112 protein-coding genes and 2 tRNA genes (2 of these 114 running past the window's edge) are annotated in these 111795 nt (G+C 60.7%); 56 read left to right on the top strand and 58 right to left on the bottom strand.

Annotated elements, in window-relative coordinates; all coding sequences use genetic code 11:
• The 3 genes in view from CUJ84_RS00310 to truA are tightly spaced (at most 20 nt apart) and all read left to right on the top strand, a layout consistent with a single transcriptional unit that may run on beyond the window.
• Positions 1-419: the 3' portion of a type II toxin-antitoxin system VapC family toxin gene (locus CUJ84_RS00310; RefSeq protein WP_105004755.1), read on the top strand. The gene continues 4 nt to the left of window position 1, outside the view; 419 of the gene's 423 nt are visible here — the last part of the coding sequence; its start codon lies beyond the left edge, outside the window; the stop codon is at positions 417-419.
• Between the two features lie 20 nt (positions 420-439).
• Positions 440-1375, top strand: a complete 936-nt coding sequence (gene fmt, locus CUJ84_RS00315) for a methionyl-tRNA formyltransferase (RefSeq protein WP_105004756.1) — start codon at positions 440-442, stop codon at positions 1373-1375.
• A complete protein-coding gene (gene truA, locus CUJ84_RS00320; protein WP_105004757.1) occupies positions 1375-2181 on the top strand; it encodes a tRNA pseudouridine(38-40) synthase TruA in 807 nt (268 codons plus the stop codon). Before fmt ends, truA begins: the two co-directional genes overlap by 1 nt.
• Positions 2182-2206: 25 nt before the next feature.
• Here the strand turns inward: truA and CUJ84_RS00325 are convergent, their stop codons facing one another.
• The 3 genes from CUJ84_RS00325 to dapD form a co-directional block, all read right to left on the bottom strand.
• Positions 2207-2803 (bottom strand): hypothetical protein, encoded by a 597-nt coding sequence (locus CUJ84_RS00325; RefSeq protein ID WP_027681968.1) that lies wholly within the window; start codon positions 2801-2803, stop codon positions 2207-2209.
• The gene (dapE, locus tag CUJ84_RS00330) at positions 2790-3983 is read right to left on the bottom strand and encodes a succinyl-diaminopimelate desuccinylase (RefSeq protein ID WP_105004758.1); all 1194 of its coding nucleotides are present in this window, start codon (positions 3981-3983) and stop codon (positions 2790-2792) included. Before dapE ends, CUJ84_RS00325 begins: the two co-directional genes overlap by 14 nt.
• A gap of 101 nt (positions 3984-4084) precedes the next feature.
• On the bottom strand, positions 4085-4945 hold the full coding sequence (dapD, locus tag CUJ84_RS00335) for a 2,3,4,5-tetrahydropyridine-2,6-dicarboxylate N-succinyltransferase (RefSeq protein WP_105004759.1): 861 nt from the start codon (positions 4943-4945) through the stop codon (positions 4085-4087).
• A 192-nt stretch (positions 4946-5137) separates the two neighbouring features.
• Here dapD and CUJ84_RS00340 point away from each other — a divergent pair, with 192 nt between their 5' ends.
• Positions 5138-6004 (top strand): LOG family protein, encoded by an 867-nt coding sequence (locus CUJ84_RS00340; RefSeq protein ID WP_105004760.1) that lies wholly within the window; start codon positions 5138-5140, stop codon positions 6002-6004.
• Between the two features lie 185 nt (positions 6005-6189).
• On the opposite strand, the gene CUJ84_RS00345 is transcribed toward CUJ84_RS00340, so the two are convergent.
• Both CUJ84_RS00345 and CUJ84_RS00350 read right to left on the bottom strand, forming a co-directional pair.
• A complete protein-coding gene (locus tag CUJ84_RS00345) occupies positions 6190-6822 on the bottom strand; it encodes an EF-hand domain-containing protein (protein ID WP_105004761.1) in 633 nt (210 codons plus the stop codon).
• A 173-nt stretch (positions 6823-6995) separates the two neighbouring features.
• A complete protein-coding gene (locus CUJ84_RS00350) occupies positions 6996-7721 on the bottom strand; it encodes a pyrimidine 5'-nucleotidase (RefSeq protein ID WP_105004762.1) in 726 nt (241 codons plus the stop codon).
• Between the two features lie 102 nt (positions 7722-7823).
• On the opposite strand from CUJ84_RS00350, the gene CUJ84_RS00355 reads away from it, so the two are divergent.
• Both CUJ84_RS00355 and CUJ84_RS00360 read left to right on the top strand, forming a co-directional pair.
• Positions 7824-8897, top strand: coding sequence for a bifunctional transcriptional activator/DNA repair enzyme AdaA (locus tag CUJ84_RS00355; protein ID WP_105004763.1), 1074 nt, complete (start codon positions 7824-7826; stop codon positions 8895-8897).
• The gene (locus CUJ84_RS00360; RefSeq protein WP_105004764.1) at positions 8894-9664 is read left to right on the top strand and encodes an isocitrate lyase/PEP mutase family protein; all 771 of its coding nucleotides are present in this window, start codon (positions 8894-8896) and stop codon (positions 9662-9664) included. Before CUJ84_RS00355 ends, CUJ84_RS00360 begins: the two co-directional genes overlap by 4 nt.
• A gap of 67 nt (positions 9665-9731) precedes the next feature.
• Here the strand turns inward: CUJ84_RS00360 and CUJ84_RS00365 are convergent, their stop codons facing one another.
• Positions 9732-10880, bottom strand: a complete 1149-nt coding sequence (locus CUJ84_RS00365) for an alpha-hydroxy acid oxidase (RefSeq protein WP_105004765.1) — start codon at positions 10878-10880, stop codon at positions 9732-9734.
• A gap of 67 nt (positions 10881-10947) precedes the next feature.
• Positions 10948-11835 (bottom strand): acetylglutamate kinase, encoded by an 888-nt coding sequence (gene argB / locus CUJ84_RS00370; RefSeq protein WP_105004766.1) that lies wholly within the window; start codon positions 11833-11835, stop codon positions 10948-10950.
• Between the two features lie 143 nt (positions 11836-11978).
• On the opposite strand from argB, the gene CUJ84_RS00375 reads away from it, so the two are divergent.
• From CUJ84_RS00375 to CUJ84_RS00385, 3 genes are all read left to right on the top strand, one after another.
• Positions 11979-12518 carry a sigma-70 family RNA polymerase sigma factor gene (locus CUJ84_RS00375; protein ID WP_105004767.1) on the top strand — a complete coding sequence of 180 codons (540 nt, stop codon included), beginning with the start codon at positions 11979-11981 and terminating at the stop codon, positions 12516-12518.
• Positions 12515-13234, top strand: a complete 720-nt coding sequence (locus CUJ84_RS00380) for an anti-sigma factor (RefSeq protein WP_105004768.1) — start codon at positions 12515-12517, stop codon at positions 13232-13234. The genes CUJ84_RS00375 and CUJ84_RS00380 overlap by 4 nt, the downstream gene beginning before the upstream one ends.
• A 154-nt stretch (positions 13235-13388) precedes the next feature.
• The gene (locus CUJ84_RS00385; protein WP_105004769.1) at positions 13389-13943 is read left to right on the top strand and encodes a fasciclin domain-containing protein; all 555 of its coding nucleotides are present in this window, start codon (positions 13389-13391) and stop codon (positions 13941-13943) included.
• 274 nt (positions 13944-14217) lie between these two features.
• On the opposite strand, the gene CUJ84_RS00390 is transcribed toward CUJ84_RS00385, so the two are convergent.
• The 8 genes from CUJ84_RS00390 to rpmH all read right to left on the bottom strand — a co-directional run bounded on the left by CUJ84_RS00390 (position 14218) and on the right by rpmH (position 19797).
• Positions 14218-15294: a sensor histidine kinase gene (locus CUJ84_RS00390; RefSeq protein ID WP_105004770.1), complete on the bottom strand. Its 1077-nt coding sequence runs from the start codon at positions 15292-15294 to the stop codon at positions 14218-14220.
• Between the two features lie 114 nt (positions 15295-15408).
• Positions 15409-15684: a hypothetical protein gene (locus CUJ84_RS00395; RefSeq protein WP_024323874.1), complete on the bottom strand. Its 276-nt coding sequence runs from the start codon at positions 15682-15684 to the stop codon at positions 15409-15411.
• A 121-nt stretch (positions 15685-15805) separates the two neighbouring features.
• Positions 15806-16030 carry a hypothetical protein gene (locus CUJ84_RS00400; RefSeq protein ID WP_105008050.1) on the bottom strand — a complete coding sequence of 75 codons (225 nt, stop codon included), beginning with the start codon at positions 16028-16030 and terminating at the stop codon, positions 15806-15808.
• Positions 16031-16163: 133 nt separating this feature from the next.
• Positions 16164-16373 (bottom strand): cold-shock protein, encoded by a 210-nt coding sequence (locus tag CUJ84_RS00405; protein ID WP_018244551.1) that lies wholly within the window; start codon positions 16371-16373, stop codon positions 16164-16166.
• A 266-nt stretch (positions 16374-16639) separates the two neighbouring features.
• The gene (gene yihA / locus CUJ84_RS00410) at positions 16640-17293 is read right to left on the bottom strand and encodes a ribosome biogenesis GTP-binding protein YihA/YsxC (protein WP_105004771.1); all 654 of its coding nucleotides are present in this window, start codon (positions 17291-17293) and stop codon (positions 16640-16642) included.
• A gap of 153 nt (positions 17294-17446) precedes the next feature.
• Positions 17447-19240, bottom strand: a complete 1794-nt coding sequence (gene yidC, locus CUJ84_RS00415; RefSeq protein WP_105004772.1) for a membrane protein insertase YidC — start codon at positions 19238-19240, stop codon at positions 17447-17449.
• Positions 19240-19641: a ribonuclease P protein component gene (gene rnpA, locus CUJ84_RS00420; protein ID WP_064245136.1), complete on the bottom strand. Its 402-nt coding sequence runs from the start codon at positions 19639-19641 to the stop codon at positions 19240-19242. The genes yidC and rnpA overlap by 1 nt, the downstream gene beginning before the upstream one ends.
• A 21-nt stretch (positions 19642-19662) precedes the next feature.
• On the bottom strand, positions 19663-19797 hold the full coding sequence (gene rpmH / locus CUJ84_RS00425) for a 50S ribosomal protein L34 (RefSeq protein ID WP_003545006.1): 135 nt from the start codon (positions 19795-19797) through the stop codon (positions 19663-19665).
• Positions 19798-20217: 420 nt separating this feature from the next.
• On the opposite strand from rpmH, the gene CUJ84_RS00430 reads away from it, so the two are divergent.
• From CUJ84_RS00430 to CUJ84_RS00445, 3 genes are all read left to right on the top strand, one after another.
• Entirely contained in the window at positions 20218-22215 is a 1998-nt protein-coding gene (locus CUJ84_RS00430) for a methyl-accepting chemotaxis protein (protein WP_105004773.1), read from the top strand.
• Between the two features lie 393 nt (positions 22216-22608).
• Positions 22609-24129, top strand: a complete 1521-nt coding sequence (locus CUJ84_RS00440; RefSeq protein ID WP_105004774.1) for an ATP-binding protein — start codon at positions 22609-22611, stop codon at positions 24127-24129.
• Between the two features lie 122 nt (positions 24130-24251).
• Positions 24252-24328, top strand: a tRNA-Arg gene (locus CUJ84_RS00445).
• 86 nt (positions 24329-24414) lie between these two features.
• On the opposite strand, the gene CUJ84_RS00450 is transcribed toward CUJ84_RS00445, so the two are convergent.
• The 3 genes from CUJ84_RS00450 to CUJ84_RS00460 all read right to left on the bottom strand — a co-directional run bounded on the left by CUJ84_RS00450 (position 24415) and on the right by CUJ84_RS00460 (position 26228).
• The gene (locus CUJ84_RS00450) at positions 24415-24660 is read right to left on the bottom strand and encodes a DUF982 domain-containing protein (RefSeq protein ID WP_012755837.1); all 246 of its coding nucleotides are present in this window, start codon (positions 24658-24660) and stop codon (positions 24415-24417) included.
• A gap of 241 nt (positions 24661-24901) precedes the next feature.
• Positions 24902-25504: a hypothetical protein gene (locus CUJ84_RS00455; RefSeq protein ID WP_199788753.1), complete on the bottom strand. Its 603-nt coding sequence runs from the start codon at positions 25502-25504 to the stop codon at positions 24902-24904.
• A 202-nt stretch (positions 25505-25706) separates the two neighbouring features.
• Positions 25707-26228: a hypothetical protein gene (locus tag CUJ84_RS00460; protein ID WP_105004776.1), complete on the bottom strand. Its 522-nt coding sequence runs from the start codon at positions 26226-26228 to the stop codon at positions 25707-25709.
• Between the two features lie 201 nt (positions 26229-26429).
• On the opposite strand from CUJ84_RS00460, the gene CUJ84_RS00465 reads away from it, so the two are divergent.
• A complete protein-coding gene (locus tag CUJ84_RS00465; protein ID WP_105004777.1) occupies positions 26430-26612 on the top strand; it encodes a hypothetical protein in 183 nt (60 codons plus the stop codon).
• A gap of 27 nt (positions 26613-26639) precedes the next feature.
• The gene (locus CUJ84_RS38590; RefSeq protein WP_105004778.1) at positions 26640-26936 is read left to right on the top strand and encodes a hypothetical protein; all 297 of its coding nucleotides are present in this window, start codon (positions 26640-26642) and stop codon (positions 26934-26936) included.
• A gap of 203 nt (positions 26937-27139) precedes the next feature.
• Here the strand turns inward: CUJ84_RS38590 and CUJ84_RS00475 are convergent, their stop codons facing one another.
• Together CUJ84_RS00475 and CUJ84_RS00480 are read right to left on the bottom strand one after the other, a co-directional pair.
• Positions 27140-27526, bottom strand: a complete 387-nt coding sequence (locus CUJ84_RS00475; RefSeq protein ID WP_245457563.1) for a hypothetical protein — start codon at positions 27524-27526, stop codon at positions 27140-27142.
• A gap of 65 nt (positions 27527-27591) precedes the next feature.
• On the bottom strand, positions 27592-28290 hold the full coding sequence (locus CUJ84_RS00480) for a class I SAM-dependent methyltransferase (protein ID WP_105004780.1): 699 nt from the start codon (positions 28288-28290) through the stop codon (positions 27592-27594).
• Positions 28291-28490: 200 nt separating this feature from the next.
• Here CUJ84_RS00480 and CUJ84_RS00485 point away from each other — a divergent pair, with 200 nt between their 5' ends.
• From CUJ84_RS00485 to CUJ84_RS00540, 12 genes are all read left to right on the top strand, one after another.
• A complete protein-coding gene (locus tag CUJ84_RS00485; RefSeq protein WP_027681946.1) occupies positions 28491-28811 on the top strand; it encodes a hypothetical protein in 321 nt (106 codons plus the stop codon).
• 190 nt (positions 28812-29001) lie between these two features.
• A complete protein-coding gene (locus tag CUJ84_RS00490; protein WP_105004781.1) occupies positions 29002-29373 on the top strand; it encodes a cell surface protein in 372 nt (123 codons plus the stop codon).
• Positions 29374-29527: 154 nt separating this feature from the next.
• Complete coding sequence (locus tag CUJ84_RS00495; RefSeq protein ID WP_027681944.1) at positions 29528-29830, top strand: hypothetical protein; 303 nt, start codon at positions 29528-29530, stop codon at positions 29828-29830.
• A 296-nt stretch (positions 29831-30126) separates the two neighbouring features.
• Positions 30127-30798, top strand: a complete 672-nt coding sequence (locus CUJ84_RS00500) for a class I SAM-dependent methyltransferase (protein WP_105004782.1) — start codon at positions 30127-30129, stop codon at positions 30796-30798.
• 19 nt (positions 30799-30817) lie between these two features.
• The gene (locus CUJ84_RS00505; protein WP_027681942.1) at positions 30818-31453 is read left to right on the top strand and encodes a TetR family transcriptional regulator; all 636 of its coding nucleotides are present in this window, start codon (positions 30818-30820) and stop codon (positions 31451-31453) included.
• A gap of 309 nt (positions 31454-31762) precedes the next feature.
• Entirely contained in the window at positions 31763-32644 is an 882-nt protein-coding gene (locus CUJ84_RS00510) for an aldo/keto reductase (protein ID WP_105004783.1), read from the top strand.
• Positions 32645-33358: 714 nt separating this feature from the next.
• On the top strand, positions 33359-34636 hold the full coding sequence (locus tag CUJ84_RS00515) for an alpha/beta hydrolase (protein WP_105004784.1): 1278 nt from the start codon (positions 33359-33361) through the stop codon (positions 34634-34636).
• Positions 34637-34784: 148 nt separating this feature from the next.
• Positions 34785-36035: an NAD(P)/FAD-dependent oxidoreductase gene (locus CUJ84_RS00520; protein WP_105004785.1), complete on the top strand. Its 1251-nt coding sequence runs from the start codon at positions 34785-34787 to the stop codon at positions 36033-36035.
• Between the two features lie 9 nt (positions 36036-36044).
• Positions 36045-36755 (top strand): SDR family oxidoreductase, encoded by a 711-nt coding sequence (locus CUJ84_RS00525; RefSeq protein WP_105004786.1) that lies wholly within the window; start codon positions 36045-36047, stop codon positions 36753-36755.
• Between the two features lie 15 nt (positions 36756-36770).
• Complete coding sequence (locus CUJ84_RS00530) at positions 36771-37808, top strand: 4-hydroxyproline epimerase (protein WP_105004787.1); 1038 nt, start codon at positions 36771-36773, stop codon at positions 37806-37808.
• A gap of 162 nt (positions 37809-37970) precedes the next feature.
• Entirely contained in the window at positions 37971-38369 is a 399-nt protein-coding gene (locus CUJ84_RS00535; RefSeq protein WP_105004788.1) for a hypothetical protein, read from the top strand.
• Positions 38366-38716 carry an ADP-ribosylation/crystallin J1 gene (locus tag CUJ84_RS00540; RefSeq protein ID WP_105004789.1) on the top strand — a complete coding sequence of 117 codons (351 nt, stop codon included), beginning with the start codon at positions 38366-38368 and terminating at the stop codon, positions 38714-38716. Before CUJ84_RS00535 ends, CUJ84_RS00540 begins: the two co-directional genes overlap by 4 nt.
• A 279-nt stretch (positions 38717-38995) precedes the next feature.
• Here CUJ84_RS00540 and CUJ84_RS00545 read toward each other — a convergent pair whose 3' ends face one another.
• A complete protein-coding gene (locus CUJ84_RS00545) occupies positions 38996-39664 on the bottom strand; it encodes a TetR/AcrR family transcriptional regulator (RefSeq protein WP_199788754.1) in 669 nt (222 codons plus the stop codon).
• A gap of 81 nt (positions 39665-39745) precedes the next feature.
• On the opposite strand from CUJ84_RS00545, the gene CUJ84_RS00550 reads away from it, so the two are divergent.
• Positions 39746-40486, top strand: a complete 741-nt coding sequence (locus CUJ84_RS00550; protein WP_105004790.1) for an SDR family NAD(P)-dependent oxidoreductase — start codon at positions 39746-39748, stop codon at positions 40484-40486.
• A gap of 148 nt (positions 40487-40634) precedes the next feature.
• On the opposite strand, the gene CUJ84_RS00555 is transcribed toward CUJ84_RS00550, so the two are convergent.
• The 6 genes from CUJ84_RS00555 to CUJ84_RS00585 form a co-directional block, all read right to left on the bottom strand.
• Positions 40635-41015 carry a TfoX/Sxy family protein gene (locus CUJ84_RS00555; protein ID WP_105004791.1) on the bottom strand — a complete coding sequence of 127 codons (381 nt, stop codon included), beginning with the start codon at positions 41013-41015 and terminating at the stop codon, positions 40635-40637.
• Positions 41008-41367, bottom strand: a complete 360-nt coding sequence (locus tag CUJ84_RS00560; RefSeq protein WP_105004792.1) for a nuclear transport factor 2 family protein — start codon at positions 41365-41367, stop codon at positions 41008-41010. The genes CUJ84_RS00555 and CUJ84_RS00560 overlap by 8 nt, the downstream gene beginning before the upstream one ends.
• Positions 41367-41945, bottom strand: coding sequence for a TetR/AcrR family transcriptional regulator (locus tag CUJ84_RS00565; protein ID WP_105004793.1), 579 nt, complete (start codon positions 41943-41945; stop codon positions 41367-41369). Before CUJ84_RS00565 ends, CUJ84_RS00560 begins: the two co-directional genes overlap by 1 nt.
• Positions 41946-42285: 340 nt before the next feature.
• Entirely contained in the window at positions 42286-43833 is a 1548-nt protein-coding gene (locus tag CUJ84_RS00575; RefSeq protein WP_105004794.1) for a putative bifunctional diguanylate cyclase/phosphodiesterase, read from the bottom strand.
• 399 nt (positions 43834-44232) lie between these two features.
• Positions 44233-44907 (bottom strand): hypothetical protein, encoded by a 675-nt coding sequence (locus CUJ84_RS00580; protein ID WP_105004795.1) that lies wholly within the window; start codon positions 44905-44907, stop codon positions 44233-44235.
• A gap of 186 nt (positions 44908-45093) precedes the next feature.
• Positions 45094-46626, bottom strand: coding sequence for a winged helix-turn-helix domain-containing protein (locus tag CUJ84_RS00585; protein WP_105004796.1), 1533 nt, complete (start codon positions 46624-46626; stop codon positions 45094-45096).
• A gap of 118 nt (positions 46627-46744) precedes the next feature.
• On the opposite strand from CUJ84_RS00585, the gene CUJ84_RS00590 reads away from it, so the two are divergent.
• Together CUJ84_RS00590 and CUJ84_RS00595 are read left to right on the top strand one after the other, a co-directional pair.
• Positions 46745-47191: a cupin domain-containing protein gene (locus tag CUJ84_RS00590; RefSeq protein WP_105004797.1), complete on the top strand. Its 447-nt coding sequence runs from the start codon at positions 46745-46747 to the stop codon at positions 47189-47191.
• Positions 47192-47217: 26 nt separating this feature from the next.
• Entirely contained in the window at positions 47218-47700 is a 483-nt protein-coding gene (locus tag CUJ84_RS00595) for a RidA family protein (RefSeq protein WP_105004798.1), read from the top strand.
• 3 nt (positions 47701-47703) lie between these two features.
• On the opposite strand, the gene CUJ84_RS00600 is transcribed toward CUJ84_RS00595, so the two are convergent.
• Both CUJ84_RS00600 and CUJ84_RS00605 read right to left on the bottom strand, forming a co-directional pair.
• Entirely contained in the window at positions 47704-48180 is a 477-nt protein-coding gene (locus CUJ84_RS00600; protein ID WP_027681929.1) for an RbsD/FucU family protein, read from the bottom strand.
• Positions 48164-49411, bottom strand: a complete 1248-nt coding sequence (locus tag CUJ84_RS00605; RefSeq protein WP_105004799.1) for an ROK family transcriptional regulator — start codon at positions 49409-49411, stop codon at positions 48164-48166. Before CUJ84_RS00605 ends, CUJ84_RS00600 begins: the two co-directional genes overlap by 17 nt.
• A gap of 228 nt (positions 49412-49639) precedes the next feature.
• On the opposite strand from CUJ84_RS00605, the gene CUJ84_RS00610 reads away from it, so the two are divergent.
• From CUJ84_RS00610 to CUJ84_RS00640, 7 genes are all read left to right on the top strand, one after another.
• Complete coding sequence (locus CUJ84_RS00610; protein ID WP_105004800.1) at positions 49640-50659, top strand: sugar ABC transporter substrate-binding protein; 1020 nt, start codon at positions 49640-49642, stop codon at positions 50657-50659.
• Positions 50660-50814: 155 nt separating this feature from the next.
• Positions 50815-51879 carry an ABC transporter permease gene (locus CUJ84_RS00615; protein ID WP_105004801.1) on the top strand — a complete coding sequence of 355 codons (1065 nt, stop codon included), beginning with the start codon at positions 50815-50817 and terminating at the stop codon, positions 51877-51879.
• A gap of 2 nt (positions 51880-51881) precedes the next feature.
• The gene (locus CUJ84_RS00620; protein WP_003556145.1) at positions 51882-52664 is read left to right on the top strand and encodes an ATP-binding cassette domain-containing protein; all 783 of its coding nucleotides are present in this window, start codon (positions 51882-51884) and stop codon (positions 52662-52664) included.
• Positions 52661-53293 (top strand): nucleoside triphosphate hydrolase, encoded by a 633-nt coding sequence (locus tag CUJ84_RS00625; protein ID WP_105004802.1) that lies wholly within the window; start codon positions 52661-52663, stop codon positions 53291-53293. The genes CUJ84_RS00620 and CUJ84_RS00625 overlap by 4 nt, the downstream gene beginning before the upstream one ends.
• Positions 53294-53516: 223 nt before the next feature.
• Positions 53517-54563, top strand: coding sequence for a dihydroorotase (pyrC, locus tag CUJ84_RS00630; protein ID WP_105004803.1), 1047 nt, complete (start codon positions 53517-53519; stop codon positions 54561-54563).
• A gap of 180 nt (positions 54564-54743) precedes the next feature.
• On the top strand, positions 54744-55922 hold the full coding sequence (locus CUJ84_RS00635; RefSeq protein WP_105004804.1) for a GGDEF domain-containing protein: 1179 nt from the start codon (positions 54744-54746) through the stop codon (positions 55920-55922).
• Between the two features lie 189 nt (positions 55923-56111).
• Positions 56112-56648, top strand: coding sequence for a glyoxalase superfamily protein (locus CUJ84_RS00640; RefSeq protein WP_105004805.1), 537 nt, complete (start codon positions 56112-56114; stop codon positions 56646-56648).
• 1 nt (position 56649) lies between these two features.
• Here CUJ84_RS00640 and CUJ84_RS00645 read toward each other — a convergent pair whose 3' ends face one another.
• The 3 genes from CUJ84_RS00645 to CUJ84_RS00660 form a co-directional block, all read right to left on the bottom strand.
• Positions 56650-57291 (bottom strand): glutathione S-transferase family protein, encoded by a 642-nt coding sequence (locus tag CUJ84_RS00645; protein ID WP_105004806.1) that lies wholly within the window; start codon positions 57289-57291, stop codon positions 56650-56652.
• 501 nt (positions 57292-57792) lie between these two features.
• Positions 57793-58290 (bottom strand): DUF1772 domain-containing protein, encoded by a 498-nt coding sequence (locus CUJ84_RS00655; protein WP_199788755.1) that lies wholly within the window; start codon positions 58288-58290, stop codon positions 57793-57795.
• A complete protein-coding gene (locus tag CUJ84_RS00660) occupies positions 58278-59102 on the bottom strand; it encodes an NmrA family NAD(P)-binding protein (RefSeq protein ID WP_105004807.1) in 825 nt (274 codons plus the stop codon). The genes CUJ84_RS00655 and CUJ84_RS00660 overlap by 13 nt, the downstream gene beginning before the upstream one ends.
• Before the next feature lie 100 nt (positions 59103-59202).
• Here CUJ84_RS00660 and CUJ84_RS00665 point away from each other — a divergent pair, with 100 nt between their 5' ends.
• From CUJ84_RS00665 to CUJ84_RS00675, 3 genes are all read left to right on the top strand, one after another.
• Positions 59203-59856 (top strand): TetR/AcrR family transcriptional regulator, encoded by a 654-nt coding sequence (locus CUJ84_RS00665; protein WP_105004808.1) that lies wholly within the window; start codon positions 59203-59205, stop codon positions 59854-59856.
• Positions 59857-59931: 75 nt separating this feature from the next.
• The gene (locus CUJ84_RS00670; protein ID WP_027681919.1) at positions 59932-60621 is read left to right on the top strand and encodes an orotate phosphoribosyltransferase; all 690 of its coding nucleotides are present in this window, start codon (positions 59932-59934) and stop codon (positions 60619-60621) included.
• Positions 60622-60683: 62 nt separating this feature from the next.
• Positions 60684-61610, top strand: coding sequence for a carbohydrate kinase family protein (locus CUJ84_RS00675; RefSeq protein ID WP_105004809.1), 927 nt, complete (start codon positions 60684-60686; stop codon positions 61608-61610).
• 186 nt (positions 61611-61796) lie between these two features.
• Here CUJ84_RS00675 and pgi read toward each other — a convergent pair whose 3' ends face one another.
• Positions 61797-63422: a glucose-6-phosphate isomerase gene (gene pgi / locus CUJ84_RS00680; RefSeq protein ID WP_105004810.1), complete on the bottom strand. Its 1626-nt coding sequence runs from the start codon at positions 63420-63422 to the stop codon at positions 61797-61799.
• Positions 63423-63602: 180 nt separating this feature from the next.
• The gene (locus CUJ84_RS00685; RefSeq protein ID WP_105004811.1) at positions 63603-65303 is read right to left on the bottom strand and encodes a long-chain fatty acid--CoA ligase; all 1701 of its coding nucleotides are present in this window, start codon (positions 65301-65303) and stop codon (positions 63603-63605) included.
• A 246-nt stretch (positions 65304-65549) separates the two neighbouring features.
• Between CUJ84_RS00685 and CUJ84_RS00690 the strand changes: the two genes are divergently transcribed.
• A complete protein-coding gene (locus tag CUJ84_RS00690; RefSeq protein ID WP_012755878.1) occupies positions 65550-65942 on the top strand; it encodes a PRC-barrel domain-containing protein in 393 nt (130 codons plus the stop codon).
• A gap of 264 nt (positions 65943-66206) precedes the next feature.
• On the opposite strand, the gene CUJ84_RS00695 is transcribed toward CUJ84_RS00690, so the two are convergent.
• The 6 genes from CUJ84_RS00695 to osmF all read right to left on the bottom strand — a co-directional run bounded on the left by CUJ84_RS00695 (position 66207) and on the right by osmF (position 73069).
• Entirely contained in the window at positions 66207-68663 is a 2457-nt protein-coding gene (locus CUJ84_RS00695) for a glycoside hydrolase family 2 protein (RefSeq protein ID WP_105004812.1), read from the bottom strand.
• Between the two features lie 89 nt (positions 68664-68752).
• A complete protein-coding gene (locus CUJ84_RS00700; RefSeq protein ID WP_105004813.1) occupies positions 68753-69148 on the bottom strand; it encodes a VOC family protein in 396 nt (131 codons plus the stop codon).
• A gap of 47 nt (positions 69149-69195) precedes the next feature.
• Complete coding sequence (locus CUJ84_RS00705) at positions 69196-69945, bottom strand: ABC transporter permease (RefSeq protein WP_105004814.1); 750 nt, start codon at positions 69943-69945, stop codon at positions 69196-69198.
• Positions 69942-70886, bottom strand: coding sequence for an ABC transporter ATP-binding protein (locus CUJ84_RS00710; RefSeq protein ID WP_105004815.1), 945 nt, complete (start codon positions 70884-70886; stop codon positions 69942-69944). The genes CUJ84_RS00705 and CUJ84_RS00710 overlap by 4 nt, the downstream gene beginning before the upstream one ends.
• Positions 70883-72049, bottom strand: coding sequence for an ABC transporter permease (locus tag CUJ84_RS00715; protein ID WP_105004816.1), 1167 nt, complete (start codon positions 72047-72049; stop codon positions 70883-70885). Before CUJ84_RS00715 ends, CUJ84_RS00710 begins: the two co-directional genes overlap by 4 nt.
• Before the next feature lie 111 nt (positions 72050-72160).
• A complete protein-coding gene (osmF, locus tag CUJ84_RS00720; protein WP_003545119.1) occupies positions 72161-73069 on the bottom strand; it encodes a glycine betaine ABC transporter substrate-binding protein OsmF in 909 nt (302 codons plus the stop codon).
• A gap of 520 nt (positions 73070-73589) precedes the next feature.
• On the opposite strand from osmF, the gene CUJ84_RS00730 reads away from it, so the two are divergent.
• From CUJ84_RS00730 to CUJ84_RS00740, 3 genes are all read left to right on the top strand, one after another.
• Positions 73590-74837: a LysR family transcriptional regulator gene (locus CUJ84_RS00730; protein ID WP_105004818.1), complete on the top strand. Its 1248-nt coding sequence runs from the start codon at positions 73590-73592 to the stop codon at positions 74835-74837.
• Entirely contained in the window at positions 74834-75562 is a 729-nt protein-coding gene (locus CUJ84_RS00735; protein ID WP_105004819.1) for a copper homeostasis protein CutC, read from the top strand. Before CUJ84_RS00730 ends, CUJ84_RS00735 begins: the two co-directional genes overlap by 4 nt.
• Before the next feature lie 86 nt (positions 75563-75648).
• Positions 75649-75933, top strand: coding sequence for a GIY-YIG nuclease family protein (locus tag CUJ84_RS00740; protein WP_105004820.1), 285 nt, complete (start codon positions 75649-75651; stop codon positions 75931-75933).
• Between the two features lie 158 nt (positions 75934-76091).
• Here CUJ84_RS00740 and CUJ84_RS00745 read toward each other — a convergent pair whose 3' ends face one another.
• The 7 genes from CUJ84_RS00745 to CUJ84_RS00775 form a co-directional block, all read right to left on the bottom strand.
• A complete protein-coding gene (locus tag CUJ84_RS00745) occupies positions 76092-77111 on the bottom strand; it encodes a zinc-binding alcohol dehydrogenase family protein (protein ID WP_105004821.1) in 1020 nt (339 codons plus the stop codon).
• Positions 77112-77361: 250 nt separating this feature from the next.
• Positions 77362-78336 (bottom strand): ABC transporter permease, encoded by a 975-nt coding sequence (locus CUJ84_RS00750; RefSeq protein WP_003545129.1) that lies wholly within the window; start codon positions 78334-78336, stop codon positions 77362-77364.
• Positions 78337-78363: 27 nt separating this feature from the next.
• Complete coding sequence (locus CUJ84_RS00755; RefSeq protein WP_105004822.1) at positions 78364-79917, bottom strand: sugar ABC transporter ATP-binding protein; 1554 nt, start codon at positions 79915-79917, stop codon at positions 78364-78366.
• Positions 79918-80025: 108 nt separating this feature from the next.
• The gene (locus CUJ84_RS00760) at positions 80026-81015 is read right to left on the bottom strand and encodes an ABC transporter substrate-binding protein (protein WP_105004823.1); all 990 of its coding nucleotides are present in this window, start codon (positions 81013-81015) and stop codon (positions 80026-80028) included.
• Between the two features lie 208 nt (positions 81016-81223).
• Positions 81224-81670 carry an RbsD/FucU family protein gene (locus tag CUJ84_RS00765; protein ID WP_025393015.1) on the bottom strand — a complete coding sequence of 149 codons (447 nt, stop codon included), beginning with the start codon at positions 81668-81670 and terminating at the stop codon, positions 81224-81226.
• 9 nt (positions 81671-81679) lie between these two features.
• Complete coding sequence (locus CUJ84_RS00770; RefSeq protein ID WP_105004824.1) at positions 81680-82699, bottom strand: aldo/keto reductase; 1020 nt, start codon at positions 82697-82699, stop codon at positions 81680-81682.
• A 94-nt stretch (positions 82700-82793) separates the two neighbouring features.
• Positions 82794-84296, bottom strand: coding sequence for a UxaA family hydrolase (locus CUJ84_RS00775; protein WP_105004825.1), 1503 nt, complete (start codon positions 84294-84296; stop codon positions 82794-82796).
• Positions 84297-84522: 226 nt separating this feature from the next.
• Between CUJ84_RS00775 and CUJ84_RS00780 the strand changes: the two genes are divergently transcribed.
• Positions 84523-85422, top strand: coding sequence for a GntR family transcriptional regulator (locus CUJ84_RS00780; protein ID WP_105008054.1), 900 nt, complete (start codon positions 84523-84525; stop codon positions 85420-85422).
• Between the two features lie 251 nt (positions 85423-85673).
• Entirely contained in the window at positions 85674-87671 is a 1998-nt protein-coding gene (locus CUJ84_RS00785) for an ABC transporter ATP-binding protein/permease (RefSeq protein WP_105004826.1), read from the top strand.
• Between the two features lie 26 nt (positions 87672-87697).
• Here CUJ84_RS00785 and CUJ84_RS00790 read toward each other — a convergent pair whose 3' ends face one another.
• Positions 87698-88156, bottom strand: coding sequence for a MarR family winged helix-turn-helix transcriptional regulator (locus CUJ84_RS00790; RefSeq protein ID WP_105004827.1), 459 nt, complete (start codon positions 88154-88156; stop codon positions 87698-87700).
• Positions 88157-88282: 126 nt separating this feature from the next.
• On the opposite strand from CUJ84_RS00790, the gene CUJ84_RS00795 reads away from it, so the two are divergent.
• Positions 88283-88660, top strand: a complete 378-nt coding sequence (locus CUJ84_RS00795) for a nuclear transport factor 2 family protein (protein WP_105004828.1) — start codon at positions 88283-88285, stop codon at positions 88658-88660.
• A 139-nt stretch (positions 88661-88799) separates the two neighbouring features.
• Here the strand turns inward: CUJ84_RS00795 and CUJ84_RS00800 are convergent, their stop codons facing one another.
• Positions 88800-89051, bottom strand: coding sequence for a hypothetical protein (locus CUJ84_RS00800; protein WP_018244624.1), 252 nt, complete (start codon positions 89049-89051; stop codon positions 88800-88802).
• Positions 89052-89328: 277 nt separating this feature from the next.
• On the opposite strand from CUJ84_RS00800, the gene CUJ84_RS00805 reads away from it, so the two are divergent.
• Positions 89329-90174 carry a class I SAM-dependent methyltransferase gene (locus tag CUJ84_RS00805; protein ID WP_105004829.1) on the top strand — a complete coding sequence of 282 codons (846 nt, stop codon included), beginning with the start codon at positions 89329-89331 and terminating at the stop codon, positions 90172-90174.
• A gap of 58 nt (positions 90175-90232) precedes the next feature.
• Here CUJ84_RS00805 and CUJ84_RS00810 read toward each other — a convergent pair whose 3' ends face one another.
• Positions 90233-91723, bottom strand: coding sequence for an MDR family MFS transporter (locus CUJ84_RS00810; RefSeq protein ID WP_105004830.1), 1491 nt, complete (start codon positions 91721-91723; stop codon positions 90233-90235).
• Between the two features lie 257 nt (positions 91724-91980).
• A complete protein-coding gene (locus tag CUJ84_RS00815) occupies positions 91981-92361 on the bottom strand; it encodes a hypothetical protein (RefSeq protein WP_105008055.1) in 381 nt (126 codons plus the stop codon).
• Positions 92362-92449: 88 nt separating this feature from the next.
• Here CUJ84_RS00815 and CUJ84_RS00820 point away from each other — a divergent pair, with 88 nt between their 5' ends.
• From CUJ84_RS00820 to CUJ84_RS00830, 3 genes are all read left to right on the top strand, one after another.
• Positions 92450-93268 carry a hypothetical protein gene (locus CUJ84_RS00820; protein WP_105004831.1) on the top strand — a complete coding sequence of 273 codons (819 nt, stop codon included), beginning with the start codon at positions 92450-92452 and terminating at the stop codon, positions 93266-93268.
• 484 nt (positions 93269-93752) lie between these two features.
• Positions 93753-95681, top strand: a complete 1929-nt coding sequence (locus tag CUJ84_RS00825) for an HsdM family class I SAM-dependent methyltransferase (protein ID WP_105004832.1) — start codon at positions 93753-93755, stop codon at positions 95679-95681.
• Positions 95678-96157, top strand: a complete 480-nt coding sequence (locus CUJ84_RS00830; protein ID WP_105004833.1) for a restriction endonuclease subunit S — start codon at positions 95678-95680, stop codon at positions 96155-96157. The genes CUJ84_RS00825 and CUJ84_RS00830 overlap by 4 nt, the downstream gene beginning before the upstream one ends.
• A 276-nt stretch (positions 96158-96433) precedes the next feature.
• On the opposite strand, the gene CUJ84_RS00835 is transcribed toward CUJ84_RS00830, so the two are convergent.
• On the bottom strand, positions 96434-97933 hold the full coding sequence (locus CUJ84_RS00835; RefSeq protein ID WP_105004834.1) for an AAA family ATPase: 1500 nt from the start codon (positions 97931-97933) through the stop codon (positions 96434-96436).
• 444 nt (positions 97934-98377) lie between these two features.
• Here CUJ84_RS00835 and CUJ84_RS00840 point away from each other — a divergent pair, with 444 nt between their 5' ends.
• On the top strand, positions 98378-99013 hold the full coding sequence (locus CUJ84_RS00840; RefSeq protein ID WP_105004835.1) for a recombinase family protein: 636 nt from the start codon (positions 98378-98380) through the stop codon (positions 99011-99013).
• 1010 nt (positions 99014-100023) lie between these two features.
• Here CUJ84_RS00840 and CUJ84_RS00845 read toward each other — a convergent pair.
• The 5 genes from CUJ84_RS00845 to CUJ84_RS00865 form a co-directional block, all read right to left on the bottom strand.
• A complete protein-coding gene (locus tag CUJ84_RS00845) occupies positions 100024-100485 on the bottom strand; it encodes a thermonuclease family protein (protein ID WP_105004836.1) in 462 nt (153 codons plus the stop codon).
• 6 nt (positions 100486-100491) lie between these two features.
• Positions 100492-101244, bottom strand: a complete 753-nt coding sequence (locus tag CUJ84_RS37805) for a hypothetical protein (RefSeq protein ID WP_158686886.1) — start codon at positions 101242-101244, stop codon at positions 100492-100494.
• Between the two features lie 268 nt (positions 101245-101512).
• On the bottom strand, positions 101513-103195 hold the full coding sequence (locus CUJ84_RS00855) for a site-specific integrase (protein ID WP_105004838.1): 1683 nt from the start codon (positions 103193-103195) through the stop codon (positions 101513-101515).
• 64 nt (positions 103196-103259) lie between these two features.
• A tRNA-Thr gene (locus CUJ84_RS00860) sits at positions 103260-103335 on the bottom strand.
• Between the two features lie 121 nt (positions 103336-103456).
• On the bottom strand, positions 103457-104416 hold the full coding sequence (locus CUJ84_RS00865) for an NAD(P)H-dependent flavin oxidoreductase (protein WP_105004839.1): 960 nt from the start codon (positions 104414-104416) through the stop codon (positions 103457-103459).
• Positions 104417-104704: 288 nt separating this feature from the next.
• Between CUJ84_RS00865 and CUJ84_RS00870 the strand changes: the two genes are divergently transcribed.
• Positions 104705-105892: a regulator gene (locus CUJ84_RS00870; protein WP_105004840.1), complete on the top strand. Its 1188-nt coding sequence runs from the start codon at positions 104705-104707 to the stop codon at positions 105890-105892.
• A gap of 27 nt (positions 105893-105919) precedes the next feature.
• Here CUJ84_RS00870 and ppk2 read toward each other — a convergent pair whose 3' ends face one another.
• On the bottom strand, positions 105920-106801 hold the full coding sequence (gene ppk2, locus CUJ84_RS00875) for a polyphosphate kinase 2 (protein WP_105008056.1): 882 nt from the start codon (positions 106799-106801) through the stop codon (positions 105920-105922).
• 241 nt (positions 106802-107042) lie between these two features.
• Between ppk2 and phoR the strand changes: the two genes are divergently transcribed.
• The 4 genes from phoR to pstC all read left to right on the top strand — a co-directional run.
• Positions 107043-108266, top strand: coding sequence for a phosphate regulon sensor histidine kinase PhoR (phoR, locus tag CUJ84_RS00880; RefSeq protein ID WP_105004841.1), 1224 nt, complete (start codon positions 107043-107045; stop codon positions 108264-108266).
• A 73-nt stretch (positions 108267-108339) separates the two neighbouring features.
• The gene (locus CUJ84_RS00885; protein ID WP_105004842.1) at positions 108340-108732 is read left to right on the top strand and encodes an endonuclease domain-containing protein; all 393 of its coding nucleotides are present in this window, start codon (positions 108340-108342) and stop codon (positions 108730-108732) included.
• Positions 108733-109202: 470 nt separating this feature from the next.
• On the top strand, positions 109203-110237 hold the full coding sequence (locus tag CUJ84_RS00890; protein ID WP_003556194.1) for a substrate-binding domain-containing protein: 1035 nt from the start codon (positions 109203-109205) through the stop codon (positions 110235-110237).
• 171 nt (positions 110238-110408) lie between these two features.
• Positions 110409-111795, top strand: partial view of a phosphate ABC transporter permease subunit PstC gene (gene pstC, locus CUJ84_RS00895; RefSeq protein ID WP_105004843.1) — the 5' portion only. It continues 95 nt past the right edge of the window; only the first 1387 of its 1482 coding nucleotides appear in the window; its start codon is at positions 110409-110411; the stop codon falls past the right edge of the window.

Genomic DNA, 111795 nt, shown 5'->3' on the forward strand with positions numbered 1-111795 from the left:
TCGTTCTCGATACGAATGTGATTTCCGAGTTCGCCAGGTCATTGCCGAATGAAAAGGTGAAGGCCTGGATATTGCGGCAGGATGGCTCGAGAATCTGGCTTTGCACGGTCGGTTTGATGGAGCAGATTTACGGAGCCGAAAGGGTTTTCTTGAAGACAGGATCGGACCGCTTCTTTCGCGCGATCGAGAATTTGGTGAAAGGCCAGTTTCGCGATCGTATCGTCGGCTGGGATTTGGAAACGGCTATGGCAACCGGTCGCTTGCGAGCGAAACGCGAAAGCATGGGGCGGCCTATTTCGGTCCAGGATGCTATGATTGCCGCCATCTGCCTTGCAAACGGCGCGACGCTTGCGACCCGCAACACCAGAGATTTCGAGGGGCTTGATCTCAAGCTCGTAAACCCGTTTGAAGACGGCTGATCCTCAATTGGCGAGATAAAATGTCTCTTCGCATCATCTTCATGGGAACGCCGGAGTTCTCGGTCCCGACCCTGCGCCTGCTCGTCGATGCTGGGCACAGGATCGTTGCGGTCTATACGCAGCCGCCACGGCCGGGCGGGCGGCGCGGCCTCGATCTGCAGAAATCGCCGGTGCATCAGGCGGCCGAACTGCTCGGCCTGCCGGTCTTCACCCCGGTCAATTTCAAGGACCCCGAGGAGCGCGAGAGGTTTCGCGCTTTCAATGCCGATGTCGGCGTCGTCGTTGCTTACGGGCTGTTGCTGCCGGAAGCGATTTTGAACGGCACAAGAGATGGCTGCTACAACGGCCATGCCTCGCTGCTGCCGCGCTGGCGCGGTGCTGCTCCGATCCAGCGGGCGATCATGGCCGGCGACGCAAAGACCGGCATGATGGTGATGAAGATGGACAAGGGTCTGGATACCGGCGCCGTCGCACTGACCCGCGAGGTCGAGATCAGCCCGAACATGACGGCTGGCGAGCTGCACGACCGGCTGATGCTCGTGGGCGCCAAGGCGATGGCGGAGGCCATGGTGAAACTCGAGATGAACGACCTGCCGCTGACGCGGCAGCCGGAAGACGGCGTGCTCTATGCCGCCAAGATCGACAAGGCCGAGACGCGCATCGATTTTTCCAGGGATGCCAGGGACGTGCACAATCACATCCGCGGCCTGGCGCCGTTTCCGGGGGCCTGGTTCGAGCTCGAAATCGGCGGCAAACCGGAGCGGGTGAAGGTGCTGGGGTCCGAGCTGGCTGAAGGGCAGGGTGCTGCCGGCCAATTGCTGACCGATGATCTCGTGGTCGCCTGCGCTTCGGGCTCGGTGCGGCTGGCCAGGCTGCAGAAGGCCGGCGGCAAACCGCTGGCGGCGGCCGATTTCCTTAGGGGCACGCCACTTGCGGCGGGCACGAGGCTTACCTGATGCCGCGTTTCCGCATGACCGTCGAATATGACGGCGGCCCCTATGTCGGCTGGCAGCGGCAGGAGAACGGCCCCTCGGTGCAGGGCGCGATCGAGGCCGCGGTGCTGTCGCTGACCGGCGAGACGGTGTCGATCCGCGGCGCGGGACGCACCGATTCCGGCGTCCACGCCATGGGGCAGGTGATCCATGCCGAACTTTCGAAGGAGTGGTCGCCCTACCAGCTGCAGAATGCGTTGAACGCGCATCTGAGGCTCGCCGGCGAGCGCGTCTCCATACTCGACGTCGAGGCTGTTGCCGAATTCTTCGATGCGCGCTTTTCAGCGCTGCGGCGCCATTACCTCTATCGCATCGTCAGTCGCCGGGCGCCGCTGGCGCTCGAAGCCGGCAAGGCCTGGTGGGTGCCGAAGGTGCTCGATCACGAGGTCATGCACGCTGCCGCCCAGAGGCTGGTCGGCAGGCACGATTTCTCCACCTTCCGCGCCGCCCATTGCCAGGCAAACAGCCCAGTGCGCACGCTCGACCGGCTGGATGTGACGCGCAACGGCGAGCTGATCGAGATCCGCGCCACGGCGCAGAGTTTTCTCCACAACCAGATCCGTTCCTTCGCCGGCACGCTGAAGCTCGCCGGCGAAGGCAAATGGACGCCCGATGATGTCGAGGCGGCGCTTAAGGCGCGCGACCGCAAGGCCTGCGGCCCGGTGGCGCCGCCGGACGGGCTCTATTTCATGCAGGTGGATTATCCCGAGGTGATCGTCGACCGCCGACGGCCAGTCACCGATACCGATACCGATGATGATCCGTCATGAAAATACCGCTCCAGCAGGAGCTTGATCAGGCGGGATAGATGCCGAGGAAGTGCTGCAGATATTCCGAAAGGATCATCGATGGCACGAGCAGCACCAGTGTCAGCGCCCCGACCATCAGCGCGTGACCGTGGCAGATCATCCGGAGGATGCGCGCCAGCACGAAGACCTGCGCCAGCATGAAGGCGAGCAGCAGCAGCGAGACGAGGCCGACGGAGCCGGGCAGGAAGAACACCAGCGCCAGCAGCAGCCCGTTGATATAGGAGAGCGGCACGCCGAGCCAGTTGACGCTGACGACGACCGGGGCGAAACGCTCGCCCATGCGGACGGCAAGCAGCAGCAGCCCGGCAAAGACCAGCGGCACGAACCAGTTGGCGACCTCGACGAGGCCGAGCCTCATATAGAAGGCAAAGTTGACATCGGCTTCCGGCGGCATCGACCGCAGGAAGGCCTGTCGCCACCAGAGCCAGGAAATACCCATCGGCGGCAGGCACCAGAGCATTGCCCAGAACGAACGGTTGACGCCGCGCTCGGACATATCGAGGTAGCGGAAGCCGCGCGGATCCAGCCGGATCAGCAGCCAGAGGCCGGCCAGGTAATATTGAACCTCCCTAAAGCCCGGCATTGGCGAACCAGCGGGCGATGAAGGTTTCGTAGATCGCCGTCAGTATCTCCAGATCGGCGACAGCGACGCGCTCGTCGACCATGTGCATCGTCTGGCCGACGAGACCGAACTCGACGACCGGGCAATAATCCTTGATGAATCGCGCATCCGATGTGCCGCCGGTGGTCGAAAGCCGCGGCGACTGGCCGGAAACGCTTTCGACGGCTGAAGACAGCGAAGCGATCAGCGCATTGTTGCGGGTCAGGAAGACATGGCTCGGCCGATCGGCCCAGACGATATCGTAGGCCACCGGTTCGCGGCCCGGCCGCAACGCGCCATCCCGGGCGGCGGCTTCCAGACGGCGCAGGATTTCGGCGCGCAGCGTCTCGACCGTCCAGCTGTCGTTGAAGCGGATGTTGAAGCTTGCCGATGCCTTGGCCGGAATGACGTTGGTCGCCGGATTGCCGACATCGACCGTGGTCACTTCGAGGTTCGACGGCTGGAAATCGTCGGTGCCGCCGTCAAATGGCGGGTTCATCAGCGCGTGGGTGAGTTGCAGCATGCCGCGCACCGGATTGTCGGCAAGATGCGGATAGGCGGCATGACCCTGGACGCCGTGAACGGTGATTTTACCCGACAGCGAGCCACGCCGGCCGATCTTGATCATGTCGCCGAGCCTGTCCGGATTGGTCGGCTCGCCGACGAGGCAGGCATCCCAGCTTTCGCCGCGTTCGGCCGCCCATTGCAGCAGCTTGATCGTGCCGTTGATCGCCGGCCCTTCCTCGTCGCCGGTGATCAGGAAGGAAATCGAGCCCTTGGGCTGCCCGTTTTTCTCGATATGGCGGGCGACGGCGGCGACGAAACAGGCAATACCGCCCTTCATGTCGACGGCGCCGCGGCCGAAAAGCTCGCCCTTGGAAATCTCGGCGGCAAACGGCGGATGCGTCCAGGCGGCTTCGTCGCCGACCGGCACGACATCGGTATGGCCGGCAAACATCAGATGCGGGCCATCCTTGCCGAGGCGGGCATAGAGGTTTTCGATGTCAGGTGTTCCCTCTTCGCTCGCCTTCACTCTGTCGACCATAAAGCCGAGCGGCGCAAGCATTGCCTCCAGCGCCGACAGTGCGCCGCCTTCGGCGGGCGTCACGGACGGGCAGCGAATCAGTGTCTGGAGATTGGCGACGGGGTCGGTAGCGGTCATGGCGGTCGAACTATCCGGCGGGAATGGCAAAGACATGGCAAGGCGGGGCCGCCTCGCGTAAAAAGACGCCGTCTGTTTACCGGATCAACGTCCCGGTGTCATCAATCTCTGAGCAGCTCGTTGATGCCGGTCTTCGAGCGGGTCTTCTCATCGACGCGCTTGACGATGACGGCGCAGTAGAGATGCGGCGCCGGCTGGCCGTTGCCCATCGTCGCATTGCCCGACGGCATCGAGCCGGCGACGACGACGGAATAGGGCGGCACTTCGCCGTAGGTCACCTCGCCGGTGGCGCGGTCGACGATCTTGGTCGACTTGCCGATATAGACGCCCATGCCGAGCACCGAGCCTTCGCGGATGATGCAGCCTTCGACCACCTCGGAACGGGCGCCGATGAAGCAATTGTCCTCAATGATCGTCGGGCCGGCCTGCATCGGTTCCAAGACGCCGCCGATGCCGACGCCGCCGGAGAGATGCACATGCTTGCCGATCTGCGCGCAGGAGCCGACCGTTGCCCAGGTATCGACCATCGTGCCTTCGCCGACATAGGCGCCGAGATTGACGAAGGAGGGCATCAGGATCGCGTTCGGGGCGATATAGGCCGAGCGGCGCACGACGCAGTTCGGCACAGCGCGGAAGCCGGCGGCGCGGAAGTGGTTCTCGCCCCAGTTTTCGAATTTCGAAGGAACCTTGTCCCACCAGGTCGAGTTGCCCGAGCCGCCCTTCACCACATCCATGTCGTTGAGGCGGAAGGACAAGAGCACGGCCTTCTTCAGCCATTGATTGACCGTCCAGGCACCGTCGGCGGAGCGTTCGGCGACGCGGACCTGGCCGGCATCGAGCAGATCGAGTGCTGATTCGACCGCATCGCGAACCTCGCCCTTCGTCGACGTGTTCACATTGTCGCGATTGTCGAAGGCGGCTTCGATGATCTTTTCGAGGGATGCGAGGTCGGTGGCGCTCATGAGAATTCCTTAAACTTCGATCTTTATCGTGGAGACGGGGTGTCTCCGGAAGTGCGGTTGGCGGGGTTTACCCTGCTCTACAGCATGAAGCCGTAGAACGGAATGATTTTTCCGACAAGATGATACCTGGATTCAAGGCGTTGTAGCGACATATCCGGCTTCGTAGCCGGCAATACCGAAAGGCATTTCGACATGGCGAAGGGACGAAACGGCGGTTCGCGGCGCAAGGATGGCGTATGGGACCCGCTGAAGAGCAGCTCGACCGACAGGCAGCGCGCCGAAGCCGTGCCGAAGACACCGCAGACGATGTCGCCTGCCTACCGCCTTGCCTATGTCGACGAGGATTTCCTCTGCCGCGAGGAGCTGCGGCCGATCCGCCTGCAGCTGGAACTGATGAAGCCGGAGATGATGCTGACCGAACGCGGCATCAAGTCGACCGTCGTCATGTTCGGCGGCGCCCGTATTCCCGCCCCCGGCCAGAGCGCCTGGGCAGCCCGCAACGATATCCAGCGCGTCAACCTGGAGGCGGCCTCCGTCTATTATGATGAGGCGCGAAAATTTGCCCGGCTCTGCTCGAAATATTCTGCCACCTTCAATTTCCACGAATATGTCATCGTCACCGGCGGCGGCCCCGGCGTGATGGAGGCGGGCAATCGCGGCGCGGCCGACGAGGGCGCCCCTTCGATCGGCCTCAACATCGTGCTGCCGCACGAGCAGGCGCCGAACGCCTATGTGACGCCGGAACTCAGCTTCAACTTCCATTATTTCGCCATCCGCAAGATGCATTTCATGGTGCGCGCCAAGGCGATCGCCGTCTTTCCCGGCGGCTTCGGAACGCTCGACGAATTCTTCGAATGCCTGACGCTGATCCAGACCGGCCGCATGGAGCGCCTGCCGCTGATCCTTTTCGGGGAGGCGTTCTGGCGGAGCATCATCAATTTCGACGCATTGGCGGAATTCGGCACGATTGCGCCCGACGACGTCAAGCTGATCAGCTTCGTCGATACGGCCGAAGCCGCATGGAAAATCGTCCAGGATTTCTACGAACCCCGCGAATAGGCGCTTCGCAGGGACCCGCTGCGGAGCCTCTCCCCGCCGAGGCGGGGAAAGGCAAGGGCAAGTCGTCGTCCGGCCTTAGAGCATGATGCCGAAAAGTGTGAGCGGTTTTCGGACGACATCATGCTCTCACTCTTTAATTTAGAACAGGATTCAGATTTTAGGCCGATCCGGCCAAAAATCTTGTTCTAGAGCAGCGGCCGGTCCGGCATGTCGTCGATCGAGATGACGCCGTCCTTGTTGCTGTCCATCCGGGTGAACAGCTTATCGAAGGCGGCTGTGGCTTCCTGTTTGGAAATCTGGCCGTTCTGGTCGGTGTCGACCCGACGCATCATGATCGAGGCACGCATGATGTTGCCGCCATGGTGCATCCAGCGATGTCCGTCACGACCGTCGTGGCCGTCGCGCGGCCGTCCCTGGTCATTGTTGTCTGCGATCTCGGGTGTAGCGGCCGCGGCATTCGCATCCTTGTTTTCGCCAGCCTCCTGCTTGCGCTGATCTCGCATCGCCTGCATCTGCGTTTTCCGGTACTCACGGATTTCGCCCGGTGTCAGCGAACCGTCCTTATTGGTGTCGATCGCGGCGAAGATCTTGTCGATGCCGGCGGTGGCCTCATCCTTGGAGACCTTTCCGTCCTTGTTCGCGTCGAATTGCTTGAGCATGCGGACATAGGTGATTTCGCGGAAGGCGGCAGCCCCCGGACCGTGCATGCCGGGGTGCTGGCGCGGCCCGTCACCGGGTGCGGCAAAACCTGTCCCGGCGGTTGCGCCGAAGATGAGGGTAGAGGAAAGCGCGGCCAGTATCAGCTTGTTGCGGTACATCGTGTTTGCCTTTCGTAAGGTGTCCCCTCACGAAAGAAGATATGGCCGCAGCCCCGGAAGACCCAATTAAACATCGGTAAGCTGAGTGAAAACTTGGTAATCTAATGCATGTCGCCCAAAACTGTGCAGCGGTTCTGGGACTACGACATGCATCAAATAAAGACCTAAAGCCGTCAGCCGGCAACCCTGCCGAGGCCGATAATCTTGCGGAGAAAAGCGGCGAGATCGTCGGTGACGAAATCGATATGATCCTCCTCGCCGCTGGTCTTTTCCCACCATTCGACGACCGTCTCTTCCAGATTGCGCGGCACGAGCAGCACCGTCTGCATGCCGAGCGCCTTTGGCACCGTCAGGTTGCGCGGCAGATCCTCGAACATGGCCGCCTTGGTGGTTTCGACCCGCTTCAGCGCCATGAACTTGTCGTAGGTCGCCTGCGCCGGCTTCGGCACATAGTCGGCGGCAACGATATCGAAGATGTCGTCGAAATGCTCGAGAATGCCGAGCGCCTCCGCCGTCATTTCGGCATGCTTGACGCTGCCATTGGTGAAGATGAATTTGCGCCCCGGCAGCGCCTTGATCGCCTCGCCGAGTTCCGGCTGCGGCGTCAGCGCCGTGTAGTCGATCGCATGTGCCTTTTCGAGGAAGTCGTTCGGGTCGATGCCGTGATGGATCATCAGGCCCTGCAGCGTCGTGCCATGCTCGAGGTAATATTGCTTCTGCAGCTTGCGCGCCTCTTCCCGCTCCATCTGCAGGAGTGCCGCGACATAGGCGGTCATGTTCTTGTCGATCTGAGCGAAGAGATTGACATGATGCGGATAGAGCGTGTTGTCGAGGTCGAAGACCCAGTCTGTGACGTGCTCGAAATCGGTTTTATCAGGCGTGCGGTCGATCTTGGTCATGGCGGTCTTATGGCACGGCTTATCCGCCAAGGAAATCGACAAGAAAGAATAGACGCCCGATTTTCGGCGGACGGCGCAGGTGCACGGTGCTAGAAAGTGGTCATGCTTTTCGAACGCCCCGATGATGATACGCTCTATGATGCCCTGATCGCGCGCAGCGCCGATTATGAGGGTCAGGCCTATGTCTGCGTGAAGACGACAGGCATCTTCTGTCGTCTGACCTGCCCGGCGCGCAAGCCGAAGCGGGAAAATACCATCTTTTTCGACACGATCGCCGCCTGCATGCATTCCGGCTTCCGCCCATGCCAGCGTTGCAGGCCGCTCGAGCAGCCGGGCAGGGAACCGATCGTCGATGAGCTGCTTGCTGCACTGGACCGCGAGCCGCAGCTGCGCTGGACCGAAGATGAACTCGTGCGCCGAGGCCACGATCCCTCGACCGTGCGTCGCGCCTTCAAGCGGGCGCTCGGCATGACCTTCCACGATATCGTCCGCTATATCAGGCTGGGTGAAGCGGCCCGGCAACTGGCCGATGGCGCGCGCGTCATCGATGCGCAGCTTGAGGCGGGATATGAATCTCCAAGTGGTTTCCGGACGGCTTTTCAGCGGCTCGTCGGCAAAGCGCCGGCGCTCTCGCAGAACCGTGAACTTCTCTTTGCCGGCTGGTTCGAGACGCCGCTCGGACCGATGGTGGCCGTTGCCGACCAGACGCATCTCCACCTTCTCGAATTCCACGATCGCAAGGCACTCCCGACCGAGCTCGAGGCGCTGCAGAAGCGCGTCCGCTCCTCGGTTGCGATCGGCCGCACGCCGGCGATCGACCAGATCGAGGCGGAGATCCGGGATTATTTCGAAGGGCGGCTGACAGTCTTCAAGACGCCGTTGGCCCTTGGCGGCACGCCCTTCGAAAAGCACGTCTGGGCAAAGCTCATGGATATCCCAGCCGGCCAGACGCGCGCCTATGGCGATCTTGCAAGGGAGATGGAAAGGCCGGAGGTCGTGCGTGCCGTCGGCCGCGCCAACGGCGCCAACCAGTTGGCCATCATCGTGCCCTGCCATCGCATCCTCGGCGCGGATGGTTCGCTGACCGGCTATGGCGGCGGGCTCTGGCGCAAGCAATGGCTGCTGCGGCATGAAGAGAAGATCAGCACGCAAGCAAAGATGGAGGAGACAGCATGAACCAGAACGAAAAGGCCGAGGCATTCGGCGCATTGCACCGCAAGGGCGACCCGGTTGTTCTCTACAATATCTGGGATGCCGGGACGGCGAAGGCGGTTGCCGATGCCGGCGCCAAGGCACTTGCCACTGGAAGCTGGTCGGTCGCCGCTGCCCATGGTTATGCCGACGGCGAGAAGCTGCCGATGTCGGTGCTGGTCGAGACGGCGAAATCCATCACCGCTGTCGTCGATCTGCCGCTTTCAGTCGATTTCGAAGGCGCCTATTCGGCCGAGCCCGAGGGCGCGGCGGCCAACGTTGCCAAGCTGGTGGAGGCCGGCGCCGTCGGCATCAATTTCGAGGATCAGGTGGTCGGCGGTGGCGGGCTTTATCCGGCCGAGAGGCAGGCGGCCCGCATCCGTGCCATTCGCGCCATGGCGGAAGGCAAGGGCATTCCCTTCTTCATCAATGCCCGCACCGATCTCTTCCTGGCCGAGAGCGATCTTTCCAAACATGCCGGACTGGTGGACGAGGCGATCGAGCGAGGCAAGGCCTATGCGGCCGCCGGCGGCAGCGGCTTCTTCGTTCCCGGCTTGATCGATCCCGCCTTGATCGAGAAGATCTGCGCGGCATCGTCGCTGCCGGTCAACATCATGATGCGGACAGGCGCCCCTGACGTGAAGACGCTCGCCAAGCTCGGCGTCGGCCGCGTCAGTTATGGTCCGGGGCCTTACCGGTCGATGATGGAAAAGTTGAAACAGGAGGCGGCGGCGATTTATAGCCTGCTCTGACGTCGAATGCCCGAGGGCCGCAGGTCTGGTGCGAAAGGCTGCGGCCCGGAATGACATCCCGTTCCGCTCAGGAACGGAAGCGCAGATTCCGCCGGCTGAGCTGGCTGACCGAGGTGCAGCCCATCAGCTTCATGCCGCGCTCGATCTCGGTGCGCATCGTCTCCAGCGCCCGTTCGACGCCGGGCTGTCCGGCAGCGGCAAGCGGGAAGAGATAGTAGCGCCCGAGCCCGACGGCCTTCGCCCCCAGCGACAGCGCTTTAAGAACATGCGTTCCCCGCTGCACGCCGCCATCCATCATCACGTCGATCCGGTCGCCCACGGCGTCGACGATCTCGGCCAGCTGGTCGAATGCGCTGCGCGAGCCGTCGAGCTGGCGCCCGCCATGATTGGAAAGCACGATGCCGCTGCAGCCGATCTCGGCCGCGCGCTTGGCGTCTTCGACCGACATGATGCCCTTCAGGCAGAATGGCCCGCCCCATTCGCGCACCATCTCCGCCACGTCGTCCCACGACATCGAGGGGTCCAGCATCTCGGTGAAGTATCGGCTGATCGACAACGCGCCGCCATCCATCTTGACGTGGTTTTCGAGCTGCGGCAGCCGGAAGCGCTCATGCGTCAGCCAGTCGATCGCCCAGGAAGGCTTGATCGCGAACTGGGTCATGCCCGCAAGATTGAGCTTGAAGGGAATGGCAAAGCCGGTGCGCTTGTCGCGCTCGCGGTTGCCGCCGGTGATGCTGTCGACCGTCAGCATCATCGCCTGCACGCCGGCATTTTTCGCTCGTGCCATCATCTCGCGGTTGAGGCCGCGGTCCTTGTGGAAATAGAACTGATAGACCTGCGGCCCGTTGCTGATCTTTCTGGCTTCCTCCAGGCTGATCGTGCCGAGCGAGGAGACGCCGAACATCGTGCCGTGTTTTGCCGCCGCCGCCGCGACCGCCCGCTCCCCCTGGTGGTGAAAAAGGCGCTGCAACGCTGTCGGTGAGCAATAGACCGGCATTGCGAGCTTCTGCCCCATGACGGTCACCGACATGTCGACCTCGGCCACACCGCGCAAAACGTCGGGCACCAGATCGCAAGCCTCGAAGGCCGCCGTATTGCGCCGGTACGTCACCTCGTCATCGGCACCGCCGTCGATATAGTCGAATATCGGCCCGGGAAGACGCCGTTTGGCCATGCGCCGGAAATCGTGAAAATTATAGCAGTCTGTCAGGCGCATTTTTTCCTCGATACCTGTTCCCGTGTCAGGAAGATCCGCCCTTCGCAAGTGAAGGGCGCAGCCTCGTTCAGGGAACGATCAGCGTTCCGACGCCGTGCTCGGTGAAGATCTCGAGCAGCACGGAATGGGCGGTCTTGCCGTTCAGGATGACGACGCCCTGTACGCCGGCCTTGATCGCATCGATGCAGGTCTCGACCTTCGGGATCATGCCGCCCGAAATCGTGCCGTCGGCAATCAGCGCATGCGCTTCGGCGACGGAAAGCTCCTTGAGAAGCTGGCCGTTCTTGTCGAGCACGCCCGGCACATCGGTGAGGAACAGCAGACGGGTGGCGTTCAGCGCGCCGGCAATGGCGCCGGCGAAGGTATCGGCATTGATATTGTAGGTGGCGCCGTCACGGCCAGGCGCCACGGGCGCGATGACCGGGATCATCTCGGAGCGGGCGAGCAGATCGAGCAGCGTCCGGTCGACCTCGACCACCTCGCCGACGAAGCCGAGATCGAGCACGCGCTCGATGTTCGAATCCGGATCCTTGACGGTCTTGCGCGCCTTTTCGGCGAAGACCATGTTGCCGTCCTTGCCGCAAAGGCCGATCGCCCATTCGCCGGTCTGATTGATGAGGGCGACGATTTCCTTGTTGATCGAGCCGGCGAGCACCATCTCGACGATCTCGACCGTCTTCTGGTCGGTGACGCGAAGCCCGCCCTCGAATTTCGATTCGATGCCCATCTTGCTCAGCATGGCGCCGATCTGCGGGCCGCCGCCATGAACGACGATCGGGTTGACGCCCGATTGCTTCAAAAGGGCGATGTCGCTGGCAAAGGCCTTGCCGAGCTCGGGATTGCCCATGGCATGGCCGCCATATTTCACGACAATCGTCTTGTTCTCGTAACGCTGCATGAAGGGCAGTGCCTTGGCCAGAAGCCGTGCCTGCATTTCGCTTTCGGTTTCGTGCATGGGAACCCCGCAGAATTGTTCGCGGCCTTTTATCGCAAGTTTCTGACAGAGGGAATAATCCAGAGGGCAATAGTTTTTCGTATCTGGCGCGGAGCCGGACGCCGTTACCGTCTGGCGCACGCAAGCTTGAGATGAGGAACGGCATGCAAGGCGATGACATCGCAGACCTGATCGGCCGCGTCGCAGTCGGCGACCGCAGGGCTTTCGTGGCCCTCTACAATCAGACCGGACCGAAACTTTTCTCGATCTGCCTGCGTATCTTGAAGGATCGCACGGAAGCCGAAGAGGCCCTGCAGGAAGTCTATATCAGCATCTGGCAGCGCGCTCGCAGCTTCTCCGTCACCTCGGGTTCGTCATCGGCATGGCTTGCCGCGATTGCCCGCAACCGGTCGATCGATGCGCTGCGGGCGCGCAAGCCGGTCGCCGACGAATTGGACACGGTCTATGATCTTGCCGATGCCGGGCCCGACCCGGAAATGCAGACGGCGACGAAGGATGAAGGAAGGCGGATTGACACCTGCATGGAAGAGTTGGAAGCTGATCGTGCGGTCGCGGTGAAACGGGCTTATGTCGAAGGGCTGAGCTACCAGGAACTGGCCGATCAGTTTGGTGTCCCGCTGAACACGATGCGGACCTGGCTCAGGCGCAGCCTCTTGAAACTGAGAGAGTGCATGGAACGATGACATCGCCCGACAAAAGCAAGGGAGACCGCTCCCGCGACGAGGTTCTCGCCGGCGAATATGTGCTTGGCGTCCTGTCGCTGCAGGATCGCCGGGTGGTGGAAGAGCGCATGCGCCACGATCGGCCCTTCGCTGCGATCGTCAGCCGTTGGGAAACCAACCTCTCCTCCTTCAATGACGAGTATGAAGCCGCCGCTCCGAACCGGGAAACCTTCAAGCAGATCGAGGCGCGGCTTTTCGGCGATGGTCAAAAGCCCGCATCCTTTTCGCAAGGGCTCTGGAATTCCGCCGTTTTCTGGCGCTCGCTGAGCTTTGCTTGCATCGTCGTCGCTGTCAGCGCCGTCATCTTCGCCTCCGGCGTGGTGCCGGAGCCGCAGGGACCGGCACCACTGGTGGCCTCGCTTTCGGGCCAGAACAGCACCATCAATCTTCTCGCCTCCTATGAGCTGCAGAGCGGCCGGCTGAAGATCGTGCCGGTCGCCGCCGGCAAGCCGGAGGAGAAGTCGCTGGAACTCTGGCTGGTACCGGGCAGCGGTATGACGAGATCGCTCGGCGTCTTCCAGCCGGGCGAAAGCGGTGAACTTGTCATTCCCGCCGAATTGCGCAGCCAAGTCGCCGATGGCGCAACACTTGCCGTCAGCCTCGAACCCTTCGGAGGTTCGCCGACCGGCCAGGCGACCGGTCCGGTGATCGCAAGCGGCCCCCTGCATCGACCATAATCGCACCGACCATAATGGTGCCGGCCATAATCGTGCCGGCGCAAATCAAATTTCTCCTGTCTGAAACTCTTCGGCGCGGCCCTCCGTAGTTCGAATTGTCCGGACGACGCTCAGGCATCAAGCCCCGCGGATGGTGTCCGGTGAGGAGAAAATCATGATCAAGTCCGTATCGCGCGGCGTCGCGCTCGCCATAGCCATGTCCGCCGTCGCCTTTGCTGCCGCCAAGAACCCGGTGGTCGGCGGTGCTGCGATGTTCGATAGCAAGAACATCATCGAGAACGCCGTGAATTCCAAGGATCACACGACGCTGGTCGCCGCCGTCAAGGCTGCCGGCCTGGTCGGCACGCTCGAAGGCAAGGGCCCCTTCACCGTCTTTGCGCCGACCAACGAAGCCTTTGCCGCACTGCCGAAGGGCACCGTCGATACGCTGCTGAAGCCGGAAAACAAGGCGACGCTCACCAAGGTTCTGACCTGCCACGTCGTTGCCGCCGATGCGATGGCCAAGACCGTTGCCAAGATGATCAAGGATGACGGCGGCGAGCACGACATCAAGACCGTCGGCGGCTGCGTGCTGAAAGCCAAGGAGAGCATGGGCAAGATCACGCTGACCGATGAAAACGGCGGCGTCTCCCATGTGACGATTGCCGACGTCAAGCAGTCGAACGGCGTCATCCACGTCGTCGACAAGGTGCTGCTGCCGAAGATGTAAGCCCGCTCGTATCGCCAGACGCATTGGGGCGCTCCTAGAGCAATTCCAGGAAAAGTGCAGAGCGGTTTTCCGTCCGGAATTGCGCAAAAACAAAAGGTTAGAGCGGTTCTGCGCTTCCATAAAAAGCTGAACCGCTCTAAGGGCGCCCCAAACACAAATCGATGAGGTGGCTAGCGCATAAACCCCGAAAATCGGAATCGATTTTCGGAAAGGATTACGCGCAGATTCAAAGTGATAGAGCGTCCTTAGCGCGTCTGAAAAGACGCGCAGCGCTCTATCGGGCCGCTTCAACTCTCGGGAAGACGAGGGAGACACTCATGCCGGTGTCAGGGGACGAGCTGACTTCAACCTCGGCGCGGGCATTCTGTTTCAGCGACTGTACGATCATCGCGCTCAGCTTTCCCGGCTGCGGCCAGGTCACATCCTTGGGAAGACCGACCCCGTTATCAGCAACGGTGATCCTGCACCCGGTATCGCTGACGACACAGCGGAGCGTGATCTCGCCGCCATCACGCCCCACGAAGGCATGCTTCAGTGTATTGGTGAGGAGTTCGTTGATGACGAGGCCGGCCGGCATGGCGACGTCGACCGAAACCGGCCAGGTATCGACCTTCATGTCCAGCCGGATCCCTTCCACGGCGTGGGCCGCCATCACCGAGGCGGCAATCTGGCTGACATAGGTGCCAAGATCGACTGTTGCGCCTTTCTCTTCGTCCGACAGCGAGCGATAGAGCAGGGCCAAGGCCTCAATCCGCCCGGCAAGCCGTGCAAACCTCTCGCTTTCCTCATTCTGTTGAGCATTGCGCGCCTCCATTCGGATGAGCGCCGTGATCATCTGAAGATTGTTCTTCACGCGATGCTGAAGTTCCCGCAGAAGGACATCTTTCTCCGTCAGCAATTCGCTGAAGCTCTCAGCGGCCGTCGCCTCATTGCGGGCAGCAAAGGCCACCAATCGGAAAAGCGGCGTGTCATCGTCGTCGACGATCGTATTCGACCAGACATCGATAATGACGGTGCTCTCGGCTTCGGCCACCAGCGAGAAGGCACCAACATACTCCTCCGCAGAGGTCACAGCGGCTGTGAGCGGCACCTCTCCGGAGACGGCGGTGGAGTTCAATCTAATTTCCAGCCAGGGTTTTCCCTGGACCTCGGTTGCCTCAAGCGCCGTCAGCCGTTCGAATTCGAGATTGACATAAACCAGCGGCTCGTCGCCACCGAGTTCGGAGACAGCCACCGCGAATGGCACATGATCGAGAAAGTGCCGAAACCGGTCATCATCAAGGGCTTCGGCAAGATGGGGCAAGTTGCCGACGCCTTCGGGCGAAATCGGCTGGTCTTTGCTATCGGTCATCAAATATTACTCTTGGACGCGGCTGCTCCCACACAGCAGGAGAACTAGGGTTGCTTTGCGGGGACGCAAGCGTTGATCGGCGGCACGTCCATCGATTGCCGGCCACAGGGTGATTTAAGCCCGGTCATAGGTAAATGACGTCAGCAGGGTCGTGACGAAATTGCTCGCCCTTTCCTTGACCAGGACTTCCGTCCATTCATCAGTCCCGCGCAGCCGCAAATCCGTGTAAATACTGTCGACGGCCGCTTCTTCGATACGCTTGATATGGGTCCTGAACGACGCTTCGCCGCCGCCGTGATACATGTCTCTGATCACCATGCGCAGGATCTCCTGAATGGCGATCTGCCAGGCCGTATTGATCGATTGAAGTTCGTTCGCAGTCTCTGCCATTGACGCTTCCTTGGTGCGAGTGAATGCCAGCACGCCTTCGGCCATGCTGCAGCGCGCGATCTGCAAGCCCGTCATTTCAGACGCGGTTTAAATCTCGAGCCTTGTCGATCGGGTTGTGATCTCAGCGGGCCCTGGCGCGTTTGGCAATGAGGGCAGAGGTTGCCGACACCCGGTCACTCTGTTCCCTGGCAAGCCGGGCCTCCCGAAGCCGCAACGTCTTTGCCTGTTGCGATTGGGCGTCGGATTCGAGCTCTTCGGCCGCCTGGTTCTTCGCGAAGAACTGGGTCTGGACGTTGCCGAAGGCAATCTGCGCCCGCTGGCGAGATTTGCTGTGTGTCTCAGTCATGTTGGCTCCGATATTGGAGGGCTCGACGCGCGAGCGAAAACCAAAAAGGCCAGGCAAATCGCCTGGCCTTGGATTGATAACGTGCTTCCGGCAGTGCCAGTACATCCGTGGTCAAAGGGAAGCAGATACCGATTTAAGCGTTCTGGAGATTGCAAGCGGACATCTTGCCCGACTTGTTGTCACGCTCGAGGTCGAAGCCGATCTTCTGGCCTTCGACGAGGTCGCGCATGCCGGCGCGCTCGACGGCGGAGATGTGAACGAAGGCGTCATCGCCGCCATTATCAGGCTGAATGAAGCCGAAGCCTTTGGTGGAATTGAACCATTTAACTGTGCCAGTGGCCATGATGATGAACCCTTTCATAGCAATATTGAAGAACCGCAACGCCAAGGCGATGCGGATGGTGATAGCGATTTTTGAAAGGAAGTTCGTTCAGAGCGCGGTGCCAATCGCGCGATAACCAAGCCAGCAAGCAAAATTCGATGATCGCTATCTAGCTCATCAAAGCCGCGCCGTCAACCTTTAGTTTTCAATTAGCGGCATATTCAACTTTGGGATGTCGTAGAGGCCTTTACACCAGACAGGTCGCCGCGTCGGGGACGGGGCGCCCTCTACTTCCAGCGGGCGATGCCGAGAGTTTCGGCAATCGCCTGGCGCAGTTCGTCCAGCCCATCGCCCTTTTCGGACGAGGTGGACAGCACGCCGGGATAGGCGGCCGGGCGCTTGCGGATCTTTTCCGCCGTTTCCGCAAGCAGTTTCGGCACACCCGCGGCCTTAATCTTGTCGGTCTTGGTCAGCACGATCTGGTAGGAGACCGCGGCCTTGTCGAGCAGATCAAGCACGTCATCGTCGTTCTTCTTGATGCCGTGGCGGCTGTCGATCAGCACATAGACGCGCTTCAGCGTCGCGCGGCCGCGCAGATAATCGAAAACGAGCTTGGTCCACTTGTCGACCTGCTCCTTCGGTGCCTGCGCATAACCATAGCCCGGCATGTCGACGATCGCCGTTGGCGGCAGGTCGCCGCCTTCGCCGGAATAACCGTCCGGCACGAAATAATTGAGTTCCTGCGTGCGTCCCGGCGTGTTCGAGGTGCGCGCCAGGCCCTTCTGGCCGACCAGCGCATTGATCAGCGACGACTTTCCGACATTCGAGCGACCGGCAAAGGCCACTTCCAACGGCCCTTCCGGCGGCAGGAAGTTCAGGGACGGTACGCCGCGGATGAAGATCCATGGGTGGCCGAAGAGCGGCTTTTCGGTTTCGGGCATGCGGGCTCTGCAATCTCTGGGTTGGGTCTTTTACCGGGCTTCGTGGTTTTGCGGGCGGATGTCAAGCTTCGAGGCCGTTTGCAGCCTATTGCTTTGCCTCCTTCTTCCGCTGCCGGAAAAGAAAAGCCCCGCCGGAGCGGGGCTTGGCAAGTATCATTTGGACGGCGCCGTTTTTCGTCGGAACAGGCCCTTTAGATTGTCGAAGAGCTCGACCTTGACGCCGTGGCGCTTCATGATCACCGACTGCTGCGCCACCGAGAGCGTGTTGTTCCAGGCCCAGTAGATGACCAGGCCGGCCGGGAAGCTTGCCAGCATGAACATGAACACCAGCGGCATCCAGGTGAAGATCATCGCCTGCGTCGGATCGGGCGGCGTCGGGTTCATGCGCATCTGCAGGAACATGGTGATGCCCATGATCAGCGGCCAGACGCCGAGATGCAGAATGGTCGGCGCCTCGAAGGGCAGCAGGCCGAACAGATTGACGATCGTCGTCGGATCGGGCGCCGAAAGGTCCTTGATCCAGCCGAAGAACGGCGCGTGCCGCATTTCGATGGTGATGTAGATCACCTTGTAGAGCGAGAAGAAGATCGGGATCTGCAGCGCCACCGGCCAGCAGCCGGCGATCGGATTGATCTTCTCTTCCTTGTAGAGCTGCATCGTCGCCTGCTGCAGCCCCATGCGGTCGTCGGCGAATTTCGCCTTCAGCTCCTCCATCTTCGGCTGCATGCGCTTCATGTTCGCCATCGAAGCGTACTGCTTGCTGGCGAGCGGGAAGAACAGAGCCTTGACGACGATGGTCGTGCACAGGATCGCCACGCCGAAATTGCCGAAGTAGCGGAAGAAGAAGTCCATCAGCTTGAACATCGGCTTGGTGATGAAATAGAACCAGCCCCAGTCGATCAGCCGGTCGAACTTCGGGATCGAGTAGCTGGCCTCATAACCGTCGATGACGGGCACTTCCTTGGCGCCGGCGAAGACGAGGTTCTTGAGTTCGATCGATTGGCCAGGCGCAACGGTGAAGGCATCTTCCTTGTAGTCGGCCTGATAGCGCGGCTGACCATCGGCAAAATGCGAGAAGCTTGCCTCATAGGGAGCACTCTGCGGTGGAACGATCGTCGCGGCCCAGTATTTGTCGGTAATGCCGAGCCAGCCACCGGTGGATTTGGCCGGCTTGACGGCTTCCTTTTCGGCGGCGCTATATTTGGTTTCGACGAGTCCGTCATCGCCGATGACGCCGATGAAGCCTTCATGCAGCACGTAGACGGAGGGCGTCGTCGGCTTGTTGTAGCGCGTCACGCGGCCGTAAGAATTGAGCGCGGCGGGCGCCTGGCCGGTATTGGTGATCTTGTCGGCGACAGTGAACATGTAGCGTTCGTCGACGGAGATGGTGCGGGTGAACGTCAGGCCCTTGTCGTTGGTATAGGAGAGCGTCACCGGCGTCTTTTCGGTGAGCTTGGCGCCCTCCGGAGCCGTCCAGAGCGTCGAGGGACCGGGAACGCTGCCCGTCGCGTCACTACCGATATAGCCGAGTTCGGTGAAGTAACCGTCCTTGGTTTCCGCCGGGCTGAACAGCGTGATGATCGGGCTCGAGTCGTCGACGGTCTCGTGGTAGCCCTTGAGCTTCAGGTCGTCGAGGCGGGCGCCGGCAAGGTTGATTGAGCCGGAGAGGGCAGCAGTGTCGATGACGACGCGCGGGCTCTTTGCCAGCGCCTGCTCGAGCGTCGCTGTTGCGGCCGCCTGGCTGGTAGGTGCCGCACCGCTCGGCTGGGCCGGCGTCTCGCCGCCTGCTGCCGGCTGCTGCACCTGCTCGGTCTGCTGCTGCGCCTTCTGGGCTTCCTGCACCTTGCGCTGGGCCTCGATGCGCGGATTCATATAGAGAAATTGCCAGCCGAGGACGATCAGCACCGAGAGAGCGATCGCAATGAAGTAATTGCGGTTGTTTTCCATCATACGTTCCTGGGGCGTCCGTCTCCGGAGCGCCGGTGTTTCGGCCTGGTTTCCACGCGGGATTTCAGTTCCGCGGCCAATTCCTGGAAGGACGCGTCAAGCACGTCCCTGCGCGCGACAACCACATAGTCGTGTCCGGGCTGCATTGCAAACCCCGCATGAAGCCGCACCGCCTCTTTCAGGCGGCGGCGCATGCGGTTCCGTTCGACCGCGTTGCCATGTTTTTTGGTGACTGTAAAACCGACGCGTGCCTGGCTGTCGGGTTCCTTCCGGTCGAGGACTTCGAGAAGGAAGAGGCCGCCCCGGCGTTTTTCGCCCTCGCGCGCGGCAAGAAACTGCGGGCGGCTCTTCAGCCGCCCGACAGTGTGTTTCTTTTCACTGGTCGTCAATTCGCCCGCCATCTCTTACCGGGCAACCCGGCCTTACGCCGACAGACGATTGCGGCCCTGCGCGCGGCGGGCTGCGATGACCTTGCGGCCACCCTTCGTGGACATGCGCGCACGGAAACCGTGGCGACGCTTGCGAACAAGCTTGGATGGTTGGTAGGTACGCTTCATTTATTTTAAACACCGCGGAGTGCGGCCCTTCTTGAATTTGCATAATGCAAGGAGCGTTGTTTTTCGAACGGGCGGGCCATGAAAGGCTTGAGTGACCGAACGTGCGCGGGCTTATAAGGTTGAAGCCCGTAAAAGTCAATTATGCCGGATCATTTCACTCTGCACTGCCGGCCTCGAAAGTAATTTCGCACTCTGGTGTTAATAAATGAGGACTGCCCTGAGTGGTTGTAGATTTGCGCCGAGGCAGATCGATCGCCCCGGTTTTCAGGCGTTTACGCCGCCCAACCGTATGCGGCATGGATCAATTCCGAAGCCATAATCGTAAATATTAGAAATCTAACTTTAATAAATTTCGCCGATATTCAAGCATCGACTGGGAAATTTGCTTTCCAGGCAGTGGCGTAGCTAGGAGGCATTGCATTGAAGATCCGGGGCAAAATTAATCTGCTGGTTTGCGTGATGGGCGCGGTCGCACTTCTGATCGGCGCAACGGCATTGTCCGCCATGCACGAATACAGTCGCAACCTGACGGCTTACGAGCATGCCGCAGCCCGCGCCTATGCCGGCGAGCGGCTCAACCGTTTCGTCACGGCGGTGGTCATGGAATCGCGCGGCATCTATGCCGCCAAAACGATCAAGGATACGCCGAACTTCGCCAAGGGTCTGATGGCCGACCTCGACGAGATCGACAAGGTCATCTCGGGCTGGGCGCCGCTCGTTCCCGAGGATGAGAAGGCCGATTTTGCCAAGCTTGTCGCCCGCGCCGCGGAATTCCGCACCTTCCGCACGGAAACTGCCCGCCTCGGCACGGAAGTCGGCCCCGAAGCCGCCGGCCAACAAGGCAACAATGACGCCAACCGCGCCAACCGCAAGGCGTTCCAGGCGGAAATCGATGCCGTCGTCGCCACCGACAAGGCAGCGCTGGAAACCGTCAATGCCGAGATCGAGAGCTTCCGCACTCAGGTGCTGATGCTTGTGCTCAGCATCACCGGCATCGGCATCGCGGTCGGCATCGGCATGGGCTTCTATATCGGCACCAGCCATCTCAGCCGCCCGATCAAGCGTGTCACCCATGCGATCAAGGAAGTCGCCGACGGCAATTTCGACGCCGAGGTCCCCTTTGCCGGCCGTCCGGACGAAATCGGCGAGATGGCCGCAGCGGTTGCGGTCTTCAAAGCGAACGGCCTCGCCATCAAGCGCTTGAACGCCCAGGAGGCGGCGATGCGCGCCAAGAGCGACGACTTGCAGTCGAGCATGTCCGTCGTCGTGGCCGCGGCTGCGGCCGGCGATTTCAGCCATCGCATCAGCAAGGACTACGAGGACGATAACCTCAACCAGTTTGCCGGCAACATCAACACGCTGCTGTCGAGCGTCGATGCCGGCATCGGCGAGACCCGCCGCGTCGTCGCAAGCCTTGCCGAAGGCGACCTCACCCAGACGATGAGCGGCAACTTCCAGGGCGCCTTCGCCGAGCTGCAGCAGAACGTCAACAATACCTTCGTCACCCTGCAGGCGACGATGCGCGAAGTGCGCGAGACGACGGAAGCGATGAACGGCAACACCGCCGAGTTGCGCAATGCCAGCGATGACCTGTCGAAGCGCACCGAGCAGCAGGCGGCCGCCCTCGAAGAGACCTCGGCGGCGCTCGACGAGATCACCGCCGTCGTCCAGAATTCCACCGAGCGGGCGCATGAAGCCACCATCATGGTGTCCGAAGCCAAGGAGAATGCCGGCCGCTCCGGCGTCGTCGTGCGCAATGCCGTCGAGGCCATGGGCCGCATCGAGCAGGCCTCGCGCGAAATCAGCCAGATCATCAACGTCATCGATGAGATCGCCTTCCAGACCAACTTGCTGGCGCTGAATGCCGGCGTCGAGGCGGCACGCGCCGGCGATGCCGGAAAGGGCTTCGCGGTGGTGGCGCAGGAAGTGCGGGAATTGGCCCAACGTTCGGCAACGGCTGCCAAGGACATCAAGGCGCTGATCACCAAGTCGGGCAACGAGGTGCAGGTTGGCGTCAAGCTGGTGCAGGCAACCGGCGAAGCGCTGGCCGAAATCGGCACCCGCGTTATCGCCATCAACGACCATATCCATTCGATCGCGACGGCTGCGACCGAACAGTCGACCGGCCTCAAGGAGGTCAATACCGCCGTCAACCAGATGGACCAGGTGACACAGCAGAATGCTGCGATGGTGGAAGAGACCTCCGCCGCCACGCACAGGCTTTCGGCCGAAGCCGGTGGGCTGGTCCGCCTCATTGCCCGCTTCAAACTGTCGGATGATGCGCCGGCACCTGTGGCGCTTGTCCGCAACGAGCCGCAAAGACCGGTTGCCTCGCCCGCCCGCCGGGCGATCGCAAAGGTCGCCCGCGCCTTTGGCGGTAATGCGGCCGCAGCCGAGCAGAGCTGGGAAGAGTTCTGATCTGTATAGATAGAACGCACCTTGAAACGCCGCCTCCGGGCGGCGTTTCTTTGTTGACAGCCTCACTCTCTACTCGGCGTCATCCTCGGCCCAGGAGATTGCCGACACCAGCCCCTCATCCGGCTGCCGCCACCTTCTCCCCGCAGGCGGGGAGAAGGGACATGCCGCGCCCTCTCCGTTCCCACTCGCTCTCGCATGGCACGTCCCCTCTCCCCGTTTTTTACCGGGAGAGGGTTAGGGTGAGGGGCAGCCATTAGCGCGAGCCGCCTCCGGGCGGCGTTTTCTTGTGGCGACACGACGCTGCTCGCAAAGATTTGAAAGCGGAGCGTATTGGTCTAATATAGAGCTCAACGGTAAGGGCGGCTGACGTGCTGCCGATCGGGCGAGACCAGAATGCCGAACCAAGATCAGGGCGATAATCCCTCGGCGGAAAACCCGGCGGCCGGCGAGGCTGCGAGGGCGCCGTGCGCGCCTGCCGGCCTGTTCGGCGGCCTTTCCGGCAAGCTGCTCTGGCTCACCGTCGTCTTTATCATGCTCGCCGAAATCCTGATCTTCTTCCCCTCGGTCGCCAGCATGCGTGTGCGCTGGCTGCAGGACAGGCTGAATACGGCCGCTGCCGCCGCCATCGTCATCGATGGGCTGCAACCGGTCGAGCTGCCGCGCGCACTGCAGAAAGAGACGCTGGAAGCGACCGGCACCAAGGCGATCGTGCTGCGCAAGGACGGCACCTCGCGGCTGCTGGCGACGACCGATATGCCGACCTCCGTCGACGAATCCTACGATCTCACCGACGTGCCGCCGGTAACGGCAATCCGCGATGCGCTGGACACGCTGGTTTTCGGCGGTGGCAGGATGATCCGCGTCTACGGTCCCGTCGGCGACACCAATACCGGCGTCGAGGTGGTGATGAAGGACAGGCCGCTGCGCAGGGCGATGTTCGTCTATTCCCGCAATGTCCTGTTGCTGTCGGTGCTGATCTCGCTTTTCACGGCGACGCTGATCTTCTTTGCGATCAACCGCATCCTCATCGGCCCGATCCGCCGGCTGACCGGCAGCATGCAGCAATTTTCCTCCGATCCCGACAACCCGGCCCATATCTATATCGGCGACGGCGGCCGCGACGAACTGGCCGTCGCCGGCCGAAACCTCACCTCGATGCAGATGGAGCTGCAGAAGACGCTGAAGCAGCAGAAGAACCTGGCAGCGCTCGGCCTCGCCGTTTCCAAGATCAATCACGACATGCGCAATATCCTGGCGTCGGCGCAGCTGATGTCGGACCGGCTGGTCGATGTCGATGATCCGATGGTCAAGAGCTTCGCGCCGAAGCTCTTGCGCACCATCGACCGCGCCGTCGGTTATACCACCGAGGTGCTGTCCTACGGCAAGGCGAGCGAATCCGCGCCGCGCCGCCGCCACATCCGCCTTTTGGAACTGACCCAGGACGTCAAGGACATGCTGGCGATCGATCCGCTAAGCGGCATCGAATTCGCAGAGCAGATCGGCGCCGAGCTTGAGGTCGATGCCGATGGCGAACAGCTTTTCCGCGTCATCCACAATCTCTGCCGCAACGCGCTGCAGGCGCTGACGTCGCCGGGTGAGGGCGGCCCGGGTTCCGTCAGGCGCATCACCGTCTCCGCCCAGCGCGTCGGCAGCGTCGTCAGCATCACGGTGGACGATACCGGCCCCGGCATGCCGCTGAAGGCGCGCCAGAACCTCTTTGCCGCCTTCCGCGGCTCCGCCCGTTCCGGCGGCACCGGCCTCGGCCTCACCATCGCCCGCGAGCTGGTACTCGCCCATGGCGGCACGATCGCGCTGGTGGAAAAACCGACGGTCGGCACGCAGTTCCGCATCGAGATCCCCGATCGCCCGGTTTCGCTGGAGGATTACCGCAGCCGGCCGCACATCGAGAAGTGACGTGATTTCCGAAGGCGCGGCTGCTGGCAGACAAACACGCGATTTTTTCAGAAATGCTCTTGCATTGTCCCGAAGGACGTTTTAGAGGATCGCCACGCAAGCGGTACCGCCGCATTTTGCACGCACCCGTAGCTCAGCTGGATAGAGCACCAGACTACGAATCTGGGGGTCAGGAGTTCGAATCTCTTCGGGTGCGCCATTCTTCCCAATTACTTAGCCCAGAGCCGCAGGCTCACAGTATGATCGGGCGCGCACGGGCGGCATCATGTGCCAGAGCCCCCGGCCTCATTCCTTGATGGGGATTCCGGCTTCGATCGCAGCGTCGATGAACGCCTGCCGCGCCTCTTCCCGGTTCCGTTTTCCCGACATCACATCCGCGCAAACCGCACAGGCCCTATCCAGGGCGGGGCCCTCTTCGGTCGGCCAGTCCTCAACCAGCGCCCATGTTGCGGCCTGGGTCGTCTGGATCACCACCCACTGATCCGGGCCTTCGAGGGCAAGCGTTACCGGCTTCTTCCAAATGGTTTGCATGATCTCAGGATCTCCGCTGCGTGCTCTCTGTAGGCTGCTCACATAGCGCGGTTGATCCGGCGTGGCGAGGTGAGGGGATGAACGAGATGCTTTTCTGAAGCAGCGAACTGCTGGGATGTGCCTTTCGAAAAGGGTCTGGCCACCGAAGGGGCCCGCGCCGAGCCTGTCGCTCGACCAGATCGTGGCAGGATACCTGCGTCATATTTCCGTCGGGTCGAAGATCACGAGGTCGCGATGGAAATCAGAAATCCGCGCCATCCTCAGCACCTGACATTCCCGACAACATACCTGAGCTTCCGGAGGCGTTCGTAGGCACCCAGTCGTCAGGCAATCTATGCGCAGGCTCGTCGGGAAAACGTCTTGATCTTTCTTCCTTGACTCTTCGTTCCCGCCAAATGGGTCCGCCAACGTGCCATTCGGCTTCCTCCGCGGCAAAGTCGGCCGTCAATCTTTGTGGGATATGATACTCGGCATCCCACACAGCGATGGTCTCCATCATTTGGATCGCGGGATCCTCTACCGAAGTTTCATGGCTCGGTGTACCCCCCTGCCAAACCGTAACCTTCAACGTTCCGACCGGCCATTGCACGACCATCCTAGAAGGATTCTGCTCGGAAATAGGCGAGTGCCCGAGCTTCTTCCAGCTGCCAGCACGAAGCGCACGCCCAATTGAAGGGTACGCAACAACGACCAACGCCATGACTGGCGAACTCGTGATGTCATTCGCCGTCGCAATTTCTCGATCTCGACGCTGAAAGAACGCAATCACCTTGTCGCCAGTAACCTGCCCATAATAAATCCATCCCCTCTCGCCCGCGATTGCGTAGAGGGTTCCAGCTTTCATATCGGCTCTGGCCCCAGGTTCACGTTCGAACATGGTTGCAAAGTGGCCCGCACGACAAACGACGTCAATGGCGTCTTTTGGTCCCGGGGGAGCGCTGGGGCACTGGCTTGTGGGTGACCCCTAAAATAGCTGACCACAAGTCTCATCCGCACATGGCTGGTGACAAGCGGGATGCTGGTTTTACGCGCTTATACGACGCCTCCTAGAATTCCTGCACGAATTCGCACGCCAGCAAAGTTTTGCCCGGCAGGGCGTTGCCTTGGCGGGCAACGATGGAGACCTTTCCGGGGCCGGCCATTCCGGGTTCCGGCTGCAGATCTGCCGGCAGCTCGCGCGAATAGCCCTTGGTGGATGTGCCGAGCAGGTCCGAGGTCTCCGGCTTCAAACCGTATTTTGCGGCCAGATCGTCGGCGCGCTCGCCTTCGACCAAAATTCCAACCGCGTTGCTGGCAAAGAAAACCTCGGTCGACTTAAAGCCGTCGCGGTCTATCTGGTTCGGGAGTTTGTAGATCGCCGCACCCAAAGACGACGTGTCCGGCTTGGCCAAAGCTTCCACGACGTCATAGATCTTCATTGCCGATGTCATCGTATAGGGTGGCTTGCAAAGGGCTGCGTCAAAGAACTTGTCATTGGCCGAATCGGCCAGAACCTGTCCGGCATGAAATGTCGCAAAAGCGACGCATGCGGAGAAGGCGGCGTGGCGAATGAATTTGGCGTTGTGCATGGAATAGTCCTGAGAAAGTGGCTGTAGTGGATTCGTGTGTTACGAGTTCGAATGCCTAGGGGATTCGAAGTAATCATACTACCCCAAGTTTAATCTCTCAGCTCCACTCTTCTCTTCCGTCTGGCCGTGCTCATGGGTAGGATGAGTGGCATCGGGCTTGCAGACGGAGATCGCAGCGCCGATCCAGAGGCAGGAGAGCCAATGATCGCAGCCTATATCGATGAAATCATCATGTTTTGCGCCGGCCTGTGGATGGCGTCCGTCGGCTTTGGTTATCTGCCGTTTCCCGGCAATCCGACCAACCGGCCGCCGGTGGTGCGCCACTTCAAGTGGATGGGTCCCTTGCTGCTCGCGATCGCCATCATTCTGGCGGCTGCCTCATAAGCCGCGTGCTCAGACTGGGGTGAAGCAATGAACAATATGTTGGCCTGCCCCTCGTGCGGATTGGACAAAACGGAATCGATCGTCCATCGCGGTTCCTACATTCTCCGATGCGCCGCCTGCGGCGAAGCGATTGTCGCCACATCATTCATGGCGATGCGCGACTCGGATCACCTGTGTTCGGCCTTTATCGATCCGGGTCCCGGAAAACCTCCTCGGCCAGAGACGCTCGTCGCGCGTGGACCGCTCCGGCAGATCGCAACGGCAATCAGCGCTGCGGCGAATGATGGAACTCTGATACGTCTGATCCCTGAAGCAAAGGATTGAAGCCCCGCGCCGTTCACCCAGGGCCTCTGAACATTGAAGGTTATGGGGCGCCGTTCGGCCGCCGTCCGCGAGCATATTTGCTGATGAAGAGGATGGGTAGTGCCGTTGCCGCAATAATCGTTTTGCGCGAAACTGCGTCAGGCTTTCAAGATTGAGATCGGGAGATCAAGGCTCAGCTTCTTTCTTCAACTAAAGGGTTTCTATCAACCCCCGAATTCTCTTTTCCACGACGCGCCGCTGCAAATGAGATAGGAGCATTCGTCCTTATTGCCCTCATCCCATCCCGGCCAGCAGATCACGACGCGATGGAATTTGGCGTTGCAAAGCCCGTGATTTGCCAGCGCACGCGGATCATTCAAGAAATACGGGCTTATGGCTTTGTCGCGGGTCCATTCAGGCACCGCCTTCCAATCAGCGGCGCCACCCTCATCGCTCAAGCGGGCGACCTGGCAAGACTTCCAGTTGGACAGCACGATGGTCTGATCGCAGGGAAAAGCCTGGACGGCGCTTGCCAGTAAGATCGAAACCAATGCCGGCAATCGCCGGATGCAAACGACCACGCTCTTCTCCCCCATACCGCTTATTCGCATCGTGCTTCTACCCCCGAGATTCATTGCAGGGATCCTAGCAAAAGGGACTGGATAGGGGGCTGTCCCTAACGAAGGCACTTTGCCACGATCAGGAACTCCGTCTCTCGCCCCCCGATCTTGCCTGCCGAAGTCGTGCGAAGCAGAAGGCCGAAAGCTTCATAGAGCCAATAAAGCGGGGGAATTCGGTCCTTGAGCGCGTGCACCTGCGTCGACACATATTCGCCGACGAAGACCACATCCATGCCGAGTTCCTTCAATGTCCCGGCAATCTCCGAATGGGATGCCTCCGCGGCGTGCTCGACGCGAAAGGGGGCATAGCCCGGCTTTCCGGCGTTTTTCTGCCTGAGAACATAGCGATAGAACAAGACATGGGTCCACCAGGGTGTCAGATCGGTGAAGATCCCCTTGGCTGAGTTCAGGATCGGACCCTTGACGAACACCAGATCACCGGGAGACAGGGTGTCATGGGCCCTCAACAAGGCAGAGCGCGGGCTTTCCAAATGCTCGAGAACGTCCCAGAAGACGCAGGCGTCGAAGTGACGATCTCCATAGTCGATGGTTTGAGCATCGCCGAGGAGCCGCTCAGCGGCGTCCTTGTTCTTCTCGAGCTGCTCCTTGGAGATATCGACAACGGTATATCTCGCTCCTTTCAAGGGGATATGCGTGCGGGAGCCGCCTCCGACCTCAAGAATATTTGTGTCTGTCTTGCTGGAAAAAGCTGATTGTGCGTGTGACAGCGCGTCCTTTACCCACGGCGAAGCCATAATCTTTCCCTCCCGAAAGATTAGCGTTTACGACTATAAGCAAGCATTAATATAATATTTTAGCAATATTTTAAACATATCCAGTCAAGTGGCGTCGTCCGGTCGAATTGGTAGGCAATCCGTCAGCCTAGTTTCGCGCAACCTTCCTGATGTATCCGCAGGTCTGATGATCTTGCGAGGCGCTTCAGCCGGAGGAATGCATGACGGTGGGAATTTTTCGGGCTCTGGCTGCCCTGGCGATGATGACGGGCCTTGCCGGCTGCATCGACCATGCCAATGATCCCGTGCTCCTGGCGGTCGGCGTACCGGTCAATCCGCCTGCTGTTGCGCACGGCCTTTGCATGACCGACGGCAACGCCATGTATGACGAGGCGAGGAAGCAGTATCAGTTGCGCGCCCAGCTGACCGGATATGCCGGGGCCGATGAGCTGGAGGCCGAAACGACGGCGCGCGCCGCCGCCCACCGGCAATATGTCGCCTGCCTCTCCGGCCAGGGCTACCGGACATTATACGCGAATTGAGAACAGAGAATTCACGTTTCCTCACTAGCGCCGTTTGAGCCCTCTTCCTGATCGCGACTTTTCACGTTTTTCGGCGATTTAGTCACGCCGGATCGCCTGCAATCACGAGTTTTGGAAGTTGCATGCAACGGCGGAACTCCGCACCTGGAAAGGCATTCTCTCGAGATAAATCCAGTAAGGAGGGTTTATCATGAAGATGCTCAGTCTCACCCCTTCCACCGCCGCACTCGGCGCCCTTCTCGCCCTCGCGTCGATTGTCCCCGCGCGAGCCGCACCCGTCCAGACGGTTTCCCCGCCAACTGTCTCGGACGTGAAAATGGTGCAATATAAACCACATGCCGGGTCCTGGCATGGCTATCAAGGCTTCCGCACCGAGCGCCCTGGCACCCGTCGCCATTCCGATGGCTACTGGTATCCGCTTGCCGCTTTCGGCGTCGAGGCCGGCACCACGGGCTCCATCGTCAGCCCGCCGGCGAACAGGCCGGCAGCTCCGGAAATGTGCAACCCTACGTTTTCCGGATCGATCGGTCCCGGTAGCATGCCCTGTGATAACGGCTATTGAGCCGGCAAATGAAAGAGGCGGCGATGAGCCGCCTTTTTCTCGATCGGGCCGCCGCTCACATGTCCGTGACCTCTGCTTTGGCACCGTAGTATGTGACAGATCGCCTTCCTAACTCCGGGGCGTAAATTCCCCGAATCCTCCCAAGGAGACGATTATGACCACGACTTTCAAGCACGGCCTGATGGCCGCTGCCTTCGGCGCAATCCTCGGCCTCTCGGCCTTCTCGGCCACGGCAGCTCCCCTCCAGTCGAGCGCGACAGAGCAGGGTGCAGCCACGCGTCCGGTTGCCCAACAAGAAACCAAGGTTGAGCACGACAGGCGCACGACCGGTTCGATCGGCGAGCGCGCCTCGGAAACCACGGGCTCGACACATTATATGATGAACCCGAAGAAGCCGCTCAACCAGGATTGCAAGCTCGGCTTCAACCCGACCAGCAGCTCCAGCTGCAACTACTGACAAGGCGCTTCGGCGTTTTCGCGATCGTGAGCGGCCCGCTATGGGCTGAAGGGGCGGCCTCAGGGTCGCCCTTTCGCATGCGGGGTGACTGGTTGCGCTGGGTCGATTGTCGCCCGCCTGGAAAATGTTGCGCTGAATGCAAAAATGCAATAAGTACAGAATCATGCAAACTGGTGACAGTGGGTGTTGCGAAAAGCCGCAGCGAAGAGCGATTGACGCGTCTGCCTTGGAATTGCCATGCTCGCCGCGATGGTCGCATTTCATAATCAATCGAATTTCAGACAGGTGGGATAGTCATGACTGCAAAGGCCGCATGCTCCGATTTCCTGCATTTTTTCCGCTCCTGGATCAGCAACCCGCTTCGGGTCGCGGCCATCGCGCCGTCGGGGGATTCGCTTGCCAGGATCATGACCAGTGAAATTGCCGAACTCGACGGTCCGATCATCGAGCTCGGCCCGGGAACCGGCGTCTTTACCCGGGCGCTGCTGGCGCGCGGCATCAGCGAGGCGGATCTGACCCTGATCGAGTATGGCCCGGAGTTCATCAATTCGCTGCAGGCGCGTTTCCCCACGGCGCGCGTGTTGCAGATGGATGCCGCCCATCTCGCCCATGCCGATATTTTCGAAGGCGAACCGGTCGGCGCCGTTGTCAGCGGCCTGCCGCTTTTGTCCATGTCGCCGCGCAAGATCGCCTCGATCATGGCCGGCGCCTTCGCCTACATGCGGCCGGGTGGGGCCGTTTATCAGTTTACCTATGGCCCGCGTTGCCCGGTGCCGCGGCCGATCCTCGACCGTCTCGGCCTGAAGGCGGTGCGCATCGGCGGCACGGTGCGCAACCTGCCGCCGGCCTCCGTCTACCGGATTTCGCGTCGCAAGCCGCTGGAGCTGTCGCGCGAGCGCATCGGCTATCGCCAGAGCGAGACTGAAATCGACGACGTCGCCGCCTTTTCCAACGAAACCGGCGGCTGAACGATGATGCCGGGCCGGAATGGCTGAGAACAAGCGGACGGAGACAACCGAAGGCAGGCGGGAACGCAAGCGGCGGCAGACGCGCGAGCGCATCGAGCAGGCGGCGATGACCCTCTTTCTGCAGCGCGGCTTCGAGGCCACGACGATCGAGGACATCACCGAGGCGGCCGATGTCTCCAAGCGCAGTTTCTTCGATTATTTCCCCTCCAAGGAAGAGGTGGTTTTCGCCTGGCAGGATGCCTTCGCCGATCGCCTGATGGCGGCGGTCGCGGCAAGGCCGGCGGCAGAATCCTCGGTCGCGGCGGTCGAGGCGGCAATCACCGCAACCGTCATCGCCTCGGTTGACGAGCCTGGCCTGGCGCTTGGCGAACTCATCCACCGCACGCCGGCGCTGAGAGCCCGCGACCAGCTGAAATACGCCAGGCTCGAACAGAAGCTCGCCGAGGCGCTGCTTCTGCGCAAGGGAAATGACCCGCTCGAGCGGCCCCGCATGCGCCTCCTTGCGGCAATCGTCATCGGTGCGTTGCGCGTCGGGGCTGAGCTCTGGCAGCAGCGCTCGCCGGGCGCCTCGCTTGAGGATTTCGCCCGGGAGATTTTCGCCGACCTCTGGAAGATGCTGGCGGAATTCGGCGACGAGGCAAAGACCAGGCTTTGACGCAGACCGCCTGAGGATCAGTGCGCTCTCCCCAAGTGTCGGATCGATGTCGATGTTTCCGCTCATCCCTATCATCAGGGCCCTTTCATCGGAACTGGGCCGTCCTATATGTGCAAGCGTCGCAGCGGCCACATTCTGCTGATCCCCACGATGGGCGGATCATCACCATGGCGGGCATCGCTTTCGATCAGGGCAGACATTCGCGCTCGAAGGCATCTCCGAAAGCCTCGGCATTCGTGCCGCGGCTGTTGAACCCGCCTCCGACCGTTCCACCGATTTCAATGATTGATTGATAAGAGAGGAAAGACCATGTCCAGTTACAACGCAGGAAAGTCAGGCACATTCAAGATCGGCGGCGATATCGAGATCAACCGTCTCGGTTTCGGCGCCATGCGCGTCACCGGCAAGGGCATCTGGGGCGAGCCTTCCGATCATGCCGAATCCATCCGCACGCTGAAGCGCCTGCCGGAACTCGGCGTCAACTTCATCGATACGGCCGATTCCTATGGCCCCGATGTCTCCGAATGGCTGATCAAGGAAGCGCTGCATCCCTATGGCGGCAAGTCGGTCATCGCCACCAAGGGCGGCTTGACCCGCCACGGTCCCGATATCTGGCTGCCCGTCGGACGTCCGGAATACCTGATCCAGCAGGCGCATAAGAGCCTGCGCAACCTCGGCGTCGAGCAGATCGATCTCTGGCAGTTGCACAGGATCGATCAGAAGGTGCCGGCCAAGGAACAGTTCGATGCGATCAAATCGCTGCTCGATAGCGGCCTTATCCGCCATGCGGGTCTGAGCGAGGTGTCCGTTGCCGACATCGAGGCCGCCTCGAAGCATTTCAAGGTCGTGACCGTCCAGAACCGCTACAATCTCGTTGATCGCACCAGCGAGGACGTGCTCGATTACTGCGCCAAGCACAATATCGGCTTCATCCCGTGGTACCCGCTGGCCGCCGGCGACCTCGCCAAGCCCGGCTCACTGCTCGATACGATCGCCAAAAAGCACAATGCCGCGCCAAGCCAGATCGCGCTCGCCTGGGTGCTGAAGCGCAGCCCGGTCATGCTGCCGATCCCCGGCACCTCCAAGGTCAAGCATCTCGAGGAAAACGTCGCGGCCGTCGACATCACCCTCTCGAACGAGGAATTCTCCGCCCTCGACGCCGAAGGCCGGAAGCTCTTCAAGGCTGCTTGACGGGCGAACCCACGGCTTTCCGGTTTGCGCGGATGGCTGCCCCTCACCCTAACCCTCTCCCCGTTCTGACGGGGAGAGGGGGACGTGCCCTGCGAGAGGTAACGGGAATCGAGAGGGCGCGGCATATCCCCTTCGCCCCGTTGACGGGGGTCCGAAGGACGGGTCGATACCCGTGGCTCGACCCCGGTTGGTGCCGGCAGGCGGATGAGGGGCAAGCCATCGGCGATCCCCGAGGCTCCAAATTTTCGGCATAATTTTGACCATCCGGTCAAACATGCTGCAAAATGAGGCGGTGACCTGTTATTTTGAGGGCAAGCATTGCGCCCAGTGCATTGCTGCATTGCGGTATTTTCGCTATTCCGAATCAAAAGAATTGGCTATTACTATCTTCGTAAGCAGCGCACTCCTCCTCCCAGCGCTCTTACATCGGACTGACAACACTCCTCCTCCCAGTTGTCAGTCAGGATCAAGAGCCCGGCGCACCTCCTCCCGCGTCGGGCTTTTTTCTTTTCCCCCAAGTCTCTCCCCCCAAAGTCTCTTGCCCCCAAGTCGAAATCGATCAATTGCCGATCCGGGCAACCCTGGTCCTGCGGTTTTCACGAGGGATTGCGCAAAACAAAGGCTTCCACCTCCCGCGGTTTGACTCGGCAAGCCACGTCGGACTATTTGAACGGGCGCCGCCTGTCCGGTGCGTGAACCGATTGGAGTTTGGTCATGATCGGCAAAAGGCGCGCCGCGCGCGCGGCCCTGACAGGTCTTCTGGTTGCAACGATGGTGCTCGCCGGCTGCGGCGGCAGGCCGGTCGGTGTCATGCAGGCGGCCGGCACCGTCGCCCCCGGCACCTCCAAGGTCGATCTTCTCGTCGCGACGACGCGCGCTGCCGACGACAATCCCGCCGTGCTTTTCTCCGGTGAGCGCGGCACCGGGCTCGCCGTCAATGCCGTCGATGTCTCCATCCCGCCGGAAGCCAATCGCAAGGTCGGCCAGGTGCAATGGCCAAGCCGCCTGCCGGCCGATCCGCTGCGCGATTTCGTCACCGTTTCCGTCGATCCCCTGGAAGGCGAGCGGGCCGGCGAGACCTGGCTGAAGACCCATATGCCGAAGAGCCGCCGGGTGCTGGTCTTCGTGCACGGCTTCAACAATCGCTATGAGGATGCCGTCTACCGCTTCGCGCAGATCGTCCATGATTCGCATGCCGACGTCGCGCCCGTCGTCTTCACCTGGCCGTCGCGCGGCAGCATCTTCGATTATAATTACGACAAGGAAAGCACCAACTATTCCCGCGACGCGCTGGAGGAATTGTTGACCCGCACCGCCGCCAATCCTGCTGTCAGCGATGTCACCATCATGGCCCATTCGATGGGCACGTGGCTCACCGTCGAAGCGCTCAGGCAGATGGCGATCCGCAACGGTCATGTCGCTCCGAAGATCAACAATGTCATCCTCGCTTCGCCGGATCTCGATGTCGACGTCTTCGGCCGCCAGTTCGCCAGCCTCGGCAAGGAAAGGCCGCACTTCACCATCTTCGTCTCGCAGGACGACCGGGCTCTGGCGCTGTCGCGGCGCATCTCCGGCAATGTCGACCGGCTCGGCCAGATCGATCCCTCCGTCGAACCCTATCGCAGCAAGCTCGAGGCGGCCGGCATCACCGTGCTCGATCTCACCAAGCTCAAGGGCGGCGACCGGCTGAACCACGGCAAGTTCGCTGAAAGCCCTGAGGTGGTGAAGCTGATCGGCGACCGGCTGATTGCCGGCCAGACGATCACCGATTCCAATGTCGGGCTCGGAGAGGCCGTCGGCGCGGTGGCGATGGGCGCTGCCCAGACGGCCGGAAGTGCTGTCAGCGTGGCCGTCAGCACGCCGATCGCGATCTTCGATCCGCGCACCCGGCGCAACTATGATGCCCAGCTGAAGCGTCTCGGCCAGTCGATGAACAATACCGTCGGTTCGGTCGGCGACAGCGTCGGCGCCGGCCTGCCGGAAAGCCAGTAAAAATTCCACAGAGCAATTCCAGCAAAAGTGCACAGCGGTTTTGCGTTTCGGAATTGCGAAAAACAAAGAGATCTCTAGGCATGGCATCTTGATGTGATATATCAGATTCACGACGGCAATTCTGTCTGCCGTGCGATGGATTGATGGCATGGCGGATGAGACGAAGAAGAGTGTGGCGGTCGTCGGCGCGGGCGTGATCGGCGCCTCGATCGCTTTCGAGCTGCAGCGGCGCGGCCTTGACGTGACGCTGATCGACAAGGGCGAGCCGGGTCGCGGCACCTCTTTCGGCAATATGGCAAGCATCGCGCTGGATTTTGCCGCCGGTTCCGGCCCTTCGACCTGGAAGAAGATCCCTGGCTGGCTGCTCGATCCGGAAGGCCCGGTCTGGCTGCGGCCCTCCTATGCCGCCAGAATGCTGCCCTGGTTCCTGCGCTTCCTCGCCGCCGGGCGGCCCTCGCGTCTCCGAGAGATCGAAGATGCCGGCATGAGCCTGTCCAACCGCACGCTCAGCGATTTCAGACAGATGCTCCAGGCGATCGGCGCAACCGAGTTGATGACCGAGGAGGGTTGCCTGGCGATCTACGAGACGGAGGCGGAATTCGCCGCCGATCGCGGCCATCTCGCCATGATGCAGCGCTACGGCCTCGAATTCGAGGTTTTGAGCAACGGCGCCATCCAATATTACGAACCCACGCTTTCGCCGGCGATCGCCAAAGCCGTGCTGCTCCCCGACAACAAGTCGATCCGCGACCCCTATAAGCTCGTGGTGAAACTCACCGACGCCGCAAAGGCTGCGGGCACGACTTTCGTTTCCGGCTCTGTGCGGAATATCGAGCGCCGGGGCGATGGCGTCGCCGTCGTTCTCCTCGAGGATGGCAGGCGTATCGAGGCGGGTTCGGTCGTGCTTGCCGCCGGCGTCCACACCCGTTTCCTTGCCGAAAAGCTCGGCGAGCCGATCCCGCTCGAAACCGAGCGCGGCTATCACACGCAGATCATGAAGCCCGGCATCTCCATGCGCTATTCGGTGATCTGGCCGCATCGCGCCTTCATGGTGACGCCGACGGCGGGCGGCATTCGTGTCGGCGGCAATGTCGAGCTCGCCGGTCTCGCTGCCGCGCCGGATTTCCGCCGTCCGCGGGTGCTGGTGCGCCATGCCCAGCGCGCGCTGCCCGGCCTGAAGGTCGAGGAGAGGACGGAATGGATGGGGCATCGCCCGGCGCTGCCCGATACGATCCCGATCATTTCGCCATCGTCGAAAATGCCCGGTGTTTTTTATGCGACCGGCCACGGCCATCTCGGCCTGACCTTTTCGGCAACGACAGCGCTGGTGATCGCCGATATGGTGACCGGGCTCAAACCATCCCTCGATGTGACCCCGTTCCGCATAGACCGCTATTAGGAGGCCCCGATGTCCGAAACCACCAAACCCGTTGCGCTGATCACCGGCGGCGGCCGCGGCATGGGCGAGGCGATCGCCCGCGAGCTTTCCGCGCAGGGCTATCAGCTGGCGCTGATGTCGCCGTCGGAAAGCTGTGAGAAGCTGGCGGCCGAACTCGGCGGTGTCGCCTCGCGCGGCGTGGCCGAAAAGGCCGAGGATCTCAAGGCGATCTTCGACCTGACGATGAAGACCTATGGCCGCATCGACGCCGTCGTCAACCTGAGCGGCCATCCACCGAAGGGCGACCTGCTCGATATTTCGGACGAGAACTGGACGCTCGGTTCCGACATGATGATCCTGTCGCTGGTGCGCATGGCCCGCCTGGTGACGCCGGTCATGCTGAAACAGGGCAAGGGCGCCTTCGTCAACATTACCACCTTCGCGGCCTACGAGCCGTCGCTGGTCTTCCCGGTTTCCTGCACCTACCGCGCCGCCGCCGGCGCCTTCACCAAGCTCTATTCCGATCGTTATGCGGCCGACAATATCCGCATGAACTGCATCCTGCCGGGTTATATCGACAGTCTCAACCACAAGCCCGAGACCGCCGAGAAGGTGCCGATGAAGCGCATCGGCCATGTGGAGGAGATCGCCAAGACCGCGGCCTTCCTGCTCTCCGACGGCGCGGGTTATATCACCGGCCAGAATATTCGCGTCGATGGCGGCGTCACCCGTCACGTCTGATCTGGAGTTTTCGATATGAGATGGAAGCGCACCATCCAGCTGCTGGATGTCCATGCCGAAGGTGAGATCGGCCGCGTCGCGATTGGCGGCGTGCCGAAGATCCCAGGCGATACCATTGCCGCCCAGCTGCATTGGCTGAACACCGATCCGAAGGGTGACGAACTGCGCCGCTTCCTCTGCCTGGAGCCGCGCGGCGCGCCGATCGGCTCGGTCAACCTGCTGCTGCCGGCACGGCACCCGGAGGCGGACGCCGCCTTCATCATCCTGCAGCCCGACCAGGCGCATGCGAGCTCCGGCTCGAACTCGATCTGCGTCACCACGGCACTGCTCGAATCCGGCATCGTCGAGATGAAGGAGCCGGAGACGACAGTCACGCTCGAAACCGCCGCCGGCCTCGTCAAGGCGACGGCGACCTGCCGCGACGGGCGCTGCGAGAAGGTCAAGCTGACCATGGTGCCGTCCTTCGTCCATGAGCTCGATGTCGCAATCGACACGCCGCATTGGGGAAAGATCAAGGCCGACATCTGCTATGGCGGCATCTTCTATGCGCTGGTCGATGTCGGCCAGATCAATCTGACGATCGAGAAGGCCAATGCCGCCGGCCTCGTCCAGGCCGGCATGGTCCTCAAGGAGCTGATCAACCGCGACATCAAGGTCGTTCATCCCGAGATCCCGGCGATCTCGGGCGTCGCCTATGTCATGTTCCGTGATACCGAAGCCGATGGCACGGTGCGCACCTGCACCACCATGTGGCCAGGCCGGGCCGACCGCTCGCCCTGCGGCACCGGCAATTCCGCCAATCTCGCCACGCTTTATGCCCGCGGCAAGGCCAAGGTCGGCGACATCTTCACCTCGAAGTCGATCATCGGCTCCGAATTCGAAGTCGGCCTCCAGGCGGTGACCGAAGTGGCCGGCCGCCCCGCCGTCATCCCCACCATCACCGGCCGCGGCTTCACCTTCGGCCTGACCCAGGTGGCCTTGGACCCTTTCGATCCGCATCCGAACGGTTTTGCGCTGACGGATGTCTGGGGGCCATCGGCGGGAGAGATTTGAACGTTCAGGACAGTGTGAGCGATCTTCTATAGCGCGCAAAAACACCCGGCGCAGGCCGCAAGATCAACTGGTCCATAGTGACGACGTGGGCCGCGTTGACAAGATGGCTAATTACGTCGAACCGTGTCCTCGACGTTTCACCGATAGGCACGCGATAGAACCATGCAAGTATCAAGTCCCCAAGAGGCCTACCCTCAGATAGGAACCGTTGCCAATCCCGCAGTGCTGTACGACGGGAACGACGCTTTCGTGTGCTATGAAGCCTCTGCGCGCGGGGGAGGCTACAATGTCGTGCTCAAATTCGGTGAGGTGATCGATTTCCGAATAACCCCCATGAACGTTCACGGCCTGAGAGAGTGCAGGTACCCGGTCAATCCGTGGGCTTTCAATGAGATTATTGGCGGTGAGGAGACAGCCAAATGGAAGGTCCTCAATCCACGACTTTGGCTTATATCTTTCAATGACGTCATGATCGAAGTGATCTTCGAGACGGTGTCTCTCATCAGCCAAGACGCAGAAGGCGGTCCACAACATAAAACGCTGATTGGCGCCCTGCGATGAGCGATATCGAAACTATTACCCTGTGGCGTCCGGTCGGGCCTGAGGAACTGGCACTTATTCGTGATCTCGACATGCGCGGATTTCCTCCGCGCTTGCCAGACCAGCCGATCTTTTATCCTGTGCTGTCGGAAGATTATGCCATCAAGATCGCGCGCGACTGGAATGTGCCGAGAAGCGGGTCAGGCTTCGTCACGAAGTTTGACGTGAGAAAGGATTACCTCGACGGCCATGCGGTTCAGCAAGCGGGCGGCCGGGCGCATCTCGAATATTGGATATCTGCCGAGGAGATGGATCAGTTCAACGCGGCGATCGTCGGAACGATCAAGGTCACGAAGACCTTTCCGTAACCGCTTCCCGCCGGCGTCGTCCTGACGGGACGGTTCGCGCGAATGGCTGCCCCTCACCCTAACCCTCTCCCCGTAAAAACGGGGAGAGGGGACGTGCCATACAAGAGGCCAATGGCGAACGGAAAGGGCGCGGCATATCCCCTTCGCCCCGCAAGCGGGGAGAAGGTGGCGGCAGCCGGATGAGGGGCAGCGGCACGCGCCGACGATATTACCAAGCTTCCGCGACCGATTGGCCAAAGGTGACGCAGGAGCATTCGCGTAACGATATTCGAAACGCGGTCAGCCCCGCCTGCGTTCAGCAGCCCCGGTTCGCGTGTCCCAACCCAGCATGGCCAGCTCGGCGACGGCCTCCAGTTCGCCGCGGGTCGCTCCGTCGCGGGCCAGGATCGACATGCCATTCTGAACGGTCTGGACGAAGCGGGCAAGCGCGTGGACGTCGGTCGAGACCGGAATTTCGCCTTCTGATATCGCCTGGTTCAGGCGCAGCTTCAGGCGGTCGAGCGTGATGGCGCGGGCAGTTCGCACGAGTTCGCCGAGTTCCACATGGCCCTCGCTGCCGACCGAAGAGAGCGCCACCATGCAGCCGCGCGGAATATCCACGACACAGCCGGTCAGGGCAGCGGCCGAATCCATCAGAAGCGACATCACCGCTTCACGGGCCGTGCCTGCGGAAAAGAAGCCTGCCCAGACCAGCGCCTCGTTGTTGTCGCGATAGTGGCGCAATGCCTCGGCATAGAGCGCCTCCTTCGAGCCGAATGCCGCGTAAAGACTCGGCGATCCGATCCCCATCGCCTCGGTGAGATCGGCGATCGAGGTCGCCTCGAAGCCCTTGATCCAGAACAGGCGGGTTGCCCGCGCCAAGGCTGTTTCCCGATCGAACGCCCGCGGCCGCCCGCGACTGCGGGCAGGGGTTTCATTGACGTTCGACATCTCATCCGATTTTTGCATCGATCATTATATAAACCCATTGACACCCCATCGCAACGTACCTAGCTATTTATGTGTCGATCACTACAGAAAGAGAAGATCATGACAGAACTGGCTGGAAAGCGTGCCCTCGTCACAGGTGGCTCGCGTGGTATTGGCGCCGCCATCGCATTGGCGCTTGCCGACAAAGGTGCTGACGTCGCCATCACCTATGAGCGTTCGGCCGATCGCGCCGCCGAAGTCGTCCGGGCGATCGAGCGCAAGGACCGCAAGGCGCTTGCCATCCAGGCCGACAGCGCCGATCCGGCAGCCGTCAAGCGCTCGGTCGACGAGGCTGCCCAGGCACTTGGCGGTCTCGACATTCTCGTCAACAATGCCGCAATCGCGCTTTATGGTGCGATCGCCGACGTCAGCGTCGAGCAGATCGATGCGCTGCTGGATGTCAATGTGCGGTCGCCTCTGCTCGCTTCGCAGGCCGCCATTCCCTATCTGCAGGCGGGAGGCCGCGTCATCACGATCGGCTCGGTCGGCGCCGAGCGCATCGTCGGTGACACCGGTACGGTCTATTTCATGACAAAATCCGCGCTTCATTCGTTTACCCGCGGCCTCGCGCGGGAACTCGGATCTCGCGATATCACCGTAAACCTCGTCCAGCCGGGTTCGACCGACACCGATATGAATCCCGCAGACGGCGACTTCGCCGACTTCCAGCGCGCCCTCATCCCACTTGGCCGTTATGGCGAGCCGGAAGATGTGGCGGCCGCTGTGGCTTTCCTCGCAAGCCCTGCTGCAAGGCACATCACCGGAACCATCCTCACAGTCGATGGCGGCTTGAACACCTGAATCGGGATATGTTGCCGCGGGCCTGCAAAAGGACAGAGACCGACAGATGTCGGTCCCTGTCTTTCGTTGAGAGGGCAGGGTTTGGGGGATATCGAGCCGTATCCGTGGTCTGAGCGATCGACGAAGTGACGGACCGCCGAGCCACGCGCTAGCCGGAAGGGGTGACGGCCAGGATCGTATCGGAGAGCCTGTGGCCGGGTGTGGGGGTCGCGTGCAATGCGCGCTCCGCGTAACTGTGCAGCAGCGCAGGATCGTCGATCACATGTGCCGGGACTGCGTAGTAGCGGCGAACCGTCACCTCCCTGCCGGCGGCGCGGTAGCTGAACGGTTCGGAGCCATCTGCCTCGAACTCCGCGCGCATCGCTTCGTCGACGCGGAGATACAAAGTGCCTTTCATGACGAATCCGAACTGCGCGCCGTTTCGGATCAGGGCGGATCCGCCGAAGAAGCGCCGGATATCGACGCCGCCGGCCGGGGCGATCTGGCTCGCAAAGTCGAGCGCCAGCCCGCGTGTCGCCTCGCTACTCATCGTGCTGCGCCGCCAGCGGATCGAAGAAGCCGGTAATCGCGCCGAGCCGGCCATCGGATATCACCCCGAAGCTCGTGCCGGCCTGCAAGACCCTCTCGTCTTGGCGCAGTGCCCAGCGCGCCAGCGAACGGTCATTGTGGTGGAGAACACTCAATATCTTGAACCGGCCTCCCGGCATGCTCTCCTTGAAGCCGGCCATATAAGCCGAGAGACCGGCGCGCCCCGCGATCGCTCCATTCGGGTCGCAATAGGTCACATCGTCCGCGAGGCAAGCCAGCATCTCCGGCTCGCGAGCATCAGCATCCAGCGACCAGATGGCCGCATATCGATTCCAGAGTGCCTCAGGTGTCATCACATCGTCTCCAGTTGATTGAATTCGTCTTCTATCGCCTGCCGCAGGTCGGCCTTGTCATCGCCGCCGCGAATGAGCACGAGGAGACCCTGATAGAAGGCCAGAAGGCGGGTGGCTGTCCTGTCCGCCTTGGCTCCATCGCCGTCCCGAGCAAAGGCCGACGCCTCGGTGAGCCGCGAGCGGAATGTGGTGCGAAGGAGGCCGAGCGCCGCCTTGACACGGGGATGTGGATTGACACCACCGCCAAATTCCACCGCCATATTGGTGATCAGGCAGCCGAGCGAGCCATCGTCGGGCTCATGCAGGAGTGACAGGAACAATTCGCGCAGGCCTTGAAGCCCGCTTCCTGGCGGCGCAAACCGCTCGATGCGTCCCTCGAGTACCGTCCGGTTGTAATGCCCGAACGCCGCATCGAAGAGGCCGGCCTTGTCGCCGAAGGCGTGATAGATGCTGCCGCCTTTGAGCCCCGTCGCCTCCTCGAGGTCTCGGATTGATACAGCTTGATAGCCCTGCTTGCGAAAGATGTGCATCGCCCCCGTCAGCACCGCCTCCTCATCGAATTCCCGCGTTCGGCCCATCGTCACTCCGATTCTTTATCGATTGTTCTAGAATGATTGATAAAGAATTGAAATGCAACGGCCTCCCCGTGACTTTCGGCAAAAATTCTTGCCGGCCGACCTCAGTTTATCCCAAGCGCGTGGGCATCCGTCGCTTAAGGTTTAGGATGATGTTTCGGAGAGCGTGGAACGGCCGGTCGGCCAGGTGGACAGCGCTTGTTCGCCGATGGCGTCAGGCCCTATGCGCTCGACGCCGACAAAGCCAAGCGGCTTTGGGCGAAAAGTGAGGCATTGATCAGCGTAACGTGAAGTCGGTAAGCTCGTGTCGGCTCTGGTTCAGAGCCGACATACCGCGGCCCCGTCAACCGCGTTGCAAAATTCTGGCGCTGACCTGGTCTGTGGCAAGCTTCTCGGCTGGCGCAGGCCTGCCAAGCAGATACCCTTGGCCGATGTCGCAACCCAGGTCCTGAAGCCGCTGAAGCTGGCTCTCCTCTTCGATACCCTCGGCCGTTATCGTCACGCCAAGTCCCACACCGAGAGCGATGATCGCCTTGATCACCTTGTCCTGCTTATCATTGGTCTCGAATGAAGAGACGAAACTCCGGTCGATCTTGATCTTGTCGAACCGGTAGTTGGATAGTTGTGAGAGGCTGGAATAACCTGTTCCAAAGTCGTCGAGAGCAATCCTGACCCCCGCATTCACCAGATCGTCGAGGACGATTCGTGCCGTGACAGCGTCCTGGATGATGGCGCTCTCCGTCACCTCAAGCTCGACCCTGTGCGTCGGCAGACCAACATCGCCCAATATCTTGAGAATTCGCAGGCCCAGCATCCGATCGCTCAGTTGGATCGGAGAAAGGTTGAATGACAGGACGAGCTCATTTGGCCAGGAAAGCGCATCGGTGCAGGCGTGGCGAAGCAGTTGGTCTGTCAATTCGACGATCAGACCGGCTTCCTCTGCCACGGGAATGAATTGGTTCGGTGGAATGAATTCGCCGGAGGCCGTCTTCCAGCGTGCCAGGGCCTCGAAGCCGATAATTCTATTCGACTTCAGGTCTACGAGAGGTTGATAGTAGGGAACGATCTCAGCCTTCTTGATGGCTGCTCTCAGATCCGCTTCCACTCGAACCCGCTTTGCCAACTCGTCCTGCATCGAAGGCACGAAGGGCTTCACCAGGTTGCGCCCCTGCTTTTTCGCCACATACATCGCACAGTCTGAATGTCGAATGACTTGACTGAGGTCATCGCCGTTCTCCGGATAAAGCGCGAAGCCGACACTGGCGCCGAGGTCGACGGCGACGCCATTGAAGGTGAACGGCTTGCCGATCGCGGTCACTATGCGGTTCCCCAACGCGACAAGATCGGGATTTCCAGCGCGCCGCGCCAGAACAACGAACTCGTCTCCACCAAGGCGGAAAACATGCTCACGGGGAAAGAGGGAAGAGAGCCGCTGGGCAACAGTCTTCAGCACCGCATCACCGTGATCGTGCCCGAGGAGATCGTTGATCTTCTTGAAGCCGTCGAGATCGATGCTGAACACGGCGTAGGTTTCTTGTGCCCTTTGATCGGTCATCGCCTGCGCGCATACGGAATCCAGAAACCTGCGGTTAGGCAGTTCGGTCAGCGTGTCGTGACAGGCGATCCAGTCTACGTTCTTTTCGGCCTGCAGCCGGCGATTAACCTCCCTCGAAAGATCCCGGATCCTCAGCGCGGAATAAATGATCCCGAGAAACCCGGAGATATTGAGGGCGAGGAGCGCGTGGTCCAGCGGATAGTCATGATGCTTCTCGATAAACCCATCCAGCCCTTCATGCCATTGGAAGAGCCAAGATAGACAGAAGAGAAGCAGGAAGATCGCGAGCCAGGCAACGATCTCCATCTGCGGTCTGGTTGGTTGGATGCGAGGCATATGAACAGGCTCCTGTTGTGTGAAGAGCCGTCATGGCCAGTTTGGTACGCTCGCATCAGCGAATGCCGACGACGGATGGCGCAACTTCACGGCATCGGCGGTCCCAGGCCGTGATCGAAGACCGCCTCAATTCATTCGGGCGGAATTAAGAGGGCCGATATCGCAGTGGCTGATGAAGCCGCGCAGCACCGACAGATCCCAAAGATCGTCTGTGCGCCTAGTAGGTTAATGGTGGGTTGCCTTTACGAAGGCACGGGAGTTTCGCTGCGCACAATGGATATCTTTGCCGCAAATCGGATGAGGATTCGGTTCCATGGTGTCTATCGGTCGCCGCAATCTTCGTTCTTTCGAACGGCTGAAGAATCCGCCGGATGGGTGCAGGGCGCATACCAGAGCCGATCAACCTGCCAGCATGTTATCTGCCAGGCTGTAGCAGTGGCTCGCCTGATAGGCGTTCCGACCTCGGTTCATGTGCGTCACATTGAAAGTCCGAATGGCGCGCAAGATGCGGCGCTCCGCCAGGAATTTGCGGATCGAGGCCGAGCCCCGCACATTGATGCCGAACATGTCCTCGCCGCGCGGAAAAAAGTAACCGACGTCTTCGGGCGTCGTGACGCAGTGCTCGAGAAAAGCCTCGTCCACATCGCCCTGCGCGGGTGAATCGTCGGTGGTGAAATGCGAAAGATGCACCAGGAATCGTGCACGCAGGCCCTCGCCGTCGGCGTAGAGCGTGAAAAGCTCCATCCAGCTCGCATTGACGCGGACGAGCGGCTTGTCGGAAGTCGAGGGCAGACAAGAAACCGACCAGTAGTGACGCTCGGTCTTGCGCGGGATGGGGATGCAGGTCTGCCCGTATATCCCGAGAATTTCCAGAACGTCTTGTGCCTGCGGGCGACGAAGCAGCTTCTGGAACCGTGCGACGTACTTGAACCGCTGTTCCAGGGACTCCAAGCGCTCTTCGGCGTCGATCAAGTCCGCCTCGCCTTCTACCCAATCGCGCTGCTGCTCAGGAGCCAGAAACTTGCGCAGGCCGGTGGTGCTGCGACGAGGAACCGTGCTCATGTCAGGTGCCATGTGAGATCCGTCTCCTCATCGCTTCACCGGCCTGATCCCGCGACGTCGGCTCTTGGTGGTGAGGCGCCGTTCGCAGCCGAGCGGTTTGCCGGCGCGGTGGACCAACGCACCGGCCGCACAATAACATCCATCGAATGAATGGCGAAAGACTGACCTTCGGCCGGCCCGATTGCCCAACCGGTCGTTTTAAAGCTCCGCCTCTCGCAGCAGCTCGTCCAGGCGGCTGGCCCATTCCTTGTTGCCATCTCTGAAAGGACCAAGCGCATCGCCGGCTGCTTCGGGAAGGTCGCTGGCCGCCGCAGCAAAGCGGCGAGCCTGCTCACGATGTCCCACGGCCGTATGGCAGCACGCCTGAATGCGCAGAAGCGCCGGCCAGTCAGGCCGCGCCTTTAGCGCCGTACGCCCCGTTTCGAGCGCGTTCTCGACGTCGCCCGAAAAGAACAATGCAAGTATCAAGAGGCTGAACCAAACCCCATTCTGCGGATCATGGGGGTTGAGTTCGAGGCCGCGAGCCAGGGGCTTGCGCGCGCCGGCCGCATCTCCCGAAAAAAGACGGGCCATGCCGAGGACGAGATAGCCCAAGGCGAAACTCGAACCGAGTTCGATGGACCGTTCCGCTGCGAGGATCGCCTGGTCAGCCCTGCCTGTATAGGCCGACACAATCGCCAGCGCATAGTGCGAGTACGGGTTTCGCGCATCGAGGTAGATCGCTCGCAGCGCCGCATCCAATCCTTCCTTCCCGTCCGCGGCGGGGTTATCACTCCAGCCGTAGGCAATGAGGCCCGCATTGACCCGCGCCCGCCAGATCTGCGCCTCCGGCAGCAGGCGATCGAGCTCCGTGGCCTCGCGGAAAAATCGCCGTGCGACAAGGTGGGTGGACTGCGTGACCTTGTGGAAATGGAATGTGCCTTGCCGGACAAGATCCCAGGCAGTGATGTTGCCGGTGTGCGGAGCCACCTGAAGCCCATGGCGCAACAGCAGCTCGGGCTCGACCGCCGCTGCAATCCGCTCGGCGATGGCATCTTGCACCGCAAATACCTCGGCCACCTGAAGATCGTAATGTTCGGACCAGACGGTGGCGCCTTTCGCGGCGTCGGCGAGATGCACCGATATTCGGATCCGATCGCCGATATACCGAACAGCTCCATCCACTAGAAAATCGACGCCAAGTTCGCGCGCGCTAGATTGCGGATCCTTCGAGCCATTCCTCCTTGTGAAACTCGCCCCACGTGACGCGACGCGGAACCATCTGAACCGGACGAGCGCCATGATCAGGTCGTCGGTGATGCCGTCGGCCAGATACTGTCTTTCAGCATCGCCGCCGAGATTTTCGAACGGCAGTACCGCAATCGCCGGGATCGAACCGGTCTGCGCATGCCATCCGCTATCGGCTGCGTCGGTCCGGCTCTCCACCGGACCGGAGAATCTGTACCCGACCCGCGGGACCGTGACGATCCATTCGCTGCCGTCTGATGCAGGGCCGAGCAGCTTGCGAAGGGCAGCAATCTGAACGGAAAGATTGCTTTCCTCGACGGCCAATCCCGGCCAAACGGCATCCATCAGGGCCGACTTTGAGACAACACCCCCCTGTGCCGAAAGCAGAACGGCAAGCAGCGAAGCACCTCGGGCGCCGATAGCGACAGACCTATTGTCGCGAAATAGGCATCCGTTCTCGGCAATGAACTCGAAGTGGCCGAAGGCAAGGTGCTGGGTGTTCATGGCCCGGAATGATACCCCGATTTCGCAGCTTTTCGGAATTTTTCGGCCCCGCTTCAGGACTTGTGCCGGCTGAGCGCGCAGATTCTGTTCCAGTGCAGCGGTTGAACTGGTGAGAGCGATGAAGAACGAAGCAAAGCAACCGAAAAATCCGCCGAAAAATCCGTATGTATTAACCGCGAAAGTCGTACGCGGGAGCGGCAGCCATGTCGCCGTGCAGGGGTCTGTCTATCGCTCGGGCGTCTCGGCAGAAAGCGTCGGATCAACCATGCTGTGGCTCGGGACGATTTCGCTACCCGCAGGCAGACGAACCAAGGCCCATCGCCATGAGGGACACGAGACTGCCCTTCTCATGACTGCGGGCGAAGAGATCGAGATCTGGTCGGGGTCGGAGCTCGAACAGTGCGAATTGGTCCACGCCGGCGACTATCTCTTCATTCCGGCCGGCGTTCCCCATGTGGCCGTCAATCGCAGCCCCGAAAACGCCGAGTTCCTCGGTGCCCGCAATGACCCCGCCGCCAACGAGAGCGTCGTTCTGATGCCGGAGCTCGACAACATCATACCCTAATCATGAATCAAGTCGGGAGGTGCATTATGGCCATCATCGAACAACATCTGGCCGAAATGGGTCTGGAATTGCCCGAGCCTTTGAAAGTTCGCGAAGGGCTGCGAATGCCCTTCGTCTGGGTTCGGGTGCGCGGCAACCGCGCCTACATTTCGGGTCACGTCGCGTGCAACCGCGATGGGACATTGGCAACCCCGCTTGGCAAGGTCGGAAGGGAGATCTCGCCAGAGCAGGGTTACGCGTCGGCCCGGCTCGTTGCCCTGGCCCATCTCGCCAGTCTCAAACGTGCTGTCGGAGACCTTGATCGGGTCACGGCTTGGCTGCGCGTCTTCGCCATGGTGAATGTTGCTCCGGGTTTCGATGAGACGCCGCTGGTCACAAACGGCTATTCCGATCTGATACTGGAGCTGTACGGGCCCAACGTTGGCGCCCACGCCCGCTCGTCCATCGGCATGGCCATCCCTTTAAATGCGCCCGTAAACTGTGAAGCGGAAGTCGAAATTGACGGGTGACCGCTAGTACACGAACGGATCGACCCCGGCCGCCGCATGGGTGCCCGGCTCTTTCGGATAGATCACGCCCTTGCGCAGGATGATATTGGCATAGAGCCTGGGCTCGCCGGTCTGGATCACCGCATGGGCGGTCTTCACCCTTCCGTAGAAATCCTGGCCGATCAGCGGCACCACCTGTCGGTGCGGCTCGTGGCGCGCGCAGCAGTCGATCATCTCCTCATGCACCGGATCGAGCTTGTCGCGCTCGGCCTTGACGGTCGAGCGGAAGATCGCATCAGTCACGAAATCGTCGATCGGCAGCACGCTGAGCACGGCGTTGAGAACCGGGATGAGGTGGTGGCCGTCGAGCCGGATCAGCCGGCGGGCATGTTCGACGCCCGGATAATTACCGTCGACGATGGCGATCTCGTCGCCGTGGCCCATGGCGCGAAGCGTAAAAAGCAGCTCCGGGCTCAACAGCGGATCAAGTCCTTTCAGCATGGTCAACCTCCTTGAAAAGTACGTTCTGGTCGGTGAGGTAACGCGCAAAGATCGGCAGGCTGGCGCCGCCAATGGCGCGCGCCTGCGCGCCGACCGCGCCCTCGATGATTTCGGGCATGACGACGCCTTGCAGGTCGAGCTTGGCGGCTTCGTCGATGGTGGCCTGGACCACACGGCTGCGCACCCAATCGGGAAAGCCGCCGTCGATGACAGCCGCGCTGAAATCGACGATCGAGGCGGCGGCAACGATCGCCTGCGCCAGCGCCTTGGCGCTGTCCTGGATCCAGGCTTCCATCGGCTCGCCGAAATCCACCCAGCCGTCGGCGGAATACCAGAGCGGCTCGGGATCGATGCCCCGCTCGCGCAGCATGTTTTCGAGCACGAAGATCGAGGCGATTTCAAGCAGCTGCATCGTCTCGCCGTTCTTGCCGCGCACGGGCAGCGGCCCGATCGCCCCCGCCGTGCCGGTGCGGCCGGAAAAGATTGCCGAATTCAGGACGATGCCGCCGCCGATGAAGGAGCCGATGAAGAAATAGACGAAATCCGGATAGGACGGTCCGACGCCGAAGACGAGCTCGGCGCCGCAGGCGCTGGTCGCATCGTTCTGCATGAAGACCGGATGCGAGACGCGGGCGGCGATGTCGGCCTGCAGGTCGACGTCGCGCCAGACCTCCATGGCGCCTGGCGGCGCACCCACCTCTTCGGCCCAGTTCCAGAGCTCGAAAGGGGCGGCGATGCCGAGGCCGGCGATGCGGCCACGCTGCTTGTCGTCGAGCCGGTCTTCGAGCTCCCGGATGCCCGAGGTGACGAAGGCGAGGATTTCATCCGGCAGCGGATAGGCATAGGTCCGGTGCAGCTGCATGCGGATGCGGCCGACGAAGTCCATCAGCACCAGATCGGCGCTGCGCCGGCCCATCTTCAAGCCGAAGGAATAGACGGCGTCGGGATTGATATGCATCGGGATCGACGGCTGGCCGACACGGCCGCGCACCGGTTCCCCGCGCGACAGCAGCCCTTCCTTCTCCAGCACCCGCATGATGACGGAGACAGTCTGCGCCGACAGCCCGCTGCGGCGCGCGATATCGGCCTTCGACAGCGCGCCGTAGAGACGCACCAGCGAGAGCACGAGCCGTTCGTTATAGGCTCGCACCCTGACCTGGTTCGCACCTCCGGCCGGATTCAGAATTGGTGGCGGGACCGGCGTGTGTTCCGGTCCATCCAAGGTCGACATGGCCGCTCCTCCCGATCGTTGGCCTATGCCCGAATTCGATGGAGCATGCCACATCGAATTAATAATTCAATTGGATTTATTTATTGACAAGCCAATTTCTTTTCGCTCTTAATTGCCGTCGTCAAGGGCACGGGACCGCTGGGAGGCATTAGCGATCCACGGCGAAGTGTCATATCTTAAGCTTCCGGCCCCGCAGGGGCGGCGCCGGCAAACTCTGGGAGGAGTTCCATGAAGAAATCTGTTCTCGCTTTCGGCGCGCTCGCGCTTGGTGTCACCTTTTCCGCTCCTGTCATGGCGGCTGACGTTGCTGCCTGCCTGATCACCAAGACCGACACCAACCCCTTCTTCGTCAAGATGAAGGAAGGTGCGACAGCCAAGGCCAAGGAACTCGGCGTCTCGCTGAAGGCCTATGCCGGCAAGGTCGACGGTGACAGCGAAAGCCAGGTCGCAGCGATCGAAAGCTGCATTGCCGACGGCGCAAAGGGCATCCTGATTGCTGCTTCCGACACCAAGGGCATCGTCTCTTCGGTCAAGAAGGCGCGTGATGCCGGCCTGCTCGTCATCGCTCTCGACACGCCGCTCGAGCCGGCCGATGCCGCCGACGCCACTTTCGCTACCGACAACCTGCTCGCCGGCAAGCTGATCGGCCAGTGGGCCAAGGAAACGATGGGCGACAAGGCCAAGGACGCCAAGGTCGGCTTCCTCGACCTGCTCCCGTCGCAGCCGACGGTCGACGTTCTGCGCGACCAGGGCTTCATGATGGGCTTCGGCATCGATCCGAAGGACCCGAACAAGATCGGCGACGAGGACGACAAGCGCGTTGTCGGTCATGACGTGACCAACGGCAATGAAGAAGGCGGCCGCAAGGCCATGGAAAACCTTCTCCAGAAGGATCCGAGCATCAACGTCATCCACACGATCAACGAGCCGGCCGCTGTCGGCGCCTATCAGGCGCTGAAGGCCGTCGGCATGGAAAAGAACGTGCTGATCGTCTCGGTCGACGGCGGTTGCCCAGGTGTGAAGTCGGTCAAGGAAGGCGTCATCGGCGCCACCTCGCAGCAATATCCGCTGATGATGGCAGCCCTTGGCATCGAGGCGATCAAGAAGTTCGCCGACAGCGGTGAGAAGCCGAAGCCGACCGAAGGCAAGTCCTTCTTCGACACCGGCGTCTCGCTCGTCACCGACAAGCCGGTTTCCGGCGTTAAGTCGATCGACACCAAGGAAGGCACCGACAAGTGCTGGGGCTGAGCCCTGATTGTTGAAAGCAGAGCGGCCGGGGCTTGATCCCCGGCCGTTTTCGACGGACGATGTGCCGTCGCCTCACGAACCGGCTAATCAAAGACCGGATAGATATCGGTGACGGCCCCCGCGCGAGTTCGGCGCGCGGATGCGGAGGAGGAACCATGACCGGAACACAGGAATTCGAACGTGTCCTCGACGGCAGCGACAAGAGCGTTGCCTCCTTCGAGCACGAGAATGTCTCGCTGATCAAGCGCGCGCAGCATTTTCTCCACTCGACGCCGGCCGCCGTGCCGCTGATCGTGCTGGTGCTGGCGATCGTCATTTTCGGGATCACCATCGGCGGACGGTTCTTCTCGTCCTATACGCTGACGCTGATCCTGCAGCAGATCGCCATCGTCGGTATTCTCGGCGCCGCTCAGACGCTGGTCATCCTGACCGCCGGCATCGATCTTTCGATCGGCGTCATCATGGTGATCTCGGCGGTTATCATGGGCAATGTCGCGATCACATACGGCATACCGACGCCGATCGCGGTCGCAGCCGGCATGCTTGTCGGCGGCCTTTGCGGATTGCTGAACGGCTTCCTCGTCGCCTACATGAAGCTGCCGCCCTTCATCGTCACGCTCGGCACCTGGAACATCGTCATGGCGACGAATTTCATCTATTCCGCCAATGAGACGATCCGCGACACCGACGTCGACGAAAAGGCGCCGCTGCTGCATCTTTTCGCCGTGAGCTTCAAGCTCGGTAGCGCCGTGCTGACCCTCGGCGTCATCGCCATGGTGCTGCTCGTCCTGGTGCTCTGGTATGTTCTCAATCACACCGCCTGGGGCCGGCATGTCTATGCCGTCGGCGACGATCCGGAGGCAGCCAAGCTCTCCGGCATTCAGACCAAGAAGGTGCTGCTGACCGTTTACGCCATATCAGGCGTCATTGCCGGCTTGGCCGCGTGGGTCTCGATCGGCCGCAACGGCTCGATCTCGCCGTCCTCGGCCGTCACCGATTTTAACCTCCAGGCGATCACCGCGACTGTGATCGGCGGCATCTCGCTGTTCGGCGGCCGCGGCTCCATTCTCGGCACGCTCTTCGGTGCGATGATCGTCGGCGTCGTGTCGATGGGCCTCAACATGCTCGGCGCCGACCCGCAATGGAAAGTCCTTTTGACGGGCGTGCTGATCATCGCCGCCGTCGCCATCGATCAGTGGATCAGAAAGGTTTCGGTGTAATCATGGCTCGCGAACCCCTTCTCACCGCCCGCGGTCTCGTCAAGCGTTATGGCCGCGTGACCGCGCTCGACAATGCCGATTTCGACCTCTATCCGGGTGAAATCCTCGCCGTCATCGGCGATAACGGCGCCGGCAAATCCTCGCTCATCAAGGCGATATCGGGCGCCGTCACCCCGGACGAGGGAGTGATTACGCTCGAAGGCCGGCAGGTGCAGTTCCGCTCGCCGATGGAGGCGCGCGACGCCGGCATCGAGACCGTCTATCAGAATCTCGCTTTGTCGCCGGCGCTGTCGATCGCCGACAACATGTTCCTCGGCCGCGAGATCCGCAAACCGGGCGTGCTCGGCTCGATGTTCCGCATGCTCGACCGGCCGGCGATGGAAAAGCTGGCGCGCAACAAGCTGTCCGAACTCGGGTTGATGACCATCCAGAACATCAACCAGGCGGTGGAAACGCTCTCCGGCGGTCAGCGCCAGGGTGTTGCGGTCGCCCGTGCCGCCGCCTTCGGCTCGAAGGTCATCATCATGGACGAACCGACGGCCGCCCTTGGCGTCAAGGAAAGCCGCCGCGTGCTGGAGCTGATCCTCGACGTGCGCGCCCGCGGCCTGCCGATCGTGCTGATCTCCCACAACATGCCGCATGTCTTCGAAGTGGCCGACCGGATCCATATCCACCGCCTCGGCCGGCGGCTGACGGTGATCGATCCGAAGGAATACACCATGTCCGACGCCGTCGCCTTCATGACCGGCGCCAAGGCGGTGCCGACGGAGCCCGTCGCCGCATGAATGCACGCATCGACGAAATCGCCGGCGCAGTTCTTGACCGCGCCGGCCATTCCAAGCGTTTCCTGATCGCCATTGCCGGACCGCCGGGTGCCGGCAAATCGACCATGGCCGACAATCTGGCGGAAGCGCTGAAGGCCAGCGGCGAAAGTGCCGAAGTCCTGCCGATGGATGGTTTCCACATGGACAACGCCATCCTGATCGAACGGGGCCTGCTGGCGCGCAAGGGTATCCCCGAGACCTTCGATGTCCGCGGTTTCCTCGATATCATCCGCGCCGTCAGGCTGGCCGATCAGGAGGTTCTGGTGCCGGTCTTCGACCGTTCGCGTGAACTCGCCATTGCCTCGGCCCGACCCGTTTCCCCCGATCACCGCTTCATCATCGTCGAGGGCAATTATCTGCTGTTTTCGCTCGGCAAATGGGCCGAACTCGAAGGCGTCTTCGACTTTTCGATCATGCTGGCGCCGCCGATCGAGGTGCTTGAGGAACGGCTCTGGGCCCGCTGGCGCGGTTACAACCTCACAGAGGAGGCCGCCAACGCCAAGGTCTACGGCAACGACCTGCCGAACGGCCGGTTGATCCTCGAAAACCGCCGCCCGGCCGATGTGACGCTGGAGATCGCGCTGGCGTGATGCCCCGGTTCCGGGATAACGACATGCATGAAAAAAGAGCTAAAGCGCGTCGCATGTTTCAATTTCAATGCGATGCGCTAATGCATGACGCCCGGAAGTGTGCGGCGGTTCCGGGATAACGACATGCTCGAAAAAAGAGCTAAAGCGCGTCGCATCTTTCAATTTCAATGCGACGCGCTTTAGTGTTATCGAGACGGCAGACGCATCGCTTCGGAGGCCTGCCATGCAATCGATCACCATCCGCCGTCCTGATGACTGGCACCTGCATCTGCGCGACGGCGCCATGCTGGAGGGCGTGATCGCCGATACGAGCCGCACCTTCGCCCGCGCCATCATCATGCCCAATCTCGTGCCGCCCGTCGTCACCACCACCGATGCCAAAGCCTATCGCGAACGTATCCTCAAGGTCTTGCCGGACGGCCATCGCTTCCAGCCGCTGATGACGCTTTATCTGACCGAACATACCAGCCCCGATGACGTGGAGGAGGGTAAGAACAGCGGTCTCATCACCGCCGTGAAGCTTTATCCCGCCGGCGCCACGACCAATTCGCATGGCGGCGTGCGCGACATGGAAAAGGCGATGCCGGTGCTGGAGCGCATGGCGAAGATCGGCCTGCCGCTCTGCGTCCATGGCGAAGTGACGACGCCGGAGGTCGATATCTTCGACCGCGAGGCGGTCTTCATCGAGACCGTGCTCGATCCGCTGCGGAAGCGCCTGCCGGAGCTGAAGGTGACGATGGAGCATGTGACGACATCAGATGGCGTCGATTACATCAAGGCGGCCAAGGGCAATCTCGCCGGCTCGATCACCACCCACCATCTGATCATCAACCGCAACGCCATCCTCGTCGGCGGCATCCGCCCGCATTATTACTGCCTGCCCGTCGCCAAGCGCGAAAACCACCGGCTGGCCCTGCGTGCCGCCGCTGTCAGCGGTGATGCCCGCTTCTTCCTCGGCACGGATTCCGCCCCGCATGTCGATCCGCTGAAGGAATGCGCCTGCGGCTGCGCCGGCATCTATACCTCGGTCAATACGATGAGCTGCCTTGCCCATGTCTTCGAACAGGAAAGCGCCCTGGAGCGGCTCGAAGCCTTCGTGTCGCTGAACGGACCGGCCTGGTACGGGCTGCAGCCGAACGAGGAGCGCATCACCCTGTCAAGGGAGGCCGAGCCGGTCGTCTTTCCCGCGAGGATTGAAACCGGCGCCGGTCCGGTGACGGTGTTCGATCCGATGTTTCCCCTGCATTGGCAGGTGGTGCAGCAGGCGTAAGCTTTCAGAATTCAATTTTAAATAGAATATTCATCTTAAAGTTCGGCGCGACGTTAAACGCGTAACATTTGCATTGTGCAGTGCATCATTTGTTAACGGATGCATAAGACATTCCTCGTCGCGGAGCCCATAAGCTACCAACATCATCCGGCGCGATACCAGCTGCGGAGACTGAAAAGCATGACGCTTGACTACAACTCGCTCTTGCTGGCGCTCGGCGTCTCCGCGGCATGTTTGGCCGTAACGCTGATGGGCAGTTGGATCGTCCGCCGGGCGGAAACCGTTCTGCTCACCGCCACCGTCGGCCTGGTGCTCGTCGTCAGCGGCATTTTCGTCTACAGCGCCTATGTGAATACGCCGGGGACATGGCTGGGCGTCGCCAATTTCGTGCTGTTTCATGCCGGTTTTGCCACCATCTGGGGCGCCGGCAAACAATTCCTCACCGGCCGCCTGTCCATCCCGGCCATCGCGATCCGCGCGCTGGCCGCGATGGTCTTCTCCGTCGTGCCGATGCTATCAGGGTATGACGGCCTGGCCTTCATCGCCGACAATCTCGCCATCGCCCTTTTGCTCTTTGCCACCGCCCGGCAATATTGGCTCGCCCGTGCCGAAGCACCCGCGCCGATCCTCGGCATTACCGCGCTCTATACGCTGACGGCGATCTCCTTCGTCCTCTGCGCCGCCGTGCTGATCTTCGATGGCAAGCTGGTTCTCGGCAAAGCGCCCAGCAACTGGGCGGAGGATCTCAGCCTTGCCGTCTGCATCGCCGGCATGACCGGGATCGGCGCGCTGTCGCTGGCGCTGCATCAATGGCGGCTCGCCGCCCGCCACCGTCTCGATGCGATCACCGATCCGCTGACCGGCCTGCTCAACCGCCGCGCCCTGTTCGACGAGTACGGCACGCGCCCGATGGGCACGACCACCGCCGTCATCGTCTTCGACATTGACCATTTCAAATCCGTCAACGACCGCTTCGGCCATGCTGCCGGCGATCGCGTGCTCAAGGTCTTCGCCGGCGAACTCGCGGCCAGCTGCCGCACCGGCGACACCGCTGCCCGGCTCGGCGGCGAGGAATTTGCGCTGGTGCTGAAGGAGATCATGCCCGGCCGGGCGGAACTCACGGCCGAGCGCATCCGCCGGGCCTTCGAGGCGCGCGAGATCCATATCGATGATGAAGTGCTGACCTGCACGGTCAGCGTCGGCGTCGCGCCCGGCCGCTCGAAGCCGCAGGATTTCGACGCCATGCTGAGCGCCGCCGACAAGGCGCTCTACGTCGCCAAGCGCGCCGGCCGCAACCGGGTCGAGCTTGCCGGCCATCTGCAGGCCGTTCCCGTCGAGGCAGCGCGCACCGCGTCTTGATCGCCGATCGATCCTCTCATACTATCGCCGTCGGCCGGATGCGGCCAGCCGCCCCGCGACGCTTTGGCGTTATGGTGAATGCATCCAGACAACATCCTTCACATCCTTGCCGTTTGGCGATCGATGGCGAACGGGTCAGCAGACGCGGGCACTGATCTTCCTGTTTGCCGTCAACGGAAGGATGACATCATGCGCGATTTTCGCGATGCCAAGCTCATGGCAAAGACATTGCGGCAGGCCCTGGCCGACCGCGACATTTCGCTCACCCACAGCGAAACGCTCGAAATCGTCGCCCGTCAGTTCGGGCTCGATCAATGGAATATCCTCTCGGCCAAGATCGAGGAGGCGGGCACCTCCCACTCGGTCATCGGCATCAAGCCGCCGATGCCGATCTTCCGCATCTTCTCGGTCGAAAAAGCCATGGAATTCTATTGCGGCTTCCTGGGCTTCAATCTCGATTGGGAACACCGCTTCGGCGAAAATTTTCCGCTCTATTGCCAGGTCTCGCGTGACGGCATGGCGCTGCACCTGAGCGAACATTCCGGCGACGCCAGCCCCGGCGCCAAGGCCTTCGTCCGCGTCGCCAATGTCCGGGCCTACCACGCCGAACTTGCCGGCAAGGACTACCGCTACATGAAGCCCGGCGTCGAGGAAGCGCCGTGGGGACTGGAGATGACCGTCACCGACCCCTTCAGCAACCGCATCGCCTTTTGCGAGCAGACGTAGTCTAGGGCGTCGCGCCGGCATCGGAATGTGGGTCGATGCTATAGGGATAGACCGGATAGTCGGCGCCGATGGCATCCCGAACGCGCTCTAACCAGGCGAGGAAGGCGGGATAAGATTTGAGAGAAAAGCCGCAATCCTCTGCCCGGTGGCTATAGGCGTAAACGGCGATATCGGTGATCGTCAGCTCATGGCCGACAAGAAATGGGCTGTCGGTCAGGCCGCGATCGATGGCGGCGAGGGCGCGGGCTGCGGCTTCGCGCTTGCCCGCAACCATGCTCTGGTTACGCTCCAGCCGTCCCGTCAACGTCCAGAAGCGCAGCGAGCCGATGACCGGCTCGACATGATACTGTTCGAAGAACAGCCATTGCATGACCTTGGCGCGCAGATAGTGGTCTGACGGTAGGAAGCGCGTGCCCTCGGCAAGATAGGTGAGGATCGCATTGGATTCGGCGATCGCACGCCCGTCGTCGAGTTCGAGAACCGGGATGGCGCCCACCGGATTGAGTTTCAGAAACGCCTCGGTGCGGCTCTCGCCCTCGAAGATCGAGACGATACGGCTGCGGTAGGGCATGTCGAGCAGGCCTAGCAATACCCGGACCTTCCAGCCATTTTGCGACGGCAGATAATCGTGAAGTGTGAACATGACGGTCCTTTCGCGGCAATCGGCTCAACGTCGCATGCCGCCTCGAAACCAACCACCCGATTCCTGCCTGTGACGAGCACAGAAATGAGGGTGGGTGAGCGCCTATCCGATGGAGCACCCCACGCGCCATCTGCTGCACCGGCGACGAATTTGGCTGGCGAGATTTCCTTGTTATAGGATGGGCTCTTTCCGCAGAGTTTTGCTCGCGGCAATGCCTGCGGGGAGGAACAAAATGAGATACGCTTCAGTCTCGATTTTAGCGTTTCTGTCGATTTTTTTCGGATGGTTATTCTATGAAAGGTACTGGAAGTTTCGAGATTGCATATCTCAAGCATTATCCAGTTGCCTCACTCCCGACGGTGACAATCTCACGCAAGGCGGCTCTCTGTGGGCTGGTCTGGCAGGGCTGTTCTTGTTGCTCGCTGTGATCTCAGCCTGGCGTATTTTCCGAAGCCGGGATGCTGGCAAATAGCTGGAGCGGCCTGCTCCTCCGCTTGCATCTCAGACGATCATCAGCGCCCGCACGAAGGCCACCGAGGCAAGCAGCGAGGCGATCGTTCTTACATGGTTCCACCATGTCCAGTCCCTGACATAGCTGGTCCAGAGCTGAGCCGCTTCCGGCCCGTTGCCGGCGACCTTCGCCAGCGCATCGTTCATCGGCACGTTGAAGACGATGGTCGAGACGAAGGAGGCGAGGACATAGAGGGCAGCCCCCGCCAGCATCAGAAAAGATGCCCCGCCGCGCCAGTCGATCAGAGCGAGCACGGCGATGACGATGCAGAGGATCGCCGTCGGCACGAAGAGGCCCATGAAGGGCGAGCGGACGATCGTCACGTTGATCGAGTTCATCGCCGCGATGCCTTGCTCTGCGGGAATCCGCGAGAAGGCGGTCATGATGAAGGTCGAGAAGGCGAAGAAGATGCCGGCGACGAGGCCGCTGCCGATCGCCGCGGCCACGAGGGAGAGGATGAGAATGATCTGCATGGTCAGGCGCTCCATATTCCGGTTGCCGCGGTCCGGCGGGCATATTCGCTGAAATCGGTGGCGGGGCGGCCAAGAATTTCGGCGACACCGCCCATCACGCTGGAATTGCGCCCATCGAGTACCTGGCCGAAGAGCTCCTCCAGAAGATCGATCAGGCCCTGCGGCAGGCCGGCAGCCGCAAGCCCGCCGGTGAAATCCGCCATCGATACCTGCTGATATTCGATCGGCCGCCCGGCTGCTGCAGCGATTTCGGCGACCGCCTGGCGGAAGGTCAGCGCCCGCGGGCCGGTCAGTTCGTAGGTCTTGTTGCGGTGGCGCGGGTCGGTCAAGGCGGCGACGGCGGCATCGGCGATGTCGTCGGTATCGATGAAAGGTTCGCCGATCTCGCCCGCCGGCAATTGCAGCCTGCCGCCAATGATCTGCTCGACAAAGGCGCCCTCGCTGAAATTCTGGCAGAACCAGGAGGCGCGCAGGATGGTGGTGTCAATGCCGGAAGCTTTCAGCGCTGCCTCGCTGCGCTGCGCGCTCTCTTCGCCCCGGCCGGAGAGCAGCACGATATGCTCAAGGCCGCAGTCCACCGCGACCTTGGCGAGCGCTTCGATCGCCTCCGCCGCCCAGGCGACGGCAAGGTCCGGCTGGAAGGCGACATAGGCGCTCGAGGCGCCCTGAAGTGCGCCGCGCCAGCTCGACCTGGCCTCCCAGTCGAAGGGGCGTGCGCTGGAGCGCGATGCCGCGCGGACGGTCAGGCCGCGCGCTTCCAGACGCTTGATGATGCGGCCGCCGGTCTTTCCCGATCCACCGACGAGGACGATTTCGGAAGTCTGCATGTTAAAACTCCTTCCAATTTTGCAAACAAGAGAAACTCTCTCATTTGCAAAATGAGATAATCTCTCTTATTTTGTTTGTCAACGCGGAAAAGGAGAGAGCATGTCGGAACAGTCGGTCGCAACGCGCAGGCGTCAGCAGGAGTCTACCGGCCAGCTGCGCCGCATCCCGAGCCAGCAGCGCGGCCGCGAGCGCTTCGAAAAGATCCTCGCGGTTGCCTCGCAGCTGATCGAAAGCCATGGCAGCGACGGCTTGAAGATGAGCGAGATCGTCGAAAAGGCCGGCCTCTCCTTCGGCGCCCTCTACCAATATTTCCCCGACAAGACCTCGATCATTCGCACATTGGCCGAGCGTTTCAACGAAGCGGGCAGGCGATGCGTCGAGGCGGAGCTGGCGAAGGTCACTGATGCTGCGGGCCTGCAAGGCGCGCTCGCCACGATCGTTGACGAATATTACGGCTTCTTCCGCCGCGAGCCCGTCATGCGCGACATCTGGCATGCGACCCATACCGACAAGCTGCTGCAGCAGGTCGATGCCGAGGACATGGAATTTCATGCCCAGGCATTTCTCGCCGTGCTTGTCCGTCTATGGCCGGATCGCGACCGCAAGGGGCTGCTGGCGATCGCGCGGCTGACGATGCAGCTGCTTGCCGCCGGCGTGCGTTATGCCGTTTCGCTCGATGCGGAGGAGGGCGCTCAGGCGATCGCTCTGTTCAAGAAGATGCAGATCGCCGATATCGGCCGTCTGCTGCTGTAATGAGCTCGCCTTTCGTCTGGAAACGTCGGGCTCTTGCTGCTATTCCCGCAAGGATCCAAGCCGAAGGAGAGCCGCATGATCCAGACCACATTTCCCGATCGCGCCGTGATGGCCGAATTGCTGGCCAAGATGCTCTGGGAGATCAAGGCGGTGCATTTTAATGCCGCCCAGCCCTATAAACTCTCCTCCGGCATGGCGAGCCCGGTCTATATCGATTGCCGCAAGCTGCTCTCTTTCCCGCGCATCCGCTCGACGGTGATGGATTTCGCCGCCAGCACCCTGCTGCGCGATGCCGGTTTCGAGCAGTTCGATTGCATCGCCGGCGGCGAGACCGCCGGCATTCCCTTCGCCGCCCTGCTGGCCGACCGCCTCGGCCTGCCGATGATCTATGTCCGCAAGCAGCCGAAGGGCCATGGCCGCAATGCCCAGATCGAAGGCAACATGCCGGAAGGGTCGCGCGTGCTCGTCATCGAAGACCTGACGACAGCAGGCGGCAGCATGTTCAAATTCATCGATGCGGTCCGTGCCGCCGGCGGCATCGTCGATCATGGCATCGCGCTGTTCTTCTATGGCATCTTCGGTGAACAGCGCTTTGCTGACGGCAAGGTCAGGCTGCATCACATCGCCACCTGGCGTAATGTTCTCGCCGTCGCCAAGGAGCAGAAGCTCTTCGACGACAAGACGCTGTCGGAAGTCGAAGCCTTCCTCGATGCGCCGCTGGCCTGGTCGGGAAGGAATGGTGGCGTTAGTGAGCTTTCGCTCTAGCCAGTTGACAAAAGCTCGCTTAATCGGTTGATGAACGTATCAGTGCTGTTGGGAGGAATACGATGATTTTGTGCTGCGGCGAAGCCTTGATCGACATGCTGCCGAGGGACACGACGCTCGGCGAAAAGGGCTTTGCGCCCTATGCCGGCGGCGCGATCTTCAACACCGCGATCGCGCTCGGCCGCCTCGGCATCCCCACGGCTTTCTTCACCGGCATTGCCGACGACATGATGGGCGAAATCCTGCTCGAGACGCTGAAGGCGAGCAATGTCGATTACAGCCCGTGCGCCATTACGCCACGTCCCTCGACCATCGCCTTCGTCAAGCTGGTGAACGGCCAGGCGACCTATGCCTTCTACGACGAGGGCACGGCCGGCCGGATGATCACCACGGCCGACCTGCCCGATCTCGGCGATGATTGCGAAGCCTTGCACTTTGGCGCCATCAGCCTGATCCCCAGCCCCTGCGGCGAAACCTACGAAGCCCTGCTCGACCGCGAAGCCGCTCGCCGAGTCATCTCGCTCGACCCGAATATCCGTCCGGGTTTCATCAAGGACAAGCCGTCGCATATGGCCCGCATCAAGCGCATGGCCGCGAAATCCGACATCGTCAAATTCTCCGACGAAGACCTCGAATGGTTCGGCCTGCAGGGAGACCATGATGCGCTCGCCGCCCACTGGCTGAACCACGGCGCCAAGCTCGTCGTCATCACCAAGGGCGCAGAAGGCGCCTCCGGTTATACCAAGGAGCGCAAGGTGACGGTGCCGAGCGAACGGGTCACCGTCGTCGACACGGTCGGCGCCGGCGATACCTTCGATGCCGGCATCTTGGCGTCGCTGAAGATGGATAATCTGCTGACCAAGGCGCAAGTCGCATCGCTCGACGAAAAGGCGCTGCACAACGCCCTGACCCTCGGCGCCAAAGCCGCCGCCGTCACAGTCTCCCGCGCCGGCGCCAATCCGCCCTGGGCACGTGAGATTGGGCTTTAAGGCTCGAGCAAGCCTCCGCCCCTCATCCGCCTGCCGGCACCTTCTCCCCGTAAACACGGGCGAAGGGGATGTGCCGCGCCCTCTCCGTTCCCCTTGACGTCCCGTATGGCACGTCCCCTCGCCCCGCGAGCGGGGAGAGGGTTAGGGTGAGGGGCAACCCAATCCTGATGGACCCCCCTTCAATACTTACTTCGCAAGCTTCGCCAGCGCCGCAACCAGGCCCTGCGTCGACGAATCATGCGATGCCGCACTTTCCTTGCCTTCGACGACAGGCAGCAGGCCCGTCGCCAGTTCCTTGCCGAGCTCGACGCCCCACTGGTCGAAGGAGTTGATGCGGAAGAGCACGCCTTCGACGAAGACGCGATGTTCGTAGAGCGCGATCAGGCGGCCGAGCGCATAAGGCGTCAGCTTGTCGTAGACGAAAGTGATCGACGGCCGGTTGCCGTTAAAGACGCGGTGCGGCGCGATGAAATCGGCCTTCTTGTCGTCCATGCCCTTGTCGGTCAGCTGCTTCTTGGCTTCTGCGAAGGTGCGTCCCTTCATCAGCGCTTCCGACTGGGCAAGCACGTTGGAGATCAGCAGCTGGTGCTGGTGGCGCAGCTCCGGCTCGAAGGCGTTGGCGGCGATCATGAATTCGGCCGGGATGATGCTCGTGCCCTGATGGATGAGCTGGTAGAAGGCGTGCTGGCCGTTGGTGCCGGGCTCGCCCCAGACGACCGGGCCGGAATTACCCTCGACCGGCGTGCCGTCGATGGTGACGCCCTTGCCGTTCGATTCCATGTCGAGCTGCTGCAGATAGGCCGGGAAGCGCGACAGGCGCTGGTCGTAGGGCAGGATGGCGCGGGTGGGGTAGCCCAGCACATTGCGATGGTAGAAGCCGATCAGACCCAGCAGTATCGGCAGGTTCTCGGTAATCGGCGCCTTACGGAAATGATTGTCGACGGCATGGGCGCCGTCGAGGAATTTGCCGAAATTCTCCGGCCCGACGGCGATCATCAGCGGCAGGCCGATCGCCGACCAGATCGAGTAACGGCCACCGACCCAGTCCCAGAAGCCGAAGACGCGGGCGCTGTCGATGCCGAAGGCGGCGACCTTGTCGAGCGCCGTCGAGACGGCGGCGAAGTGGTGCTGCACGGCCGCTTCGCCGAGCGCCTTGGCGATGAAATTGCGCGCCGTCTGCGCATTGGTCATCGTCTCGACGGTGGTGAAGGTCTTCGAGGCGACGATGAACAGCGTCGTTTCCGGCTGCACCAGCTTCAGGATGTCAGCGATATGGGCGCCGTCGATATTGGAGACGAAATGGGCGCGCGGGCCGTCATGAAAGGGTGCCAGCGCCAGCGTTGCCATCACCGGGCCGAGATCCGAGCCGCCGATGCCGATATTGACGACATCGGTGATCGCCTTGCCGGTTGCACCCTTCAGCGTGCCGGAGCGGACGTCGTCGGCAAACTTGCCCATGGCGGCAAGCACCGCATTGACGTCGGGCATGACGTCCTTGCCGTCGACCAGAACCGGCGTGTTGGAGCGGTTGCGCAGCGCGGTGTGCAGAACGGCGCGGTCCTCGGTGAAATTGATCGCCTTGCCGGAAAACATTTCCTCGCGCTTCTTCTCGACGCCGCCGTCTTCGGCGAGCTTCACCAGGAGCTTGAGGATGTCGTCATTCACCGCCGTCTTGGAAAAATCCATCAACAGGTCGTCAAGCGAGACGGAAAAGCGCGAAAAGCGCTGCGAATCGGCGGCGAAGGCGGCACGGATATCGGTTGCCTTGGTGGCATCAGCGGTGCTTTTCAGCTGTTCGACGATGGCGTTCATGGGAGGCTCCTTTGGAGGCGGAAAGGTTGCGGAAACTATTCGCTTTATCACTCGCAAATCAAGTTCAGCCGCCTGCCGAAATAGAAAAAAGCCACCCGCGGCAAGCGGATGGCCCTTAGAGCCTTTCCTGGTCAGCTTCAATCTGACCAGGAAAGGCTCGATTTCATCAGATCGTCAAATTCAGCCGCGCAGGTCCTTGCGCAGGATCTTACCAACAGGCGACTTCGGCAGCTCGGTGCGGAACTCGATGAAGCGCGGCCGCTTGTAGTTGGTGAGGTTGGCGATGCAGTGGGCTTTTACCTCGGCTTCCGTCAGGTTCGGATCCTTCCTGACGACGAAGAGTTTTACCGCCTCGCCAGAATGTCCGTCCGGCACGCCGATGGCTGCGGCCTCGAGGATGCCGGCATGCATAGCGGCGACTTCCTCGATCTCGTTCGGATAGACGTTGAAGCCGGAGACGAGGATCATGTCCTTCTTGCGGTCGACGATCTTGGTGTAGCCGCGGTCGTCCATGAAGCCCATGTCGCCCGAGCGGAAGTAGCCGTCATCGGTCATCACCCGCGCCGTCTCCTCCGGCTTCTGCCAGTAGCCGGCCATCACCTGCGGTCCGCGGATGCAGATCTCGCCGACGTCGCCGAGCGGCAGCGAATTGCCTGCCTCGTCGCGGATGTCGAGTTCGGTGGAGGGAAGCGGCAGGCCGATCGTGCCGGTGAACTCAGCCGAATCGAAGCGGTTGGCGGTGGCAACGGGCGATGTCTCGGAAAGGCCGTAGCCTTCCGTCACTGCCGTGCCTGTTATCTTCAGCCAGCGGTCGGCGACCGGGCGCTGCACAGCCATGCCGCCGCCGAGCGACATGATCAGCGAGGAGAAGTCGAGCTTGGCGAAATCGGCATTGTTCATCAGCGCATTGAACAGCGTGTTGAGGCCGGGGAAGATATGGACTTTCGACTTGTCGAATTCTTTGACGAGGCCGGGAATGTCGCGCGGATTGGCGATCAGGATATTGTGGGCGCCGAGCGACATGCCCATCAGCGAATTCACCGTCAGCGCGAAGATGTGGTAGAGCGGCAGGGCGCAGAGGAAGTTCAGCACCTCCGGCTCTTTCTTGCGCTCGAAGGCCGATCGAAGCCAGAGCGACAGCTGCACCTTGTTGGCGAGCAGGTTCTGATGCGTCAGCATCGCGCCCTTGGCAACGCCCGTCGTGCCGCCGGTATATTGCAGGAAGGCGATGTCGCTGCCCGTCAGCGTGACCGGCTGGAGCTTTTTTCCCGCACCTTCGCGAAGCACCTGGCCGAAGCTCTTGTGCTGAGGGATCGACCAGGAGGGAACGAGCTTCTTCACCTTGCGCACGACGAAATTGACGATCAGCCCCTTCGGCCCCAGCATTTCCCCGAGCGAGGTGACGACGACATGGCGAAGGTCGGTCTTGTTAAGCACCTGCTCCACCGTGCGGGCGAAATTCTCCAGCACGAAGATCGCCTTGGCGCCGGAATCCTTCAACTGGTGTTCGAGTTCGCGCGGCGTATAGAGCGGGTTGACGTTCACCACCACGAGGCCGGCGCGCAGGATGGCATAGGTGGCAATCGGGTTCTGCAGCACGTTCGGCATCATCACGGCGACGCGGTCGCCCTTCTGAAGGCCGGTGCTCTGCAGCCAGGCGGCGACCTTGCGCGTCTGGCTCTCCAGTTCGCGATAGCGCATCCCCTTGCCCATGCTGGAAAAGGCGGTCCGGTCGGCGTAACGGTCGCAGGATTTTTCCAGCAGTTCGGCAAGCGAGGCATATTCCAGCGGCGGAATCTCTGCCGGAACGATATCGGGATAGGCGGCAAGCCAGGGCTTGTCCGGCCTGGCGCCGTTTGGATGGACGGAAATGCTGTTCATCTGTCTCTCTCCCCTGCGGCCGCCGCGCCGATATCATTCGGCAGATAACCGGAAAGATCCTCCATCTTCCAGTCCGGCAGCTTATGCGATTGCCTGAATGGTTCAAGCCGAATGACGCTATACTAACCTTGACGTAAACGTCAATATTCCGCCGATACACGATCATGGAAAGATGGGGAACTTTGAGTCCGCCATGACGTTGATCTTGCATACTCACCATGAGGAAACACCAAAAGGAGGTGCACAATGTTGAACCAGGATACTGACGCCACCCGCCGCGACCCGAATGCCAAGGTCACGCACTCGCTGATCGCCAGCGACCGCGTCGAAGGCACCCGTGTCTATGGGGCCGATGGCAGGCATATCGGCTCGATCGAACGCCTGATCATCGGAAAGCTCGACGGCCGTGTTGCCTATGCCGTGCTGAGCTTCGGTGGCTTCCTGGGCATCGGTCACGACCACTATCCGCTTCCCTGGGAAAAGCTGAACTACGACACCCAGCTGGATGGCTATCGCATCGACCTGACCAAGGAGCAGATCGAAGGCGCCCCGAGCTATTCGGACGATGACGACACCTGGTACAACGACAATGGCCGCCGGGTCTATGATTACTACGGCGTGCCGCCCTACTGGATGTAACGTCGTCCGATAGGCCGAGCTGGAAGGGCCCCGCGGATGCGGGGCCTTTTTAGTGTTTGGCGACAAATGTCGTGGCTCGGCAGCCCCTCATCCGGCTGCCGCCACCTCTGCCTGGGTCGAGCCACGTGACTCGACCCGTCCTTCGGACCCCCGTAAACGGGGCGAAGGGACCATGTCGCAAGCTCTCCGTTCCCCGGCACCTCTCGCAGGGCACGTCCCCTCTCCCCGTTTTTACGGGGACAGGGTTAGGATGAGGGCAGCCCATTAGCGCGAACCGACAACAAGATCGTTGGCCGAGCGCAGCACGGTGCCGACGACAATGTCGTCTGCCACGATCGCCTTTGCCGTCTTGACCGCAAAGACATGGCTCTCGCCCGGCAGCAGCGTCACCAGCATCGAATCGACAACGGCATCCGGATCCAGCCGATCGGCCATCAGGCAAAGATCCTTGAGGAAGTTTTGCGCCGTCACCTTGACCTGATACCCGCCGTCGATCCCGACGACATCGACCGTCAGCCGCGGCGCCGGCAAGGCAAGCTCGATATCCTCGACGAAATAGTGGAAGGCGCGCCGGTCGAGCATCTGCACGACGATGAACTCGTCCTTCGGTAAGTCGGGGGTGACGATATCCTCCGGAAGCGGAAATTCCTTTGCCTCGAAGCGGTCGCAGAGCAGGCGCCAGAATTCGAATTCGGCAAGCACGGTGCCGTCAAGCTTCAGGCGTTTGCCGCTGATTTTCGCCCGCCAGAACAGCGTCCGTTCATTAACGGCCACCGCAGCAAGCCCGCCGCCGCGCGGCTGGATCGTCAGCAAGCGCGGATCATAGGCTGCCTTCAGCGCATACCAGAGGAGTTTGCGGCGTCCGGCCGAATCGAGGGCTGCCCATGAGGTCACCGGCCAGCAATCATTGAACTGCCAGACCACCGCACCCTTGCAGATATTCCGATGCGAGCGCATGTGCTCGACGCCGAAGCGGATGGCGCGCGCCTGGTTGAGCTGGGTGGCGAAGTGCCAATCATCCATCGTCCGTGGCTCCGGCAGATGGCCGGACAGGCCGCGGATCAGCTTGTCATTGCCCTCAGTTGCCTTCTGATGGTGGAAGACGCCGTTCGATTGCGGCGTCAGCGGCGCGTCGTGCACGCTTTCTTCGATCGTCGCCCAGGCAGCCGGCGCCTGCCAGCCGAATTCAGAGCAGAAGCGGGGGATATAGTTGCGATAGACCTCGTAACCGACATCGTTCCACACGTCCCAGATATGTTTGCAGCCATGTCCGTCGGCATTCGGTTCGATCTCCATCGAGCCGGAATAGGGGCTGCCGGGATAATAGGGGCGGTCCGGATCAACTTCGGCGCAGAGTTTCGGCAGCAGGTCGAGATAGTAGCCGAGGCCCCAGCTTTCGCCGGCCTTGATGATCGGCCGCCAGCCCCATTCGTCGAAGCCCCAGATGTTCTCGTTATTGCCGTTCCAGAGCACCAGCGAGGCATGCGGCATCAGCCGCACGACATTGTCGCGCACCTCCGCCTCGACCTCGCTTCTGAGCGGCTCCTCCTCCGGATAGGCGGCGCAGGCAAAGAGGAAATCCTGCCAGACCAGCATGCCGGCGCGGTCGCAGGTCTCATAGAATTCGTCGGTCTCGAAAATGCCGCCGCCCCAGACGCGCAGCATGTGGATATTGGCGGCCTTTGCCTCCTCGATCCGCGCGGCGTAGCGCTCGGCCGTCACCCGCGGGGGGAAACAATCGTCCGGAATCCAGTTCGCCCCGCAGATGAAGAGCGGTACGTCGTTGATGACGAAGGTGAAGGCCGAGCCATGCTCGTCGGCGGAGGTATCGAGCCGTAGCGAGCGGAACCCGAGTTCGCGCTGATAGCTGTCGAGCAGATCGTCGCTGGCCTCGTCGACCAACCTGAGCGTCAGCGGATAGAGCGGCTGTGCGCCGAGATGGTGCGGCCACCAGAGCTGCGGCGAGGGGAGGGCAAGCTCGAACGAAACCGCGTCTTCGTCAGGCCCAATCGCGACCGTTGTGGTCACGCCGCCGATTTCGGCAACGAGCCTCAACGGCGCCTTATCGCTATGCCGCGCCAACCTGGCATGCACTTTTACCAGCCCGTCGCCGCCGGCAAGTGTCGCCGACACCCGCGTTTCGGCAAGCCGCGCCCGATCCCAGCTTTCCAGCCGGACGGGCTTCCAGACGCCCGCCGTCACCAGCGTCGGCCCCCAGTCCCAGCCGAAATTGCAGGCCATCTTGCGCATCAGATTGCCCGGTCCCGGATAGTTGTTGGGACGGTAGCCGTAGTGCTTTTCCATCTCCGCGCCATAGGCGTAAGCCGAGCGGAAGGTGACGGTGAGTTCGTTCTGGCCAGTCTTCAGCAATCCGGAAACATCGAAACGATAGGTACGGTGCATGTTGAAGGTGCGGCCGATCTCTTCCCCGTTGAGGGATATCACCGCTATCGTATCGAGCCCGTCAAAGACGAGCTCCTGCACCCTGCCATCGTCAGGCATAGCCTCGAACGTGCAGCGATAGCTCCAGTCGGTTTTGCCGATCCAGTCACTGCTGATCTCGTTGACGTCGATATAGGGATCGGGGATCAGCCGGTTGGCGAGAAGGTCGAGATGCACGCAGCCCGGCACCGTTGCGGGGATTGCGGCAGGCAGGCCGGGCCTTGCTGTATCGTTACAGGAGAGCGTCCAGCCGGAATTGAGCTCGGTCTTCTCGATCATAGGCGGGCTCCTGGTTCATGCCGCTCGAAGCTGTGGGATTATCGGGAGATTGGATGTGTGCCGCCGCAATCCGGCTCGGCACGAATGCGTCAGAGAAACCGGCCGTGGCGCTGCAGCACCTCGATCTTGTAGCCATCGGGATCGCTGATGAAGAAGAACAGGCCGAAGAGCTTGCCGTCGCGGTTGAGCTCTACCAGTTCACCCGGATTGAGCCCGAGCTTCGACAGCCGCTCTCGCTCGACCGCCACCTCCTCGACCGAGACGGCAAGATGGCCATAGGCATTGCCGAGGTCATAGGGTGCGGTCCGGCCCTTGTTGACGGTCAATTCCAGCTCGAAGCTGGTCTCGGCATTGCTCATATAGATCAGCGTGAAGGTTTCGAAATCGACGCGGTCGGCGACCGAAAGGCCGAAGGCCCTCTCGTAGAATTCGACGGAGCGCGCCTCATCGAGAACGCGGATCATGGAGTGGATCATCTTCGCCAAGTCTGCCTCCCAATGTGCCGATCACTGAGATCTTGGTACCCGTCCTCTTACGCCGGGCGCAAGCCGATTCTTCGCGTAATCGCTCCTTCGATCAAGCCCATGGCGTCATAGATCAGCACCGCCATCAGGCCGACGATCAGGCCGCCCTGCAGGATGAAGGCGGTATTGTCGGAGATCAGCCCGGCGATGATGACTTCGCCGAGGCCCTTGGCCGCAACCGTCGAGCCGATCGTCGCCGTGCCGATATTGATCACAGTCGCAACCTTCAGCCCTTCGAGGATCAGCGGCAGGGCAAGCGGAAGCTCGACCCGCAGCAGCCGCTGCGTGCCGTTCATGCCCATGCCGTCGGCGGCATCGAGAACCTGCGGCGAAACCTGCTTCAAGCCGGCAACGGTGTTTTCGAAGATCGGCAGCAGGCCGTAGAGAAAGAGCGCGATCAGCGTCGGCATGGCGCCGAAACCGGTGGCGGGAACCGCGAGCGCCAGCACCGCGACCGGCGGAAAAGTCTGCCCCGCATTGGCGATGGCGCGCGACAGCGGCAGGAAGTCAGCCCCACTTTCCCGCGTCACGAAGATGCCGCCGACAACGGCGAGCACGGCGCTGCAGACAATCGATCCGATCACCAGCTGCAGATGCCCGACAGCCAGCGAGGCAAGGCTGTTCTGCGTATAGACGGCAGGCGCATTGTTGCTGGTCAGCGGCACCAGCAGGAAGGAGAGCCACTCCGTCCTGAACAGCAGGATCAGGAGCAGGGCGAGCGCCGCCAGGCGGAAGAGATTGGCGACGAGGAGCTTCATGCCTTGCGGCCCAGTTCGAGAAGCCGGGTCATCGAGATCGAGCCCACAGGCGCCTTTTCACCATCCTGCACGGCCGCTTCATCAACCCCCTGCCAGATCATCTCGGCCAGTGCATCACGCAGGCTGAGCGACTGCGGCAGGGCATAGGCGAGACCGGTCTTGGCCGGCTCCATGCTCTCCTTCAGCGGCAGCAGCGACATCAGTTTCAAGGCCCGGTCGGACGTCCCGGTCAATTGCTGGACGAAGGGATCGGCGGGTTCGGTGAGGATTTTTTCCGGCGTCGAGCATTGCAGCAACCTGCCCTGGCTCATCACCGCGATCTGGTTGCCGAGATGGAAGGCCTCGTCCATGTCGTGGGTGACGAGAATAACCGTCGTACCGAACTGTTTCTGGATCGCCAGCAGGTCGTCCTGCGCCTTGCCGCGGATGACGGGATCGAGCGCGCCGAAGGGTTCGTCCATCAACAGCAGTTCCGGCTCGGCCGCCAGCGCCCGGGCGACGCCGACGCGCTGCTGTTGGCCGCCGGAGAGCTGGTGCGGATATTTGTCGGCAAAGGTTGCCGGATCGAGATTGAAGAGCCCGAGCAGTTCTTCGACGCGTTTGGCGATGCGGGCGGAATCCCAATCGAGAAGCTGCGGCACGGTGGCGATATTCTGCGCCACGGTCCGGTGCGGAAACAGGCCGTGTCCCTGGATGGCATAGCCGATCTTGCGGCGAAGCTCCGTCACTGGAACGTCCATCACATTCTGTCCGCCGACGAAGATTTCGCCTTCGGTGATCGGCACCAGCCGGTTGATCATCCGCATCAGCGTCGATTTGCCCGAGCCCGACGTGCCGACGATGACGGTGATCTCACCCTTCTCGACGCTCATCGAGACGTTGTCGACGACGGTGGCCGTGCCGTAGCGCTTGGTGACGTTCCTGATCTCGATCATGGTCATGCGGCGGATCCCCGGATGCTGTCGATGACCGCATCGAGGATGACGGCCGATGAGAAGGCGAAGAAGACGGTCGGCACGGCGCCGAGCAGGACGAGGTCCATGGCCGTCTGGCCGAGCCCCTGGAAGATGAAAATGCCGAAGCCGCCGCCGCCGATCAGCGCGGCGATCGTCACCATGCCGATCGCCTGCACCAGCACGATGCGGATGCCGGTGAGGATGACGGGAAAGGCGAGCGGCATGTCGATGCCGGTCAGGATCTGTAAGCGCGTCAGCCCCATGCCGGCCGCAGCATCGCGCACCGAAGGGTCGACGCCCTGCAGGCCGACGACGGTGTTGGCGACGATCGGCAGCAGCGAATAGAGCACCAGCGCAATCAAGGCAGGCGCCGTGCCGATGCCGCGGATGCCGATCGCGGCGGCGAGCGGCACATGGGTGGCGAGATAGCCGAGCGGTAGCATCAACAGACCGAAGAGTGCCAGACTAGGGATCGTCTGGATGAGGCTCAGCCCCTGCAGCACGATGGCGCGCAGTTTCGGCACCCAGAAGCAGAGGATGCCGAGCGGCAGGCCGAGAACAATGGCGATGGCAAGCGAGCCGAACGCCAGCAGCAGATGCGAGATCGCTTCGGTCTCGAACTGCGGAGCCCGCGTCGAGAATTCCTTCATGATCGAGAGGCTGTCGAGCAGGCCGGAGGAGAGCGAGATGAAGAGCAGCGCCGTATAGGCTGCAAGGGCTGCGACCCGCATCCACGGCGCCAGCCGGATCTTCACCAGCGCATCTGATATCACGAGGCCGATCACCGCAAACAGCATCCAGAAGCCGCCGCCCGGCGTCATGCGCGCCACCGTGCTGCCGGGGGGCGTTGCCGCCGTCGAGACGAGGCCGATCGCAACGATCAGCGCCGCAAGGCAGAGTGTGGCGATGATAAGCCGCGCTATCGCATTGGTGAGGAACAGCGTGGCGAAGGCGGTGAGAAGGAGAAGGGCGGTCAGGATGATGACGGAAGGCTGGGGAAGAAGCTGCAACAGCAGCATCGGCTTGCCGGCGGCGATGCGGTTCGCCTTCACGTAGATGAAGGGCATCAGTGCTGTCGCCGCGATGCCGCCGGCCACCAGAACCACGCCGAGCCGGTCCAGCCTGCGGACCGCTAAGGTTTCTTCCATCAAATCAACCCTGTCTGGCCAACATCAGCCCATCCCTATCAGCCCAACCCTGTCAGCCCAATCCTGTCAGCGAAGGGGGCTCCGCCCGAAATCGGGCGGAGCGATCGATGACTACTTCAGGAAGCCTTTTTCCTTGAGATAGGCTTCGGCGACGGATTTTGCCGGCTCGCCGTCGACCTGGATCTTGGCGTTGAGCTTGCGCAACTCGTCGGCGGTCAGGCTCTTGAAGATCGGCGAGAGCACTTCCTCGATCTTCGGATTGGCCTTCAACACCTCTTCGCGGATGATCGGCGTCGGGGCATAGACCTGCTGGACATTCTTGTCGTCTTCGAGAACGGTGAGTTCAGCCGCTTCGATGGCGCCGTCGGTGCCGTAGACCATGGCGGTGTTGACGCCGTTCGTCTGGTCGGCCGCCGCCTTGATCGTCGCCGCCGTGTCGCCGCCGGAGAGAACGACCATCTGGTCGGGCTTCAGCTGGAAACCGTAGGTCGTCTGGAAGGCCGGAAGTGCGCCGGCCGAATTGACGAATTCGGCGGAGGCGGCAAGCTTGGCGGCACCGCCGCCGGCAACCCATTTGCCGAAGTCCGTGAGGCTCTTCAGCTTGTTCGGACCGGCGACATCGCTGCGCACGGCGAGCGCCCAGGTGTTGTTGGCAGGCGACGGCGTCAGCCAGACGATCTTGTTGGCGTCGTAATCGAGCTTCTTCGCCAGCTCATAGCCTTGGTCGATATTCTTCCAGGCGGCGTCATCGGCCTTGTTGAAGAAGAACCCGGCATTGCCGGTATATTCGGGATAGATGTCGATTTCGCCGGCGGTGATCGCCTTGCGCACGACCGGTGTTGCGCCAAGCGCGATGCGGTCCTGTGTCTTGATGCCGTTCGCTTCGAGAGCGAGCGCAATGACGTTGCCGAGCAGCGTGCCTTCCGTGTCGATCTTCGACGAGACGACGACGTCGGCGGCATGGGCCGCACCCACCGCGAAGGCGGAGAGCGAAACGGCAAGTGCGAGTTTCTTCAGCATGGAATATCCCCTTGTTAAACACCGTTGACCTACAGCGCCGCACGTCTTTCAGACGTGCAAGGACGCTGTAGCACTTTGAATTGCTGCATAATTTATCCTGAAATCGGTTCCGATTTCAGGAATTATGCAGTTGCCCAAACCCCTGGCGGGAGGCCTGCGCATAGGAAATCTGCCGGCGAAGGCGACCAAGTCGCCATCATGCCGGAATTGCGTGCGTCATGGAAATAGCGTTCATGCCCGAAAAATCGATGCAAGCCCCCTCCAGTATTTGCAGTCGCGCCACGATTATGGCGGCGAATGCACCTCCGCGCGCGGAAACGCATTCCCTTTTCCAAGGCCGGCGCGATTTGTTTTTGTCCCCTTGCGTGTTTCCACGATATTCCCAGGCTCTGTTGCGGATTCCCGCCGCCCGGATTTTTCTATGATCGAACGATAGCCCGCCTCTCCGGAGGCAGGGATATCTTTTTTCCTGAACACATCATATCGTCCGGTTTTTCCAGCGCTTTCCGGAGGCGGCCGTTTGCATCTTGGTGCCCTGTTCATCGCAAGCCATGTCCTGACCTCCGGTTCGGTCCGCGAGACCGCGCGGCGCTTCCAGCTGTCGCCCTCCACCGTCTCGACGGCAATTCATAATCTCGAGACCGAACTGGCGATGACGCTGACGGAACGCGCCTCCGGCGAGCTCGCGACGCTGATTGCGAGCGGCAGGGTGCTGGAAGGCCTGGAGCCGATCATGGCTGCGATCGCTGAGCTCGGCCAATGGGCCGGTCATGACGGCGCCGCCGCCGGGATCGACGAGGCCTGGGCATCCCGCATTCCCGTCAAGATCGTCACGATGGAGCGTTTTCTCGAAGTCGCCGACCAGGGCAGCATCAACCGGGCCGCTCGCCGCCTTCGCCTCGGTCAGCCGCAGCTTTCGCTTCAGCTTGCCAATCTTGAGAAATTTTTAGGCCATCGCCTGTTCGAGCGGCAGGCGCAGGGCTCGGTGCTGACGGAGGAGGGCAGGCGCGCCTACCAGATCTTCATGGCGATCAGCCAGGCGTGGAACGATCTGAAATCGTCGGCCGACGAGCGTTATCGGCGCACCGCCCGGTCGCTGCGCATCGGCTCGATCATCCCGACCGGCTCGGAAAGCTGGGTGGCGCGCTGCCTGGGCACGCTGGTTTCGGAATGGAATGCACGCCGCAACAACAATGCGATCTCGCTGGTCTCGATGACCGCCGACGATCTGCGCGAAGCGCTGAAGAGCGGCCGCATCGATGTCGCGATCCTGGATTCGGTCTTCGGGCTGGAAAATTTCCGCCATCGCGAATTGCTGCAGACCGACATGGTGGTGATCGCGCCGCCTGATAGCACCGAGACCAGCGTCGCCGATCTCGTCGCCGGCCACCCGATCTGCATGCCGAGCCCGCGCACCGGCCTCGGCCATGCGGCCATGGCCTTCAGCTATGAGCGCGCGCCCAACCGGCGCCTGCGCAGCCAGGATATCACCGCGGCGGATTCTCTGCCCGTGATCGTCGACCTCGTCGCCAATCACGGTTACGTCTCCTTCCTCGGCCGGGTCAGCGCCATGCCGATCGCCGACAAGGTGCGCATCGTCGATCTCGACGAGCATCTGCCGATGTCCTATCACGTCGCCTTCAACCATCGAAAAGCCGCCGCCGATGCCTGCACTGTCATCATCGATGTGGCGGCGAGAATTACGTCGGAAACCGTCGCGCGCACCATAAGGCCGACGGACGCCCGACCCAGGGAGACTGCAGCGTGACAATCTTGCTTGAAGTGTGCGTGGACAGCGCCGAAGGCCTTGCCGCCGCGGTTGAGGGTGGCGCTGGCCGCATCGAGCTCTGCTCGGCGCTGGAACTCGGCGGCCTGACGCCGCTGCCGAGCCTGATGAAGATCGCCGCCCGAGCGCCCATTCCGGTCTACGCGATGATCCGTCCCCATGCCGGCCCTTTCATCTTCGACGGGGCCGACGAGGAAGCGATGATGATCGATATCGATGCCGTGCGCGCCGCTGGCCTTGCCGGTGTCGTCATCGGCGCCAACCGGCCGGATGGTACGCTCGACATGCCGTTGATCCACCGTTTGAAGGCGCATGCGGCAGGCCTCGGCTCGACCCTGCATCGCGCTTTCGATCTGGTGCCGGATGCCGATCAGGCGCTGGAGCAGGCGGTCGAGCTCGGCTGCGAACGCATCTTGACCTCCGGCTGTGCCCTGAAGGCCGCCGAAGGCCTCGACACGCTGAAGCGCATTTCGGCAAAGGCGGCCGGCCGCATCGCGATCATGCCCGGCAGCGGCATCCGCCCGGCAAATGTCGGCGAGATATTGAAGGCGACCGGCGCCCGCGAGGTCCACGGTTCCTGCAGTTCACCGGTCGAAAGCGCCGATCCGCGCGCGGTCGCCTTCGGCTTCGAGGCGAAAAGCACGAACAAGACCGATGTCGCCGTCGTCAGGCAGATGCGCAGGGCGATCGAGGCGGTTGCAGGATAACGGAGCCTGCGTTTGTCGATTGCACCCCTCAACCTCCGTCATGCTCGGGCTTGACCCGAGCATCCACGACCAAGCACTCTGCCTGCATGGCGGGATATGTTTACATCGTGACCAACCAGAAAAACGGCACGCTCTATATCGGCGTGACATCCGATCTGGAGCGTCGCATCTATGAGCACCGCGAGGGGCTGACGCCGGGATTTGCATGGAAATACGGCTGCACCCGCCTCGTCTGGTACGACGAACATTGGGATATCGGTAGCGCGATCCAGCGCGAGAAATCGTTGAAGCGCTGGTACCGGCAATGGAAGATCGATCTTGTCGAGGCCATGAATCCCGAATGGAACGATCTCTATCTTACGCTGTGGTGAGGTCGGGCTGCGCGGATGCCATCGCCTTTCTCGCAACGCTCGCCGCATGGATCCTCGGCTCAAGGCCGAGGATGACGGAGTGTGGGGGAACCTACGCAGCAAGTACCGCGAACATGACAAAATAGGGGCCTAACGCTGTACGACTTTTCCGGCGCGGCCTAACCACCAATACTGATCACCGCCTTGATCAACCCATTCTTCTCATGCGCCCAGCGCGCGAGATCGCGCGGCGCATCGGCAAGCGTCGTGCGGTGGGTGATGAGTTTGTCCACCGGCACCAGCCCTTTGGCGATCGAATCCGCGACATGCTCGAAATCGACGCGGGTGGCGTTGCGGCTGCCGATCACCATCATTTCGCGCTTGTGGAATTCCGGATCGGAGAAGCGGATATCGTCCTTGACGACACTGACCAGCACCAGCGCGCCGCCATGGGCGACGAAGGAGAAGGCCTTTTCCATCGAAGGGCCGTACCCCGTCGCATCGAAGACCACGTCGAAACCGTCGCCGTTGGTCTTTTCCCGGACGGCCTCCGCTGCCGCCTCGTTGGCAACGATGCCGGAGGTGAAGCCGAAACGCTCCGACGCCATCTGCAACCGCTCGGTGCTGGTATCGAGCAGCGTCACCTCATGGCCTGCGATGCGCGAGAAGATCGCTGCCCCGAGCCCGATCGGCCCGGCGCCGATGACAAGCGCCCGCGCACCGGGGCCGGTCATCGAACGGCGCACCGCATGCGCGCCGATCGCCAGGAACTCGGTCGTCGCCGCCGCTTCGAGGCTTACACCTTTGGCGGCATAGAGGTTCTCGGCCGGAACCGAAATTTCCTCGCAGAAGGCGCCGTCGGTATGGACGCCGAGCACCTTGATATTGGTGCAGCAATTCGGCTTGCCCTGACGGCAGGCGATACATTGCCCGCAGGAGAGATAGGGATTGACGATGACAGGCGTGCCGACTGCGATAGTCACACCATCGCCCGCTTCCAGCACCGTCGCGGAGATCTCGTGCCCCATCACGCGGGGATATTCGAGAAAGGGATGTTTGCCCTCGAAGATGTGGTAATCGGTGCCGCAGATGCCGACATGGCTGACGGCAAGACGCACCCAGCCGGCGGCGGGAGCCGCTGGCGAAGGACGCTCGACGATATCGAGCACGCCGGGCTCCCGGCAAAGAACTGCTTTCATGACGGGTCTCACATTCTTCGGAAGGAGGAAGCCGGTTTGTCTGGCCGGCTCGCGCCGATGTGGCGCCGTATCGAAAACATCTGCCCCTCACCCTAACCCTCTTCCCGTAAAAAACGGGGAGAGGGGACGTGCCAAACGGGATGCTGGCGAGGGAAGGAGAGGTTTGCGGCATATCCCCTTCTTCCCGTCAAAACGGGGAGAAGGTGCCGGCAGGCGGATGAGGGGCAGGCGGCGATCTCCTGCTCGCCTCTCAATTGCTTCGGCGGCGGCGCAGCTGGTCGAAGAACACGATCACGATGATCAGCAGACCGGTGATGATGCGCTGCCAGAAGGAGTTGACGTTCAGAAGGTTCGCGCCGTTGTTGATGGTGGCGAGAATGAAGGCGCCGATCAGTGGGCCATGCACCGAGCCGACCGCGCCGAACAGGCTGGTGCCGCCGATGACGGAGGAAGCGATCGCCTGCAATTCCCAGCCGTCGGCCTGCGTCGCATTGCCGATGGCGATGCGCGAGGCAAGCAGCACGCCGACGAAGGCGGCGAAGGAGGCGGACAGGATATAGGCGAGGTAGATCATGCCCTTGACGTTGACGCCGGAAAGGCGCGCCGCCTCGGCGTTCGAACCGACCGCGAAGAGATAGCGGCCCCAACGGCTCAGATGCAGGAAGATGAAGGAGGGGACCGCCACCAGGATGACCATCCAGAACAGGCTCGGAATACTGAGCAGATCGGCGCGGGCGAAATTGCTGAAACCCTCATTGGTGATGTTGATCGTCGAACCGTTGGTAATCAGCAGGCCGATGCCGCGCAGCGATGTCAGGGTTGCCAGCGTGATGATGAACGGCGGCAGGCCCATATGCACGATGCCGAAGCCATGGAAGGCGCCGATCGCCACACCCATGAGCAGCGTCAGCGCGATCGCACCCCAGACCGGCACGCCCGCCTGCAGCAGCCAGGCGATGATCACGGTGCAGAAGCCGACGATGGCGCCGACCGAAAGGTCGATGCCGGCGGTGATGATGACGAAGGTCTGGCCGAGTGCCAGGATCGCCGTCATCGCACCCTGCCGCAGCAGGTTGGAGATATTGAGCGGCGTCCAGAAGCTCGGGGTGACGACGCCAAGCACGATCCAGAGGAAGATCAGCAGGCCGATCAGCGTCAGGCCGAACAGGATGTTCATTTTCCGGCGCGGCGGCGGCGCGACGATTTCGGTGGGGGTGGCAGTCATGAATTTTCTCCCTCTTATTCTTTTGGCTCAGACGCCGATCGCTTCGCTGAGCACTTCTTCATGCGTCGCCGCGTGGTAATCATGGCTCGCGACGATTTTGCCGGCGCGGAAGACGTGCAGCCGGTCGGCCAGTTCGTAGACCTCGGGCAGGTAGGAGGAGATCAGGATGATGCCCGCGCCGTCCTTCAGAAGCTTGGCGAACAGCCGGTAGATTTCCGCCTTGGTGCCGACGTCGACGCCGACGGTCGGCTCGTCGAAGATGAAAAGCCGGGCGCCATGGCTCAGCCACTTGCCGATGACGATCTTCTGCTGGTTGCCGCCCGACATGCTAGAGGCCGGAACGCGCCGGCTCGGCGTCTTGATGCTGAGATTGCGGATCTGCTGGTCGGCATTGGCCGATTCGCGCGTGTGGTTGATCACCGGCCCGTGGCTCAGCCGCCCGAACACCGGCAGGTTGATGTTGAGGCCGATCGGCAGGTTGAGGCAAAGCCCCTGGTCGCGCCGGCTTTCCGGCGCCAGCGCAATGCCGAGCTCCATCGCGGTGCGTTCGTTGCGGATGTCGACAGGCTTGCCCATCCATTGGACATCGCCTGATGTCGTCGGCTGGCGTCCGTAGAGCCCGAGCGCGAATTCGCTGCGCCCGGCGCCGATCAGGCCGTAGAGCCCGACGATCTGTCCAGCCTTGACGCTGAGTGACACATCTTCGAAGCCCGGACCGGAGAGGCCGTTGACCGTGAGGATCGTCTCGCCGATCGCAATCTCTTCCTTGTGGTAGATCTGTTCGATCGAGCGGTTGATCATCAGCGCGATCAGCTCGGCATCGTTGGTCTCGCCGATCAGGCGTGTGCCGACATGCGTGCCGTCGCGCAGCACCGAGACACGGTCGGCAAGCTCGAACACTTCCTCCATGCGGTGGCTGATATAGACGATGGTGACGCCTTCGCCCTGAAGCCGGCGGATCAGCTTGAAGAGCTGCGCCGATTCCTGGCGCGTCAGATAGGCCGTGGGTTCATCGAAGATCAGGAACTGCGTGCCGCGCATCGCCGCGCGCGCCGTTGCCACCAGCTGCTGCTGGCCGATCGTCAGCGAGCTCAACAGCGCACCGGCCGGCAGGCCGAAGCCGAGATCGTCGAGCACGGCCTGCGCCATCTTCTCCATCTGCTTCTTGCGCATCAGGCCGAAGCGGTTGACCTCGTCGCCGAGGAAGAGATTGGCGGCGACCGTCAGGTGCCGGCAGAGCACGACTTCCTGGTGGACGGCGTTGATGCCGCGGGCGATCGCCTCGTTCGGCGTCGCCAGCCCCACCGGCTGGCCGCACCACAGCACTTCGCCGGCGGTGCGGGTGATGACGCCGGTCAGCAATTTGATGAGGGTGGATTTGCCGGCGCCGTTTTCACCGACGATGGCGTGGATTTCGCCGGCGAGAAAGGTCAGCGTCGCTGGCTTCAGCGCCTGCACATGACCGTAATTCTTCTGCAGGCCCTTGAGTTCGAGGATAGGCGATCCGGCGGGAATTCGATTGGCTTCTTTCAGCGTCGCACTGTCATCATGGCGATGACTGACCTCTTCCAGTCCGATCATGGGACCTCTCCTCCTTGTGTCGCGTCTGCTCTCCATCCCCCGCAAAACATAGCACGGATGGAAAAAGCCGCGCCGGTTTTTGAAGCCGGCGCGGCCTGTCTGTCGTTATTACTTGATCTTCGGGTTCAGCAGCGCGTCGATCTTCGGATCGGCCATATTCGCCTTGGTGACGAGGTTTGCACCGGTGTCGACATTCTCTTCGACCTTCTCGCCCTTGGAGACGGCAAGCGCGGTCTTCACGCCGTCATAACCCATGCGGTAGGGGTCCTGAACGACGAGGCCGGCAATCGCACCATCCTTGAGGAAGCCGACAGTCTTGTCGTCGCTGTCAAAGCCGATGACCTTGATCTTCTCGCCGAGCTTGTTTTCGGCAATCGCCTGGCCAACGCCCTGCGCCATGATCAGGTTCGAGGCGAAGATGCCGACGAGGTTCGGATTTGCCGTGATCAGGTCGGTCATCATGTTGAGGCCAGTTGTAGCCTGGCCGTCGCCATACTTGTCGGCAATGACCTTCAGGCCGGGATACTTGGTCTTCACCTGATCCAGGAAGCCTTCGCGGCGCTGTTCCAGCGAGCCGACGCCCGGAAGGTTGGTGAGGATGACGACTTCGCCCTCTTCCTTGCCGGTGGCGCCCTTGATAGCGGCAGCCAGACCGTCAGCGGCGATGCGGCCGCCCTGAACGTTGTCGGTTGTCAGGAACGACTTGAACGCCTTGGAGTCGGCACCTGAGTCGATGCCGATGATCGGAACCGACTTGGCTGCTTCATCGATCGGCTTGCCGAGCGCCTTGAATTCGGTCGGCGAAATGACGACAGCGGCCGGCTTGCCGGCAACGGCGTTCTCCAGAATGCTGATCTGGCCGTTGACGTCGGATTCGGCCTGTGCGCCGAGTTCCGGCACGTTGACGCCGAGATCCTTGCCGGCCTTGCGGGCGCCGGCCAGAACGATCTGCCAGTAGAAGGACGTCGTGTCCTTGACGATGATCGGGATCGTCACGTCGGCGGCAAACGACGTTGCCGGCATCGCCGAGGCGATGACTGCGGCACCTGCAAGCGCGGTAAAGGCGCGGCGGGACAGAAGGGATTTCACGATACTCATAAGGGTTCTCCTCTCAGGGTGCGTTCTCCTCCAAATAAATCGGCCGCTGAACGCAGGCGGACGATTTTTATCGATAAAAAACATTTGCCGGGTGAAGCTAGCCGAGGCGCAATCAAATTGCAAGAGCGCCAAACCGGCTTTTTTTCTTTGGCAAACTCCTGCCAAGCAACTGATTTTATTTCAATACCACGATACCCTAAAATAGGGATCAGGCCATGTCGACCTCGTGCGGATGGACGACGCCCTTTTTCAAAATCAGGTTGCCGTACAGCCGGAATTCCGTCGTCGCGACGATGTAGGTGGCCTTGCGGGCCATCGCATAAAACGCAAAACGCTCCACCGGCACGATGCGGAAATCGCCGGCGTGCTTGGCAACGATCTGCTGGAACTCGGTGCAGACCTCGGGCATGGCATCGGGATCGCCAACCACCTCCATCCGCCACGCCGCTTCCGGCACGAAAGTGTCGAGCGGCATATGGGTCAGGATGGCCTCGGCCATGTCAGTGGCGCTGACGCCGTCGGCGCGAATGACCGGCGGACCCATCGAGCCCGAGGGAAAATTGGCGTCTGATATGACGATATCGTCGCCATGCCCCATGGTCTTCAGCGCATGAAGCAGGTCGGGGCCGAGTAGCGGATGAATACCCTTGAGCATAGTCTCTCCTCAGACTCGGACGGCTTCGGCGCCGAGCGGCGGCGCGACCAGCGTATAGGGTTCGATTTCGGCATAGATGTCGTCGGCAAGCCGCGGCTCGACGATCTCCATGTTGCGCGTTAGGCTCGACGGCTTGGCCGTGCCGATCAGCACCGATGCGACGATCGCCTCGCGCAGCGGAAACTGCAGGGCGGGCGCTGCCAGCGGCACGCCGTGGCTTTTGGCAATCGCCTCCATGGCGCCGACCTTGGCAAGCACATCGTCATCAGCCGGCATATAGTCGAAATGCGAACCCGGCACCGGGCCGGTGGCGAGGATGCCGGAATTGAAGACGCCGCCGACGACGAGCGACGTGCCCTTCTGCCGGCAGAGCGGCAGCAGTTCGGCGACGGCCGAGCGGTCGAGCAGCGTGTAGCGGCCGGCAAGCAGGATGCAGTCGAGATCGGAATGGCGCATGACGTCGAGGCAAACGGGCACTTCGTTGACGCCGAGGCCGAAGGCGGAGATCGCGCCGGACGACTTGAGTTCCTCCAGCGCCTTCACGCCGGAATCGAGAAACTGCTTCTGGTGGACCGCGTTTTTCGCCGCCCCGTGTGTGTAGACGCCGAGATCGTGCACATAGAGAATATCGATGCGGTTGAGGCCGAGGCGCGCATAGCTGAACTCGACCGAGCGCATGATGCCGTCATAGGAATAGTCGTAATCGGCGTCGAAGGAGAGCGGGTCGACATAGCTGTAATCCGGCACGGTGCCGGTCGGCACCGGCCGAAGCAGCCTGCCGACCTTGGTGGACAGCACGTAACTGCCATCCGGCTGGTCGCGCAGGAAATCGCCGACCCGCCGCTCGGCAAGGCCGAGCCCGTACCAGGGCGCCACGTCGAAATAGCGGATGCCGCTGTCCCAGGCCGCCCGCAGCGTGTCCATCGCCTGCTCGCGCGGGCAGGCGCGGTAGAGACCGCCGAGAGCGGCGGCACCGAAACTGATTTCGGTCACCTCCAGCTTGGTCTTGCCGATCCGTCTCGTCTTCATCATTCCTCCTCGCGAAGAAGCTGAAATTCGCTATCTGGAGCAATCCCAGGAAAAGTGTGAAGCGGTTTTCCCAGGGATTGCGCAAAACAAAAGGTCAGAGCGTCGCACCCAGATGCCAAGGCACGAATTCATTGTCGCCGTAGCCGAAGAGCTCGCTCTTGGTCTTCTTGCCCGAGGCCGTATCGACGATGAGGTCGAAGATCTCGCGGCCCTTGCCGCTGATCGTCGCGTCACCCGTGGCGATCGTGCCGCAATCGATGTCCATGTCCTCTTCCATCGAGGCATAGAGCGCCGAATTGCTGGAAAGCTTCAGCGACGGCGCCGGCCGGCAGCCGAAGCAGCTGCCGCGGCCTGTGGTAAAGGCGATCATGTTTGCCCCACCGGCCACCTGGCCGGTCGCCGAGACCGGGTCGTAGCCGGGCGTGTCCATGAAGACGAGGCCGGGGGCCGTGACCCGCTCGGCATAACCATAGACTGCCGTCAGCGGCGAGCGCCCACCCTTGGCAACCGCGCCGAGCGACTTTTCAAGGATGGTCGTCAGCCCGCCGCGCTTGTTGCCGGGCGACGGGTTGTTGTCGAGCGAGGCGCCGTGCAGAGCGACGTAATCTTCCCACCAGGCAATCTTGTCGTCGAGCTTTTTTGCCACCTCGTCGCTGACGGCACGGCTGCGTAGCAGATGTTCGGCACCGTAGATTTCCGAAGTCTCCGACAGGATCGCCGTACCGCCGGCCGCCGCCAGCAGGTCGGCCGCGACACCCAGCGCCGGATTGGCGGTGATGCCGGAAAAGCCGTCGGAGCCGCCGCATTGCAGGCCGATGATGATCTCCCCGATCGACATCGGCACGCGCTTTTCCTTGCCGACATCGGCGGCGATCTCGCGCAGCATGCCCATGGCGCGCTCGACTGCGCGGCGCGAGCCGCCGGCATCCTGGATGTTGAAATGCCGCTTCGAGGCGCCGGCGCCGCTCTGGCCGTACAGCGTCAGCTGGTTGACCTCGCAGCCGAGGCCGATCATCAGCACGCCGCCGAAATTCACATGCCTTGTATAGCCGGCCAGCGTCCGGTGCAGCACGTTCATGCCGTCGCCGGTCGAGCTCATGCCGCAGCCCTGGTCGTGCACGATCGGCACGAAACCGTCGATGCCCTCATAATGCGGCAGGATCGTCCGGTTCGCCTCGTCGGCGATTGCCCGGCAGACCGTGGTGGAACAGTTCACGCTGGCGATGATGCCGATATAGTTGCGTGTCGCGGCCCGCCCGTCGGCGCGGCGATAGCCCATGAAGGTGCGCGCCTTGTCATCGGTGGTCGCCGCTTCCGGCGCCGAATTGGCGGTCGCCGCCAGCCGGTCGTTTTCGAAATGCAGGTTGTGGCTGTGCACATGGTCGCCGGCCTTGACCTCGGCCGTCGTGCGGCCGATCGCCTGTCCGTATTTCACCACGGGTGAGCCGAGCGGAATATCCGCTATCGCCACCTTGTGGCCAGGGTCGATCTTCTCACGGGTCTGAATGCCGGCAACCGTCGAACCCGGCGCGATTGCCGCCGTTGCGACCGCGACATTGTCGCCGGCCGAAAGGATGATCCAAGGCAGTTTGTCCAATTTATTCTCCCTGGGAAACGCTCGCTGCATCGGCGAAAGCGCATTGATTTTGTTTTTTATCTACAATAAACATTTTCAAGTCAACGGGAATATTGATCCTGTGGACGAGGGAGGCAATGAGCCGCAGGCGACCGGAATCAAGCTAAAGGTCGTTTGAACAAGCCCCGGTCCGCTCCGTCCTGCTTTGAAGCGGGACGACGGTCACGAGGGCGGAAAGCGGGGTTTGGTGGCAAGGCAGAATACGGTCTTCAAGGAAGCCTACAACAGGTATGCCGTAGCCCTGCGCACGGATACCGCATTGCCGTCGGAACCGGAGATCGCCGCCCAGCTCGGCGTCAGCCGCTCGACAGCGCGCGCCATCCTGACGCGGCTCAGCGAAGAAGGCATCATCCGCTGGAACAAGCGCCAGAAGATCGTGCTGCGCCAACCCACAGACCATGACCTCTTTCCCTCCGAAGAAACCGACTCCCTGCATGATATCATCGAGCGCAGCTTCATGCAGCGCATCCTTGCCGATGATGCCGCACCCGGCATGCAGATCAACGAACTGGAGCTTGCCCGCGAGATCGGCACCGGCACGACCAGCGTGCGCGAATTCCTGATCCGCTTCTCCCGCTTCGGCCTCATCGAGAAACGACCGAACAGCCACTGGACACTCAAAGGCTTCACCCGCGAATTCGCCCTCGAACTTGCCGATGTGCGCGAGATGTTCGAGCTGCATTCCGCCGCCGAATTCGGCCGGCTTCCCAGGGACAGTCAGGGCTGGGTCGATCTTGCGGCCATCCGCGACGAACATCACGCCATGCTTGCCGACATCAACCAGCGCTTCAAGGATTTCTCCGTCCTCGACGAACGCTTCCACTTGCTGATCCACCGCGCCTCGAAGAACCGCTTCATCGCCGATTTCTACGATGCGATCGCCATCGTCTTCCACTATCACTACCAGTGGAACAAGACCGCCGCCCGCCAGCGCAACGAGCGCGCCATCCACGAACATCTGGATTATATCGCAGCGCTGGAATCCGGCGATCAGGCCGCGATCGAAACCGCCTGCCGCGCGCATCTGCACTCCGCCCGCCAGACCCTTCTGCAATCCCTGCCGCAGATCGCCACCGAAACCACCTGAGGTGGGGCGGGGCATCTCGGCCAAGAGATCGCCGATGCCAGCCCCTCATCCGCCTGCCGGCACCGTCCTTCGGACCCCCGTAAACGGGGCGAAGGGCTATGCCGCGACCTCTCGGTTCCCCCAGCCTCTCGCAGGGCACGTCCCCTCGCCCCGCGAGCGGGAGAGGGTTAGGGTGAGGGGCAGCTATCCGCGTAAATCGGACAGCCGTCGGTCCTATGAAACATTTCGATGTGTAAGCCGTTATCGCGCTCATGACGGCCGCTAAACTCAACCCGAAATCGGTCGATGGCACCGAACCGCACGGTGCCGGGAACTCGCCCCAGGAGACGGCATCGACTGTCGAGGTCATGCCGCCGCCAGATGCCATCGAGCCCGATCCGGAGCTGACGCCTGAAGAGGCCGAGCAGGCGCGCAAGCGGTATTTGCTCAAGCGTTTCTGGATCAGCGCGCGCCGCTACTGGGGCCGCGGCGGTGACAAGCTCGCCTGGCCGTGCACAATCGGGCTATTGACCCTGATCGGCATGAATGTCGGCTTCCAGTACGGAATCAATCTCTGGAACCGCGCGATTTTTGACGCCCTGGAGCAACATAATGCCCGTACCGTCTATGTCCTGAGCGTCGTATTCCTGCCGCTGGCGCTCGGAACTGCCGCCCTTGTTACCACACAAGTCGCCCTTCGCATGATGATCCAGCGCCGCTGGCGTTCCTGGCTGACAACAGCCGTCATCGCGCGTTGGCTCGCCAGCGGTCGTTACTATCAGTTGAACCTCATCGGTGGCGACCACAAGAACCCCGAAGCGCGCATCGCGGAGGATTTGCGGATTGCCACCGAAGCACCTGTCGATTTCATCTCTGGTGTCATTGCCGCCTTTCTGTCGGCCTCGACCTTCATCGTGGTGCTCTGGACGATCGGCGGGGCTCTGACTCTGACGATCGCAGGTTCGACCGTCACTGTTCCCGGCTTTCTCGTCATCACTGCGGTCCTCTACGCCGCGATCACATCAAGTTCGATGACGGTCATCGGCCGCCATTTCGTCCGCGTCTCCGAGGCTAAAAATCAAGCGGAAGCCGAATTTCGTTACACGCTGACGCATGTGCGGGAAAACGGCGAGAGCATCGCATTGCTCGGCGGCGAAGAGGAGGAGCGCAACGACCTCGACAAGACCTTCGCCAATGTTCTGAGGCAATGGGCGCTCCTGGCAGGCCAGCATATGCGCACAGCCCTTGTGTCGCAGGGGTCGAGCCTGTTTGCGCCGGTCGTCCCGGTTTTGCTGTGCGCTCCAAAATTTCTCGAAGGCAGCATGACGCTTGGGCAGGTCATGCAGGCTGCCTCTGCCTTCGCCATCGTTCAGAGCGCGTTCGGATGGCTGGTCGACAACTACCCCCGTCTTGCCGATTGGAACGCCTGTGCACGGCGCATCGCTTCGCTGATGATGTCGCTCGATGGGCTCGAGCGCGCCGAACAGAGCAACGCGCTTGGACGCATTAAGCGCGGTGAAACGGAAGGCGAGGCGATGCTCAGCCTGAACGATCTTTCCGTGTCGCTTGACGATGGCACTGCCGTGGTCAAGGAAACCCAGGTCGTGATCGAACCAGGAGAGCGGGTGCTGGTCGCCGGCGAATCCGGTTCGGGCAAGAGCACGCTGGTGCGCGCCATCGCAGGTCTTTGGCCGTGGGGTGAAGGCAGCGTCAATTTCCACGCCGACCGACGATTGTTCATGTTGCCGCAACGGCCCTATATCCCGTCCGGGACGCTTCGCCGTGCCGTCGCCTATCCTGGCGCCGCCGACAGCTGGACGCCGGATGAGATCAAGGCGGCGCTCGACAAGGTGGGACTGGATTATCTGAACGACAAGATCGAGGAAGATGCGCCCTGGGACCAGACCTTGTCGGGCGGTGAAAAGCAGCGGCTCGCCTTTGCGCGTCTGCTGCTCCACCATCCCGATATCATCGTGCTGGATGAAGCAACGTCAGCACTCGATGAGAAGAGCCAGGATAAGATGATGCAGATGGTGATCGATGAATTGCCTGACGTGACCATCGTCAGTGTCGCACATCGGGCTGAGCTGGAAGCCTTCCATAGCCGCAAGATCACGCTGGAGCGGCGCGAGGGTGGCGCAAAGCTTGTTAGCGATATTGATCTTGTCCCACGCAAGAGAAAACGGAACTTGCTGTCACGCGTTTTGAAGAACCCCTCACTGCCGAAAAGCAGCACGACCTCGAATAAAGACAGCGCAGTCCCAGAATAGAAATTGTCCGCTTGGCCACAAAACCATCAATCGCCTGACGCAGACTCTGCGCTCGCAATCTGATCCAGGTTTTCGATCAGCCGCTTGAGCAGATCGACCAGTTGTCCCGCTTCCGTATCTGTGAACTCGGTCAAAGCCTCTCTATTGCCTTGGAACAAGGCCGTAATGGCCTCAGGCATGCCTTCCCGTGCAGCCTTCGTCAACACGATGCGGCTGCTGCGGCCGTCAGCCGGGTCGCGTGTCCGCTCGATCAAGCCGTCCCGCTCCATGCGAGCGAGCATCTGCGCCATCGGCGGTTGCTCGATCCTGGCAAAGCGGGCGAGGTCGCGCTGTGTGCTTGCCTTGCCATTTTGCAGCGCCACCAGGACAGGCAACTGGCCGACACCGAAGCCGAGCGGTTTAAGCCGTGACTCGCTGAGACGGGCGAACCCCCGCGCCGCAAGACTGATGAGATGCCCCGGCGTAGAAAGCACGTCTTCATTCATTCGCTCACCTCTTGCCTGCGCTTGACCACAAGATATATATGTACGTATGTATCTTCATACGTGGCACGGGGCAATGCCGTTTCGATGCCGCCCAACAAATGTTTCAATCTCCATTGAGGAAACGACATGCCCAACAATCACGTCGAAATGATCAAGCGCATCTATGCCAGCTTCAATGCCAGAGACATCGACGCTGTCCTTGCCGTCCTTTCCGATGACGTCGCTTGGGCCAACGGCATGAATGGTGGCCACGTCAAAGGTCGTGAGGCCGTGCGCGACTACTGGACACGTCAGTGGGCTGTGATCAGTCCACACGTCGAGCCGGTCGCATTTGAAGAAACCGAAGACGGCGCCGTCGCTGTCGAGGTGATCCAACAGGTCTTTGACCTCGATGGCCGGCCGCTGGAGGGGCAGGCCCATGGCCTGAAGGACAAGACCGTAACGCATATCTTCCGCATGGACGGCGATAAGATCGTTCGCTTCGATATCCAGGATGCGCTGTAAGCCCAGCATGCTCTGTAAGCTGGTACTCCCTATGCGGGGATGACCGCTCCTGTTGCGACGCGCCATTGTCAGACCCGCCTTTCGGCCGTCGGGCGGCCTGGCTTGTGCGTCTAATTCGCGCTTAGCCGGCGGTATCGGTTCAGAGCCTGCGCGCTTCCAGACGCCGCTTGTCGCGCTCGACATAGTCGGAGCCCAGCTCCGTCAGACGGAATTGCCGTTTCTGAAATTCCCCGCGGATCAAGATGAAACCTTGCTCTTCGGCTTCGCTCAATGTCTTCAGGCTGGTGCCTTTAGGGGGAGACTGCCAAGCCATGCCATCGGCGCTGTGCAGCAAGACCATGATCTTTATAATTTTGTTTCTCCATGGCTGATGCATACAGCCGGGCTGCATCGCTTCAGCAATCCGCTGGTTCCGCATTCTTGATTTGGCACCATCCCGGAGAAGCCCATTGATTTAAAAGGATTATTTTTGGCTAATCCGGAGTTTTGCAAAAGCTATTGTATAAAAGCTCCAATAGTCTTGGTCAATTCAATCACTCCGTCCCAACAGGTTTGGTCATGCCTGGCGATTGGCCCGATGGCGCTTATTTCCATTGAATCCCGACATCAGCGGCGCATAGTGTCGATGTTCCGGGCTTTGCCGGTTGAACGGATGGGGGAGCCGGTGCATGTCAGCAAATCTCGACGATATCCGTAATCAGCAACGTGAGACCTGGGACAAATTTTCCGCCGGCTGGAAGAAATGGGACAGCCTGGTTCTCGGTTGGCTCGCCCCGTTTGGTGACGCCATGCTTCGGCGCGCCAATCTCTCCAACGGCTTTAGCGTGCTTGACATAGCTGCCGGCACTGGCGAACCCGGCCTGACGGCGGCGGCGGCAATCCCCGATGGTCATGTCGTCGTCACCGATCTCTCGGAAAATATGCTGACTGCTGCCGCCGAAAATGCGGAGAAACGTGGCCTCAAAAACTTCAAAACTCGCCTATGCGATGCCGGAGCGTTGCCTTTTGCCGACGCCAGTTTCGACGCCGTCCTATGCCGGTTCGGGTTCATGTTCTTCCCGGATATCGCTGCCGCTGCCAGGGAGATGGCGCGCGTCGCAAAGCCCGGTGCGCGGGTCTGCGCCGCAGTCTGGAGCGTGCCTGCCAAAAATCCATGGGCGACCACGGTCATGGGCACGATCGCCCGCCATGTGGACATGCCTTCGCCGCCGCCCGGTTCTCCGGGCCTGTTCCGCTGCGCCGGGGAAGGCATGATCGTCGAGACCTTCAAAGAGGCGGGCCTTCTCGACGTCGCCGTGGAAGAAGTATCGACGATGATGGTGCACGATGCCCCAACGAGCTACTGGGATTTCATGACCGAGATCGCCGCACCTGTTGTCGCTGGGCTATCCAAGGCCGACGCGGCAACACGGGAGAAGATCCGTCGCGAGGTCCTGGAGCTCGCGCTGCAATCCGTCAGCGACGGCAAGGTCCACCTTCGCTCAACCGCAACTGTGATCACAGGCACGCGATAGCCTGCTCATCCATCCGTGTGAAAACACAGCATTTCTGCGTTTCCACAAGCAGAACCGCTTAATGCGAAGCCGCCTCGCTTGGGACAGCCGCCCCTTCGCGCTTCTGGCCATGACCGACCGGGATCAGCCAGGTGGTGAAGAAGGTCAGCACCGCGACGACGACGACGCCCCAGAAGCTCCAGTGCAGCGCCGCATCGAAGACGGCGCGGATGTCAGGATCGGCGGCGAGCGCCGAGAGCCCGGTTGGCTGGTTCAGCGCCTCATGCAGGCCCGCCGCCGCCTCGCCGCTCGCATAGTGGTTGATACCGGCATTGAGGATGGCGCCGAGCACGGTGGCGCCGAGCGTATTGCCGAGGCTGCGGGAAAAGATGATCGAGGCTGTGGCGCTGCCGCGCATCGACCATTCGACACTTTCCTGCACCAGCACGATGCTGGTGAGGCTGATGAGACCCATGCCGAAGCCCATGAAGAAGGAGCCGGCGCCGGCAACGATCGGCGAGCTTTCCGGCGTCAGGAACAACAGGAAAGTGGCGCCGAAGGGAAACATCAGGCTGCCGACGCGCAAGGTGCGCTGGATGCCGAAGGCCCTGTAGAAACGGCCGGAGAGGATCACCGCCAGGGGCCAGCCGACGACCAGCATGGTGAGCGTGAAGCCGGCGACAACAGGCGAACGGCCGAGCACGCCCTGCACATAGATCGGCAGGATGGTCGAAAGCCCGATCAGCGCCATGCCGGCCAGCAGCGTCGCCGCATTGCTAGTCGCAATCAGCCTTCGGCTCCAGAGCGGGATTGAAATGATCGGTTCCGGCGCCCGCTTCTCCTGGGCGAGAAAGAGAAGGCCCGCGACCACGAAGACGGCGAAAAGCGAAAGCAGGATCCAGGCGCTGGCATCGGTTTCCGTCAGCATGACGAGAAGTGCCACGATCGAGATCGAAAACAGCACCGAGCCGAGGTAATCAATCTTTGCCTGCTTGTGCGCCACGTCCTCCTTCAGGAAGATCATGAAGGCGATGATCGAGATGATGCCGATCGGCAGGTTGATCCAGAAGATCCAGGCCCAGGAGATGTTGTCGACGATGATGCCGCCGGCAAGCGGCCCGACGACGGCCGACGTCGCCCAGACGGTCGCCATGAAGCCCTGCACGCGGCCGCGTTCCTCGAGCTTGAAGAGATCGCCGATGATCGTCGTCGTCACCGGCTGGATGGCGCCGGCGCCGAGCCCCTGCAGCAGCCGGAACAGCACCAGAGACATCATCGACCAGGCAAGCCCGCAGAGCAGCGAGCCGACCAGGAAGATCAGGATGCCGCCGATCAGCACCGGCTTGCGCCCGAAAATGTCGGAAAGCTTGCCGTAGATAACCGTGGTCGTCGACTGCGCCAGCAGGAAGGCCGAAAACACCCAGCTGTAATAGGAAAAACCGCCGAGCTGCCCGACGATGCGCGGCATTGCGGTCGCCACGATCGTCGCCTCGATCGCCACCATGAAGGTCGCGAGCATGATAGTGGCGACGATAAGCACGCGGTTCGAGCGTTGCGCTGCATTCGACATGACGATCCTCTTCGGGTGCTCCGCAGATGCCGGGAATATCGGCAGGCTGGCTGGGTGTGGGGCGATGCGCCGCTTGCGGAGTGATACCGTCCTTTTACGTCCTCAAGCCCAACCGGTAAAGCAGGCCGCGACCGGTTTCTCATGATGGCATTTGTTTTCGCGTCATGTGAAGGAAGGTCGGTCGAAAACGAAGACCCGGCGCCGTTCCGCCCGGGCCTTCGTTCTATCAGGAGGGAAGGCAACCAATCGCATGATCCTCATTGCGGGCATGCCTCACTGAGCGAGCCGGTGTCCGCGCTTCCCCCGGTGCAACCCGGCGTCGGCTGCAGGTTGGGATTGACCCCGCCGGGATTGATCGTGCTGCGGCCGCTATTGAGATCGACGCCGCCATTGACGGTCGTGCTGCCGGTGGTGCCGGGATCAGTTCCGACAGGCCCGGTGCTCGTTGCACCGCCGCCGACAGACCCAGTACCAGCCGACCCGGCCCCGGCGGAACCGGCGGCCGAACTCCCCGACCCGCCAATGATCGGCGCCACCGAAAGCCGCCCATTGGCATCCGCACCTCCGGCCGTCTGCGCCAGCGCCGGACCGGCAAGGCCAATCGAAAGCAGCGATATTGCGATGAATTTGCAGGACATGATTTTCTCCATGCTGGTTGTCTCAGGGAGAAAACCTGATCGGGGGTGGCATTGTTCCGGTGTGGGGGGTGCATTTCGAAGCCAGCGAATGGCGGTTTTTCCGAAGCCGGCTGGGTTCGATGTTGGAGCAATGTTGTGGCTCAGCGTATCCGGCCCGGACAGCAAAAGAGTATTTTATTCATTTCAATGGCTCCATATAAATAGGGCAAGCAGCATCTGGGGGCGTTGCATGAAGAGGTTAATATCGCTGTTGGCCATAATCGGACTGCTCGCATCAGTCGCGATTGCGGAAGATGCGGACAAGGGAACGGTCGATTTGTGGATCGAGGAGATTAGAACTATCGATCCTTTGCTACAGGCGGTTCTCAAAGACCACATGGGTGAAGCGCGTGAGATAGACAGCATGCTTCAGGCAGGAGACGACATAGCTGCTCAAAAAGCCATGGCCGCAGTCCGCTGGAAATTTAGCAATCTTGCGTTCTCGCGTGCGAGCGACGCCACGGCGATCGAGGTGCTAAAGAAATCGGGTGAAATAGCTGACATTCTCAGCGAACAGTATCCGGAAGGTTGTCTGGAGTTTGTTCGCAGAAATCTATCTCCCAAAGCGATGTCCATTCTCGATCAGAAACAGATTTATTGGAATTATTTGGAGACCCAGCGCCTCGCTTACGAGGACGGGAAAAACCGCGAACCGGTCGCGAGGATGGAAGTGGGGACCATGTTTGAAGTGGTGACCGAGGATTTGGGAGTAAGTGAAGCCGAGATTCACATGCTGCTCAAGCCCGAGAATATCCCCGCGGCGCAGTTGTGCTCAATCGTCAAGAAAAACCTCAATATCGAAGCCGTACGGGAGTCACAGAGGGGGCCTTACGCGAGGGCGAATATCTCGTCGAAGAGAATAAAATGAATATGTGATATGGTGTAGGCTCTTCCGGCTGTGGCAGCTTGCGGGCGCCGAACTGAGCCGCCTTTGTTGCCCCAGCGCTGCGCATGGAAAAAGGACCGCCGAACTTCGGGCGCACCGTCTCTACAACATACTGAAGTCTACGAGAAAAATGGTGCCGCTTGCAGGAAGCGTTTCCTGAGATCAAAGGCGTTGTAAACCAGGGGCTCTACGGGTAGGCAGTGAAACACGATGTCTCACTGTTGTGTACCCGCTTTCTATAGGAGCCGAAGGCACGGCGCAACATGCACATAGCTACGGGACGCAGCGCCGCATCCATTAGGACACACCGTTTCACCGACAAGTGAGGTTTGCCCAGTGCCCCAGTTGCAACACACGGTCATCATCGTGCGCTGATTGCAGGAATTTGTACTGGCTCTTGACTCTGCATTAATGCAATTTCCTCTAGCAGTCGGTACGGACGAATCACCACCGTTAGGGGACTATTATGGCGAAGAACGAACGGAAGACTGAGAATGTCGTTCGTGAGGAGCTCCGTGGTCTCGGCTATTATGACCCAGCGTCAGACATCCAGATTGAAGAGCAGAAAACTAACATCGCTGCGCTGAAGCGAGCTCTCAGGACAGGTAGCAAATCGGGCAAGGGCGGGGGCGGTTCCCCTGAGTTCATAATTACAGCCCCCAGCAATCCAGATTTTGTGATCGTCATAGAGTGCAAGGCAAGCACGAAAGATCATGCCAGTGGCGAGCTTGCCGACATTATTGCAGCGGAAGCACAGGCTGAGTCAGCAGCCGCACGAGCCAAGAGAGTTCAACGATATGCTATCGACGGAGCTCTCCACTATTCCGCGCTAATTTCTAAAGAGATGAATGTAATTGCTATTGCAGTGAGTGGTGAGACGCTCGCTTCTGCTCAAATTTCGACTTTCCTTCATTCAAAGGGAGCTGCCGCACCGAAGGTCCTTCAAACGGACAAAGGGCTTCCTATCGAAAGTTTTCTGTCGTGGGATGAGCTAATTCGGCACGCCTCTTTCGACGAGACGGTTCAGAGATTGCGGTTCGACGAGCTGATGGCTTTTTCCCGCGAACTCCATGATTTCATGAGAGATCACGCTAAATTAACAGAGAGTGAAAAGCCACTCGTAGTAAGCGGGACATTGATTGCACTGCGGAATGCTGCTTTCGCCAAAAGTTTTGACGAATATAAACCTGACGAGCTCCAAAGGGAGTGGATACGGGTCATCAAAACTGAAATTGAAAAGGCTGAAATCCCGCAGGCCAAGAAAGATAATATGGCACAGCCATATTCAAGTATATCTGTTCACCCTGAGCTTGGTAAAGCAACGAAGTCCTATCCGAAAGGAATACTAAACGAACTCATTTCCGAGTTAAATGAGAAAGTTTGGCCGTTCCTTAGTATCTATCACGATTTCGATGTTGTAGGTCAGTTCTACGGTGAATTCCTAAAGTATACCGGCGGCGACAAGAAGGCCTTGGGTATTGTTCTTACACCCCGGCATATAACGGAATTGTTTTCTCTGCTGGCTCACGTCGGTAAGGACGATACGGTTATTGACATTTGTGCGGGCACAGGCGGGTTTTTGATCTCCGCAATGCATCAGATGATGAAGGCTACGACCACGGAAGCCGAGCGTGAGCGCATAAGAGCGCATGGGCTTGTTGGGGTCGAGCAGCAGCCCAACATGTTTGCATTGGCGGCGTCAAACATGATCCTCCGTGGAGATGGCAAGGCCAACCTCTACCAGGGGTCGTGTTTCGATCCTGCGATAGCAGATGCGGTTAAAAAGCACGACGCAAACATTGGGATGCTTAACCCGCCTTTCTCCCAGTCCGATGAGGACCTTCATGAGCTACATTTCACCAAACACATGCTGGACTGCCTTACGGAAGGCGGCACCGGCATTGCGGTAGTACCTATGTCATGCGCGATTGCACCACACCCGGCCCGAAACGAGATACTGAAACATCACACGCTGGAAGCGGTCATGTCGCTGCCGGACGACTTGTTCTATCCCGTGGGTACTGTCGTCTGCATAATGGTGTTCACAGCCCACAAACCCCATGAACAGCAGAATAAGAAAACGTGGTTTGGGTACTGGAAGAACGACGCTTTCGTCAAGACCAAGAAGCGTGGTCGAATAGACCTGAACGGTCATTGGGCCCAGATACGAGATCACTGGGTCGATAGCTACAGAAACAGAGAAGTCCATGTCGGCGAAAGTGTGTCAAAAAGAGTAACAGCAGTGGATGAATGGTGCGCTGAAGCGTACATGGAAACTGACTATAGCGTTTTGAACCAAGATGACTACAAAAGCACAGTAAAGCAATATCTTATATTTCAGCTGATGAATGACATATTGCCTCTTCCTGAGAAAGAAGATGAGGATGCATTGTGAAATTAGTTAAGGTATCTAAAATTTTCGATGTATTTTACGGTGTTAATCTTGAGTTGAATAAACTCACGTTAGACAAGGATGGTATTAATTTCGTCTCAAGAACCGCGAACAACAACGGTGTGTCCGCGAAGGTAAAGCTTATTGAGGGGCTTGAGCCAATAGAAGCTGGCGTTATGACTGTGGCTGGTGGCGGATCGGTGCTCGAAACATTCTTGCAACCGGAGCCATTTTACAGCGGTCGAGACTTATACTGCTTGCGTTCTAAAGTTGAACTAAGTGTGGAGCAGAAAATTTACTACTGCATGTCCATCCGCGCCAACAAGTATCGGTTCAACTATGGGCGGCAGGCGAACCGGACATTGAAGGACCTTCTCATTCCGGACCTCTCTGAATTGCCAAATTGGCTTGGCGCGGAATTCGACGGTGTGCTGCGCAACTGGCATCGTCGATTGGATGGCGCGGTCAAAGAGCAATAATCTCAAACTGAGATATTTTTACGAGGGGTAATTAAGCGTCGTCGAGCAGCCGTTTCCCCGTGGGATGCTGCTGGTCGGCTAGGTATCACTAAATGATCTCTCGGCAATGCACGCGATCTTTCCATACTAGGACGCGGCACTGGCGGGCATGATCGCCGCCCAGGTGGGCCGGTGCTTCGACAAGCACCAGCCGGACAGCTTCCGCCGAGCATCGGCACAGGCACTCACCAAGCAGGCTAAGGACATTCAGCGGGCGGGAAGCCGAAACGGCTAGTTTCACAGGGCGCTAACCAGCTTTTTGATGGAAGCGTCTAGCTTCGCCTCAGCATAAGTCGAGTTGATCGTGTTTTCGGGATGGTGAATGCAGTGTCGCACATATGTGCATTCTGAAACCATGTACGACTTTCTTGTCCCGGCATGCACCCATGTGTGGTCACTTGGAAAGCCCTTGCTCGACAAGAAACTGTCAACATCCTCGGATCTTGGGAGCTTGTGCTTTGATTGGAGGTAGCCGTACAACTCATTGTGGAATTCCACCGTCGGCATGGCAAAGGCTTTGAAATTGACCTCGCCGAACGAAGGGCTCCACGGAAACAGGCCAGCGCCCGTCGCTTGTTGCTCCACTTCTATCTTGCCCGCTGCTGTGGACGAAAACACATTCGTCGTCCCGAACTTCACCAGCCTTTGGAGCAAGTAAGGGGAATGGCTGCTTACGACAATTTGGCAGGTCTTGGCTTCTTCAAGCAGGAGATCGGCGAGCTTCTTTTGGGCAGTGGGATGCAAGTGCATTTCAGGTTCGTCTATCAGCAGTATCTTGTCGCCCTTCGCCGGATCGGAGAGTAGACGCTGAAGCAGCAAGGCCAATACGAGTTCGACCCCGGAACCAAGGTTCCGCGTTGTAATTTGCTGAATTTCATCTTCGGCGCGGACAGCGAGAAACGCCGACGAAAACGGTTCCAATAGGGACAGCAATTCAAGTCTTAGGTTCTTGAAATGGGCATTGTCGAAGAAGTCGCTGAATTGCTCACCTAACTTGCCTCCGATCCCCTTCTGTGCTGTGTCCAGCGCCCAAATGAAAACGTCCTTTGTGACCTTGGAAGCGTAGTCAGCGCTCGCTCCTTCCTCCCGAAGTTTCTTCTGGTATCGCCAATTCAGATCCTCGCAGATCGCATCGAAGGTTGTACGGTAAGTGCCGCTTGCCAGATGGCGGGCGCGGTTCTTGTCAAAGTAGAAGACGTTGACGCCGTTCGGCACGATCCTGCCCGTGTCGAGCGTTAGTTCTCGCGGGTCCACGGTCTTTGTGTCGCGCGACTTGCTTTGAAGGTATGGCTGTCCGTCGCTTTCGTTGTAGTAGGCGTTTTCGTCCAATGAGTAATGGCTTTTCGCTGAAATTGGCGACGATAACAGTTTGCCCGCCTGCTTCCTGTCCCTTGGCTCAGCAGAGAACTTCAGTCCCGTACAGTTGAAGTATTTCCCCTTGTAGAACTCCAGTTCTGATTTGACGCTAAATCTTTCGGTTGTGCCTGCTATTGAAATGGGCTTTACGAAGTCGTTGAAGTCTTTGATGCTCAGTTTGTTCTCGGCCTTGTATCGCCCGCTGAACAGGTAGTCTAATGCCTCAAGGACCGACGTCTTCCCTGTTCCATTGTTCCCGACAAACAAGGTTAGGCCGCTACCAAGGCTACCGTTCGGCACCGCCAATTTGATCTTCTCCGCAGAGAAGCAGCGGAAGTTGTCAATTGAAAGTTCGCGTACAAAAGCGGGACCGTCGTACATCGGAGCTCCTAGAGATGAGAGACTTCGCTTCTAACACGCGGAAGTCGTATCGCAGACGCATTTACGAATGGATCATCCAAGTGGTACGGGACACCGGTCCTCCCCCGCATCGACCTCGCAAGTCTGCCTGTAAGCTCTTTAGAAATGCTGAAAACTGTATTTTTTCACGAGAGGGTATTTAAGTCCATTCGTGCAGGCGTTTCCCCCCGGGGGTGCCTCTGGCTTGACTGCACCAAATGATCGCCCGGCAATGCTTACGATCCTTTCGATCCAGCATTCATGTCAACACGGAGGACATAAGACCGAGGTGGGGGGCTGTGTCCGCAGGGGTATACTGCAACGTACAGCTGGAATGGTGCACGAAAGTATGTACGTAAGGGTTGACTTAGGCCAACGTACATGCATTTTAACGGACAGAACCCTAACGGACAAAGGAATTGGGCCATGTCTAAGACGGTGCTGTATGCTCGCGTATCGACCATAGACCAGACGCTCGACCACCAACGGACGCAGGCCGAAAAAGCAGGCTTTGTGATTGACGAGGTGATTGCTGATCATGGCGTGTCAGGCGTCACCACGAGGCTTGTAGACAGGCCGGAAGGCAAGAGGCTGTACGATAGGCTCCGCCGTGGTGACGTACTGGTCGTTCGTTGGGTCGATAGGCTAGGGCGAAACTACGAGGATGTGACGGACGCCATCCGGCACTTCATGCGGCAAGGGGTGATCGTGAAAACGGTCATCAACGGCATGACGTTCGACGGAGCGACGGCGGACCCGATACAGCAAGCCGTCAGAGACGCGCTGATTGCGTTCATGGCCGCAACGGCTCAGGCGCAGGCCGAAGCGACGAAAGCCGCTCAGCGGGCCGGAATAGATGCAAAGAAGGGCGACGCCGATCTCTACCGGGGAAAGAAGCCAAGCTATGACCGGAAGGCATTCAGCCAGGTGGTGGACATGCTGGCAATTGGCAACGGAGCTTCCGAGATTTCCAAGGCAACCGGATTGACCAGACAGACGGTACTCAGGATCAAAAGCAATCCGGCAGCATCCGAAGCCGCTTTGGCGAAATGGGGTTTGTGAGGTTAGGGCGAAACTGTAGGTCCGGGTTGTTTGAAGGTCTGTTATCTGTCTCGTTTGTCCAGATCGTATGAGCCAGATAGTACCAATAGTTTAAAACCGTATTTAATGTTTAAATACAGCAACTTAATATACCGGACCCTTTTAGGAATAACAGGCGGCGCATCGGTTTAAGCAGATATACGAATGTATATATGAACAGTTAGATGCAGTAGTATGTACAGAATACAATCCAGAAGATAATGCCGTAGTAGGTACTAAGTACGTATACATAATATAATGTACACTATGTCATTAATGTAGATCTAATACATTAGATATCAATAGATAGATGATCTCAGCAGTGCTATAGATGCATAACTGCGACTGCGTAATAGTTTGCAATGTTGAATACATATAGATATCTATACCGGATAGATGACAATTGGGACGCTAGATGAAATATAGATATCTATTCGTTTTCAATGTACAGATCATATCTGTGAACTTGGCATCCATTTAGGTCATGTCGGTCTGTTGGTCGCACTGCCATACTGCCCGGTTCATAATCAAAGACTACAGATATAACGTACCGGCTCTCGGCTGGATGAAATATAGAGCGCTCGGAACTTGAACCGGATCACGGTTGAGTACGATCCGACTATGACAAGTACATGCAAGAATTTTAAGTACTAATTTGCAATACAAGACCGATCTACAGCATACGAAGTACCGCCAAGTCTTAGTATGCAATCGCGGTCTTCGGGCCAATACTGTCAATTCATAAGTTCGATTGGATGCTTTGCCTTCCGATCCCCTCTCTTGGAGCCGTAGAGGCCCGCCAGGGCGCGAACTGTGGTCGGAGTAGGGCAATGGTGCTGTGACGACAATATGCCTCCCTACGGGCGAATGCGGGAATTTTCGGCATCGCTAAAATTAACCTAAGATTTTGGTATCGTTCAATATTCCTGTGCGCCGAACTGGTAATTCGCGCTGTTTATAACATCTGTTTGCCCCGCCCGTATCCAATGCCATCAGCACCACGGTTGCCTGCGCCCGGTCCATGTCCGGGCCAAACCTTCCGACACAAGAATGTCGCCAAGGGATCGGCCACCGCGTACCAGTACCCGGAGCTCGCGCCCGTTCCTGTCTTTGTCCCGGTTTCTCCATGCCAATATGGCAAAAGGACCGATGTTGACCAGTTCAATAAGCCGTAGCGTCGCCTGTTCGCCTAGCGCCTTTTCGGCTGCACAATTGGGCTGACTAATTTCTGGTGTGTCGATGTCGGCAACGCGGATTTTGACTCCATTGCTCCAAAGCGTATCACCGTCCACGATGCAGTTGACCCGTGGTCCTGTCCCGCATCGCCCGTAGGACGGTCGGGCGTCATCGGTCGTAGTGGTGGCAGGGGAACCCAAAGCAATGCTGACGCTTATGCCAGAACCAAGGCAGGCCGCAGTGATTGCCGCCGTACTGATAATGAGATGCTTGCCCATTGGACGTTAGTTGTCAGCCGTGGCGCGCTTTGGTTTTTCCATGCTGGTGCGCCGGAAAACGGACCTCGCTGGAATCGACAGCAGCGCAAGACCACATAGTGCAATCGCAATGTCGGGAAGTGCGGCAACTGTTTTGACGGTAAATTGTGCCGCCGTACCCATGCGCCGCACACGGGCTTGTGCCGCCTCGCGTTCGTTCACGTCCGCCAAAAGGGCATTGGCTTCTGCTTGCGACCTCGTACCGGCAAACGAGGAAAGGTATTGCGTTTCGATCTGGTTCTTTTCTCGGTTCTCACTAAGCCATGCCAGCGGGTCGAAACCCGAATCGGCCGGATTGCGATAAGCGCGCTGGTATGCTGCCAGAATGTCGAACACAAAGCTGCCGCCTGCATTGAAGCTGTCAGCAGTTCCCTTGAGCAAGGTTTCGGTGTTGTCGTCCGTGCCGATGCCCAATGTCTGATACCAAGACTGCCGGTTCTGCTCTTGCCGGCATTCACGTTCGGCACGCGTGCTGGCAGCTTCACTGCCAATGACGGGTTGCCCCATAGTGGTCGTCGTACCTTCCGACAGGTCTAGCGGGCGGTATTGTTCTGGAATTGCATCAAATTCGCAGGCAGCGTAAACGCCACTAGGCAATACCATTAAAGATGCGGCTAGTACGCAGGTCCAAAATGCCGCCCGTACGATCGAAGTACGATAAGCGGGCTTGGAGGTCTGCCGGTATGTCGCGGCCGTGGTAGCTGACGCGTTCGATTTCAATGAGATGCCCCCGCACAGAAAGGGCGGTAGGCGCGGTACGTCCCCGCGAATGGCCCTTCGATCTCTGGTGATCGGGGAGTTAGTAACCGCAAGACACGGCCCTACGGCCTTTAGTTCGGAGAACCTGTTGCATACGCCGCAGGCTCCCCGACCATAGGTCGAAGAGTGGTGCCAATTCAGTGGCACGCAGTCCTAGTCTTGAGGGGTTACTACGCCCCTGAGCCGCACGTACGGCTCAAGGGATGTTTCTCGTATTCAAGAATCCGTGTCAATGCTGAATGGCAGTATCAGCTTTCTGCGCTGGTAAGCTGTAGTCCAGCTTCTGTATCGCGTCGTTTAACAATTGCAGGGTATGGCCACCGAAATAAGTGCCGTAAGTCACACCCTGTTGGCTGTGTCCTACGAGGGCGCTGATAAGTGGTCCGTCAACTTCAGCGTTACCCAGCTTGGTCACAACGGTATGTCGCAGGCTGTGAAACACCAGCAGTTGCGTTTTGATGCCGAGGGATGGGAGCAGGGTCTCGTTGAACCAGCGGCCAATAGCCCGCCCACGTCCATGCTCAACGGAAGTGCTAAGATCGTCAAAGAGCTTCGGTACGCCACGCTTACGCAACGTCTGTACGTAGTCCAGGAAGCCGAGATTGATGAGATCTTTATGTATTGGAACTCTGCGCTTTGACGACAAGGTTTTCAGCCTCTTGCCATCGCCTTCATCATTGAGGTCGAAAAACCAAATGCCATCTTCTCGTTTGATGTCTGTAAGATCGATCTGAGCGATCTCGCCAAGTCTCGCGCCGGTATACAAGCCAATCAGCGGTCCCCACTTTTGATGCGGCTTGCGAGCATGCACAAGGCCGTTGTCCACAATGGCTTCCAGAATGGTTCGCACTTGCTCTGGTGTGAAGCCTGCGCGGGTCTTCGCCTGCTTCTGACGGTTCTGTTTGATGGAGACGGCTGCAAACAAGTTCTGGTTGATGTGGCCGTGTTGGTGGGCGTAGCCGAAAAAGTCATTGTAGGTCTGTAGATATTTGTTGATCGACGGCACCGACAAGCGAGGTAGGTTCGTCATCGTCAGCACTTCCGCTAGCGGCTTTCCTATAGTCGCCTGCTTTTTGTGGCGATGCTTCGGAAGAGCAAACAGCGTGTCCTTAACGGTTGTAACGTCCTGCTGGGTCAGAGTGGCGATGCTCCGATTGGTGCCGAACAGCTCGGTGAGCAGGCTAAGATACTCCTCCTTGCCGCTCACTGTGGTCGCTACCCAATTGCCACCCCGCGTTCGCTCCATGATGAACCGCTTGGCGAGTTCTTCTATCGTGATGCCTGTGCTGCTAGTCTGTTCGAAAGGGGCAGGCGACGGTCTGGGCTGTGGTTCCACAACAGATGTGGTGCGGTCAACCGGTGCGCTTAGGTCAAATTGGTCGTAGGATGCATCGTGATCGAGCGCCGCCTTCAAAAAACTACGGACGGCCTTTTTGAAGTCTCGTTCTAGCCACGTGTATTGTTCATCTGCTTTCGAGAACGGCACGCGGTATTGTGCCATAAAACCAGTTAGTAGCGTCTGGTAGCCGGTATCGAATGAAAGAGGTCTACCTTCTGCTATTTCTTGCTCAGTCGTCGCAAGCCGTAGCTCATAATCCCGCCTCGTCTTTTCACTCAGACGGCCTTGGACATCTATCTCGTTTCTAACCTTGTCGAGAAGCTCGCGGAAATGCTTTTTCAGCAGGCCGTGCAGTTCGTCGTATCGCATCCCGTACGCAATTCCATGGTCGTTCAATTGTTCGCCTATCTGGATCAAAGAGCGAGACAAGCGCAATGCCTTATGGGGGTCACGCGTCTGTAATGATAGCTTGATCGTTTCGGCTTTGCGTTGCGGATGGAGCTGCTTCGGTAGTGGCCAGCGGAAGTAGAATAGGCCGTGCCGCGACTTGAGAAGGTACGTGGGAACGAACAAGAAATGCCTCACCGGAATGTCCCACCTGTGGAAGCCCGTAGCAAGTCTTTGATTTAAAAGGAAATGGTGCCGCTTGCAGGACTCGAACCTGCGACCCCATCATTACGAATGATGTGCTCTACCACCTGAGCTAAAGCGGCCTCTCACGGCCGAAGCATGCGGCCTGCGATTTGCATGGCGCTGATACAGCCATTGTCTGAAGATTTCAAGCACCCTGTCACGGCTTTGGCAAAAAAGAGGGCAGGGGCGGGAAGGCGCGCCTCAGAGCGCCAGTCGGGCACGCGCCGCCCTGTATTCGGCCTCCAGCCGGTCGACGAGTTTTGCCACCGGCTCGACCGCCTTGATGGCGCTGATGCCCTGGCCGCTGCCCCATATGTCTTTCCAGGCCTTGGCGCCGCCGACAGCCTGCTCGAAATCCATCTTCGAGACATCGGCTAAGGGCAGGTTGTCGGGGTCCATGCCGGCAGCCACGATCGAGGGCTTGAGGTAGTTGCCGTGCACGCCGGTGAAATAATTGGAATAGACGATATCGCCAGCGGCCCCTTCGACGATCGCCTGCTTGTAGGCGTCCGTGGCGCGCGCCTCTTCAGTGGCGATGAAGGGCGAGCCGATATAGGTCATGTCGGCGCCCATCGCTTCTGCGGCAAGGATGGCGCCGCCGGTGGCGATGGCGCCGGCCAGCAGCAGCGGCCCGTCGAACCATTCGCGGATTTCCTGGATGAGCGCGAACGGTGAAAGCGTGCCGGCATGGCCGCCGGCGCCGGCCGCCACCGCAATCAGCCCGTCGGCACCCTTGCGGATCGCCGAATGGGCGTGGCGGTTGTTGATAATGTCATGCAGCACGATGCCGCCATAGGAATGCACGGCGGCATTGACCTCTGGCACGGCGCCGAGCGAGGAGATGACGATCGGCACCTTGTATTTGACGCAGAGCGAGAGGTCGCGCTCCAGCCGCTTGTTCGACATATGGACGATCTGGTTGACGGCAAAGGGGGCGGCCGGCCGCTCCGGATGGGCGGCGTCGTGGCGGGCAAGCTCCTCGGTAATCTCGGCCAGCCATTCGTCGAGCTGGCTTTCCGGCCGGGCGTTCAGTGCCGGGAATGCGCCGACGATGCCCGCCTTGCATTGCGCCAGCGTCAGCGCCGGATGCGAGATGATGAACAGCGGCGAGCCGATGACCGGCAGTCTCAATCTGTCCTTGAGGATCGGGGGCAGGGCCATGGCTCATCGCTTCCATTGACGTTTACGAAAACGTCAATCTCATAACAGAGATGAAAAGGCGATAAAAGAGCGGCTGCCATGCCTTCGTCGATTTCAGCCCGAATATATACGTCCGAGAAAGCTAATAGAATAAGGCCCGCAAGCGGTGAAACCTGCCGATTATCCCCGCCGATCAACGGCGGCCCGGCCTCGCAAGGCTTGCGGTTTGCCGCACTTGACGCTACCGAATTTTGATGGAGAACGGCGGGGATTGCAGTCCGATGCCGAATTCAAGGTGAAGGACTGAATGTGAGCGGATTAGAAACGGCCATCAGAACTGCGCTCGAGAATTCCGATCGCGACAATCCGGAGGTTCGAGCGAGGATCTATCAGTCGGCCCGCCAGGCACTGGAAGCCGGTCTGCGCAAGCAGGATATCACCGACACCGAGGTCGTCGCCCATCACCGCCATCGCCTCGAAAGCACCATCCACGCCATCGAGGGCGAGGAGCGCGACCGCCTTCACCCCCGCCAGAGGCCGCCTGAAGTACCCGTGCCGCCGGTGGTGGAAATGCCGGCGCCGCCGGTTCACCACGCCGAAGTCGATGAGTTTGACGGTCCCATGGTCTCAGGCGAGACCCGTGCGCCCGACGTGGCCCCGAGCCGCGGCGACGAGTCCAGCCTCGACGACGTGCATGCCGGGAGTACCGATCATCTGGCTGCCGCCCCTGTCGGCGAGGAACGCCTTGCCCGCGGTCAGCGCGCCACCAATATGGATTTCCGCCCGGAGCGGGCGGCAGGCCGCCGCAAGCCGCGCAAGTTTTTTTCGAGACTGCTCGTCTGGTGCGTGCTGCTGGCCTTCATCGGCATCGGCGCCTGGTGGGCGCATACATCGGGCCTGCTGATGACGGCGGCCGAGCGCGACACCAGCGTTGCCAATCCGCCGGCAAGCACCCAGCCGGAGGATTTCACCGGCAATGACGATGGTGCCGGCAATGCCGCCTCCCACACCGATCAGCCGGTGACCATCGATCCGCAGAACAGTTTCTCGGCTGATTGGATCCCGCTGTTCAAGCCTGAGGACGCTGACAAGATCACCAGCGGCCCGCGGGCGCGCACCGAAAAAATCGCCGAGAATGACGGCCCCGCCGTCCGGCTGATTTCCGAAAGCGGTACTGCCGATGGCAATATCTCGATCAGTGTTCCGCCCTCGGTGCTGCAGCAGCTTGCCGGCAAATCCTCGACGATCGCGCTGACGCTGCAATCCACCACCGACGAACCGACCCAGATCACCGTCGAGTGCAATTTCCAGACGCTCGGCAATTGCGCCCGCCATCGCTTCAACGTCACCCGCGAAAAATCGGATGCGCTGCTGCAGGTGAAGTTCGACCGCTCGCTGGCGCCGAATTCGCCGGGCACGCTGACGATCAACAGCGATCTCGACGGCAAGGCGCGCGGCATCAACCTCTTCGCCATCCGCATTCTGCCGGGGCAGTGACGGGGCTTTCGATTTCGGGAAGCCAGCCTATTTCAGGAAGCCTGGCCCCGAGCCGATAATCTCCGCATCGACCGTGCCCAGCGCCTTTTTGTCCTTGCCGTCATAATCCATCTTGTTCAGCATGTGGCGGATGAGTTCGAGGCGCGCCCGCCGCTTGTCATTGGCGCGGATCACCGTCCAAGGCGCGAAATCCGTATGGGTTTCCTTCAGCATCCGGTTGCGCTTGTCGCTGTAGTCGCCCCATTTCGTCAGGGCGGCGATGTCCATCGACGACAGTTTCCAGACTTTCAGCGGGTCGTGCCGGCGGTCGTGGAAACGCTTGAGCTGCATCTCGCGGCCGATATCGAGATAGAATTTGAAGAAGAAGATGCCCTCATGGGCGATGATCTTTTCGAGCTGCGGCGTCTGCTTGAGGAAATCCTCATATTGCTGCGGCGTGCAGAAACCCATGACCGGCTCGACGCCGGCGCGGTTATACCAGGAGCGGTCGAACAGCACGAATTCGCCAGCCGTCGGAAACTGCGCGACATAACGCTGGAAATACCATTGCCCCTGCTCGCGCTCGGTCGGCTTGGTCAGCGCCACGACGCGCGCAAGGCGTGGGTTCATATGCGCCGAAGAGGCCGAGATCGCGCCGCCCTTGCCGGCAGCGTCGCGCCCCTCAAACAGCGCCATCACCCGCTTGCCGGTCGCCTGCAGCCAGAACTGCACCTTGACGAGTTCGATCTGCAGCTTTTCCAGCTCCTCCAGATAGTCCTCTTCCTTGAGCTTCTTCTTGTACGGGAAGTCGCCGGATTCCAGCGCATGGTCGTCCACCCAGTCCGGCAGAATGGGATCGTCGACATCGAAGGTGCGTTTCTTGCCGCGGATCTCCAGCTCCACGGCCCTGTTTTCGACGTCCTCGTCCATATGGTCCTCCTCAGCCTGATTGTTCTCTTCCCGCAGGCGAACATAGTTACCGTTGAAAATCAAATCTTTCGCAGTCGGGCGGTAATTTTTCGTGGGTTTCGGCCGCGGCCTTTCGCTTCAAAGCGGCAGCCCGAAAACTTCTGTCATGAATTGCCGCTATCAGGCAGAGTTCAATATAAAGAAAAACGAATCGACGCCGCGAGGGCACTTGCCAGACGAAACTCCATGGAGAAAAAGCCTGTTGGCGCGCATAAGGCGCGAACGGCCGGTGCTGCTTGCGGCGATCCTCAGCGCGCTCGCCGCGCTTGCCGCCGGCATGAACAAGTGGGTTGTGCTTGTCCTGCTGCTTGTGATGATCCTCACCGCGCTTTTCAATGAGGCGCCCGTCATCGAGGCCGAACCCGCCCCGCCGGTGGAGATCAAGCCGGAGGCGCCGCCAAGCCGCCTGCCGGAGGTTTCCGCCACGCTCTCCGGCCTCGATTTCCCCGTCATGCTGCTGTCGGACGACGCCTCGGTGCTCTTCCAGAACCGCGCTGCCGAAAAGGCCTTCGGCGAGGTGGCGCTCGGCGCCCATATATCGGCCCGTATGCGCTCGCCCGGCGTGCTCGACATGGTGCGCGAAACCATCGCCACCAACGCGCCGAACCAGATCGAGCATTCCGAGCGGCTGCCCTCCGAGCGCGTCTATATCGTGCGCAGCGCGCCCATTGAATTCGCGGCCGATGATGGCCCGCATGAGCGCTATTTCATCCTCTCCTTCCGCGATATTTCAGAGGTCCGCCGCATCGACCGCATGCGCTCGGATTTCGTCGCCAATGCCAGCCATGAGCTGCGCACACCGCTTGCCTCGCTGCGCGGCTTCATCGAGACCATCCAGGGGCCGGCGAAGAACGATCTGAAGGCGCAGGCGCGTTTCCTCAACATCATGCTCGATCAGGCGACGCGCATGAGCAGGCTGGTCGACGACCTGCTGTCGCTCTCCCGCCTGGAGCTGAAATCGCACATCGCCCCGGATGAGAAGATCGATCTGGTGCCGCTGCTCGGCCATGTCAGAGACGCGCTGGTGCCGCTGGCAAAGGATGTCGGCGTCGACATCAACCTGCATCTGCCCGACGGCAAGGTCGAGGTGCTGGGAGATCGCGACGAGCTTGTCCAGGTCTTCGAGAACCTGATGGAAAATGCCTGCAAATACGGCCAGGAGGGCGAGATCGTCGATGTCTGGCTGAAGAACGGCACCGGCCAGCCGGTCGAGGTCAGCATCGTCGACAAGGGTCCGGGCATTCCGGCCGAACATGTGCCGCGCCTGACCGAGCGCTTCTACCGCGTCAGCATCGAGGATAGCCGATCGAAGAAGGGCACCGGCCTCGGCCTTGCCATCGTCAAACACATCCTCACCCGCCACCGCGCGCGGCTGATCGTCAAGTCGGAAGTCGGCAAGGGTACGGACTTTACCGTCCGTTTCTGACAGGCTTGTCCCCTCTCCCCGTTTTTACGGGGAGAGGGTTAGGGTGAGGGGAAAATCACACGGAACGACTCTCATGAGAGGTCCCAAGCCCAAAACCACCGCCCGAGCGCGATCATTGCGTCAGTCGGAAAATGATGCAGAAGACAGACTGTGGAATGAGCTGCGCGATCGGCGGCTCAACGGAAACAAGTTTGTCCGACAATTGCCGATTGGTCCCTATTTTGCAGATTTCGCCTGCCGTGAACTCATTGAAATCGACGGCAGCCAACATGCGGAAAATCGACGAGACGGCATTCGTGATGTCTTCATGACCGGCAATGTCTGGTCGGTTGTTCGTTTCTGGAATGTGGATGTTCTGACGGTACTACCATCGGTGCTGGATACGATTCTTGCAATCTGCGACGGGCGATTGACCGAGCGTGTCGAGGTGGCGGATTTGCGATTCTTTCCTGCGGCAGATGATTAGCGATGATGTGCCGTGTGGCTTGCCCCTCACCCTAACCCTCTCCCCGTAAAAGACGGGGCGAGGGGACGTGCCTCAGCGAGAGGCTGGCGAGGAACGGAGAGGGCGCGGCATATCCGCTTCGCCCAGCGAGCGGGAAGAAGGTGGCGGCAGCCGGGTGAGGGGAAATCACGCGAAACGACTTTGATGAAAGGCGCAAGCGGAAAGTGGCCGCAACCGATCGCTTATCTGCAGCCATTTTTACAACGCGAGGTGGATTGACCGCCGAGCTTTGCCGGTCGCCCGACACGATCGATCGGCAGGCTTAAAATATAACATTATAAATCAAAAGCTTAACCTGTCACAAATGTTTCACGGCTTTGACATAAAAGGACGGTGCTTACAGCGCTAAGAGAGTCTCGCCGATGAAAAAAGGCAATGCGAGGGCCTCTCTAAGGCCGCACTCACACAAGCCCAAATGCCGGGAGATTTACATGAACACCTTCAAGCTCACTGTTGCCGCGCTCGCTGCAACCGCCGCTTTCGCTGGCGCTGCCGTCGCCCGCGACCAGATTCAGGTTGCTGGTTCGTCCACCGTCCTGCCTTACGCAAAGATCGTTGCCGAGTCCTTCGGCGAAACCTTCACCAACTTCAAGACGCCGGTCGTTGAATCCGGCGGTACGGGCGCTGGTCTGAAGGAATTCTGCAAGGGCGTTGGCGAAGACACCATCGACATTGCGAACGCCTCGCGTCCGATCAACAAGAACGAAGCCGAAGCCTGCAAGGCTGCCGGCGTAACCGACATCCAGGAAGTCAAGATCGGCTACGACGGCATCGTCTTCGCAACCGACGCTTCCAACCCTGACGTCGCCTACGTTCCTGCCGACATCTACAAGGCCCTCGCAGCCCAGGTCGTCGTCGACGGCAAGCTCGTCGCCAACCCCTACAAGAAGTGGTCGGAAGTCAACCCGAAGCTTCCGGCTGTTGATATCGCTGCCTACATCCCGGGCGAAAAGCACGGCACCCGCGAAGTCTTCGAACAGAACGTTCTCGCCGCCGGCTGCAAGGCCTCTGGCGCAACCGACGTCATCGCCAAGGAAATCGCCGACAAGGCTGCCCAGGGCAAGGCCTGCGTCGCAGTCCGCAAGGACGGCGTTGCCGTTGACATCGACGGCGACTATCCGGAAACCCTCGCACGCATCGCCGCCAACAAGACCGGCGTCGGCGTATTCGGCCTTTCCTTCTACGAAAACAACGCCGACAAGCTCAAGGTTGCGAGCATGAGCGGTATCGTTCCGTCCACCGAAACGATCGCTAACGGCACCTACCCGGTTTCCCGCCCGCTGTTCTTCTACGTCAAGAAGGCACATCTCGGCGCCGTTCCGGGCCTGAAGGAATACGTCAACTTCTTCGTATCCGACCAGATGATCGGCCCCGACAGCCCGCTCGTCGAATACGGCCTCGTTGCCGCTCCGGATGCCGAACGCGACGCGATCCGCAAGGACGTCGAAGCCGGCAAGTCCATGTAATCACTCTGCCGGCGCGGTGCCTTTCAGCCCGCGCCGGCATTGCCTTATGTCCCTGCGCGCCGGCGGTTCTGGAGTTGCAGGGTTGGAATTCCTTCTCCATGAGTGGAAGCTGAAGGCAGGCTGATGAAGCTGCCGGGCTTTTTGGGGGCTATGGGCCTGGGGACGTAACGAATGAGCACATCCATCATACTTTTGTGCATTGTGGTGATCGGAGCCGCCGCCTATCTGGTCGCGCGCAACCGTGCCACGGCGCTTGCCGGAGGCCGATCCTCCGCATTGCATTCACGGCCGGCCTATTACGGCGCCTATGCGGCGATCTGGGCGGTTCTTCCCGCTCTCATCGTCCTTTGCCTCTGGCTCTCCATCAGCCCCGGCATCATCCAGTCCTCGGTTCGCAGCGCTGTCCCTGACGACATCAAGGCCCAAGCCTCGGTCGAGCAGGATCTTGGTTATTCGATGGTGGCGACGGTCGCCCGCGGCCTGACGATGCTGAGCGCGGATGAAGCTGCGGCGGTCTCCAGCGATCCGGCCGCCCTGCAGGCCAAGCTCCTCGAAAAGGGTGTGCCGCTTGCCGGCCAGCCGCTGCCTTACATGCTCGACGCCGCCAAAAAGCTCAACGCCATGAGCATGACGAGCCGCATCGCCATGACGGCTGTTGTCTTCGCTCTCGCCATTGCCGGCGCCTTCTATGCGCTGCACTCCATCGCTCCGCGCTTCCGCGCCCGCAACAGGGTCGAGCGCGTCATGCTCTGGGGCCTGCTGCTCGCCTCCTCGATCGCCATTCTGACGACGATCGGCATCGTGCTCTCCATGCTGTCGGAAGCCGCCCGCTTCTTTGCGGCCGTTCCGGCCATGGACTTCTTCTTCGGCACCGTCTGGGATCCGCGATTTGCCGGCGCCGGCAGCTCGTCCTTCGGCCAGTTCGGCCTGATCCCGCTGCTGCTCGGCACGATCTATATCGGCCTGGTCGCCATGCTGGTCGCCGTGCCGGTTGGCCTCTTTGCCGCCATCTACATGGCCGAATACGCCTCGATGAGGGTGCGCTCGATCGCCAAGCCGCTCCTCGAAGTGCTCGCCGGCATTCCGACGATCGTCTACGGCTTCTTCGCGCTCGTCACCGTCGGTCCGTTCCTGCGCGATTTCTCCGCCCAGATCAGCGGCCTTCTGTCCGGCAATTACGGCAATTTCATCCAGGCGCAGAGCGTTCTGACGGCCGGCATCGTCATGGGCATCATGCTGATCCCCTACGTGTCCTCGCTGTCGGACGACATCATCACCGCCGTGCCGCGCGCCCTGCGTGACGGTTCGCTCGGTCTTGGGGCCACACGCTCCGAAACCATCAAGAAAGTGGTTTTGCCGGCCGCTCTTCCCGGCATCGTCGGCGCATTGCTGATGACGGCCTCGCGCGCCATCGGCGAAACCATGATCGTCGTGCTGGCCGCCGGTGTCGCCGCCCGCATCCAGATCAACCCCTTCGAGCCGATGACGACGGTGACCGTCAAGATCGTCAACCAGCTGACTGGCGACCTTGAGTTCACCTCGCCGCAGACGCTGGTTG

It is taken from the genome of Rhizobium leguminosarum (genome assembly GCF_002953715.1).
GTDB lineage: Bacteria > Pseudomonadota > Alphaproteobacteria > Rhizobiales > Rhizobiaceae > Rhizobium > Rhizobium leguminosarum_V.

Excerpts from the sequence above, each read along its gene's own strand:
- CUJ84_RS00510 (WP_105004783.1), top strand. The coding sequence starts at position 31,763 with ATGTCCAGTTACAACGCAGGAAAGTCAGGCACATTCAAGATCGGCGGC.
- CUJ84_RS00375 (WP_105004767.1), top strand. The coding sequence starts at position 11,979 with ATGCAAGGCGATGACATCGCAGACCTGATCGGCCGCGTCGCAGTCGGC.
- CUJ84_RS00665 (WP_105004808.1), top strand. The coding sequence starts at position 59,203 with ATGTCGGAACAGTCGGTCGCAACGCGCAGGCGTCAGCAGGAGTCTACC.
- CUJ84_RS00820 (WP_105004831.1), top strand. The coding sequence starts at position 92,450 with ATGGCGGTTTTTCCGAAGCCGGCTGGGTTCGATGTTGGAGCAATGTTG.
- CUJ84_RS00810 (WP_105004830.1), bottom strand. The coding sequence starts at position 91,723 with ATGTCGAATGCAGCGCAACGCTCGAACCGCGTGCTTATCGTCGCCACT.
- CUJ84_RS00695 (WP_105004812.1), bottom strand. The coding sequence starts at position 68,663 with ATGATCGAGAAGACCGAGCTCAATTCCGGCTGGACGCTCTCCTGTAAC.
- CUJ84_RS00580 (WP_105004795.1), bottom strand. The coding sequence starts at position 44,907 with ATGGCACCTGACATGAGCACGGTTCCTCGTCGCAGCACCACCGGCCTG.
- CUJ84_RS00795 (WP_105004828.1), top strand. The coding sequence starts at position 88,283 with ATGCCCAACAATCACGTCGAAATGATCAAGCGCATCTATGCCAGCTTC.
- CUJ84_RS00755 (WP_105004822.1), bottom strand. The coding sequence starts at position 79,917 with ATGATCGGACTGGAAGAGGTCAGTCATCGCCATGATGACAGTGCGACG.
- CUJ84_RS00710 (WP_105004815.1), bottom strand. The coding sequence starts at position 70,886 with ATGACCATGATCGAGATCAGGAACGTCACCAAGCGCTACGGCACGGCC.
- CUJ84_RS00825 (WP_105004832.1), top strand. The coding sequence starts at position 93,753 with ATGGCGAAGAACGAACGGAAGACTGAGAATGTCGTTCGTGAGGAGCTC.
- rpmH (WP_003545006.1), bottom strand. The coding sequence starts at position 19,797 with ATGAAGCGTACCTACCAACCATCCAAGCTTGTTCGCAAGCGTCGCCAC.
- CUJ84_RS00450 (WP_012755837.1), bottom strand. The coding sequence starts at position 24,660 with ATGCAAACCATTTGGAAGAAGCCGGTAACGCTTGCCCTCGAAGGCCCG.
- CUJ84_RS00480 (WP_105004780.1), bottom strand. The coding sequence starts at position 28,290 with ATGGCTTCGCCGTGGGTAAAGGACGCGCTGTCACACGCACAATCAGCT.
- CUJ84_RS00595 (WP_105004798.1), top strand. The coding sequence starts at position 47,218 with ATGGCCATCATCGAACAACATCTGGCCGAAATGGGTCTGGAATTGCCC.
- CUJ84_RS00625 (WP_105004802.1), top strand. The coding sequence starts at position 52,661 with ATGAATGCACGCATCGACGAAATCGCCGGCGCAGTTCTTGACCGCGCC.
- CUJ84_RS00525 (WP_105004786.1), top strand. The coding sequence starts at position 36,045 with ATGTCCGAAACCACCAAACCCGTTGCGCTGATCACCGGCGGCGGCCGC.
- CUJ84_RS00890 (WP_003556194.1), top strand. The coding sequence starts at position 109,203 with ATGAACACCTTCAAGCTCACTGTTGCCGCGCTCGCTGCAACCGCCGCT.
- yidC (WP_105004772.1), bottom strand. The coding sequence starts at position 19,240 with ATGGAAAACAACCGCAATTACTTCATTGCGATCGCTCTCTCGGTGCTG.
- CUJ84_RS00495 (WP_027681944.1), top strand. The coding sequence starts at position 29,528 with ATGACCACGACTTTCAAGCACGGCCTGATGGCCGCTGCCTTCGGCGCA.
- CUJ84_RS00515 (WP_105004784.1), top strand. The coding sequence starts at position 33,359 with ATGATCGGCAAAAGGCGCGCCGCGCGCGCGGCCCTGACAGGTCTTCTG.
- CUJ84_RS00765 (WP_025393015.1), bottom strand. The coding sequence starts at position 81,670 with ATGCTCAAGGGTATTCATCCGCTACTCGGCCCCGACCTGCTTCATGCG.
- argB (WP_105004766.1), bottom strand. The coding sequence starts at position 11,835 with ATGCACGAAACCGAAAGCGAAATGCAGGCACGGCTTCTGGCCAAGGCA.
- CUJ84_RS00560 (WP_105004792.1), bottom strand. The coding sequence starts at position 41,367 with ATGACACCTGAGGCACTCTGGAATCGATATGCGGCCATCTGGTCGCTG.
- osmF (WP_003545119.1), bottom strand. The coding sequence starts at position 73,069 with ATGCTGAAGAAACTCGCACTTGCCGTTTCGCTCTCCGCCTTCGCGGTG.
- CUJ84_RS00745 (WP_105004821.1), bottom strand. The coding sequence starts at position 77,111 with ATGAAAGCAGTTCTTTGCCGGGAGCCCGGCGTGCTCGATATCGTCGAG.
- CUJ84_RS00490 (WP_105004781.1), top strand. The coding sequence starts at position 29,002 with ATGAAGATGCTCAGTCTCACCCCTTCCACCGCCGCACTCGGCGCCCTT.
- CUJ84_RS00885 (WP_105004842.1), top strand. The coding sequence starts at position 108,340 with ATGAGAGGTCCCAAGCCCAAAACCACCGCCCGAGCGCGATCATTGCGT.
- CUJ84_RS00545 (WP_199788754.1), bottom strand. The coding sequence starts at position 39,664 with ATGCAAAAATCGGATGAGATGTCGAACGTCAATGAAACCCCTGCCCGC.
- CUJ84_RS00485 (WP_027681946.1), top strand. The coding sequence starts at position 28,491 with ATGACGGTGGGAATTTTTCGGGCTCTGGCTGCCCTGGCGATGATGACG.
- truA (WP_105004757.1), top strand. The coding sequence starts at position 1,375 with ATGCCGCGTTTCCGCATGACCGTCGAATATGACGGCGGCCCCTATGTC.
- yihA (WP_105004771.1), bottom strand. The coding sequence starts at position 17,293 with ATGCCCGAAACCGAAAAGCCGCTCTTCGGCCACCCATGGATCTTCATC.
- CUJ84_RS00640 (WP_105004805.1), top strand. The coding sequence starts at position 56,112 with ATGCGCGATTTTCGCGATGCCAAGCTCATGGCAAAGACATTGCGGCAG.
- CUJ84_RS00620 (WP_003556145.1), top strand. The coding sequence starts at position 51,882 with ATGGCTCGCGAACCCCTTCTCACCGCCCGCGGTCTCGTCAAGCGTTAT.
- CUJ84_RS00805 (WP_105004829.1), top strand. The coding sequence starts at position 89,329 with ATGTCAGCAAATCTCGACGATATCCGTAATCAGCAACGTGAGACCTGG.
- CUJ84_RS00400 (WP_105008050.1), bottom strand. The coding sequence starts at position 16,030 with ATGACTGAGACACACAGCAAATCTCGCCAGCGGGCGCAGATTGCCTTC.
- CUJ84_RS00660 (WP_105004807.1), bottom strand. The coding sequence starts at position 59,102 with ATGCAGACTTCCGAAATCGTCCTCGTCGGTGGATCGGGAAAGACCGGC.
- CUJ84_RS00655 (WP_199788755.1), bottom strand. The coding sequence starts at position 58,290 with ATGGAGCGCCTGACCATGCAGATCATTCTCATCCTCTCCCTCGTGGCC.
- CUJ84_RS00465 (WP_105004777.1), top strand. The coding sequence starts at position 26,430 with ATGATCGCAGCCTATATCGATGAAATCATCATGTTTTGCGCCGGCCTG.
- CUJ84_RS00835 (WP_105004834.1), bottom strand. The coding sequence starts at position 97,933 with ATGTACGACGGTCCCGCTTTTGTACGCGAACTTTCAATTGACAACTTC.
- CUJ84_RS00555 (WP_105004791.1), bottom strand. The coding sequence starts at position 41,015 with ATGAGTAGCGAGGCGACACGCGGGCTGGCGCTCGACTTTGCGAGCCAG.
- CUJ84_RS00610 (WP_105004800.1), top strand. The coding sequence starts at position 49,640 with ATGAAGAAATCTGTTCTCGCTTTCGGCGCGCTCGCGCTTGGTGTCACC.
- pyrC (WP_105004803.1), top strand. The coding sequence starts at position 53,517 with ATGCAATCGATCACCATCCGCCGTCCTGATGACTGGCACCTGCATCTG.
- CUJ84_RS00585 (WP_105004796.1), bottom strand. The coding sequence starts at position 46,626 with ATGAACACCCAGCACCTTGCCTTCGGCCACTTCGAGTTCATTGCCGAG.
- CUJ84_RS00350 (WP_105004762.1), bottom strand. The coding sequence starts at position 7,721 with ATGACCAAGATCGACCGCACGCCTGATAAAACCGATTTCGAGCACGTC.
- CUJ84_RS00540 (WP_105004789.1), top strand. The coding sequence starts at position 38,366 with ATGAGCGATATCGAAACTATTACCCTGTGGCGTCCGGTCGGGCCTGAG.
- rnpA (WP_064245136.1), bottom strand. The coding sequence starts at position 19,641 with ATGGCGGGCGAATTGACGACCAGTGAAAAGAAACACACTGTCGGGCGG.
- CUJ84_RS00690 (WP_012755878.1), top strand. The coding sequence starts at position 65,550 with ATGTTGAACCAGGATACTGACGCCACCCGCCGCGACCCGAATGCCAAG.
- CUJ84_RS00395 (WP_024323874.1), bottom strand. The coding sequence starts at position 15,684 with ATGGCAGAGACTGCGAACGAACTTCAATCGATCAATACGGCCTGGCAG.
- CUJ84_RS00800 (WP_018244624.1), bottom strand. The coding sequence starts at position 89,051 with ATGCAGCCCGGCTGTATGCATCAGCCATGGAGAAACAAAATTATAAAG.
- CUJ84_RS00475 (WP_245457563.1), bottom strand. The coding sequence starts at position 27,526 with ATGCGAATAAGCGGTATGGGGGAGAAGAGCGTGGTCGTTTGCATCCGG.
- ppk2 (WP_105008056.1), bottom strand. The coding sequence starts at position 106,801 with ATGGACGAGGACGTCGAAAACAGGGCCGTGGAGCTGGAGATCCGCGGC.
- CUJ84_RS00760 (WP_105004823.1), bottom strand. The coding sequence starts at position 81,015 with ATGAGTATCGTGAAATCCCTTCTGTCCCGCCGCGCCTTTACCGCGCTT.
- CUJ84_RS00505 (WP_027681942.1), top strand. The coding sequence starts at position 30,818 with ATGGCTGAGAACAAGCGGACGGAGACAACCGAAGGCAGGCGGGAACGC.
- fmt (WP_105004756.1), top strand. The coding sequence starts at position 440 with ATGTCTCTTCGCATCATCTTCATGGGAACGCCGGAGTTCTCGGTCCCG.
- CUJ84_RS00790 (WP_105004827.1), bottom strand. The coding sequence starts at position 88,156 with ATGAATGAAGACGTGCTTTCTACGCCGGGGCATCTCATCAGTCTTGCG.
- CUJ84_RS00600 (WP_027681929.1), bottom strand. The coding sequence starts at position 48,180 with ATGCTGAAAGGACTTGATCCGCTGTTGAGCCCGGAGCTGCTTTTTACG.
- CUJ84_RS00440 (WP_105004774.1), top strand. The coding sequence starts at position 22,609 with ATGCCGAACCAAGATCAGGGCGATAATCCCTCGGCGGAAAACCCGGCG.
- CUJ84_RS00840 (WP_105004835.1), top strand. The coding sequence starts at position 98,378 with ATGTCTAAGACGGTGCTGTATGCTCGCGTATCGACCATAGACCAGACG.
- CUJ84_RS00740 (WP_105004820.1), top strand. The coding sequence starts at position 75,649 with ATGGCGGGATATGTTTACATCGTGACCAACCAGAAAAACGGCACGCTC.
- CUJ84_RS00520 (WP_105004785.1), top strand. The coding sequence starts at position 34,785 with ATGGCGGATGAGACGAAGAAGAGTGTGGCGGTCGTCGGCGCGGGCGTG.
- CUJ84_RS00605 (WP_105004799.1), bottom strand. The coding sequence starts at position 49,411 with ATGTCGACCTTGGATGGACCGGAACACACGCCGGTCCCGCCACCAATT.
- CUJ84_RS00785 (WP_105004826.1), top strand. The coding sequence starts at position 85,674 with ATGACGGCCGCTAAACTCAACCCGAAATCGGTCGATGGCACCGAACCG.
- CUJ84_RS00365 (WP_105004765.1), bottom strand. The coding sequence starts at position 10,880 with ATGCGCCTGACAGACTGCTATAATTTTCACGATTTCCGGCGCATGGCC.
- CUJ84_RS00385 (WP_105004769.1), top strand. The coding sequence starts at position 13,389 with ATGATCAAGTCCGTATCGCGCGGCGTCGCGCTCGCCATAGCCATGTCC.
- CUJ84_RS00865 (WP_105004839.1), bottom strand. The coding sequence starts at position 104,416 with ATGGCCCTGCCCCCGATCCTCAAGGACAGATTGAGACTGCCGGTCATC.
- dapE (WP_105004758.1), bottom strand. The coding sequence starts at position 3,983 with ATGACCGCTACCGACCCCGTCGCCAATCTCCAGACACTGATTCGCTGC.
- CUJ84_RS00635 (WP_105004804.1), top strand. The coding sequence starts at position 54,744 with ATGACGCTTGACTACAACTCGCTCTTGCTGGCGCTCGGCGTCTCCGCG.
- CUJ84_RS00565 (WP_105004793.1), bottom strand. The coding sequence starts at position 41,945 with ATGGGCCGAACGCGGGAATTCGATGAGGAGGCGGTGCTGACGGGGGCG.
- CUJ84_RS00355 (WP_105004763.1), top strand. The coding sequence starts at position 7,824 with ATGCTTTTCGAACGCCCCGATGATGATACGCTCTATGATGCCCTGATC.
- CUJ84_RS00770 (WP_105004824.1), bottom strand. The coding sequence starts at position 82,699 with ATGAAGACGAGACGGATCGGCAAGACCAAGCTGGAGGTGACCGAAATC.
- CUJ84_RS00615 (WP_105004801.1), top strand. The coding sequence starts at position 50,815 with ATGACCGGAACACAGGAATTCGAACGTGTCCTCGACGGCAGCGACAAG.
- CUJ84_RS00645 (WP_105004806.1), bottom strand. The coding sequence starts at position 57,291 with ATGTTCACACTTCACGATTATCTGCCGTCGCAAAATGGCTGGAAGGTC.
- CUJ84_RS00715 (WP_105004816.1), bottom strand. The coding sequence starts at position 72,049 with ATGGAAGAAACCTTAGCGGTCCGCAGGCTGGACCGGCTCGGCGTGGTT.
- CUJ84_RS00670 (WP_027681919.1), top strand. The coding sequence starts at position 59,932 with ATGATCCAGACCACATTTCCCGATCGCGCCGTGATGGCCGAATTGCTG.
- CUJ84_RS00815 (WP_105008055.1), bottom strand. The coding sequence starts at position 92,361 with ATGTCCTGCAAATTCATCGCAATATCGCTGCTTTCGATTGGCCTTGCC.
- CUJ84_RS00845 (WP_105004836.1), bottom strand. The coding sequence starts at position 100,485 with ATGGGCAAGCATCTCATTATCAGTACGGCGGCAATCACTGCGGCCTGC.
- CUJ84_RS00535 (WP_105004788.1), top strand. The coding sequence starts at position 37,971 with ATGCAAGTATCAAGTCCCCAAGAGGCCTACCCTCAGATAGGAACCGTT.
- CUJ84_RS00325 (WP_027681968.1), bottom strand. The coding sequence starts at position 2,803 with ATGCCGGGCTTTAGGGAGGTTCAATATTACCTGGCCGGCCTCTGGCTG.
- CUJ84_RS00530 (WP_105004787.1), top strand. The coding sequence starts at position 36,771 with ATGAGATGGAAGCGCACCATCCAGCTGCTGGATGTCCATGCCGAAGGT.
- CUJ84_RS00750 (WP_003545129.1), bottom strand. The coding sequence starts at position 78,336 with ATGACTGCCACCCCCACCGAAATCGTCGCGCCGCCGCCGCGCCGGAAA.
- CUJ84_RS00705 (WP_105004814.1), bottom strand. The coding sequence starts at position 69,945 with ATGAAGCTCCTCGTCGCCAATCTCTTCCGCCTGGCGGCGCTCGCCCTG.
- CUJ84_RS00340 (WP_105004760.1), top strand. The coding sequence starts at position 5,138 with ATGGCGAAGGGACGAAACGGCGGTTCGCGGCGCAAGGATGGCGTATGG.
- CUJ84_RS00685 (WP_105004811.1), bottom strand. The coding sequence starts at position 65,303 with ATGAACAGCATTTCCGTCCATCCAAACGGCGCCAGGCCGGACAAGCCC.
- CUJ84_RS00380 (WP_105004768.1), top strand. The coding sequence starts at position 12,515 with ATGACATCGCCCGACAAAAGCAAGGGAGACCGCTCCCGCGACGAGGTT.
- CUJ84_RS00360 (WP_105004764.1), top strand. The coding sequence starts at position 8,894 with ATGAACCAGAACGAAAAGGCCGAGGCATTCGGCGCATTGCACCGCAAG.
- CUJ84_RS00455 (WP_199788753.1), bottom strand. The coding sequence starts at position 25,504 with ATGAAAGCTGGAACCCTCTACGCAATCGCGGGCGAGAGGGGATGGATT.
- CUJ84_RS00575 (WP_105004794.1), bottom strand. The coding sequence starts at position 43,833 with ATGCCTCGCATCCAACCAACCAGACCGCAGATGGAGATCGTTGCCTGG.
- CUJ84_RS00590 (WP_105004797.1), top strand. The coding sequence starts at position 46,745 with ATGAAGAACGAAGCAAAGCAACCGAAAAATCCGCCGAAAAATCCGTAT.
- CUJ84_RS00405 (WP_018244551.1), bottom strand. The coding sequence starts at position 16,373 with ATGGCCACTGGCACAGTTAAATGGTTCAATTCCACCAAAGGCTTCGGC.
- pgi (WP_105004810.1), bottom strand. The coding sequence starts at position 63,422 with ATGAACGCCATCGTCGAACAGCTGAAAAGCACCGCTGATGCCACCAAG.
- CUJ84_RS00500 (WP_105004782.1), top strand. The coding sequence starts at position 30,127 with ATGACTGCAAAGGCCGCATGCTCCGATTTCCTGCATTTTTTCCGCTCC.
- CUJ84_RS00550 (WP_105004790.1), top strand. The coding sequence starts at position 39,746 with ATGACAGAACTGGCTGGAAAGCGTGCCCTCGTCACAGGTGGCTCGCGT.
- CUJ84_RS38590 (WP_105004778.1), top strand. The coding sequence starts at position 26,640 with ATGAACAATATGTTGGCCTGCCCCTCGTGCGGATTGGACAAAACGGAA.
- CUJ84_RS00345 (WP_105004761.1), bottom strand. The coding sequence starts at position 6,822 with ATGTACCGCAACAAGCTGATACTGGCCGCGCTTTCCTCTACCCTCATC.
- CUJ84_RS00460 (WP_105004776.1), bottom strand. The coding sequence starts at position 26,228 with ATGCACAACGCCAAATTCATTCGCCACGCCGCCTTCTCCGCATGCGTC.
- CUJ84_RS00390 (WP_105004770.1), bottom strand. The coding sequence starts at position 15,294 with ATGACCGATAGCAAAGACCAGCCGATTTCGCCCGAAGGCGTCGGCAAC.
- dapD (WP_105004759.1), bottom strand. The coding sequence starts at position 4,945 with ATGAGCGCCACCGACCTCGCATCCCTCGAAAAGATCATCGAAGCCGCC.
- CUJ84_RS00675 (WP_105004809.1), top strand. The coding sequence starts at position 60,684 with ATGATTTTGTGCTGCGGCGAAGCCTTGATCGACATGCTGCCGAGGGAC.